87 protein-coding genes and 1 pseudogene (2 of these 88 only partly in view) are annotated in these 115,343 nt (G+C 66.5%); 40 read left to right on the top strand and 48 right to left on the bottom strand.

Features of this window, described 5'->3' with window-relative positions:
- Both ACGFNJ_RS16870 and ACGFNJ_RS16865 read left to right on the top strand, forming a co-directional pair.
- Positions 1–1,015 carry the 3' portion of a methyltransferase gene (locus ACGFNJ_RS16870; protein ID WP_393448237.1) on the top strand. Its footprint begins 44 nt before the window's first position, so 1,015 of the gene's 1,059 nt are visible here — the last part of the coding sequence; its start codon lies beyond the left edge, outside the window; it ends in the stop codon at positions 1,013–1,015.
- A gap of 48 nt (positions 1,016–1,063) precedes the next feature.
- Complete coding sequence (locus ACGFNJ_RS16865) at positions 1,064–2,629, top strand: phytoene desaturase family protein (RefSeq protein WP_393448235.1); 1,566 nt, start codon at positions 1,064–1,066, stop codon at positions 2,627–2,629.
- Between the two features lie 42 nt (positions 2,630–2,671).
- Here the strand turns inward: ACGFNJ_RS16865 and ACGFNJ_RS16860 are convergent, their stop codons facing one another.
- From ACGFNJ_RS16860 to ACGFNJ_RS16845, 4 genes are read right to left on the bottom strand one after another with little or no spacing between them, the layout of a single operon-like run.
- On the bottom strand, positions 2,672–3,682 hold the full coding sequence (locus tag ACGFNJ_RS16860; protein WP_393448233.1) for an ABC transporter ATP-binding protein: 1,011 nt from the start codon (positions 3,680–3,682) through the stop codon (positions 2,672–2,674).
- On the bottom strand, positions 3,683–4,507 hold the full coding sequence (locus tag ACGFNJ_RS16855) for a carbohydrate ABC transporter permease (RefSeq protein WP_393448231.1): 825 nt from the start codon (positions 4,505–4,507) through the stop codon (positions 3,683–3,685).
- Positions 4,504–5,436 carry a carbohydrate ABC transporter permease gene (locus ACGFNJ_RS16850; RefSeq protein ID WP_393448229.1) on the bottom strand — a complete coding sequence of 311 codons (933 nt, stop codon included), beginning with the start codon at positions 5,434–5,436 and terminating at the stop codon, positions 4,504–4,506. Before ACGFNJ_RS16850 ends, ACGFNJ_RS16855 begins: the two co-directional genes overlap by 4 nt.
- Entirely contained in the window at positions 5,429–6,817 is a 1,389-nt protein-coding gene (locus ACGFNJ_RS16845; RefSeq protein WP_393448227.1) for an extracellular solute-binding protein, read from the bottom strand. The genes ACGFNJ_RS16850 and ACGFNJ_RS16845 overlap by 8 nt, the downstream gene beginning before the upstream one ends.
- 189 nt (positions 6,818–7,006) lie before the next feature.
- Between ACGFNJ_RS16845 and ACGFNJ_RS16840 the strand changes: the two genes are divergently transcribed.
- The 3 genes from ACGFNJ_RS16840 to ACGFNJ_RS16830 all read left to right on the top strand — a co-directional run bounded on the left by ACGFNJ_RS16840 (position 7,007) and on the right by ACGFNJ_RS16830 (position 12,180).
- On the top strand, positions 7,007–10,021 hold the full coding sequence (locus ACGFNJ_RS16840; protein WP_393448225.1) for an alpha-mannosidase: 3,015 nt from the start codon (positions 7,007–7,009) through the stop codon (positions 10,019–10,021).
- A gap of 211 nt (positions 10,022–10,232) precedes the next feature.
- The gene (locus ACGFNJ_RS16835) at positions 10,233–10,724 is read left to right on the top strand and encodes an HAD domain-containing protein (protein ID WP_393448223.1); all 492 of its coding nucleotides are present in this window, start codon (positions 10,233–10,235) and stop codon (positions 10,722–10,724) included.
- A 952-nt stretch (positions 10,725–11,676) separates the two neighbouring features.
- Positions 11,677–12,180, top strand: a complete 504-nt coding sequence (locus ACGFNJ_RS16830) for a hypothetical protein (RefSeq protein WP_393448221.1) — start codon at positions 11,677–11,679, stop codon at positions 12,178–12,180.
- A gap of 94 nt (positions 12,181–12,274) precedes the next feature.
- Here ACGFNJ_RS16830 and ACGFNJ_RS16825 read toward each other — a convergent pair whose 3' ends face one another.
- A complete protein-coding gene (locus ACGFNJ_RS16825) occupies positions 12,275–12,736 on the bottom strand; it encodes a YiiD C-terminal domain-containing protein (protein WP_393448219.1) in 462 nt (153 codons plus the stop codon).
- A 514-nt stretch (positions 12,737–13,250) separates the two neighbouring features.
- Here ACGFNJ_RS16825 and ACGFNJ_RS16820 point away from each other — a divergent pair.
- Entirely contained in the window at positions 13,251–14,150 is a 900-nt protein-coding gene (locus ACGFNJ_RS16820; RefSeq protein WP_393448217.1) for a class I SAM-dependent methyltransferase, read from the top strand.
- 21 nt (positions 14,151–14,171) lie between these two features.
- Here ACGFNJ_RS16820 and ACGFNJ_RS16815 read toward each other — a convergent pair whose 3' ends face one another.
- On the bottom strand, positions 14,172–15,269 hold the full coding sequence (locus tag ACGFNJ_RS16815) for a matrixin family metalloprotease (RefSeq protein ID WP_393448215.1): 1,098 nt from the start codon (positions 15,267–15,269) through the stop codon (positions 14,172–14,174).
- Positions 15,270–15,780: 511 nt separating this feature from the next.
- On the opposite strand from ACGFNJ_RS16815, the gene ACGFNJ_RS16810 reads away from it, so the two are divergent.
- Positions 15,781–16,317, top strand: a complete 537-nt coding sequence (locus tag ACGFNJ_RS16810; protein ID WP_393448213.1) for a hypothetical protein — start codon at positions 15,781–15,783, stop codon at positions 16,315–16,317.
- 108 nt (positions 16,318–16,425) lie between these two features.
- On the opposite strand, the gene ACGFNJ_RS16805 is transcribed toward ACGFNJ_RS16810, so the two are convergent.
- The 3 genes from ACGFNJ_RS16805 to ACGFNJ_RS16795 all read right to left on the bottom strand — a co-directional run bounded on the left by ACGFNJ_RS16805 (position 16,426) and on the right by ACGFNJ_RS16795 (position 18,136).
- Positions 16,426–16,809 carry a VOC family protein gene (locus ACGFNJ_RS16805; protein ID WP_393448211.1) on the bottom strand — a complete coding sequence of 128 codons (384 nt, stop codon included), beginning with the start codon at positions 16,807–16,809 and terminating at the stop codon, positions 16,426–16,428.
- Positions 16,790–17,035: a hypothetical protein gene (locus ACGFNJ_RS16800; protein WP_393448209.1), complete on the bottom strand. Its 246-nt coding sequence runs from the start codon at positions 17,033–17,035 to the stop codon at positions 16,790–16,792. The genes ACGFNJ_RS16805 and ACGFNJ_RS16800 overlap by 20 nt, the downstream gene beginning before the upstream one ends.
- Before the next feature lie 141 nt (positions 17,036–17,176).
- Positions 17,177–18,136 (bottom strand): pyridoxal-phosphate dependent enzyme, encoded by a 960-nt coding sequence (locus ACGFNJ_RS16795; RefSeq protein ID WP_393448207.1) that lies wholly within the window; start codon positions 18,134–18,136, stop codon positions 17,177–17,179.
- 160 nt (positions 18,137–18,296) lie between these two features.
- On the opposite strand from ACGFNJ_RS16795, the gene ACGFNJ_RS16790 reads away from it, so the two are divergent.
- From ACGFNJ_RS16790 to ACGFNJ_RS16755, 8 genes are read left to right on the top strand one after another with little or no spacing between them, the layout of a single operon-like run.
- Positions 18,297–20,630: a bifunctional salicylyl-CoA 5-hydroxylase/oxidoreductase gene (locus ACGFNJ_RS16790; protein WP_393448205.1), complete on the top strand. Its 2,334-nt coding sequence runs from the start codon at positions 18,297–18,299 to the stop codon at positions 20,628–20,630.
- A 5-nt stretch (positions 20,631–20,635) separates the two neighbouring features.
- Positions 20,636–21,427, top strand: coding sequence for an SDR family NAD(P)-dependent oxidoreductase (locus ACGFNJ_RS16785; protein WP_393448203.1), 792 nt, complete (start codon positions 20,636–20,638; stop codon positions 21,425–21,427).
- A 1-nt stretch (position 21,428) separates the two neighbouring features.
- Complete coding sequence (locus ACGFNJ_RS16780; protein WP_393448201.1) at positions 21,429–21,977, top strand: MarR family winged helix-turn-helix transcriptional regulator; 549 nt, start codon at positions 21,429–21,431, stop codon at positions 21,975–21,977.
- Entirely contained in the window at positions 21,974–22,825 is an 852-nt protein-coding gene (locus tag ACGFNJ_RS16775) for an enoyl-CoA hydratase family protein (RefSeq protein ID WP_393448199.1), read from the top strand. The genes ACGFNJ_RS16780 and ACGFNJ_RS16775 overlap by 4 nt, the downstream gene beginning before the upstream one ends.
- Before the next feature lie 2 nt (positions 22,826–22,827).
- Positions 22,828–23,994, top strand: coding sequence for an acyl-CoA dehydrogenase family protein (locus tag ACGFNJ_RS16770; RefSeq protein ID WP_393448197.1), 1,167 nt, complete (start codon positions 22,828–22,830; stop codon positions 23,992–23,994).
- Positions 23,995–24,028: 34 nt separating this feature from the next.
- Positions 24,029–25,672 (top strand): AMP-binding protein, encoded by a 1,644-nt coding sequence (locus ACGFNJ_RS16765; RefSeq protein WP_393448195.1) that lies wholly within the window; start codon positions 24,029–24,031, stop codon positions 25,670–25,672.
- Entirely contained in the window at positions 25,669–26,082 is a 414-nt protein-coding gene (locus ACGFNJ_RS16760) for a RidA family protein (RefSeq protein ID WP_393448193.1), read from the top strand. The genes ACGFNJ_RS16765 and ACGFNJ_RS16760 overlap by 4 nt, the downstream gene beginning before the upstream one ends.
- Positions 26,079–27,656 carry a carboxylesterase/lipase family protein gene (locus ACGFNJ_RS16755; RefSeq protein ID WP_393448191.1) on the top strand — a complete coding sequence of 526 codons (1,578 nt, stop codon included), beginning with the start codon at positions 26,079–26,081 and terminating at the stop codon, positions 27,654–27,656. The genes ACGFNJ_RS16760 and ACGFNJ_RS16755 overlap by 4 nt, the downstream gene beginning before the upstream one ends.
- Before the next feature lie 68 nt (positions 27,657–27,724).
- On the opposite strand, the gene ACGFNJ_RS16750 is transcribed toward ACGFNJ_RS16755, so the two are convergent.
- Both ACGFNJ_RS16750 and ACGFNJ_RS16745 read right to left on the bottom strand, forming a co-directional pair.
- Positions 27,725–28,012 carry a hypothetical protein gene (locus ACGFNJ_RS16750; protein ID WP_245746187.1) on the bottom strand — a complete coding sequence of 96 codons (288 nt, stop codon included), beginning with the start codon at positions 28,010–28,012 and terminating at the stop codon, positions 27,725–27,727.
- Between the two features lie 235 nt (positions 28,013–28,247).
- A complete protein-coding gene (locus ACGFNJ_RS16745; RefSeq protein ID WP_393448189.1) occupies positions 28,248–28,727 on the bottom strand; it encodes a hypothetical protein in 480 nt (159 codons plus the stop codon).
- 382 nt (positions 28,728–29,109) lie between these two features.
- Between ACGFNJ_RS16745 and ACGFNJ_RS16740 the strand changes: the two genes are divergently transcribed.
- Positions 29,110–29,529 (top strand): Dabb family protein, encoded by a 420-nt coding sequence (locus ACGFNJ_RS16740; protein WP_393448187.1) that lies wholly within the window; start codon positions 29,110–29,112, stop codon positions 29,527–29,529.
- Positions 29,530–29,660: 131 nt separating this feature from the next.
- On the top strand, positions 29,661–30,671 hold the full coding sequence (locus ACGFNJ_RS16735) for an endonuclease/exonuclease/phosphatase family protein (RefSeq protein WP_393448185.1): 1,011 nt from the start codon (positions 29,661–29,663) through the stop codon (positions 30,669–30,671).
- A 24-nt stretch (positions 30,672–30,695) separates the two neighbouring features.
- Here ACGFNJ_RS16735 and ACGFNJ_RS16730 read toward each other — a convergent pair whose 3' ends face one another.
- A complete protein-coding gene (locus tag ACGFNJ_RS16730) occupies positions 30,696–31,688 on the bottom strand; it encodes a metallophosphoesterase (protein ID WP_393448183.1) in 993 nt (330 codons plus the stop codon).
- A 311-nt stretch (positions 31,689–31,999) separates the two neighbouring features.
- Positions 32,000–32,221: a hypothetical protein gene (locus ACGFNJ_RS16725; protein ID WP_393448181.1), complete on the bottom strand. Its 222-nt coding sequence runs from the start codon at positions 32,219–32,221 to the stop codon at positions 32,000–32,002.
- A 513-nt stretch (positions 32,222–32,734) separates the two neighbouring features.
- On the opposite strand from ACGFNJ_RS16725, the gene ACGFNJ_RS16720 reads away from it, so the two are divergent.
- A complete protein-coding gene (locus ACGFNJ_RS16720; protein WP_393448179.1) occupies positions 32,735–33,511 on the top strand; it encodes a helix-turn-helix domain-containing protein in 777 nt (258 codons plus the stop codon).
- On the opposite strand, the gene ACGFNJ_RS16715 is transcribed toward ACGFNJ_RS16720, so the two are convergent.
- A complete protein-coding gene (locus ACGFNJ_RS16715) occupies positions 33,505–34,332 on the bottom strand; it encodes a class I SAM-dependent methyltransferase (RefSeq protein ID WP_393448177.1) in 828 nt (275 codons plus the stop codon). The genes ACGFNJ_RS16720 and ACGFNJ_RS16715 overlap by 7 nt on opposite strands.
- Before the next feature lie 109 nt (positions 34,333–34,441).
- On the opposite strand from ACGFNJ_RS16715, the gene ACGFNJ_RS16710 reads away from it, so the two are divergent.
- The gene (locus ACGFNJ_RS16710; protein ID WP_393449997.1) at positions 34,442–35,140 is read left to right on the top strand and encodes an O-methyltransferase; all 699 of its coding nucleotides are present in this window, start codon (positions 34,442–34,444) and stop codon (positions 35,138–35,140) included.
- Positions 35,141–35,145: 5 nt separating this feature from the next.
- Here ACGFNJ_RS16710 and ACGFNJ_RS16705 read toward each other — a convergent pair whose 3' ends face one another.
- The 5 genes from ACGFNJ_RS16705 to ACGFNJ_RS16685 are packed head-to-tail and all read right to left on the bottom strand — an operon-like array spanning position 35,146 to position 40,993.
- The gene (locus ACGFNJ_RS16705; RefSeq protein ID WP_393448175.1) at positions 35,146–36,219 is read right to left on the bottom strand and encodes an HAD-IIIC family phosphatase; all 1,074 of its coding nucleotides are present in this window, start codon (positions 36,217–36,219) and stop codon (positions 35,146–35,148) included.
- A complete protein-coding gene (locus ACGFNJ_RS16700; RefSeq protein ID WP_393448173.1) occupies positions 36,216–37,346 on the bottom strand; it encodes an acyl-CoA dehydrogenase family protein in 1,131 nt (376 codons plus the stop codon). The genes ACGFNJ_RS16705 and ACGFNJ_RS16700 overlap by 4 nt, the downstream gene beginning before the upstream one ends.
- The gene (locus ACGFNJ_RS16695; RefSeq protein ID WP_393448172.1) at positions 37,339–37,635 is read right to left on the bottom strand and encodes an acyl carrier protein; all 297 of its coding nucleotides are present in this window, start codon (positions 37,633–37,635) and stop codon (positions 37,339–37,341) included. The genes ACGFNJ_RS16700 and ACGFNJ_RS16695 overlap by 8 nt, the downstream gene beginning before the upstream one ends.
- Positions 37,632–38,486 carry a 3-hydroxyacyl-CoA dehydrogenase family protein gene (locus ACGFNJ_RS16690; RefSeq protein WP_393448170.1) on the bottom strand — a complete coding sequence of 285 codons (855 nt, stop codon included), beginning with the start codon at positions 38,484–38,486 and terminating at the stop codon, positions 37,632–37,634. The genes ACGFNJ_RS16695 and ACGFNJ_RS16690 overlap by 4 nt, the downstream gene beginning before the upstream one ends.
- Positions 38,483–40,993: a type I polyketide synthase gene (locus tag ACGFNJ_RS16685; protein ID WP_393448168.1), complete on the bottom strand. Its 2,511-nt coding sequence runs from the start codon at positions 40,991–40,993 to the stop codon at positions 38,483–38,485. Before ACGFNJ_RS16685 ends, ACGFNJ_RS16690 begins: the two co-directional genes overlap by 4 nt.
- A gap of 460 nt (positions 40,994–41,453) precedes the next feature.
- On the opposite strand from ACGFNJ_RS16685, the gene ACGFNJ_RS16680 reads away from it, so the two are divergent.
- The 6 genes from ACGFNJ_RS16680 to lipB all read left to right on the top strand — a co-directional run bounded on the left by ACGFNJ_RS16680 (position 41,454) and on the right by lipB (position 54,316).
- On the top strand, positions 41,454–46,508 hold the full coding sequence (locus ACGFNJ_RS16680; RefSeq protein ID WP_393448166.1) for an amino acid adenylation domain-containing protein: 5,055 nt from the start codon (positions 41,454–41,456) through the stop codon (positions 46,506–46,508).
- Positions 46,505–50,923 (top strand): MupA/Atu3671 family FMN-dependent luciferase-like monooxygenase, encoded by a 4,419-nt coding sequence (locus ACGFNJ_RS16675; protein ID WP_393448164.1) that lies wholly within the window; start codon positions 46,505–46,507, stop codon positions 50,921–50,923. The genes ACGFNJ_RS16680 and ACGFNJ_RS16675 overlap by 4 nt, the downstream gene beginning before the upstream one ends.
- Positions 50,920–52,107, top strand: coding sequence for a thioester reductase domain-containing protein (locus tag ACGFNJ_RS16670; protein ID WP_393448162.1), 1,188 nt, complete (start codon positions 50,920–50,922; stop codon positions 52,105–52,107). Before ACGFNJ_RS16675 ends, ACGFNJ_RS16670 begins: the two co-directional genes overlap by 4 nt.
- Positions 52,104–53,369: an amidohydrolase family protein gene (locus tag ACGFNJ_RS16665; protein ID WP_393448160.1), complete on the top strand. Its 1,266-nt coding sequence runs from the start codon at positions 52,104–52,106 to the stop codon at positions 53,367–53,369. The genes ACGFNJ_RS16670 and ACGFNJ_RS16665 overlap by 4 nt, the downstream gene beginning before the upstream one ends.
- A complete protein-coding gene (locus tag ACGFNJ_RS16660) occupies positions 53,366–53,563 on the top strand; it encodes an MbtH family protein (protein WP_393448158.1) in 198 nt (65 codons plus the stop codon). Before ACGFNJ_RS16665 ends, ACGFNJ_RS16660 begins: the two co-directional genes overlap by 4 nt.
- An 84-nt stretch (positions 53,564–53,647) precedes the next feature.
- Positions 53,648–54,316: a lipoyl(octanoyl) transferase LipB gene (gene lipB, locus ACGFNJ_RS16655; RefSeq protein ID WP_393448157.1), complete on the top strand. Its 669-nt coding sequence runs from the start codon at positions 53,648–53,650 to the stop codon at positions 54,314–54,316.
- A gap of 80 nt (positions 54,317–54,396) precedes the next feature.
- Here the strand turns inward: lipB and ACGFNJ_RS16650 are convergent, their stop codons facing one another.
- Positions 54,397–54,798 (bottom strand): hypothetical protein, encoded by a 402-nt coding sequence (locus ACGFNJ_RS16650; RefSeq protein WP_393448156.1) that lies wholly within the window; start codon positions 54,796–54,798, stop codon positions 54,397–54,399.
- A gap of 431 nt (positions 54,799–55,229) precedes the next feature.
- On the opposite strand from ACGFNJ_RS16650, the gene ACGFNJ_RS16645 reads away from it, so the two are divergent.
- Positions 55,230–58,409, top strand: a complete 3,180-nt coding sequence (locus ACGFNJ_RS16645) for an FAD-dependent oxidoreductase (RefSeq protein WP_393448154.1) — start codon at positions 55,230–55,232, stop codon at positions 58,407–58,409.
- Between the two features lie 1,158 nt (positions 58,410–59,567).
- Here ACGFNJ_RS16645 and ACGFNJ_RS16640 read toward each other — a convergent pair.
- Positions 59,568–60,842, bottom strand: a complete 1,275-nt coding sequence (locus tag ACGFNJ_RS16640) for a hypothetical protein (RefSeq protein ID WP_393448152.1) — start codon at positions 60,840–60,842, stop codon at positions 59,568–59,570.
- A gap of 256 nt (positions 60,843–61,098) precedes the next feature.
- Between ACGFNJ_RS16640 and ACGFNJ_RS16635 the strand changes: the two genes are divergently transcribed.
- Positions 61,099–61,491, top strand: a complete 393-nt coding sequence (locus tag ACGFNJ_RS16635; RefSeq protein ID WP_393448150.1) for a RidA family protein — start codon at positions 61,099–61,101, stop codon at positions 61,489–61,491.
- A 9-nt stretch (positions 61,492–61,500) separates the two neighbouring features.
- Here the strand turns inward: ACGFNJ_RS16635 and ACGFNJ_RS16630 are convergent, their stop codons facing one another.
- Both ACGFNJ_RS16630 and ACGFNJ_RS16625 read right to left on the bottom strand, forming a co-directional pair.
- On the bottom strand, positions 61,501–62,580 hold the full coding sequence (locus ACGFNJ_RS16630; RefSeq protein ID WP_393448148.1) for a sensor histidine kinase: 1,080 nt from the start codon (positions 62,578–62,580) through the stop codon (positions 61,501–61,503).
- Positions 62,573–63,268 (bottom strand): response regulator transcription factor, encoded by a 696-nt coding sequence (locus ACGFNJ_RS16625; protein ID WP_393448146.1) that lies wholly within the window; start codon positions 63,266–63,268, stop codon positions 62,573–62,575. Before ACGFNJ_RS16625 ends, ACGFNJ_RS16630 begins: the two co-directional genes overlap by 8 nt.
- Positions 63,269–63,399: 131 nt before the next feature.
- Between ACGFNJ_RS16625 and ACGFNJ_RS16620 the strand changes: the two genes are divergently transcribed.
- The 7 genes from ACGFNJ_RS16620 to ACGFNJ_RS16590 all read left to right on the top strand — a co-directional run bounded on the left by ACGFNJ_RS16620 (position 63,400) and on the right by ACGFNJ_RS16590 (position 68,723).
- Entirely contained in the window at positions 63,400–63,942 is a 543-nt protein-coding gene (locus ACGFNJ_RS16620; RefSeq protein ID WP_393448144.1) for a M15 family metallopeptidase, read from the top strand.
- Positions 63,942–65,291 (top strand): DoxX family protein, encoded by a 1,350-nt coding sequence (locus tag ACGFNJ_RS16615; RefSeq protein ID WP_393449994.1) that lies wholly within the window; start codon positions 63,942–63,944, stop codon positions 65,289–65,291. The genes ACGFNJ_RS16620 and ACGFNJ_RS16615 overlap by 1 nt, the downstream gene beginning before the upstream one ends.
- 64 nt (positions 65,292–65,355) lie before the next feature.
- Entirely contained in the window at positions 65,356–65,625 is a 270-nt protein-coding gene (locus ACGFNJ_RS16610) for a hypothetical protein (RefSeq protein WP_393448142.1), read from the top strand.
- A 25-nt stretch (positions 65,626–65,650) separates the two neighbouring features.
- Complete coding sequence (locus tag ACGFNJ_RS16605) at positions 65,651–66,646, top strand: WXG100 family type VII secretion target (RefSeq protein WP_393448140.1); 996 nt, start codon at positions 65,651–65,653, stop codon at positions 66,644–66,646.
- Positions 66,647–66,660: 14 nt separating this feature from the next.
- Positions 66,661–67,008, top strand: a complete 348-nt coding sequence (locus tag ACGFNJ_RS16600; RefSeq protein WP_393448138.1) for a hypothetical protein — start codon at positions 66,661–66,663, stop codon at positions 67,006–67,008.
- A 232-nt stretch (positions 67,009–67,240) separates the two neighbouring features.
- The gene (locus ACGFNJ_RS16595) at positions 67,241–67,948 is read left to right on the top strand and encodes a cupin domain-containing protein (protein ID WP_393448136.1); all 708 of its coding nucleotides are present in this window, start codon (positions 67,241–67,243) and stop codon (positions 67,946–67,948) included.
- A gap of 310 nt (positions 67,949–68,258) precedes the next feature.
- Entirely contained in the window at positions 68,259–68,723 is a 465-nt protein-coding gene (locus ACGFNJ_RS16590) for a phosphotransferase (RefSeq protein WP_393448134.1), read from the top strand.
- A 55-nt stretch (positions 68,724–68,778) separates the two neighbouring features.
- Here ACGFNJ_RS16590 and ACGFNJ_RS16585 read toward each other — a convergent pair whose 3' ends face one another.
- The 14 genes from ACGFNJ_RS16585 to ACGFNJ_RS16520 are packed head-to-tail and all read right to left on the bottom strand — an operon-like array spanning position 68,779 to position 91,432.
- Positions 68,779–71,340, bottom strand: a complete 2,562-nt coding sequence (locus ACGFNJ_RS16585) for an FtsX-like permease family protein (RefSeq protein ID WP_393448132.1) — start codon at positions 71,338–71,340, stop codon at positions 68,779–68,781.
- Positions 71,337–72,038, bottom strand: coding sequence for an ABC transporter ATP-binding protein (locus ACGFNJ_RS16580; protein WP_393448130.1), 702 nt, complete (start codon positions 72,036–72,038; stop codon positions 71,337–71,339). Before ACGFNJ_RS16580 ends, ACGFNJ_RS16585 begins: the two co-directional genes overlap by 4 nt.
- Positions 72,035–73,678 (bottom strand): SDR family NAD(P)-dependent oxidoreductase, encoded by a 1,644-nt coding sequence (locus ACGFNJ_RS16575; RefSeq protein ID WP_393448128.1) that lies wholly within the window; start codon positions 73,676–73,678, stop codon positions 72,035–72,037. The genes ACGFNJ_RS16580 and ACGFNJ_RS16575 overlap by 4 nt, the downstream gene beginning before the upstream one ends.
- Before the next feature lie 26 nt (positions 73,679–73,704).
- The gene (locus ACGFNJ_RS16570) at positions 73,705–74,622 is read right to left on the bottom strand and encodes a diacylglycerol/lipid kinase family protein (RefSeq protein WP_393448126.1); all 918 of its coding nucleotides are present in this window, start codon (positions 74,620–74,622) and stop codon (positions 73,705–73,707) included.
- Positions 74,619–75,326, bottom strand: coding sequence for an HAD family hydrolase (locus ACGFNJ_RS16565; protein WP_393448124.1), 708 nt, complete (start codon positions 75,324–75,326; stop codon positions 74,619–74,621). The genes ACGFNJ_RS16570 and ACGFNJ_RS16565 overlap by 4 nt, the downstream gene beginning before the upstream one ends.
- Before the next feature lie 35 nt (positions 75,327–75,361).
- Positions 75,362–76,750 (bottom strand): nucleotidyltransferase family protein, encoded by a 1,389-nt coding sequence (locus ACGFNJ_RS16560; protein ID WP_393448122.1) that lies wholly within the window; start codon positions 76,748–76,750, stop codon positions 75,362–75,364.
- Entirely contained in the window at positions 76,747–78,045 is a 1,299-nt protein-coding gene (locus ACGFNJ_RS16555; RefSeq protein WP_393448120.1) for an aminotransferase class I/II-fold pyridoxal phosphate-dependent enzyme, read from the bottom strand. The genes ACGFNJ_RS16560 and ACGFNJ_RS16555 overlap by 4 nt, the downstream gene beginning before the upstream one ends.
- Positions 78,042–80,774 (bottom strand): PEP/pyruvate-binding domain-containing protein, encoded by a 2,733-nt coding sequence (locus ACGFNJ_RS16550; RefSeq protein ID WP_393448118.1) that lies wholly within the window; start codon positions 80,772–80,774, stop codon positions 78,042–78,044. Before ACGFNJ_RS16550 ends, ACGFNJ_RS16555 begins: the two co-directional genes overlap by 4 nt.
- Positions 80,771–82,189 carry a cytochrome P450 gene (locus ACGFNJ_RS16545; RefSeq protein ID WP_393448116.1) on the bottom strand — a complete coding sequence of 473 codons (1,419 nt, stop codon included), beginning with the start codon at positions 82,187–82,189 and terminating at the stop codon, positions 80,771–80,773. Before ACGFNJ_RS16545 ends, ACGFNJ_RS16550 begins: the two co-directional genes overlap by 4 nt.
- Complete coding sequence (locus ACGFNJ_RS16540; protein ID WP_393448114.1) at positions 82,186–83,898, bottom strand: fatty acyl-AMP ligase; 1,713 nt, start codon at positions 83,896–83,898, stop codon at positions 82,186–82,188. The genes ACGFNJ_RS16545 and ACGFNJ_RS16540 overlap by 4 nt, the downstream gene beginning before the upstream one ends.
- Entirely contained in the window at positions 83,895–84,167 is a 273-nt protein-coding gene (locus ACGFNJ_RS16535) for an acyl carrier protein (RefSeq protein WP_393448112.1), read from the bottom strand. Before ACGFNJ_RS16535 ends, ACGFNJ_RS16540 begins: the two co-directional genes overlap by 4 nt.
- Positions 84,160–85,014, bottom strand: a complete 855-nt coding sequence (locus ACGFNJ_RS16530; protein ID WP_393448110.1) for a hypothetical protein — start codon at positions 85,012–85,014, stop codon at positions 84,160–84,162. The genes ACGFNJ_RS16535 and ACGFNJ_RS16530 overlap by 8 nt, the downstream gene beginning before the upstream one ends.
- A complete protein-coding gene (locus ACGFNJ_RS16525) occupies positions 85,011–90,848 on the bottom strand; it encodes an aminotransferase class III-fold pyridoxal phosphate-dependent enzyme (protein ID WP_393448108.1) in 5,838 nt (1,945 codons plus the stop codon). The genes ACGFNJ_RS16530 and ACGFNJ_RS16525 overlap by 4 nt, the downstream gene beginning before the upstream one ends.
- Positions 90,848–91,432 (bottom strand): acyl carrier protein, encoded by a 585-nt coding sequence (locus ACGFNJ_RS16520; protein ID WP_393449991.1) that lies wholly within the window; start codon positions 91,430–91,432, stop codon positions 90,848–90,850. The genes ACGFNJ_RS16525 and ACGFNJ_RS16520 overlap by 1 nt, the downstream gene beginning before the upstream one ends.
- 224 nt (positions 91,433–91,656) lie before the next feature.
- Here ACGFNJ_RS16520 and ACGFNJ_RS16515 point away from each other — a divergent pair, with 224 nt between their 5' ends.
- Together ACGFNJ_RS16515 and ACGFNJ_RS16510 are read left to right on the top strand one after the other, a co-directional pair.
- The gene (locus ACGFNJ_RS16515; RefSeq protein ID WP_393448106.1) at positions 91,657–92,592 is read left to right on the top strand and encodes an SMP-30/gluconolactonase/LRE family protein; all 936 of its coding nucleotides are present in this window, start codon (positions 91,657–91,659) and stop codon (positions 92,590–92,592) included.
- 214 nt (positions 92,593–92,806) lie between these two features.
- Positions 92,807–93,433, top strand: a complete 627-nt coding sequence (locus ACGFNJ_RS16510; RefSeq protein WP_393448104.1) for a TetR/AcrR family transcriptional regulator — start codon at positions 92,807–92,809, stop codon at positions 93,431–93,433.
- Positions 93,434–93,479: 46 nt separating this feature from the next.
- On the opposite strand, the gene ACGFNJ_RS16505 is transcribed toward ACGFNJ_RS16510, so the two are convergent.
- The 5 genes and pseudogenes from ACGFNJ_RS16505 to ACGFNJ_RS16485 form a co-directional block, all read right to left on the bottom strand.
- Entirely contained in the window at positions 93,480–93,953 is a 474-nt protein-coding gene (locus tag ACGFNJ_RS16505; RefSeq protein WP_393448102.1) for a DUF2231 domain-containing protein, read from the bottom strand.
- 103 nt (positions 93,954–94,056) lie between these two features.
- Positions 94,057–94,824, bottom strand: a complete 768-nt coding sequence (locus ACGFNJ_RS16500; RefSeq protein WP_393449988.1) for a collagen binding domain-containing protein — start codon at positions 94,822–94,824, stop codon at positions 94,057–94,059.
- Between the two features lie 192 nt (positions 94,825–95,016).
- Positions 95,017–97,320: pseudogene (locus ACGFNJ_RS16495) on the bottom strand (MMPL family transporter); the annotation flags it as partial.
- 334 nt (positions 97,321–97,654) lie between these two features.
- Entirely contained in the window at positions 97,655–98,110 is a 456-nt protein-coding gene (locus tag ACGFNJ_RS16490; protein WP_393448100.1) for an RDD family protein, read from the bottom strand.
- Positions 98,111–98,412: 302 nt separating this feature from the next.
- Positions 98,413–99,822, bottom strand: a complete 1,410-nt coding sequence (locus tag ACGFNJ_RS16485; protein WP_393448098.1) for an APC family permease — start codon at positions 99,820–99,822, stop codon at positions 98,413–98,415.
- A gap of 117 nt (positions 99,823–99,939) precedes the next feature.
- Here ACGFNJ_RS16485 and ACGFNJ_RS16480 point away from each other — a divergent pair, with 117 nt between their 5' ends.
- From ACGFNJ_RS16480 to ACGFNJ_RS16465, 4 genes are all read left to right on the top strand, one after another.
- Complete coding sequence (locus ACGFNJ_RS16480) at positions 99,940–100,557, top strand: TetR/AcrR family transcriptional regulator (protein WP_069163750.1); 618 nt, start codon at positions 99,940–99,942, stop codon at positions 100,555–100,557.
- Between the two features lie 4 nt (positions 100,558–100,561).
- A complete protein-coding gene (locus ACGFNJ_RS16475; RefSeq protein ID WP_393448096.1) occupies positions 100,562–101,788 on the top strand; it encodes a P1 family peptidase in 1,227 nt (408 codons plus the stop codon).
- 428 nt (positions 101,789–102,216) lie between these two features.
- Entirely contained in the window at positions 102,217–102,789 is a 573-nt protein-coding gene (locus ACGFNJ_RS16470; protein WP_393448094.1) for a dihydrofolate reductase family protein, read from the top strand.
- A gap of 147 nt (positions 102,790–102,936) precedes the next feature.
- The gene (locus ACGFNJ_RS16465) at positions 102,937–103,329 is read left to right on the top strand and encodes a hypothetical protein (RefSeq protein WP_393448093.1); all 393 of its coding nucleotides are present in this window, start codon (positions 102,937–102,939) and stop codon (positions 103,327–103,329) included.
- Positions 103,330–103,396: 67 nt separating this feature from the next.
- Here ACGFNJ_RS16465 and ACGFNJ_RS16460 read toward each other — a convergent pair whose 3' ends face one another.
- The 6 genes from ACGFNJ_RS16460 to ACGFNJ_RS16435 all read right to left on the bottom strand — a co-directional run.
- Entirely contained in the window at positions 103,397–105,403 is a 2,007-nt protein-coding gene (locus ACGFNJ_RS16460; RefSeq protein ID WP_393448092.1) for a DUF4157 domain-containing protein, read from the bottom strand.
- 68 nt (positions 105,404–105,471) lie between these two features.
- Positions 105,472–106,842: a DUF4157 domain-containing protein gene (locus tag ACGFNJ_RS16455; RefSeq protein ID WP_393448090.1), complete on the bottom strand. Its 1,371-nt coding sequence runs from the start codon at positions 106,840–106,842 to the stop codon at positions 105,472–105,474.
- Positions 106,843–106,857: 15 nt separating this feature from the next.
- The gene (locus ACGFNJ_RS16450; protein WP_393448088.1) at positions 106,858–108,201 is read right to left on the bottom strand and encodes a DUF6519 domain-containing protein; all 1,344 of its coding nucleotides are present in this window, start codon (positions 108,199–108,201) and stop codon (positions 106,858–106,860) included.
- Positions 108,202–108,210: 9 nt separating this feature from the next.
- The gene (locus tag ACGFNJ_RS16445) at positions 108,211–110,445 is read right to left on the bottom strand and encodes a hypothetical protein (RefSeq protein WP_393448086.1); all 2,235 of its coding nucleotides are present in this window, start codon (positions 110,443–110,445) and stop codon (positions 108,211–108,213) included.
- The gene (locus ACGFNJ_RS16440; RefSeq protein ID WP_393448084.1) at positions 110,442–113,438 is read right to left on the bottom strand and encodes a putative baseplate assembly protein; all 2,997 of its coding nucleotides are present in this window, start codon (positions 113,436–113,438) and stop codon (positions 110,442–110,444) included. The genes ACGFNJ_RS16445 and ACGFNJ_RS16440 overlap by 4 nt, the downstream gene beginning before the upstream one ends.
- Before the next feature lie 92 nt (positions 113,439–113,530).
- Positions 113,531–115,343: the 3' portion of a putative baseplate assembly protein gene (locus ACGFNJ_RS16435; protein WP_393448082.1), read on the bottom strand. 680 nt of this gene lie beyond the right edge of the window; only the last 1,813 of its 2,493 coding nucleotides appear in the window; the start codon falls outside the window, past its right edge; the stop codon is at positions 113,531–113,533.

Here is a 115,343-nt window from a genome sequence, read left to right as displayed (position 1 = left end):
CTTCCACGGCGACAAGGCCATCGACGTCGTGCGAACGGCGTGGCACATGGGCATCCTCGACGCGCTGGACGAACACGACGCCGAGTCGGTGTCCCTCGGCCAACTGTCCGACCGGTTCGGTCTGGTGCCCGCCCGGCTGTACAAAGTGCTCGACTGCCTCGAATGCCTCGGATTCGTCGTCCGGTATCCCTCGGATACGTTGCCCGACACCAGATATCGGGCAGTCGAGGGTGCCTGCGATGCCGCGATCGACGTCCTCGGTCCCGACTCGAACGAGCGCGACCGGGACGGCTATCCGTGGCGGACCCTGTACGGAGCCCTGCCCGACGTGCTCCGCGGCGAGCGCAGCATGCCGCCCGAGGCGTTCACCTGGCCGCTCGACAGCGCCGACCAGGTCGCGGGCTTCGAACACAGCATGGCGGCCGGAATCGGGCCCATCGCCGAGGCGTTCCGGACAAACGCCGAATCATGGTGCACGCGTTCGGCATTGCGGCTACTCGACGTCGGCGGTGGTGATGGCACGTTGGCGGTGCATCTGCTCCAGGACAACCCGAGTCTGCGCGTCGATGTCTACAACCTTCCTGCGCTGCGATCCCTCGTCGACAGCACGCGAACGACGTCGGGCTGCGGTGCCCGGCTCGGCTTTGTCGGCGGCGACTTCCTGGCCGAACCGCTGCCCACCGGGTACGACATCGTGTCGTTCGTTCGCGTACTGCACGATTGGCCGCGCCCCCGAGCCCGCGAGCTCCTGGCCAAGGCCTACCAAGCGCTCCCTCCGGGCGGGCGCGTGCTCATCTGCGAGGAGTTCCGCGACGCCGAACGCCTTGCCCGGCAATTCTTCTGGTCCTATTTCCTCATCGGTGTCGACAGCTGCGCCAGCATGTTGCGCGAGGTGGCCGACTATCGCAGGCTGCTCGGCGACCTCGGTTTCCGGGACGTGACGGTGCTCCCCGGACCGTTCGAGATCATCGTCGCCACCAAGCCGGACACGATACCTGAAGTCGTGGTCCGTTGAGTGACAACAGATCTCGACCTCACGACGCCGGACTGGTCGACTGACAGCATGCAAAACTTCGACCACATCTTCGTCGGCGGCGGCCACAACGCGTTGGTCGCGGCCGCCTATCTGAGCAGGGCCGGATACGACGTCCTCGTCCTCGACCGCAACGATCGGGTCGGCGGCTTCGTCCGCAGCGCCGAATTGTCGCCTGGGGTGACCTACGACCCGTTCTCGTCCGCCGTTCCCTTGTTCACCAGCGGACCCGCGTGGCGCGATCTCGGTCCGGATCTGCGGAAACAGGGCCTGGAGATCCTGCAACCCGAGTTCCCCACCGGCGTGTCCATGCAGGACGGCACCACCGCGGTCTTCCCGCGCGATCCCTTGGCGCTGGCGGACGAGGCCGATCGCCTGCACCCGGGTGACAGCTCGGCGGTCGCCGAGATCATGGCGGCCTTGGGTCCGTCGTCAGGCGAGGCGTTCGGTCTGATGGGCCAGGATCTGACCTCCGACGCGGCCAGGGCCACCATCGCCCGGTTGGTGAGCGAAGGCAAGGGCTGGTCCCAGGTCGCCGAGCTGGCGCTCGACACCTCGCGCTCGGCCGTATCGGAACTCGAATCCCCGGCGCTGCAAAGCCTTTTCGGGTCGTGGCCGGCCCACGTGAGCCACGGGCCCGACGACGCGGGCGGCGCGTTCTGGACGACGATCTTCCCACTCGGCTTCACCGCGGGCGGCATGCCGATCCCCCAGGGCGGCATGGGCAAGCTCGCCGAGGCGCTCAGCGGCATCATCACCGAGCACGGCGGTGTCGTCCAGAACAAGGCCACCGTCACCCGCATCAAGGTCGCCGACGGGCGCGCGGTGGGCGTGCAACTGTCCGACGGCAGCGCGTATCGGGCACGGAACAGCGTCGTCGCCTCCGTCAATCCCGACCAGCTCTACGAGTGGTTGCTCGCCGAAACCGTTGTGCCCCCGCGCATTCTGTCGCAGGCACGCCGATACCGATATGGCACCGGCATCTTCCAGCTGCACCTCGCCATCAACGGTCCGATCCCGTGGCCGGACAAGCGGTTCGCCCGGATCGGCCAGCCCTTCCTCACCGATTCCCTCGATGGGCTCTCCCTGCACGTCGCGCAGTCGCGAGCGGATCTGCTGCCCGCATGGCCGACGATGACCCTCGACTGCCCGACCGCGCACGACGCGACCCGAGCGCCCGAGGGCACCAACGTGATTCGCATCGAGGTCACGGATGTGCCGACCAGTCCGCGCGGTGACGCCGCGGGCGCGATCGCCACCGACGGCACCTGGAACTCCTGCGTGGTCGACCGTTTCGCCGATCGAGTACTCGAGGTCGTCGAACGCCACATCCCCGGATTGACCGAAAAGATCGTCACCCGAGCAACAGTCACCCCGGCCACCCTCGCCGCCTTCAATCCCAACAGCGGCCCCGGCGACCCGTACGGCGGCGCCCAAGACCTCGCCCAGAGCTTCGCGCTGCGCCCCATCGCGGCCGCACCGGGCCACCGCACCTTCGTACCCAATCTGTATGTCCTCGGCGCGGGCACCTGGCCGGGCGCAGGCGTTTCCGGAAACTCCGGCTACATCGTCGCCCAGTACCTGATCGATTCCTGACTCATCGGAAGGGTGTCGTGCCCGCTGCATCAGATTTCGGCCTCACGGGAGCAGCGCGCCCGATTCGGCGTCGTAGTGCAGGATCCGGTCGGGTTGCGGGACAACCCAACCGTCGGTGCCGACGTCAGGCTCTTCCGCCTCCGGCACGATCACGCCGACAGTGAAGCCGTCCGCCTCTACGGTGACCAATGAGGTTGCGCCGAGGTGTGCGACCGTGGAGACGCTGCCGTACAGCGCATCGTCCACGGGGGTGGCGGAGAAGGTCAGGTATTCGGGGCGGGCGCCCCAAATGACCGAGGGGCTCAGGCCGACCAGCTCGCCGGGGATCAGGTTCATCGGGGTGGAGCCAATGAAGTTGGCGACGAAGGTGTCGGCGGGGCGGCGGAAAACCGCACGGGCAGTGCCGAGTTGGCGGATCCGACCCTCCGACATCACCGCGATCCGGTCCGCCATGGCCAGTGCCTCGGCTTGGTCGTGAGTCACGAAGACCGTGGTGACGCCGAGCTCGAGTTGCAGCTTCTTCAGGAAGGTGCGGGCTTCCAAGCGCAGCCGTGCATCCAGGTTGGACAGCGGCTCGTCGAAGAGAAACACCTTGGGGTGGCAGGCCATTGCCCGCGCCAACGCAACTCGCTGCTGCTGTCCGCCGGACAGCTCGGCGGGTCTGCGGGCCAGCAGTCCTTGCAGCGAAAGCTGTTCCGCGGTTTCGGTCGCCTTCCCTGCCCTGGTCCGACGGTCAGTGCCGCGGACCTTCAGCGGATAGGCGATGTTGTCGGCCACCGTCATGTGCGGGAACAGCGCATAGTCTTGAAACACCATCGCCACGTCGCGCCGACCAGGCGAGAGCCGGGTGACGTCCTTCTCGTCGATCCGGATCTGCCCGCTGGTCGGGGTTTCCAGTCCGGCGATGCTGCGCAGCAAGGTGGTCTTGCCACACCCGGATGGTCCGAGCAGCGCGAAGAACTCGCCGTCCTGAATCGTGAAGTTCAGGCCGTCAAGGGCTTTCACGTCACCGGGAAAGACCTTCGTCAGGTCGACCAGATCGATCTGCGCCATCTAAGACTTGATCCCTCCGTGGAGCCGGAAGCCGTAGCGCCGGTTGACGAACACGTACATCAGCACGACCGGAATCGAATACAGCAGGGAGAACGCCGAAATCGGACCAAGCAGCGCCCCGCCGCCCTCGTCGTAGAAGGTGCGCACCACCACCGCGGCAGGCTGCTTGTCCTGGTCGCGCAACAGCAGGAACGGCACCAAGTAGCTACCCCAGACGTTCACCACGGTCCACACCGCGATCGTGGCCAGTCCAGGCCGAGCCAGCGGCACCACGATGTCGCGCAGCATCCGCAGCGGCCCGGCCCCGAACACCCGCGCCGATTCCTCATAGGACTTCGGCACCGAGTCCATGAAGTCCTTCAGGATGAAGATGGCTGCGGGCAGCAGACCGCCCGAAAGCACAAGCACCACACCCAGTTCCTGGTCGAGCAATCCGAGCTTCCAGATCATCAGGAAGATCGGCACCATCGCCGCGGTGCCGGTCACCACGCTGGACAGCAGCAGGAGCAAATACAGCAGTGCGTCCCGGCCGGGGATCCGGACCCGCGACAGCGCGTACGCCGCCAGCGCCGCGCTCGAAACCACCAGCACCATGCAGGATCCGGACAGCAGCACCGAGTTCCAGAGCGAACCCATGGTCAGGTCATCTTCGAACAATGCCGAAAAGTGTTTCAGCGTGGGCTTTTCCGGAATACGCGGCGCATACCCCGGATTGGCGTCGAACGGCGCCGAGGCGAGCCAGAGCATCGGCAGCACGAAGAATCCGGTCACCACCGCGACGAAGGTGTAGAAGCCGATCCTGGAGACGATATGCCGTGGGTTCATGAGCTCCTCCGCCGCAATAGGCGCAGGTAGAACAGCGCGAGCACCAGATTGATCAGCAGCATCAGCACCGACGCCGCGGCGCCGTAGCCGAGCGCGCCGTCGTCGATCCCCTGCCGGTACAGGAAGATCGGCAGCGTCTCGCTGCGGTGGTTCGGCTCGCCCCGTGTCAGCAGGTACGGGGTGAAGTCGTTGAAGGTCCACAAGCTGATCAGCAGCGTGTTCGTCAGGACGTGCCCGCGCAGGTGCGGAAAGACCACGTCCCGCAAAGTCTGTGGCCCGGAAGACCCGGCCAGCCGCGCGGTTTCGAGGTGCGACGGCGGCACGGTCGACAGCGCGGCCGAATACAGCAGCATGGAAAACGCAGTGCCGCGCCAGATGTTGAACACGATGATGACGGCGAGCGGCTGGTGAATCATCCACGCGTAGCCTGGATTCCCGAGCAACCGGTTGACGGTGCCTTCATCGCGATCGAGCATCGCAATCCACACCACCGCAACCACACTCGCGGGCAGGATCCACGCGAGCAGCACCAGACTCTCCACCACGACGCGGACCCAGCGGACCGCACGGCGCATCGTCCAGGCCAGTGCGAAGCCGAGACTGTTCTGGCCGATGATGGCCGAGCCGAACACGAACAGCAGCGTGATCCACACGCTGTTGCCGAACAGCGGGTCGGTCAGCGCCTTCGTGTAATTGCCGAGTCCCACAAAGGAAACGTCCACCGAGGTGCGCCCGGACACGGTGAGATCGGTCAGGCCGATCCACAGCAACCACAGTGCAGGGAAAACCAGGAAAGCCGCGATCAGCAGCAGCGCAGGCGTGACGAACGCGCTCGCCTTCCAACGCCCCAATCCGGCGACGTCGGTATCGGATCCGCCCCGCTGTGCTCCGGCGACAGCGGCGGCGCCGGGGGTAGCGGGATCAGTCACTGGCCACCTTGTCTTGGCCGCCGACCGCCGCCACCACCGCTTTGCCATATGCCGCAGCGGCATCCGCCGTGCTCTTGCCGGTGGCCACGTCGAGTGCCGCCTGCTGCAGCGCCTTCGACACGGCGTTGTACTCCGGCAGTGCGGGCCGCAACGCGGTGATCGGCAAGATCTGCTCGGACACGAACGTCAGCATCGGGTCGCTGCCGAGCGCGTCGGCGTTGACGTCCTGACGCGCAGTGATGCGCGGGCCACCACGGGCGAGCAGCTCGCGCAACGCCTCCGGCGAGTTCATGAATTGCAGGAGTTCCCAAGACAATGCGACATTCTTACTCTTCGGGTTGATCACCCGCCCGCCGCCGCCGGAGATGCTCACGAAGTCCTGTCCGTGCACGCCGCTCCCCGGCGTCGCCGCGGGAATCTTCGCCCAGCCCACCTGGGTGTCGCGCTCGGTCATCGGGAAGCTGCCCCCGGTCGGGTTCAGCACGCCGCGCCAGAAGTAGTCACTCTCCACCAGGATTCCCACCTGGCCCTTGGCGAACTTCTCGAAGCTCTTCTCCCGGCCTTTGGCGTCCTGCTGCAATTCCGCATCGCCCAACTGCTCGCTGTACAGCGTGCGGTAGAAGTCGAGTACCCGACGGATTTTCGCCGTGTTGCCGACCCACTTGCCGCCCTCGTACAACGTGCTCCCCGTGCCCGCCAGCAATGGCAGCATCCCCTGGGTTGTCGTCGCTTCGCCGAAGCTGGTGCCCGCATTCAGTTGCACCGGAACGACTCCGGGCACCGCCTTCACCTTCCGCGCCGCCTCGAGCACCTGATCCCACGCGGTCGGCTGCCAATTCGCGGGCAAGCCGGCCTGCTCGAACACCTTGCGGTTGAAGAACAGCACCCGCCCGTCGGTCTCGATCGGAATGCCGTACTGCGCGCCCTGATAGGACGTCAACTGCTGCACCGCGTCCGGCACGTGCTGCCAGCCGTCCCATGCCTTGACCTTGTCCACCCCGACCAGCTTGTCCAGCGGTTCGATCTGGTGTCCTTCGGCGAACTCGCCGACCCAGATCCCGTCCAGCGACACCACATCGGCGCCGGTGCCGGTCTTCAAGTCTTTGGCGATCCTGCTCTTGTAGTCCTCGTCCGGCACCCCGGTCGCCTGGAACTTGACCCGCACCGTGACGCCCTTGGCTTGCTGCTGGTCGACGAACCTCGGGATGACCCACTCCTCGATCCACTTCGCCTCGGCCGCGTTCTTCCCGCCCGCCGAGTTGATCGCGTTCGCGGTGATGGTCAACGACGCCCCGCTACCGCCCGATCCGCACGCCGCTCCCCCGACCACGAGCGCACCGACGCTCACCACCGCCGCGAACACCCGCCAGTTCGATGCCATGGGTCCTCCTGCAAGGCAATCCATCCTCACACCGACGGTGTCACAAGACGCCGCGCACCGACGCCCATTCCCGGGAATCGGCCGAAGGCGCTACGGCACACCGTCGGCTGTACCGGAGAATGTTCACCTTGCTGTGGACAATGGGGACACCGCGTTGCTCACGCCGTCGATCCGATCGGAGCCACCGCTATGCACGATGACCGTCGGTTGATAGAGAGCCGCCTCGGACGGGTCTTGTCCGAGCGGATCGCTCCGGCGATCTACCCGGAGTCCGTGCCGCTGACGGCATCCATCTGGGTCGCGCCCGATGAGCCGGTGCCGGTCGCCGAGGGCATCGCCGCGCCGCGCACGCCGACCAGGCCCGGTACCCCGTGGGGCGCGCCGTGGGGCACCAGCTGGCTCACGGTCGAGGGCACCGTGCCGGAGGCATGGGCGGGTAAGACCGTCGAGGCGATCATCGACCTCGGCTTCGACGTCAACGCGACGGGTTTCCAATGCGAGGGCTTGATCTATCGACCCGACGGGTCACCGGTCAAGGGTCTGCACCCACGCAGCCAGTGGGTTCGGGTTGCGTCGCCGGCGGTCGGCGGCGAGCAGGTGTTGTGGCATGTCGAGGCGGCGTCGAATCCGAGCATTCCCTTCTTCGGACCGACCGCACTCGGTGACAAGCTCACCGCGGGCAGCGACCCGCAATATCGGCTCGGCCGAATGGATCTCGCGGTCTTCGACGAAGAGGTCTGGCAGCTGGTGCTGGATCTGGAGGTGCTCGGCGAACTGATGCACGAGATGCCGGAGGATCCCGCCCGCCGCTACGACATCGTCCGTGCGATCGAACGCGCGCTCGACGCCATCGATCTGCAGAACGTGAACGCCACCGCGGCCGCCGCGCGCGCCTGCCTGGTAGATGTGCTGGCCAAGCCTGCGATCCCGTCCGCGCACACGATCTCCGCGGTCGGCCACGCGCATATCGACTCCGCGTGGCTGTGGCCGCTGCGCGAGACGGTGCGCAAGGTCGCGCGCACCACCGCCAACATGACCGCCCTGCTGGCCGAGGAGCCGGACTTCGTCTACACGATGTCCCAAGCCGCGCAATACGATTTCATCAAGCAGCATCGTCCCGAGGTGTACGCGAAGGTCAAGAAAGCGGTGTCGGAGGGGCGGTTCGTGCCCGCCGGCGGCATGTGGGTCGAGGCCGATACGAATATGCCCGGCTCCGAAGCGATGGCGCGGCAGTTCGTGCACGGCAAGCGATTCTTCCTCGACGAGTTCGGTATCGAGAACGAGGAGGCATGGCTGCCCGACACGTTCGGATTCGCGGCAGGGCTGCCGCAGATCATCAAGGCCGCCGGGTCCAAATGGTTACTGACACAGAAGATCTCCTGGAGTCAGATCAACCAGTTTCCGCATCACACCTTCCTCTGGGAGGGCATCGACGGAACCAGGATCTTCACCCACTTTCCGCCCGTCGACACCTACAACTGCTCGATGCAAGGCCGCGAGATCGCGCACGCCGCAAGGAATTTCAAGGAGAAGGGCCGCGCGTCGATGTCGCTGGCGCCGACCGGCTACGGCGACGGCGGCGGCGGGACGACGCGGGAGATGGTCGCCAAGGCCGCCAGGATGAAGAACCTGGAAGGCTCGCCGAAGGTGGTGTGGGACAAGCCCGCCGACTTCTTCGCCAAGGCCGAGGCCGAGTATCAGAACCCGGCAGTGTGGGTGGGCGAGCTGTACCTCGAGCTGCACCGCGCCACGCTGACCAGTCAGGCGAAAACCAAGCAGGGCAATCGCCGCAGCGAACACCTGCTGCGGGAGGCCGAGCTGTGGGCCGCGACGGCGGCGGTGCGCAAGAAGCTCGAGTATCCGTACGCGGCATTGGATCGACTCTGGAAGACGGTGTTGCTGAACCAGTTTCACGACATCCTGCCCGGCTCGTCGATCGCGTGGGTGTACCGCGAGGCGGAGCAGACATACGCCGCGGTGGCCGAGGAGCTGACTACGATCATCGAGCGGGCGCAATCGGCGCTCGGCGGCGGGCAGGCAGGCCCGAACGTCTTCAATTCGACGCCGCATGCGTGGCAGTCGGTTCCGGCGGGCGGGGCGGGCCCGACGACGACGGGTGACAGTTGCTCGGTGCTCGAACGCACCGGTGGCGGATTCGTTCTCGACAACGGACTGTTGCGGGTGGAAGTCGACGAGCGGGGTCTCGTGGTGTCGGTGTTCGACCTTGCGCAGCAGCGCGAGACGCTGCCGCCCGGCGCCGCCGCGAATCTGCTGCAGCTGCACCCGGATCTGCCGAATTCGTGGGACGCCTGGGATGTCGATCTCTTCTACCGGAACCGGGTCACCGATCTCACCGACGCGGATTTCGTCGTGGCGGAACCGGATTCGGACCGAGTACGGATCGCCCGCTCGTTCGGGTCCTCCAAAATCGAGCAAACCCTCACGCTGCGGGCCGGCGCGCACAGCCTCGACATCGACACCAGTGTCGACTGGTACGAGACCGAGAAATTCCTGAAACTGGCCTTCCCCCTGGATATTCACTCCAACCGGTACGCCTCCGAAACGCAGTTCGGTCACCTGTACCGCCCCACCCACACCAACACCAGCTGGGAGTACGCGAAGTTCGAGGCATGCAACCATCGCTTCGTCCACCTCGCCGAGCCGGGCTGGGGTGTCGCGCTGGTCAACGACTCGACCTACGGCCACGACGTCACCCGCACGGTCCGCGCCGACGGCGGAACGACGACAACACTGCGCGCTTCGTTGCTCCGCGCCCCGCGGTTCCCCGACCCACTGACCGATCACGGCGTCCACCATTTCCGGCACGCGCTGCTGCCCGGCGCCTCGATCGGCGATGCGGTGCGCGCGGGCTACCGCATCAACCTCACCGCGCCGACCGCAGGCGTAGCCGAACCGGTCGAGCCGCTGTTCACCGTCGACAACGACGCCGTGGTGACCAGCGCCGTCAAACTCGCCGACGACGGCAGCGGCGACGTCGTTCTCCGCGTCTACGAGGCGCACGGCGGCCGAGCCTCGGCACTGGTCACCGCGGGGTTCCCCAGCACCGACGTCCAGGTCTGCGATCTGCTCGAACGCCCACTGCCGAAGGACCCATCCGCCACCGTCGAGGACGCGGGAGTCCGCGTGCGGCTGCGCCCCTTCCAGCTGGTCACCCTCCGTTTCGCCCGATCTATCGCCCGATGATGCGCGCTTCGTCACGCAGGCGCGGCAAGGTCGGTGCGTTTCGTCCGCTATCAATTCGCCAGAGCACCACTCCCTCGATATGCTCCGCGAAAGTCCTTACCCCGCAAAGTAACTGATCACAGAACCACCGACGCACCCCGCCAGACCACCGACCGCCGACCGCAACGACGTTTACGCCGAAGGATGCCGACGTTCTGGCACGATATAGATCGTGCGGCCTCTTCTGCTCCTCGATATCGACGGCCCGCTGAACCCGTTCGCGGCCAAAGCCGACGCCAAACCAGTCGGCTATCGCGAGCACAAGTTCACGATCTCAGGCTGGAGCAGGCGCCACCCGTTGCGCATGTGGCTCAACCCCACCCACGGCCGGGCCCTACTGCAAGCCGCAGGCCCCGCCGAGCTCGTCTGGGCCACCACCTGGGAACACCAGGCCAACACTATGGTCGGCCCCGCCATCGGCCTGCCCAAGCTGCCAGTGATCCAGTTCGGTGACACCGGACCTGCCTGGAAGTTTCCCGCCGTCTGCGCCTACGCCCGGCAACGCCCGCTCGTCTGGCTCGACGACGACTTCGGCATGTACCCCACCGCCCGCGACGAGTTCCTGTCTTCCCGCGGCGACACACCCACCAACTTGATCCCCGTCAACCCCCGGACCGGCCTCATCGATACCCACTTCGCCGAGATCCGCGAGTACTTCGGCTGAACGTCTAGTCCACGACGCGCCGAGTCGGGACCGTCATACTACTAAAGCCATTGCTGCACAACCAATCTAACAAGTTCACGGGTTGTCAGGCCGGGTTGCGTCACCGCCTTTCATGCGGACGCAAGCAAATGCCGAAGTGCGCGTTCGACCGACCCTGATCAAATGATCGGCCGAACGCTCGTAGAACGTCCGGACCTGCCGATTACCGTGTGCCACAGCGACCACTCCTGCCCTATGCGAAGTCTGTGGGTTCGATCCCGCGCACATTCTGTACCGATGCGCACAAGCCATGGGGCGAACTTGTGCGCACCACCACGATCCGTGCGCGGGACCATGTCATGGCGGGTTTGGCTCGCGCTGCGTTCGGAAAGGTCCGCTTGTGCGCCTAACGCGCGGCCTGGCATGGACGCGCGCTCATGCCGCGGAGCGCGGCCTGAAGGAGCCACTCGGCGTTCCTGAAAGATCAACTGGCCGAGATCATCTCGGGCAGAGGAACGCACGGAAATGCTGATGTGTGGGCGCCGGCCGCAACTGGTCACCTGATCACGGGGAATTGAGGGCGACATCGGTCGAGAGGCCAGTCACATAGTTTCCCCGTGATCGCCTGTCCAGTAGTGCATCTCGGACGATGTTGGCCAAACGCACAGCGTTGTTGCTTGCCACGAGCTGAGGTGCGCTGCGATTCTGAGCATCCGGTACTGCCGCGGAGCGCGGTCCGCGCGGAGCTCTCGAAAGATCAACGGGTGGATGTCGACTCGGCCAAGGGAACGCGCGCTACTGCTGAATACCGGCTGTCGGGAACGATCCCGCAGATCCGTTGTCGGCCTGTGGGTTTCAGCCGAAGGCATGCCGGAATGACAGTAGGGTTGTTTCAGGCCTTGGCGGGCCCGGGTACCGGAATTCGCTGAGGATGGGCTGCGCGGGTAGCGTCGCCCGCGGAGAGGTCGGTTAGATGGGATTGAGGCATATGGTGTCGCCGGGGCGGTGGTGGCGCTCGGTGACCTGCTGGCGTGTGTTGACCCTGGTCCTGGTCGCTTTACCACAGGTACTCAATGCGCACTTCCCGGAGCTGCCGGACAGCGACGCCGGAGCGATCCACGGCGAGTCCAGGGCGTTCGAAAGCGCGGCCATAGTGTTCCGAGCGGTGGGCGACCAGCCGCCGCTGCTCGAGCAATGGCTCGAATATGTCGCAGAGTCCGGCCTCGTGGTGCTGCTGCCCGCGGTCGTATTCGTGCTGCCGCGCAGGTATGCCCGGCTCGGAACGCGCTGGGCCGCAGGTATTCTGGCCGTTCTCGGTGCGGTAGGCGGATATCTCGGGATGTCGTCGCTCGAGTACGGTGCCACGCCGGTATCGGGTTTGCTGTTCCTGTCGCCGTTCTACCTGCTGGCGGCAGGAGCGCTCGTGCTGAGTGAACGGCAGCACCGGCCCGAGGCGAGTGGGCCCGCGACGAGCTAGCGTTCACAGCGGCTCACCGAGACGCGGGATCTCCCAGCCGTCCTCGGCGAAGGCGGCGCCCACGTTCCGAGCGGACAGCGGCCGAGCCACTCGTCTACCGAGCGCGGATCTGATACGTGCCGTGCGTCGTCGCGACCGTGACACCGGAGGCATCGGTCAGCACCGCATCGAGTGTGAACTCGGCCTTGCCGGTGGCTTCTGCCTGTCGCACGATCGACTCGATCTCCGCGGCACCCAACTCGGCGCAGGCTCGTACATCGGTCGTCGCCGGTCGCCGATAGTTGATCTGCATGTCTTTCACAATCGGATAGAACCGGCTCGCGTCGCAAGACGCCAAAGCCACCGCGCCCCCGAGCATTTCGGCTACCGCGAACAACGCCCCCGCGTACATTCCACCGAAGTGATTGCGGTTGGTGTCCATCGGCACCATGCCCACCGCACGTCCCGGCGCCAACTCGACCAGGCGAACACCCAGCTCGTACATGGCGGGTACAGCATGCGCGAGGCCGGCATTGAACATCTCCACCAGCGCCCGGCCGTCGACCGTTTCGTCCACTCGCGCCTTACCTCTCGTCGTGGAACCAGCCTTGTCGAGCGCCGGTAAGGGCTCACGAGCCGAATCTACGAGCAGGTCGGCGACGCACGCCATGACCGCATCGGCCCACCGACATGACCGGAGCGCTCGAGCGACAGTCCCCAATGCCCGGTATGACCGATGGCGATCCACCACATCCTTCGTTCGGAGACGATGAAGCCGTAGTGAGATAGCTCTCTGCATGGTTATCGTCCGAACTGGCGTGAATTTCGTCCACCCTGTCCAACGGCAGCGAGGACGGACCGAGACTTGCCGCGTGGCTGAAGGCGTGTGCCGCAGCTACCGCATTCATGTCTGCCTGACTCGAATCGCACTGTTGATCGCCAGCCGCAGCGTGGCGCTGGGTCCTCGCCGAACCCACCCACGCTGCCGTCCCAGTCACTCGATCGTATGATCAAACTCGATAACGCTCTACCCAGCGGCAATGGCGTAGCTATCGCGTCGGCGCGTGGTTTGTAGGTTCGAGGAGAGCACGATGCGTTTCGAAGGTGACACCTGGGACATTGTGACCGGGGTCGGGAAAACCGCGCTTCAGGTCGCGGCCGCGCGGGCGGTCGTCAGCAAGCAGCCCGATCCGCTGATCGTCGACGAATACGCCGAGCGGTTCATCGTGGCCTCCGGCGATGCGGACACCATCCAGCTGATCAGCGATCCGGCGCTGTGGGCGGAGCATCCGCTCGCGACCGGCGCGATGGGGCTGCGCACCAAATTCTTCGACGACTTCTTCCTGGCCGCGACGGACGCCGGGGTACGCCAGGTGGTCATTCTGGCTGCTGGTCTCGACGCGCGGGCCTACCGCATCGACTGGCCGGAAGGCGTCGTCGTTTTCGAGGTCGACCAGCCGATGGTGTTGCAGTTCAAACGCCGCGTGCTCATCGAATCCCGCGCCGAGGCGAAGGCTTCGCGCAGGGAGGTCGCGGTCGATCTGCGCGACGACTGGCCTGCCGCGCTCCTCGCCGCAGGCTTCGATCCGAACGCGCCGACGGCATGGTCGGCGGAGGGACTGCTCGCCTATCTGCCCGGCGCCGCACAGGACGCCTTGTTCGCGCGGATCACTGAACTATCGACCCCGGGCAGCCGACTGGCCGTCGACGATATCGATATCGGTGTCGACATAGATTTCGAGGAGCTCGTCGACGCGCAAACCGAGCAATTCGGAGGCACCCCGATAGATGCCTCCGAGCTCGCGTCATTGTTCTACACCGACGACCGGAAAGAACCCGGCGAATGGCTGGCTGAACAAGGATGGAACACCCGGAGTGTGCCACCCAGCGACCTGGCCGAGCGATATCAGCGGCCGCTGCCGACCATGCCGGAGCCTTTTGCCACGGTGTTCGGCAGCATCAGGTATTTGAGCGCCCACAAGTTTTCCTGATGCTGGCGCCGTAAGCCGGACTCACCACCAGTTGTCCCAAGGGCTCTGGCCCTGCTGGCTTTGCCACGGGTTCCATGTCCCTTGGTCGGAATCGCTTTGCCAGGAGTTGTCGTCCTGCTGATTCTGCCAAGGGTCCCAGGAGTTGTTGTCCGGCTGGCTCTGCCAAGGATCCCACGAGCTGTTGTCCGGCTGATTCTGCCAAGGATCCCACGAGTTGTTATCGGGCTGGCTCTGCCAAGGATCCCAGGAGTTGTCGTCGCCTTCCCCCGGGTTCGACGAGTTGTCGTCGCCCTCCCACGGGTTCGACGAATTGTCGTCGCCCTCCCATGGATTCGACGAATTGTCGTCACCTTCCCAAGGATTCGACGAGTTGTCATCCGGTTCACCCGGGTCGGTGGAGTCGTCCGGCTGCCCGGTCTCGTCGTCACCGCCAGGGTTGCTGTCGCCAGGCTCGCTGTCTCCTGGCTCACTGTCGCCGGGCTTGTTCTGATCGGACGGATCGTCCTTCCCCGGCGCTCCCTTCTTGTATTTGCTGTTGAGCACATTGATTTCGTCTTTGCTCAGCGGCGTCGGGCCCTTATTGCACCTGTTCACCGAGCTCGCCATGATGCTGCAGCCACTGTCGTTGTGGTCGAGACCCATGGCGTGCAGCAGTTCGTGCGCGGCGACTTCGGTGCGATCGTCGGCGTTGAAGCCCTTATTCTTGGGATCGAGTTTCACGAAGGGGCCGCTGCCGTCCCAGCCGCCCATGCCTGCCACGCCACCGCCGAAGCGCTCCGACGTAATCTTGATGGCGCCCCTGCCCGTTCCCGGTTTCAACACCCAGTTGATGCCCGGTGTCGAATTCAGGTGCTTGACAGCCTTTTCGATGGCTTCGTCTTTGATCGTGTTGTTGTAGTGCAGGATCGCCCTGCCCTGGCTGTCGTTGCCCTGGGTCTGCACCTTGAAGCCGAAGCTCGGCGCCGCGGCGACCGCGGTGGCGCTGGTCGTCAGGGTGACCGCGGCCGGCCCGAGCAGCGTACCTGCGATCAGCGTTGCGGCCAGTCGAGGTGAGCCGTACGCGGGCGACTTCTTGGCTCGATGCTTTCCACGATAGTTGCGACGATTGGCACCCGACATAACCCGCGAAGACCTCCGTGTTGTACTGCAGTTGAACGTTTTTACCGAGCCTTGAAAGCGCCTGATACCGCACGGCTATCAGGCGACCAATATGTGAAATCGAGCGTCGGCTCGCGGATCGGTGTGGCCAACTGTACAGACGACCAGAGCACTACAACGAATTTGTAAGTCAGCCTTAATTGTCGGAAAAGCACCCTTATCACGGTCACATCACAGCCCGGCTGCCAACTGTCAGAAACCCCCTGCGCGCCACCAGTTCTCGGCCCGCCGCCGCAGCTGCACCCGCAGACCTCAACGCGGGTCGTTGCGCAACGCGCAAGCACCGGCGATGCAGCACCAACCAGCCGACCAACGCCGGAATCGATGACCGGCAGGCTCGCCGCAGCCACACCGAGCGAGCACCGATTGCCGAATTCGATACGCCGCAGCGGCATTCGCCGACAAGGGCCGAGCCCCGGCCGTGAGATCGGCGTGAAATGCCGGTGAAAGTTCTGGAGACGACGCTGCGGCTATGCGAATTTTGAAGCGTGGAATAGTAGCCGCCGCGGCGGGGGCCGTCGCGATGCTCGTCAGCACTGCGACCGCGGCGGCCACACATCCGCCGTTGACCATCTCACCGTTTCTGTGGAACTGGTATCACGACTCGTGTCTGACCGATACCGGCAACGGCGGGGTCGAGATGCGGCAATGCCAATGGGAGTCAGACATATTCACCGATATGATCGCGACTCAGCGATGGGGTGAGCTGTCGGTGCGGACCGACGACTACGGTCGGCGGGTGGTACAGCTGCACAACGGCAAAGGCCAGTGCCTCAACAGCACCTACAACGGCGCAGGCGCACGAATCACGTTGTCGCCGTGCGTCAAAACCGATGTGCGCCAGCAGTGGGCAATCCAAACCCACCCCACCTACAACTTCACCTTCATCAGCACCAGCGACAGTCTCCGCGACAGCTACACCATCGGCTCCGAAGACGGCCGCGACGTCCGACTGAAGTCGAACATCGACTGGAGCAACCAACGCAAGTCGGAGTGGGATCTGCACTGACGCGCCACACCCACTCCGCGATGCCGACTTGGATTCGTCGACGAGCTGAAAGCCGCCATCACGCAGGCGTGTTCGGCCGCTGCTGCAGCGGCCGGGCCAGGCGCGCGGTCAGAGGGGCTGGAGGCGAGTGCGCAAGAGGCAGAATTCGTTGCCTTCCGGGTCGGCCAGCACGTGCCAACTCTCGGTGCCGCTCTGGCCGACGTCGGCGGGCACCGCACCGAGGGCGAGCAGCCGCGCCAACTCGGCGTCCTGGTCCCGGTCGGTGGCGTTGAGGTCGATGTGCAGTCGGAGCTTGCCGGTTCGGGGCTCGGCGCTCGGGCTGAGGATCAGGGTTGGTTGCGGACCACCGAACCCGGTGGCGGGCGGACCGATTTCGATGCTGCCGTCGTCCTCGCGGCCGAGTTCGACGTAGCCGAGGACATTGCTCCAGAAGGTGGCGAGTGACTCGGGGTCGGCAGCGTCGAGGACCAGTTCACTGATGCGGGATGCCATGGTTGTCAGTGTAGGCAGGCAACCGGATGGCCGGCTGGTCGTTTCGCTGGCACGGCAGTTGTTGCACGAGAACAGTTTTCGCCACTCGCCCAGGTGCCGCGCTCGACACCGACCCGACACGGTTTACCGCCACTACACCGATCAGCAGGACCTCTTCGACGGCATCGCCGCATTCATGTTCCCGGCCAGACAGGCCGCCGAGCTCGGCCCTCTCCCGCGAATGCATCGAATACTCCCCCGCCCCACCCCACTGACCAGAGTTGGTCAGTCGATCACGAGGCACTGGTGGCGGCATTTCGCGAGAGCCCACCGCCACCAGTGCCTCGTGATCAGTTGTCCAGCAGCAGATCTCAGGTCGGTCTGCCAGCTAGACGCGGGTGAGTTCGACGAAGCGCTCTGGGCTGATGTTGCCGCCTGAGACGATCACGCCGACGCGTTGTGCCTCGCCAACGGCCTGTTGGAGGAGGGCGGCCAAGGCTGTGCCACCGCTGGGTTCGACGACGATCTTCAACCGCTCGAAGGCGAAACGCATTGCGTCCCTTATCGCGTCGTCGTCGACGAGGACAATGTCGTCGACGAGGCGGCGATTGATCGGGAAGGTCAGCGCGCCGGGGATTTCCGCCGCCTGCCCATCGGCGATGGTCTTCGGCACCGGGATCCGGACTCGTTCGCCCGCTGCCAGCGAGCGCTTGGTGTCGTCGCCTGCGGCCGGTTCCACACCGATGACGCGAATATCCGGATGCAGCGCCTTCGCCACCGTAGCGCTTCCGGCAATGAGCCCACCGCCACCGATCGGCACAACCAACGCATCCAGCGCGCCGACTTCGTCGAACAGTTCCAGGGCGGCGGTGCCCTGTCCGGCGATCACGTGCGGATGGTCGTACGGCGGAATGAGCGTCAGACCGCGCTCGTCGGCCAGCGCGGTGGCCAGTGCCACGCGGTCGCCGGTGTAGCGGTCATAGGTGACGATCTCGGCGCCGTAGCCGAGGGTGGCCTCGATCTTGTAGGTCGGGGTGTCCGCGGGCATGAGGATGACCGCACTGGTGCCCACTTCCCGTGCGACGAACGCGACGGCCTGAGCATGGTTGCCCGAGGAATAGGCGGCCACGCCCCGCGCGAGTTGCTCCTGGCTCAGGCGCGAAATGGTGTTGTAGGCGCCGCGAATCTTGAATGCGCCGATGCGCTGGAAGTTTTCGCACTTGATGAGCACCTGGGCGCCCACCCGATCGTCGAGCTCGCGCGAGGACAGCACCGGCGTCCGCTGAGCGACTCCCGCCAGGCGCGCCGCCGCGTCCTGCACATCGGCGAGGGTGATCGATGCGGTCATCGTTGCTCCACTTTTCGGCTCGGACTCCACCCCGATACGAGCGTGCACCGAGTGAAGATCATGACAAGCGCGAGCCTACCGATCCGATCCACGGGAAACTGCTTCATGCCTAAAGCTTTAGGTATAAAGTACTTCTATCGCGACTCCTGAGGAGGCGCACGTGAAGATCGTGTGCATCGGCGGCGGACCCGCCGGGCTGTACTTCGGGTTGCTGATGAAGCGACTCGACGCCGACCACGAGGTCACCGTGGTCGAACGCAATCGGCCCTATGACACCTTCGGCTGGGGCGTGGTGTTCTCCGACGCCACGATGGAGAACATGTGGGCGTGGGATCCGGAGTCCGCGCGGCAGATCCAGACGGCGTTCAACCACTGGGACGACATCGAGTTGCGGTTCAAGGGACGCACGCTGCGCTCGGGCGGGCACGGCTTCGTCGGCATCGGCCGGAAGAAGCTGCTCAACATCCTGCAGGCGCGCTGCGAGGAGCTCGGGGTGGTGCTGGAGTTCGATCGAGAGATCTGTTCCGACAAGGAGTTCCCCGATGCGGACCTGATCGTGGCCGCGGACGGGGTCTCCTCGAAGGTGCGCGCGGAACATCGCGACGTGTTCGCACCCGACATCGTCACCCGGCCGAACCGCTACATCTGGCTCGGCACCGAGAAGCTGTACGACGCTTTCACTTTCGATTTCGTCGAGACCGAGCACGGTTGGTTCCAGGCGCATATCTACCAATTCGACGAGAAGGCCAGCACGTTCATCGTCGAGTGCCCTGAGCACGTGTGGCTGGCGCACGGACTCGACAAGGCCGGGCCGGACGAGTCCGTCACGTTCTGCGAGCAGCTGTTCGCCGACAACCTGCAAGGCAGGAAACTGATGACCAACTCGCGCCACCTGCGCGGGTCGGCATGGCTCAACTTCCAGCGGATCACCTGCGAAAAATGGTGGCTGCACAACGGAAACAGCCACGTGGTGCTGATGGGCGACGCCGTGCACACCGCCCACTTCGCGATCGGCTCCGGCACCAAGCTGGCACTCGAGGACGCGATCGAGCTGGTGCGGCAAATCGGTGCGCGTGGCGACGCGGACCTGTCCGAGGTGCTCACGCGCTACCAGGACATCCGTTCGATCGACGTGCTGCGACTGCAGAACGCGGCATGGAACGCGATGGAGTGGTTCGAGGTCTGCGGCGAACGGTATTGCGGCCAGCTCGAGCCCGAGCAGTTCATGTACTCGATGCTCACGCGCAGCCAGCGCATCGGCCACGAGAATTTGCGCCTGCGTGACAAGGGCTGGCTGGAAGGGTACGAGCGCTGGTTCGACGCGCGGGCCGGCGTGCCGAGGACGGCCGAAGAGCCTTCCGTCCCACCGATGTTCACGCCGTACACCGTCCGGTCGGTGACGCTGAAGAATCGGGTGATCGTCTCGCCGATGGCCCAGTACTCCGCCGTCGACGGGGTGCCCGGCGATTTCCACCTCGTGCATCTCGGCGCCCGTGCGACCGGCGGCGCCGGCCTGGTGTTCGCCGAGATGACGTGCGTGAGTCCCACCGGGCGGATCACGCCGGGCTGCCCCGGCCTGTACACCGACGAGCAGCAGCGGGCATGGCAGCGCATCGTCGAGTGGGTGCACGGCAACTCCGACGCGAAAATCGGTATGCAGCTGGGCCATTCGGGTGCGAAGGGTTCCACCCGCCGCATGTGGGACGGCATCGACCAACCGCTCACCGCCGACGACGACGAACCGAACTGGCCGTTGATCTCGGCCTCACCCCAGCAGTACCTGCCTGGGGTGAGCCAATGGTCGCGCGCGATGACCGAGGCCGACATGGACGAGGTGAAAGCCCAGTTCGTTGCGGCCACTAGCCGTGCCGCCGCGGCGGGTTTCGACTGGCTCGAATTGCACTGCGCGCACGGCTATCTGCTGTCCAGCTTCATCTCACCGCTGACCAACCGGCGCACCGACGCCTACGGCGGGTCACTCGCGAACCGACTGCGCTACCCGCTCGAGGTGTTCGCGGCGGTGCGTGCCGCATGGCCGTCGGACCTGCCTGTGTCCGTACGTATTTCGGCACACGACTGGGTCGACGGCGGCATCACTCCTGCCGATGCCGTCGAGATCGCGAAGCGGTTCAAGCAGGCGGGCGCGGATCTGATCGACTGTTCCTCGGGCCAGGTCAGCAAGGAGGAGACACCGACCTTCGGCCGGATGTGGCAGACACCGTTCGCCGACCGGGTCCGCCAGGAGGCCGGGATCCCCACCATCGCCGTCGGGGCGATCTCCGAGGCCGACCACGTGAACAGCATCGTGGCTGCCGGGCGCGCCGACCTGTGTGCGATCGCCCGCCCGCATCTCGCGAATCCGGCGTGGACGCTGACCGAGGCCGCCAAGATCGGCTACACCGACCTGGTCTGGCCGAAGCAATACGGTGCCGCCAAACGGCAATTCGAAGCGAACATCCAGCGCCAGCAGGCCGCCTCCGCAGGGAAAGGCTGACCGGCATGTCTGAAATCGACACCACCGGCAGTCTTTCCGGTCGCCACGCGCTCGTCACCGGCGGATCGCGCGGGATCGGGGCGGCGATCGCGAACAGGCTCGCCGCGGACGGCGCCCGCCTGACCCTGCTGTCCCGCGACTTCGTGCGAGCCACCGAAACCGTTGCCCGACTGCCGAAATCGGCGCACGCACACGCCATCGCGTGCGACATCACCGACCCGGCAGCCATCGCGGACGCATTCGCGGACGCCCGCGCACAGCACGGCGCGGTGGACATCCTGATCAACAACGCCGGGCAGGCGGCGAGCGCACCCTTGCGGCGCACCAGCGACGAACTGTGGCATCGCATGCTCGCGGTCAACCTCACCGGCACCTTCCTGTGCGCAAGGACCGCGGTCACCGACATGCTCACGTCCGGCCGCGGCCGAGTAGTCAACATCGCGAGCACGGCAGGCCTGCGCGGCTATCCCTACGTCACCGCGTACACCGCGGCCAAACACGGCGTGATCGGCCTGACCAGGGCCATGGCGCTGGAACTCGCAGGCACGCCGATCACCGTGAATGCGGTGTGCCCCGGCTTCACCGACACCGAACTGTTCCAGGAGAGCGTGACACACGTGATCGACACCACCGGCCGCGGCGCCGAGGAGGCCAGGGCGGCATTCGTCCGGCACAACCCGCAGGGGCGGCTGATCGAGCCGGTCGAGGTGGCCGACACCGTTGCCTGGCTGTGCTCGGATGCGGCTGCTTCCGTTACCGGCCAATCGATTTCGGTCAGCGGCGGGGAGGTGATGTGAGGTGAGTCCCCGCTCTGCCGACACCAGTCGCGTGCTCGGCGACGAACGCATCGGGATGGAGGCGCGCACCGTCTCCGGCGATCATCTCGATGTGCGGCTGTGGTTGCGGCTGCTGGCCACCACCAACGAGATCGAGCAGGAGATCCGCACTCGGCTGCGGACCCGGTTCGCCACCACGCTCCCCCGCTTCGACTATCTGGCCCAGCTCGAACGCCACCCTGACGGGCTGCGAATGAGCGCACTGTCGCGCTACTTGATGGTGACCGGCGGCAACGTCACGGGCCTCACCGATCAGCTGGTGGCCGAGGGCTGGGTCGACCGGATCCCCGACCCGATCGACAAGCGTGCCACGCTCGTTCGGCTGACCGACCTGGGACGTGCGCGGTTCGAGGAGATGGCCGACGAACACGAACGCTGGCTCACCGAGATGTTCGCCGGTTTCGGCCGCGGCGACGAGCAGGCGCTGTTCGATCTGCTCGGCAGGCTCCGCGTCCATCTCGCCGCAACGGCCGACACCACCCGCCCACCGAACCACCGGGACCGTTCATGACCTACGACCTGGATCCAGCACTGCGCGCAGCCAACCGGACGACGCTCGCCGACTATTCGAGCACCCACTTCCGCTGGCAGGTGCACGAGGGTGTCGGCACGATCATGCTCGACCGTCCGGACCGCAAGAACCCGCTGACCTTCGATTCCTATGCCGAGCTGCGAGACCTGTTCCGCCGCTTGGTCTACGCCGACGATGTCGCGGTGATCGTGCTGTCCGGCGCCGGGGACAACTTCTGCTCCGGCGGCGACGTGCACGACATCATCGGCCCGCTGATCGCGCTGCCCGCACCGGAGCTGTTGCGGTTCACCAGGATGACCGGCGATCTGGTGAAGGCGATGCGGGCCTGCCCGCAACCGATCGTTGCCGCGGTCGACGGGGTGTGCGCCGGGGCGGGCGCCATCCTGGCGATGGCGTCGGACCTGCGGGTCGGAACCGCCCGCAGCAGAACGGCTTTCCTGTTCACCAGGGTCGGCCTGGCCGGCTGCGATATGGGTGCCTGTGCCATGCTGCCCCGCATCATCGGTCAGGGCCGCGCGTCGGAATTGCTCTACACCGGTCGGGCGATGACCGGTGACGAAGCGGTCGCGTGGGGTTTCTTCAACCAGCTCGCCGAGCCGGAGCAGCTACTCGACACGGCCGCGCTGCTCGCCCAAAAGCTGGCCGACGGCCCGACCTTCGCCCAAGGCATCACCAAAACCATGCTGCACCAGGAGTGGTCGATGAGCCTGGATCAGGCCATCGAAGCGGAGGCGCAGGCACAAGCCCTGTGCATGCTCACCGAGGACTTCGCGCGCGCCTACCACGCGTTCGTCGCGAAGCAGCGGCCGAAGTTCGAAGGGAACTAGTCATGGCCACCGACCACCTGGACTGGCCGTTCTTCGACGACGAGCATCGGAAAATGGCTGCAGCGCTGAATGATTGGGCGGCCGAACACCTCGGCCACGCCGCGGATACCGATATCGACGGCCGCTGCCGCCGCTTGGTCCGCGACCTCGGCGACGCGGGCTGGCTGCGCTACTGCGTGGCAGGCACCGCGTTCGGCGGCCACAGCGACCGGATCGACACGCGCGCCTTGTGTCTCGCGCGCGAGATCCTGGCCGACCACGACGCGCTCGCCGACTTCGCCTTCGCCATGCAGGGTCTCGGCTCCGGCGCGATCAGCCTGGCAGGCACCGACGAGCAGAAGCGACGCTACCTGCCCCTGGTCGCCACCGGTGCGGCGATCGCGGCGTTCGCGCTGTCGGAGGACGATGCCGGTTCCGATGCCGCGGCGCTGTCGTGCACGGCGCGCGCCGACGGCGACACCTACGTCCTCGACGGCACGAAGACCTGGATCTCGAACGGCGGAATCGCCGATTTCTACGTGGTTTTAGCACGCACCGGCGAGGCGGCGGGCGCGCGCGGGATCTCGGCGTTCCTCGTCGACGCGGACACGCAGGGACTGCACATCGCCGACCGCATCGACGTGATCTCCCCGCATCCGCTGGCCCGGCTGCATTTCGAGGCATGCCGGGTGCCCGCGACGGCGCGGCTGGGTGACGCGGGCGCGGGGTTCTCGCTCGCCATGCGCACGTTGGACATCTTCCGAACCTCGGTCGCGGCCGCTGCGGTCGGGTTCGCCCGGCGGGCCATGGCCGAGGCGCTGGCCAGGGCCACCTCGCGACAGATGTTCGGCGGGGTGCTCGCCGACTTCCAGTTGACCCGAGCCGAACTCGCGCAGATGGCGACCACCATTGATGCGACCGCATTGCTCACCTATCGCGCGGCCTGGCAGCGCGATCAGGGCCGATCCGTCACCAGGGAAGCCGCCATGGCCAAGATGGCCGCCACCGAGGGCGCTCAGCGCGTCATCGATGCCGCCGTGCAGATGTGGGGCGCACTGGGCGTGGTGCGCGAGCAGCCGGTCGAGCGGCTCTACCGCGACATCCGTGCGCTGCGCATCTACGAAGGCGCCACCGAGGTACAGCAATTGATCATTGCCCGCGAACTGTTGCGCAGCCCGGACCCGACCTGATCCCGAATTCCCTCTCCCCCCACAAGGTTCGACCATGACAACTGCCCACATCGATACCTTCGCCCACGACCACCTCCCGCCGCGCGAGCAGTGGCCCGACTTGGTGTTCGATCGACCCGAGCTCCAGTTCCCCGCCCAACTCAACTGTGCCGCCGAACTACTCGACCGCCAGCTCACCCTCGGCAACGGCGACCGGATGTGCGTGCGCGCACCGGGCGGACCGCACTGGACCTACGCCGACCTGCACGAGCAGGCCAATCGCATCGCGGCGGTCCTCGTGCACGACATGGGCCTGGTACCGGGCAATCGGGTGCTGCTCGACGCCCCGAACACCCCGATGCTGGCGGCGTGCTGGTTCGCGGTGCTGAAGGCGGGCGGTATCGCCGTGACGGCCATGCCGCTGCTGCGCGCCAAGGAGCTCACCCAGATCGTCGACAAGGCGCGAATCACGCACGCGCTGTGCGATTCCCGATTGGCCGGGCAGCTGGAGCCGGCGGTGGCGGCCTGCCCGACGCTCGATCAGGTCCGCTACTTCCACACCGACGCCGACGACGGTCTCGAAGCCTTGATGGCCCGCCACGACGGCGAGTTCGACACGGTGGCCACGGCCGCCGAGGACGTCTGCCTCATCGCGTTCACCTCGGGCACCACCGGCGTGCCGAAGGCGACGGTGCACTTCCATCGCGACGTCATGGCGATCTGTCACTGCTTCCCCACGCACATCCTGCGGCCCGAACCCGACGATGTGTTCATCGGCAGTCCCCCGCTGGCGTTCACCTTCGGACTCGGTGGGCTGCTGTTGTTTCCGATGGCCGTCGGCGCCTCGGCGGTGCTGCTCGAGCAGGCGGGCCCGATGCAGTTGCTCGGCGCGATCGACATGTTCGACGCCACAGTGCTTTTCACCGCGCCGACCTCCTATCGGGTGCTCGCTCGGCACAGCGCCGAGCTCCGCGATTCGACGCTCCGCAAATGCGTGTCGGCCGGCGAACCGTTGCCGCCCGCCACCAGGGTGCAATGGCGGGTGGCCACCGGCCTCGAATTGATCGACGGCATCGGCGCCACCGAGATGCTGCACATCTTCATCTCCGCCGACGAGGCACATGCCAGGCCGGGTGCGACCGGACTGCCGGTCCCCGGATACGAGGCCCGAGTCGTGGACGACAACGGAAAACCGGTGGGCCCCGGCGTGATCGGCCTGCTCGCGGTGCGCGGGCCGACCGGTTGCCGCTACCTCGCCGACGAGCGGCAAACCGTCTACGTGCGCGACGGCTGGAACTACACCGGCGACGCGTACTCGATGGACGACGACGGCTACTTCCACCATCAGGCGCGCGCCGACGACATGATCGTGTCCGCCGGCTACAACATCGCCGCACCCGAGGTCGAGAACGCACTGGCCGGGCATCGCGCCGTCGCCGATTGCGCCGTCATCGGCATCCCCGACGAGGACCGCGGCCAGATCGTCAAGGCCTACGTGGTGTTGCATGCACAGATCGAAGCAACCGAAAGGCTGGTCGAGGAATTGCAGGACTTCGTGAAACAGACTGTGGCGCCGTACAAGTACCCCAGGGCGATCGCCTTCGTCGACGCGCTGCCGCGCACGCCGACGGGTAAGCTGCAGCGCTTCCGGCTCCGGGAATCGGTGGCAGCGCACAACGATTCGGCGCCGACGCCATGAGAATTCTGCAGCCGCCGGGCTGGCCGCGGCCGCGCGGCTACGCGAACGGTGTCGCCGCCAGAGGTGAGCTGGTTTTCGTGGCCGGCATGATCGGCTGGGACACCGATGGCATCTTCCAGACGACCGACATCACGGGGCAGGTGCGTCAGGCGCTGCGCAATGTCGTTGCGGTGCTTGCCGAAGCGGGTGCCGAGCCCGCCCACATCGTCCGAATGACCTGGTATGTCACCGATGTCGACGCTTACCTGCAGGCGTCGCAGGAGATCGGCGCCGCCTTCCGGGAAATCATCGGCAGCTTCACCGCGGCGATGACGGCCGTGGAGGTGAGCCGTCTCGTCGAACCGGACGCCAAGGTCGAAATCGAAGTCACCGCCGTCATCCCGGAGAGTGTCAGCGAGGCACAGTCATGACCATCGTTGTCACCACCACTGCGGGCATGGTCGAGGGACGCACCGAGGGCACCCTGTCCGTGTTCAAAGGCATCCCCTATGCCGCGCCGCCGGAGGGACCGCTGCGGATGCAGGCACCAGTCCCGGCGCCGCGCTGGGACGGTGTCCGGCGCGCCTTCGAATTCAGCGCCGCCCCACCGCAATTGCCCTTGACCCCCGGCACACCGCCGCTGTGGCGGCCCGCCGACGGTCTCGATTGTCTGAGCGTGAACGTCTGGTCACCCGGTGGCAAGGGCGACCGTCTTCCCGTCATGGTGTGGATCTACGGTGGCGGCTGGAAATCCGGATCGTCCAGCGATCCGGCGTACGACGGCGCCACCCTCGCCCGCGACGGCGTGGTCATGGTGACCTTCAATTACCGGGTCGGCTTCGAGGGCTTCGGCTTCGTGCCCGGCGCCCCCGCCAATCGCGGGTTTCTCGACCAGGCGGCCGCCCTGCGCTGGATCCACGACAACATCGTCGCGTTCGGCGGCGACCCGGACAACGTCACGATCTTCGGTGAATCCGGCGGCGGGTTGTCCGTCGCCGCGCTCCTGACCGCACCCGGCGCGCGCGGACTGTTCCACCGAGCCATCGCGCAAAGCACCGCCGCCCGTGTGCTTCCCGAACAGGAGTCGCGCCGGATCGCCGAGCTCACCGCCCGCGCGCTCGGCGTCCGCCTCGCCGAGCTGGCGACCCAGCCACCGGTCGCGCTGCTGTCCGTGCAGGACGCGGCGCTGACCGACATGGAGGCCGATCCCGGCTCGTGGACGACTCCGGAGGCGATCACCGCAGCGACCCCCGTCATCGACGGCGTCACCGTGGTGGACAAACCGTGGTTGGCGCTCCGTTCGGGGGTCGCCCGCGATATCGATCTGATCGCAGGCGCGACCCACGACGAGTTCACGCTGTTCGCGATGAGCCGCGGCCTGATCTCCCCGAGTGTGCCTGCGATGGTGAAGGCGCTACCGCACCTGGTGGGCACCACCATGCGCGGTCTCCGCCGCAACGGACTACCCGCCACCCGCCGCGCCAGCAGGCTGCGCACCGTCGATGTGCGTTCTACCGCAGCGCATCTCGGCCTCCCCGCGTCGGCGACCGCTGACTATCAGGCGGCCTACCCGGCCGCGACTGACGCCGAGCTGTACACGCTGATGTACTCCGACGCGATGTTCCGGATGCCGGCGATCTGGCTCGCCGAAGCGCACACCGCGGCGGGCGGACGCAGCTACCTCTACGACTTTACTTGGCAGACGCCGGTTTTCGGCGGCGCGCTGGGCGCATGTCACGCGGCTGACATCATGGCGACCCTCGGCAACACCGACAATCCACTCGCCGCGTTCCTGCTCGGCGGCGGTCGTCCACCGGAAAGTCTGCACCGCATGTCCGGTCGACTCCGCGCGTCGTGGATTTCCTTTGCCACCACCGGCGACCCGGGTTGGCCCGCCTTCAGCACAGAATCCGCAGTCACCAAGATCTGGGACGCCGAGCCGACCGTAGCGGTGAACCCGCTGGCCGCGTCCCGGCAGATCTGGCAGGACCTCTCCCTCCGCTGAGCACCCACCGGGCCCGGGTCATGGTGGCGATCGCCACCATGACCCCTTGCCCAGAAGCCGCGGATTGGTCAGAGGCCCGCGGTGCCTTGCAGAGCGATCACGAAGCCGCCGTCGCCATTGGCGTTCGTGCCCGTGTCGAGGACCTTGTCGTCCAGGAAGGCGGCGGCCTCCCGGTCGAGGAAGATTCGTGACCCGTCGGCGGTGAGGATCTGGTCTTCCTCAGCCGGGGCCTCGGCGACCTGAAGCTGCAATGTCTCGGCGCCGTCCGTGGTGGAGATTCGCAAGCCCGCATCCCGCGGTGTGCCGTCCGCAGAGGTGATGGTGCGGACGACCTCGATGGCGGTGGGGGTAAGCATCAACATACGTTCTGGTTTCCTTCCCGCTGTCAGAAGAATCCGCCGCGTGATGACGGACTCCGGTACGCCGCCTGCCGTCCATTCGTGCCGTCGGCAGGAACCGGCGTTCTCTGCGGGGTAGCCAGCAGTGGATCCGTGAAACCACTCTTTTCGTGATCGACGGCATTTCCCCTGCTCAGAGCCGCACTGTGAGCTTGCCCGCAGCCGCTGGGCTAGCGGTCAGCAGCGCATTCGGTCAGCAGGCGATATCGCTGAGTTGCCGTGCGCGGGCCGATGCCGTCGCGCGCACGGCGGCCGCGAGCGCCACCACCGGCGGCACCCAGCGCGCCTCGCTCGGGGCGATGCGCCAGCAGGCCGAACCGTGCGAAAGCCTGGTCGGCGGAAGCGGGATGCCTGCGCCGTCGGTGTGCACGATGGCACCCGCATCGCGCAGGGCCTCGATTGCCCGGGCCGCCTTCGCAACGCCGACAACGAGATGGATATCGCGTGGCTGCGCGCCGTTGAGTTCGATCACGGGGCCGGAAAGATTGTTGGCCAGGAGAAACCGCCGCACATCGGCAGCGAGTGCGCCGGTAACCTCGACGGCGGCGACCCGCTCGTCGGTGATCAGGCATACGCCATTGGCTGTTTCGGCGACCGTCCAACCGCGCTCGCGGTAGCCGTGCGCGGCGTCCGCGCTCGCCGCGGTGACGGAGCTGGTTGAGGTCACAGGCACTGTCTTCTCCATTCACCAGGTAGTTCACGAACTCGATCGGGCGCATGTCCGCGCTGAGGTATCAAATCCCCTGCGGCTAAAAGTCTTCCTACAGAAAGCTTGCAATCACGATCCGGCGCCTCAGATTCTGCGCCGTCCCACCCGCCCGCGGCATCGCCCAGAGGTCGCTGGCCATGTGGTCCTGTAGGACGACCCCGGGGACGCGATGTCATCCCTGTTGATGTGTCGACCTGATGTCGATGGTCCCGCGGAGCCGACCATCGACAGCTGATACCTACGCCGATCCCGCTGCGCATCTAGGTGAAAATCGCCGACGCGAACGGTGGCGTGCTGATGGAAATCTTGGTGTCAGCAAGCGAGCACGAGTCAAAGGATGAAAGACATGATCTACCACGGCAACCGCTTCACCCTCCGCGCCGACGCCACCCCCGAGGCGATCGAAGAAGCCCTCGAAAGCCTGCGCAACCAGGGACGGGTCATCCCGTCGGTGCAGTCCTTCGTCGTCGGTCCCGACTTCGGCGGCGAATACCAGTGGGGCGCAGTCTTCGTCATCGAAGACCTGGCAGGCTACCGGGAGTACCTGACCCACCCGGCCCACCGCAACACCGACCGCGTCGGGCTGCCCCTGGTCGAGAAGTTCGCCTCCTTCGACATCACCGACGACCTCGACCCGCAGATGGGCGAGAAGATCGCCGAACTGCACCAGCGCCGCTACGACAGCGACCCGGAACTGACCAAGCTGGTCTCGGATCTCGACGAATACAGCGGAAGCGCCGCCCCCGGCTCGCACGGTCAGCACTGATCATCACCGCGCCCCTGTCGGATTGACTGTCCGACAGGGGTTCCGCGCTGGTTGGCCGGTTGTTTGCGTCCATTGAGGGGCGACCGGCGCGTGACGGGGGCGAGGACTGCTCGGCGTGCCAGGATGGCCGCATGACTCCTGCAGGCCAGCCGGGCGCCGGTATGAGGACATCCACCGCTGGTGCACCTGAGATCCGGGTGCTGGCATTGAATGTGTGGCACAGCGGTAGCAAGGTCGCCGACGGTACCGCGTTGCTCGCGGATCTCATTCTCTCGACGCAGGCGTCGATCGTGTTGCTGTCGGAGGCAACCCAAGCGACCACGGCCGTTGCTGCCGAGCTGGCGCGGCGGGGGCAGCTGTTCCATGCGGTCCCGTCCCCCGATACCGGAATCCTGTCGGTGTTTCCCGTCGAAGAGACTGCCGAGACGCGGTGGATGGTCAAGGCGCGGTTGAACATTGACGGAAAGCGACTCGCCGTCTACTCGGCACATCTCAAGTTCCGCTGGTATGCGTCCAACCTGCCTCGCGGGTACGGTCCTGGGGTCCCGGCGCCGGGTGAGTTCGCCGAGCACGGGTTCGACAAGCTGCCGGACGGTCCGGTGACCGATCATGCCGCGATTCAGCGCGTCAACGCTGCCTCAGGTCGCCCCGAGGTCATCAGCACCTTTCTCGCTGATGCGAAAGACGAGATAGCGGACGGGATTCCGGTCATCATGGCCGGTGACCTGAACGAGCCGTCCCTGTTGGACTGGACGTCCGCTACGGCGCGCATGTTCGACCACAACGGGGTGGTGACGGCGTGGGAAACCACCCGGCGGCTGCACCAGGCGGGCTTCGTCGACGCCTACCGATCGATGTACCCGGATCCGGCCAGCCATCCCGGGCTGACCTGGCCGTCGGACAATCCGGAAGTGGACGTCTCCGAGCTTGCTTGGGCCCCCGAGGCCGACGAACGCGACCGCGTCGATTTCATCTTCGCCAACGGATTACGGCTGTCCGCCGTCGGCATCGTCGGGCCGCGTTCGTCCATCGTGCGCGGCACCCGGCAGGAAGAACTCACCCAGGACAACTTCGCCGCAACGCCACCGAGGTGGGGCAGCGACCACAAAGGCATCCTCGCGACCTATCACTTCACCGACTGACCTCGTTGCGAATTCTGGTGCCGCTCAGGCCTGTTTCGACGCGAGGGTGATCACCGTGATGTCCGAGGGGGCGCCGACACGGACCGGCGGCCCCCACGCGCCGGCGCCACGAGTGACGTAGAGCTGGGTGTCGCCGTACTGTTCCAAGCCTGCGACGGTCGGGTTCGCCAGTCCTGCAAGAAGATTGCCCGGCCACACCTGACCGCCGTGGGTGTGACCGGACAGCTGCAAGTCGACGCCGAACTTGACCGCATCGTGGATCTGCACCGGCTGATGCGCCATCAGCACCGAGGTCCGTCCCAGATCCCGATTACCCAGCGCCGCAGTGAAATCCGGGCCGTGTCCGATCCGTTTACCTTGAATATCGTTCACACCGGCCAGATCGAAATACGGTAACTCGGCACGGCTGTTGGCAAGGAGCCGCAGTCCGAGCTCCTGGACGTGCACCATCCACTCCTCCGCACCGGAGAAATATTCGTGGTTCCCGGTGACGAAATACGCACCGTGCCTGGCCCGCAGCCGCGCCAACGGCTCGACCGCGGAGCGCAGATGTTCGACACTGCCGTCGACCAGATCACCCACCACCGCAATAAGATCCGGCTGCGTCCCATTGATCCGCTCGACCACCCGCTCAGCGAACCCGCGCCCCAGAATCGGCCCGAGATGAATATCGCTGACCACCGCGATCCGATACCCGTGCCCGGCCCGCGGCAGATTCGTCAACGGCACCGTCACCTGCTTCACACTCGGCCCCGTCAACACACCGTGCGCGCCATAGCCCACGGTCGACACCGCAGCCAACGCCGCAGCACCACCCACCGCACGAGAAACGAAAAGCCGCCGAGAAACCGCCGCTGCTTCTTCTTCCGCTCCAGCAGTAGGCCCCGGCACCTCCGCCACCGCAGCAGGAACCGTCACCTCCTCGACTACGTCGGCCCGCTTCGCGCGCTCAGTCCAGCGCCGCAGCAACGGCCGGACCAACTCCCCCACCAACAACGCCAGCAGGAGATAGACCAACAACGCTCCCCACAAATACCCAGGCCAAGCAACGATCTGGACAAGCAGAAACGCAACCCCCGCCCGCTCAGCCGCAAACGCGCCAACCAACAAAACCGGCCCGCAAACAACAACACCCGTCCCCACCCAACGCGCCACCGAACCACGCACCGTCGTATCCCGCACAAGCCTGCGCCACACATACCAATGCACCCCGCAGAACATCGCCAGGACAACGACTCCCACGCCAACGACCACCACGCTCTCACTCTAAGCCGAGCAAACCCCAATCCCAGGAGCACACGCGCAGCACCAACGCCGAACGGCCCCGCTCAACACAACCCTCTGGCGAACACCACGTCCTTGTCGCCGCCCGCATCGTGAACGACCACCTGCCGCCCGATCTTCCCGTCCCAGTCGGAATAGTGCTCATTCCCAGCATCGGCTTGCAACGAATCCACTACCCCACTGCCCCGCCAGTACTCGCTCTTCCAGTTGGTCGGCACCCCCGCCTGGAATTGCCCGAGCTTGGATTTCGTCTTGAACGAACCCATCGCCGCTCGGCACTTCCGCAGTCAGCCGCGCGGCCTCTAGTTCCAGCCGGGTCATCTGGCAGTGGCCCCGTTTCGGGAGCTTTCGAGATCAACGACTCCGGAGTCGGCGAGGTCGCCGGTATCAGAGGCGCCAACGATCCCGATATGTGGGATCCGTGGGGCGGTTTCGTGGTGAGGGGGCACTGGTGGCGCGGGCTTCTCGGGCGATGCCGCCACCAGTGCCCCGTGATCAACCGACCAACTCCGAAAGGATGACGCCAACGGTTGTGGCGCGGGTGGGCGCCAGAGGCGGTGGGCATGTGGGCGGGCGGGAAGGGGGCTGGTGTGGGGTGGGTTCGCGATGTCGTGGGCGAAAAGGTCTGGGCGGCAACGGTATGGCGGGCGGGGGCGGTTCGCTGAACGGATTTTTCGAACCAGGGTGACGCGTGGTGCGTATATGTGGTGGACAGGGTGCTCGGAACACCTGAGAACCACCCGGTCGGGTCGACCGTCCGGTGTTGGAGGAGGATCACGATGTTCCTTTCCGACGATGGCGATTTCGTTCAGCCCACAGAGGGCGCCGCCTCCGTCGATTCCAGTCGGACCGTCCTGCAAGGCGCGTTCTCGATACTCGAAACACTCGCCCACGCGCCGGAAGGGTTGCGCGTGATGGAGTTGGTGGTGGCGACCGGGCTGCCGAAAACCACGGTCCGCAGGCACATTGCCCAACTGCTGGAGATGAACGCGGTGCGCAGGGTCGGCACCCGCTATCTGGTCGGGTCGACGCTCGCGACTTTGGGGAGCCGGTGGCAGCCCGACGCGGCATTGCGCCGCGCCGTGACCGGACCGGTGCACCGGCTTGCGGATCTGTCCCGCACGATGGTCGCGGTTCACGTGCTCGAGGCGGGCCAGCTGCCGATGGTGACCGTCGCGATACCGCACAGCCGGACCGCGTTGGTGCAGCCCGCCGACCTCACGGAGGTCGCCGCGCGCACCGCTGTCGGGCGGGTCCTGTTCGGTACCCAGCCCGATCAGCTGTACCGACTGCGTGAAGCCTGGTCGGACAAGGAGATTCGACGACTGCGCACCCGGCTGGCCGAGCCGCGGCCGGTGGTGATCGATCAACAGGACGCCGCGGTGGGCATCTGCTGTGCCGCGGCGCCGATCCGGCTGCCGAACGGTGACTGCGTCGCCGCGGTCACCGCCATGGTCTTGTCTCGCACGCTGCGCCCGGTGATCGCCGACCTGGTCGTCCACGCGACCGCCGACATCAACCGGGCGCTAGCACAATCCGAGTGGGATGCTCACTGAGCGGCGGGCTTCCTGGCCACGCAGGCGAACGACAGCGGCAGCGGGTCGCCGGGGATCCGCCAGCTGTGCTCCCCGTCGGATTCCATCACCGAAAGCCGTTGGCGCGCATCGATCGGCACCTCACGAAGTCGCTCGATGACCAGGCCTGCCTCGATGAGCGCGTTGACCACTTCGCCGATGGTCCACCGCCAGCCGTGCAGCGTGTGCTCCGGCACCGGCACCTCGTCGGCGAGCCGGTCGGCGTAGCTCGACCTCATCACGTGGTGCAGCTGCCGGGAGTGGAACAGCGAACGGGCAACGCGCAATTCGCCGTCGACCACGTCGAAGAGATTGACGATCGGGTGGATCTCCACGATTGTCAGCGTGCCGCCCGGTTTGACGAAGTGCGCGGCCACCTCGGCCCAGCGCGGGATATCGGGCAGGAACGAGAGGGTGCCGTATCCGGTGAACACCATGTCGAACGTGCCGTCGAGCACCAAGGGGAGGTCGTAGACGTCCGAGCGGACGAACCGAGCGTCGACGCCCAGTTCCTCGGCGAGGTCGCGGGCGATGCCGATCGCCTCGTCCGAGATGTCCATGCCGGTCGCCTCGGCGCCCATCCGCGCCAGCGAGATGGTGTTGGCGCCAAGGTGGCATTGCAGCTCGAGCACCGATCGTCCGCGCACATCACGCAGTTCCTCTTGTTCGAGGGTGCGCAACATGTTGTGGCCGTTCCGCAGCATCTCCAGGTCGTAGTACGACGATTGCCGATGCGCCTGCGCGCGCAGATTGAAGCCTTGGCGATTTGTTTCGATCTTCTCGAGGTCGCTCATCGAAGTCATCGATGTTCCTTCTGTAAGAATTGAAGTCCCCCACTTTTCAGACCATCGCAGTGTATCTGGTTTTTCATTCTATCCTCAAGGCAGACAACCGAACTCGGCCCAATTCGTGATGGTTTTCCTGCCGGATCGGCGATATCATTGCCTGGTGGCAGATCAGATTGTGGCAACACCGGAAATTCGTGACTACATCCGCGACGTTTCATTGCGTGAGGATTCGATTCTGGCCGAACTCAGAACGCTGACAGCGAACTTGCCCGGCGGCGTCGCGATGCAGGTGATGGCGGAGGAAGGGCAGCTGCTGGCGCTGCTCGTCGGATTGTCCGGTGCGACTTCGGTGCTGGAGATCGGCACCTTCACCGGGTACAGCACGCTGTGCATGGCACGGGCACTCGCACCGGGCGGCACGGTCGTGACCTGCGATATCAGTCCACGGTGGCCTGCGATTGCCGCAGACTTCTGGCGGCGGGCCGCTGTGCACGATCGCATCGACCTTCGCATCGGCGACGCGACGCAGACACTCGCCGACCTTGCCGACGAACGCGGTACCGGCAGTTTCGATTTCGCATTCATCGATGCGGACAAGACCGGTTACGGCGCATATTACGAAGCCGCACTCGCCCTGGTGCGACCGGGCGGATTGATCGTCATCGACAACACACTGTATTTCGGCCGAGTGGCCGATCCGCTCAATCAGGATCCAGAAACTGTCGCCATCAGAGCACTCAATGCAACATTGCACAACGATGCACGAGTGGATATCTCGTTGCTGACGATGGCCGACGGAATAACGCTGGTTCGAAAGAAATAGCGGAGTCAGCCCGCCAATTGCACTGCGGTGAGCCGTATTGCGGCGGGCGCCGGCCTCGGGTTCGGCAGTATGTGCAGTCGCTGCGTTTCTGCATCGTCGGCATCCGGCAGCGTGTCGAGGCACGCGCACCGCTCGTCGGTGAATCCGGCGAACCGGTACGCGACTTCCATGATCCGGTTCCGTGCGGTCGGCCGAAAGTCCGCGACCAGATGAGCGCCTGCGGCGGCCGCCGCACCGATCAACCAGTTCAGCACCGTAGCACCCGCGCCGAACGACACGACCCGACACGACGTGGCAAGCAACTTCAGATGCCACACTGCCGGAGCACGTTCCAGCAGCACCACGCCGACCGCACCGTGCGGCCCGAATCGATCGCGCATCGTCACCGAGAGGACCTCGTGGCGTGCGTCATCGAGCAGCGCATGCAAATCGGCATCGGAGTAGTGCACACCGGTCGCGTTCATCTGACTGGTGCGCAGAGTCAACTCCTCCATGCGCGAAAGATCCTCCGCGGTAGCTCTTTTGATCTCCATCACGAGCTCGAGCGAACGCAGAAACTCCTCCGACGGCCCAGCGAACGACTCCTGCTCGGCTTGCCTGCGCAGGTTCGCCTGGTACATCTGCCTGCGACGGCGCGAGTCGACCGTGACCGTCGCCGGAATGTACTCGGGCAGCGTCAGCAACTCCGAAATCGCCTCGGCCGGATAGCTGCGCACCTCGGGCAGCTGGAACGCGACCTCCGCGCGTTCGGCAGGCTGGTCGTCGATGAAGGCGATCGTGTCGTAAGCGAAATTCAGTTCGTCGGCGATCTTCCGGATCGACGCCGATTTGGCATGCCACCCGATCATCGCGAGCACGAAGTACTCGGCGACGCCGAGCGCCACCAAACGCTCCCATGCCAGGTCGTAGTCGTTCTTACTGGCAACCGTCTGCAGGATGCCCCTCGAGTCGAGGCCTTTGATCGTCTCGACGACGTGGTCGTCGAGAACCACATCGTCGCCCTCGAGCAGGGTGCCCCGCCACAGTGTGTTGTCCAGATCCCAGACAACGCATTTCACGGTCGTGATCGCCTCGGTCACTGTGCCGCCCTCCTGGTGGCCTCCGCGGTGGCGATGGCATGCTTGGCCAGCTCCAGCTGGCATATCTCGCTGCTGCCCTCGATGATCTCCATCAACTTCGCGTCTCGGTAGGCGCGCGCGACCACGTGCCCGTCGGAGGCGCCCGCCGACGCCATCACCTGCATCGCGGACGCGGCACCGTGCATGGCCTGAGTCGCGCTGACATGCTTGGCGAGGACGGTCGCGATGACGACCTCCGGCGAACCGGACTCCCAGCACTGGCTGGCGTGTTGGCAGGCCCTGGTGGCGATTTGCTCCGCGATATAGAGCTCGGCAACCAAGCGGGACACCAGCTGGTGTTCCGCGAGTGGTTTCCCGAACTGCACCCGGGTTCGCGCATGGTCGGTCACCGCGGCGAGGCACCCGCGCAGGATGCCGACGCAGCCCCACCCGACCGACATCCGGCCGTACGCCAGCGCGGTCGTGGTCAGCAGCGACAACGAGAGTCCAGTTCCACCAAGCACATTCGTGATCGGCAGCCGGACGTCCGTGAGCCGCACATGCGCATGCCCTGCGGCACGGCACCCGAGCGGGTGCGCGATCTTCTCGACCTCGACGCCGGGCGCGTCCGTCGGCACGATGACCGCCGCGGCGTTGTCGCCCACCTTGCCGAACACGATGACCAGATCGGCGTAGGCCGCGGCGGTGATCCACGACTTGCTGCCGTCGACGATCACCGTGTCATCGACGAAACGCAGCTGGGTGCGCATAGCACTGAGGTCGCTGCCCGCGTCGGACTCGCTGAAGGCGACGGCGGCCAGCCTGCCGCCCGCCAATTCGGGCAACAGCGCGGCGCGTTGCTCGCGGGTGCCGAGGCGCTGAATTGTCCACGCCGCCATGCCATGCGAGGTCAGCACGCTGCGCAGGGAACTGCACACGCTGCCGACATAGGCGGTGAACTCACCGCTCGCCAGGCTGCCTGCCCCGAGTCCGCCGTATTCTTTGGGCAGCTCCGCGCAGAGCACACCGGCGGCGCCGAGCTCCCGCAGGATCTGCCGCGGGATCACGCCGGCGAGATCCCATGCGGCAGCGTCTTTTCCGGCGAGACGACGGACGGCGGCACGTTCGACGGTCAGCTCGTCAGACATCACAGTTCGCGGTGGCTTCCGCGTGCAGCCGACCGACCAGCGCGGCCATGCTCTTGACGGTGCAGAAATTGGGCAGCTGCAAATCCGCACCACCGACCATCACGGAGTAGGTCTGCTCCAAGAAGACGACGAGCTGCATAGCGAACATGGAGTTGGCGATACCGGAGACGAAGAGATCCTGGTCTACCTCAGGCCTGGTGCCGGTCTGTTCGGCCACGAACTCGGTGATGCCATGGATGACGGCCTCGGTATCGATGGAAGCCGTTTCGATGTTTTCTTCCGGACTCATACCGGTACCTCCCTGTAAAAATAAAACCCACGGCCGCTCTTCCGGCCGAGCTCGCCTCGGCGAACTTTGTCGAGCAGTAGCTCGTCGGGGCGGCACCGTTCGTCGCCGGTCCGAACATGCAACGCCTGCAACGAGTCGACGAGGTTGTCGATGCCGATCAGATCCGCAGTGCGCAGTGGCCCCGTCGGGTGACCGAGACAGCCCTGCATGAGGGTGTCCACCTCTTCGACGCCAGCCGTGCCCGCACTGACTACCCGGGCGGCATCGTTGATCATCGGATGCAGCAGCCTGCTCGTCACGAAACCTGGTGCGTCCCTGACGACCACGGGACGTCTGCCGAGCCGGGTCAGCAGCGAAAGCACCGACTCGACGGTCTTTTCCGAGGTGCGCGGCCCACGAATCACCTCGACCATCGAGATCAGATACGCGGGGTTCATGAAGTGCGTGCCGATCAGGTCGCCGGGACGTCGTACCCAGGCGGCCAATTCGTCGATGGGTATCCCGGATGTGTTGGAGATCAACGGTGTTCCCGGCCGAACTAACGCCGAGATGTTGGTGAGCACGTCCGCCTTCTGCTCGGGCAACTCGGTCACCGCCTCGATGACCGCCGTCGCGTCGGCAATGTCGTTCAGCGACAGCGTCGTATGCAGCGCGGCGGGCACGCGCGCGGCAGGCGAGGCACCGGCCAGCTGTGCATGCCGTAGCCCGCTCGCCACGGCGAGCTCGGCCCGCCGCAGCGCGGCCGCGTCGATGTCGACCAACACAGTGGGTACACCGTGGCCGACGACGAGCGTCGCGATCCCGGTGCCCATGACACCCGCGCCGACGATCGCAATGACCGTGTCGTTCATGCTGTCTCCTCATAGCCCATCGGCTCATAGCGGCCGGAGTCCGGGCCCAGCCAATACCGACGACGCTGGAATGGATAGCCCGGCAACGGAACTCGCCGGGGTCGTGCCGAGCCATGGAAGCCGACCCAGTCGATCTCCACCGCGGCTTGCCACAGCGCGCCGACAGTGTCGAGCAGATGGGTAGATTCGGCTCGAGTCTTCACGGGCGGCAGCGAGGACAACGCTCGCTCCACCGCTGAATGCTGGGCCGCGGCAGCGGAAATCAGCGCGTTGCCCGCGCCCACCTCCAGGAGGACCCGTCCGGGCCCGCTGACCAACTCGCGCAGTCCCTCGGCAAGTCGCATCGGCTCGCCGAGCTGGCGCGCCCAGTTGGCAGGATCCATCGCCTCGTCCGGGCTGATCCAGCTTCCGGTCACTCCCGAGAGGTATGGCAGCTGCGGCGGCTTCCGTTCGTAACGGGCCACCACGGTGGCGAACTCGGCGCGCTGCGCGTCCGAGGGGTTGGCGATGTCTGCCCTGGCGACGGTGATGTCGAGGGCGGCTTCGAGATCGAGCACGCCCGCCAGGCAGGCCGCCACATATTCGCCGTCGCCGTGGCCGAGCATCGCCGCGGGCCGTACGCCCCAGGACTGCCACAGCTGTGCGAGCGCCCACTGCAGACAGAAGGCGGCGGCGGGCACACCGCGTGAATCGTCATGGATCTCGTCCGGACCGCGCCAGGTCGAGGGAAACAGCAACTGCCGCACGTCGTATCCGAGCCGTGGCCGCAACAAGGTGGCGCAACGGTCCACCTGCTCAGCGAAAGCCGGTTCACTGCGGTAGATCTCAGCTCCGGCGTCCGGGTGTCGCGCGGCGCTTCCCGGAAACAGAAAGACCACTTCGCGCGCATCCACGTCGCCGCCGGGGTGTTTACCGGCACCCTCCGCTGCCTGCTCCGCCGCCAACTCCTGATGTTCAGCGCTCAGTGTCCGGAGCGCAACGATCGCCTCGGTTCTGCTGCGGCACACCAGGTGGCGGCGCAGCGGGAAACGGCGCCGACCGGCCTGCAGGGTGTAACAGACGTCGACGATGTCCAGGTCCTCGTTGCGGTCCAAGTGCGCGGCGAGATTGCTCGCCGCGTCCGCCACGGCCTGCTCGGTGCGCGCCGACAGCACGAGCAGCTGTGCGCCACGTCCACCGAACGTGTTGTGCCGCATCGGCGGCGTCTCCTCGAGGACCACGTGCGCATTGGTGCCGCCGATCCCGAAGGAGCTGACACCCGCGCGCCGCGGCGTCGCACCGACCGGCCAGGGGCGGGCGGTGGTCGGCACATAGAACGGCGTGCGGTCCAGTCGCAGTGCCGGGTTGGGCGTGTCGAAGTTGATGCTCGGCGGAATCTCACCGTGCTCCAGTGCCAGCACCGCCCGCGCCAAGCTCGCGACGCCTGCGGCGGCGTCGAGGTGACCGATGTTGGCCTTCACCGAGCCGAGCGCACAGAATCCCCGCTTGGGGGTGTCGAAGGCCTGGGCGAGCCCAGCCACCTCGATCGGATCGCCGAAAGGGGTTGCCGTGCCGTGCGCCTCGATATAGCCGATTGTCTCCGGCGCCACCGCGGCCACCGCTTGGGCGGTGGCGATCACCTCGGCCTGCGCCTGCACGCTGGGCGCGCTGTACCCGAACTTCGCCGAGCCGTCGTTGTTGACCGCGCTGCCCGGAATCAGCGCGCGGATATGGTCGGCGTCCGCGAGCGCGTCGCTCAACCTACGCAGCGCGACGATGGCGACGCCGTAGCCGGGCACGGTCCCCCCGGCGGCGGCGTCGAACGGACGGCAATGGCCGTCCGGGGCGAAGAGACCGCCCGCGACGACGGGATAGCCGCTCACCAAGGGCACGGTCAACGCAACGCCGCCCGCGAGCGCCATATCGCACTCGTAGTTCAGCAGCGCCTGACAGGCCAGGTGCACCGCGACCAACGAGGTGGAACACGCGGTCTGCACGGTGATCGCGGGGCCGCGCAGGTTGCACAGGTACGCCGCCCTCGTCGCGAGGAAGTCCTTGTCGTTGTAGGTGCGTGCCGAGAAGGCCAGCGACGATTGCCGGAACTTCGTGTTCGCCGAAAGGTTCAGCGGCAGATACTTGTTCGCGAAGCAGCCGGCGTAGACCCCGATAGCACCGGCGAACCTCGACGGATCGTGGCCGGTGTCTTCCAACGCGTGCCAGGCGCACTCGGCGAAGATCCGCTGCTGCGGGTCGCTGATCTCGGCCTCGATCGCGGAGTAGCCGAAGAACTCGGCGTCGAAGAGATCCGCGCCGGGTAAGACGGCGGAGGCAGGCACATAGTCGGGGTGCGCCACCATCTGCGGCGGCCACCCGGCGTCGATCAACTCCTGTGCGCTGAACCTGGAGACGGACTCGACGCCGTCGCGCTGGTTGCGCCAGAACTCGTCGATCGTGGCGGCGCCGGGGAACCGACCCGCCAATCCGACCACCGCGATCGGCTCGACGCCGTCATCCTGACGGGCGTTCATCCCGCCATCCTTGCCGGGGCCAAGTGCCCCGAGTGTGCGATACGGCCATCGTGTTCGACCACGCCGATTCTCATGAAATCTCCCCGGAGTTCAGTGGAACCCCGTGTTGCCGAAGTGTTTCCGTCCACTGTGTGTGAATCACACTGAACAGACGCTTGTTTCCAGGCCCTCGCGATCCCGAGGCCGAGTGGAACCCCCGGATCCCATTAGAGAGACGAGTCCGGCGGACGGCAACGAACGGGGCCACTCAGCGGCCCCGTTGCGTCGCGATGGTCACCGACCGGTTTGATTGCGCGCGCTGGACCAGGGCCGATGAGCGGCCCGACGCCTTGCTGTCGCGATACGGGCGGACTTACCTGGATCCCGGACATCCGCCGGGCGCACCGGCGATGAGCGAGATCCTCAGCATCGGAAAGGCTTTCACAACCATGCCAATAGGCGCCGAAGGAGCACGGATCCGATGATCGACGGGGACAACACATTTCTGCATCGCGTGGTGGCCAGGCATGCGTCCACGCACCCCGATGAGTGCGCCGTGGAATGCGGTGACCGGCGAGTGAGTTACGGCGAACTCGTGTCCCGTGCCGACGACCTTGCGGCCGTGCTGCACGCACATGGCGTCGGACCGGATCGCGTGGTGGGGTTGGCCGTTCGCCGCTCTCCCGAGTTCGTCATCGGACTGCTCGCGATCTCCCGCGCGGGTGGCGCCTGGTTGCCGCTCGATCCCGGCTATCCCCGGGATCGACTCGACTACCTCGTCACCGACGCCGCGGTGGAGCTGCTGGTTGCCGATGACGTCGGCTATGAAAAGTTGAGGCGCAAGGATATTCGCCGCATCGATCCACTAGGCCCTGTGTCCATGGGCATGCCGGGCGTACCGGAGCCAGCACTGATCGGCGACAACCTCGCCTACGTGATCTACACCTCCGGCTCCACCGGTCGCCCCAAAGGGGTGATGCTCACACACAACGGCTTGGGCAATCTGATCGCCGCACAGGCGCGAACTTTCGGGAGCGAGCGCGAGCGCAGAGTCTTCCAGTTCGCCACGGCCAGCTTTGATGCCTCGGTGTTCGAGATCGTGCTTGCGCTCGCCTGCGGCGCGACCATCGTCCTTCCTGCGCTCGGATCCATGCTGGCCGGAAAGGAACTCGGTGATCTGCTCGCATCGAGCCGGGCCACGCACGTCACGTTGCCGCCCTCCGTGCTCGCCACGGTGCCCGACCGGGAACTGCCGACGTTGCGGACGCTGGTCTGTGCCGGGGAGGCGTTGTCCTCCTCGCTCGTTGACACTTGGGCACCCGGCCGCCGAATGGTCAACGCCTACGGTCCGACCGAGGCGACGGTGTGGGCGACTGTCGCCGAAATCCACCCTGATGGCGGTAAACCGTTGATCGGCAGTGCTGTTCACGGCGTCGACGTTGCGGTAGTGGATGCCGGGCTGGGTGTGCGACAGAGCGGTGAGCCTGGCGAGCTGGTCATCGCGGGCGCTGGAGTCGCGCGCGGCTATCTGAGGCAGCCCCGTCGCACGGCGGAATACTTCGTGCCCGACCCGCGCGGCACCGTGCCCGGCGGGCGGATCTACCGCACTGGCGATCTGGCCAGGGCTCTGCCTGACGGGCAACTGGAGTTCCTCGGCCGGTTGGACGACCAGGTGAAGGTGCGTGGCGTCCGCATCGAACCCGACGAGATCGCGGCGGTGCTTCGCGAGCATCGCGAGGTGCGGGACGCCGCCGTCGTCGCGCACCGCTACGGCGACGAGGATCGGCTCGTCGGATACGTCGTCGGCACCGCCGATCCAGCACACCTACGCGACTTCCTCGGCCGGCGGCTACCCGTGCAGCTGGTGCCCACGATGATCATCCGGCTGCCCGAGTTCCCGTTGACGCCGAGCGGCAAGCTGGACCGCGCGGCGCTGCCCGCACCGAACCCGGCCGACGTCGGACGGTCGCGCGCACCGAGCACGCCGAGCGAGCACGCCATCGCACGCATCGCCGCCGAGCTGCTCGGCATTCCCGAGATCGGCGTCGATGCGGACTTCTTCGCGCTCGGCGGTCACTCACTGCTGGCGGCGAAACTCGCTGCCCGGGTGCGCGCCGAGCTGGCCGCGGAGCTACCGCTGGCCGCGATCCACGACACACCGACGGTCGCAGAGCTGGCCCGCTATCTGGACACCGCGGCGAATGTGCCCCTGCTGCCCGCCATTTCACTTGTCGGCCGTGATACTCCCTTGCCACTGTCCTTCCCGCAGGAACGAGTGTGGTTCCTAGAGCAGCTCTCCCCCGGTAATCGGGCCTACTACGCGCAGGCCACGGTACGGCTGCGCGGCCCGCTGCGACACGATGTGCTGGAGCGGACATTTCAGGAGATCGTGCGCAGGCACGAGATCTTCCGCACCCGTTTCGGCTGGACCGACGGCATGCCGACGCAGGAACCACTCGCCGACGTCGAGGTCGAGGTACCGCTCATCGATCTTTCGCATCTCGCCACGCAGGGAGCCGAGCAGGCCGCCGAAGACGTTGTCGCGCACGCAATCACCGAGCGGTTCGACCTGGCGCGGCCGCCACTGATCCGATGGCTGCTCGTCCGCATCGCGGTGGATGATCACCTCCTCGTGCATGTGGAGCACCACCTGGTCCACGACGGATGGTCGTTCGCCGTCTTGCTGCGCGAACTGCGGGAGATCTACCCCGCATTGGCGCTCGGCAACGCCGCATCGCTACCCGAGCCTTCGGTTCAGTACGCGGATTTCGCTGCCTGGCAACGCGAGTGGATGCGTGGCGACGTGCTGCGCAGCCAGTTGGCGCACTGGAAACAGCGACTCGATGGCGCCAAGACCGTGTTGGATCTGGCCACCGACCGGCCGCGACCGCGGCACCAGGATTTCGCGGGCGCCGCGCTGCGCGTCGAACTCGAGCCCGCTCTGTGCGCACGATTGCGCGCATTCGGCCGCGAACGGGGCACGACCCTGTTCGTCACGATGTTGGCCGGATTCGCGGCGCTGCTGCACCGCTACACCGAGCAGACGGACCTGCTGATCGGCACCGGTGCCGCCAACCGCCGCAGCGCCGAACTCGAGCAGGTGATCGGGATGGTGGTCAACACGCTGGTGCTGCGCATTGATGCCGCGGGCGAGCCGACCTTCGATGAGCTCGCGCAGCGGGTGCGCCGGACCGCGATCGAGGCGAACGAGTGGCAAGACGCACCCTTCGACCGAGTGGTCGACGCGGTGGCGCCCGCCCGCGATGCCTCACGAAATCCGCTGGTGCAAGCCATGTTCAGTTTCCACGATGCGGCGGTGCCCGAGTTGGACTTCGCCGGTGTGCGCGGGACTGTGCTGGAGCGGCACAACGGCTCGGCAAAGTCCGACCTCAACGTGGTCGTCGTGCCGTTGGCCGAACAGCGCGCCGGTACCGACCAGCGCGCCGAGGACGAGCCCATCACCCTGATCTGGGAATATGCGACCAGCCTGTTCGACGAGTCGACGATGCGCCGAATGGTTGAGCACTATCAGCGGCTGCTCGCGGCGGCGCTCGATGCGCCTGAGCGGATGATCGGCGAGCTTCCCCTGTTGTCGCCCACTGAGATTCGACAGGTCACCAACGAATGGAACAGCACCGCAAGCGATATCCCGCTCGGGACGATACATGGACTGTTCGAGGATCAGGTCCGACAGCGACCGAATGCGGTCGCGCTGGTCTGTGACGGTGCCGAAACGACATACGCCCAGCTGAACCGGCGAGCCAATCGTATCGCCCACCTGTTGCGCGAACGCGGTGTCGGGCCTGATGTTCCGGTCGGTGTCCTACTCGACCGCGATGCCGACCTCATCGTCACCCTGCTAGCGGTACTCAAGGCTGGTGGCGGCTATCTGCCGCTGGATCCCACCTATCCCGCCGAACGGCTGACGGCCATGCTGTCCGACGCCGGCGCGACCACGGTCGTGACGGATACACGCCATCTCGACCGGCTGCCCGACGAAGCGCCAGACCCGATCCTGCTCAATCGCGAGCGGCTCGAGCGTTGGCCCACTACGGATCTCGTCGAAACCACCACGCCGCGCGGGCTGGCCTACATTCTCTACACCTCCGGGTCAACGGGACGGCCGAAAGGCGTACTGGTCGAGCATCGTTCGGTGCTCCGGCTGGTCTTCGGCCAGTCCTATCTCAGGTTCGGTCCAGAGCAGCGTTTGCCGCAACTGGCCGACATCTCTTTCGACGCCGCGACTTTCGAATTGTGGGGCGCGCTGTTACACGGCGGCAGTGTGCACATGGCCCCCACCGATGCGGCGATCACGCCTGGGTGGCTCGGCGGCTGGCTCCGCGAGCACCGGATCACCGGGATGTTCTTGACCACCGCACTGTTCAACGCGATCGTCGAGGAGCACCCGGACAGCTTCGCCTCGCTCGACACGCTGTTGATCGGTGGTGAAGCGCTCGATCCGAATACGGTGCGCCTGCTCTTCGACGGAAGCCCGCCACGCCGCGTCCTGAATGCGTACGGACCAACGGAGACAACCACATTCGCGGCATACCAGCAGATCGACACCGCCCCGACGGACGCCGCGCCCATTCCGATCGGCCGGGCCATCGCCAACACCACCTGCTATGTGCTCGACCGCCATGGACGATGCGTGCCGATCGGTGTACCCGGCGAGCTGTACATCGGTGGGGCCGGGGTCGCACGCGGATACGCGGGGCGGCCGCGGACCACCGCCGCATGCTTCGTCCCTGACCCCTTCGGCGCTCCCGGCGAACGGCTGTATCGGACCGGCGACATGGTGCGCTGGTTGCCGTCCGGCGTGCTGGAATTTCTCGGGCGCGGCGACGATCAGGTCAAGATCCGCGGATACCGCATCGAACCCGGCGAAGTCGGCGCGGCGCTGGCCGGTCATCCCGCCCTCGCGCAGGCAATGGTGGTCGCGCGCAAGCAGGATGGCAAGCACCGGCTCGTCGCATATCTGGTGGGCAAACCGGACACACCGGCTCCCTCCGTCCCCGGCCTCCGCGCCTTCCTGCGCGACCGACTGCCCACACCATGGCAGCCCGCCGAATTCGTCTACCTCGACGTGCTGCCGCTCACCGCGCACGGCAAAGTGGACCGCGCCGCGCTCCCGGCGAGCAGCGGCGCCAGGCCCGAGCTGGCGGTCCCCTTCGTCGAGGCACGCACCCCGACCGAGCGGCGACTCGCGCGGTGGTGCGCCCAGCTGCTCGATCTCGACCAGGTCGGCGTCGACGACGACTTCTTCACCCTCGGCGGCAACTCCTTGCTGGCGATGCGGCTGGTCGGGACCGCGTGCCGCGAGTTCGACACCACGGTCGCGCTGAGCGAGTTCCTTTCAACGCCAACCATTGCCGCACTCGCCGCCGCGATCGACGTAAGCGGCGCCGACGACGACCGGATCGACCGGGCACAGGAGCTCGCCTTCGAGGAGTTGCTCGCACTGCTCGACGCACTCACCGATGAGCAGGTCGACCAGTACCTGCAGACCTATTCCGACACCGAGGAAACCGCATGACCGAAGACATCTCGACCGGCGACCGCCGCGCACTGCTCGCAAACATGTTGCGGCACAACGGTTCCGGTAGGCCGCTGTCCTATCCGCAGCAGCGGTTGTGGTTCCTCGACCAGCTCGATCCGGACAGCGCCGTCTACAACATGCCGCTCGGGTATCTGATCACCGGGCCGTTGGAGGTCGAGCCGCTGCGGCGCGCGTTGAGCGAGGTGGTGCGCAGACATGAGGTGCTGCGCACGGTCTTTCTCGCCGATCAGGGCAGGCCGTGGCAACTGGTGCTCGATGCGGCGCCGGTGGACGTCCCCGTGGTCGATCTCGCCAGCGACCCCGATCCAGCGGCCGCGGCGGCCCGGCTCGCCGAGGAGCAGGCGCGCACGCCGTTCGACCTGTCCCGTGGGCCCGTACTGCGCGCGACGCTGCTGCGGCTGGCACCGACGCGGCACCGGCTGTGCCTGACCATCCATCACATCGTCTGCGACGGTTGGTCGATCGACGTGCTCGGCCGGGAGTTGTCGGCGCTGTATGCGGCGTACCGACTCGACCGGTCCTCGACGCTGCCCGAATTACCCATCCAGTACAGCGATTTCGCGCAATGGCAGCTGCGCAGGCAGCAGGGCCCAGCATTCGACGACGCAATGCGCTACTGGCGCGAACAACTCACCGGCGCACCGGCGACCGCGCTGCCCAGCGACCGGCCACGGCCAGCGGTACAGAACTTTCGCGGTGCGCACCTCGGCTTCTCGCTGTCGGAGTCGGTGACCGCAAGGGTTTCGGCCATTGGTCGCCGCGCAGGAGCCACGCCGTTCGCCACCTTGCTTGCCGTCTTCGCGGTGCTGTTGCAGGCGTCCAGCGGTGCCGAGGATGTCGTGGTCGGCACGCCGATCGCCGGTCGGCTGCGTCCCGAATCCGCTGATCTCATCGGGTTCTTCGCGAATACCCTGGTCCTGCGGGTCCGCCCGACCGGCGAACAGACCTTCGCCGAATTGGTCCGTGCGGTGGGTGAACTCACCAGAAACGCTGTCGCGCACGGCGATGTACCGTTCGAGAAGCTCGTCGAGGAGTTGCAGCCCGACCGCGATCTCGCTCGCAATCCGCTGTTCCAGGTGCTGTTCAGCTATCACGAGCAGGAGGCGAGCGCTTGGCGACTGCCCGGCTGCGACGTGTCGGCGGTGCCGGGCGACAGCGGCACCGCCAAATTCGATCTGAGCCTGAGCATCACCCGGACCGGCGGTGCTTGCACCGGGCGGTTGGAGTACAGCACCGAGCTGTTCGACGCGGCGACCGCCGCACGAATCGCCGAGCAGTTCCAGCACTTGCTGACCGAGGCCGTCGAGCGGCCCGATCGCCCGATCCGGCACCTGCCGACCATGCCCGATGCCGAACGCAGGCGGGTGCTGGTGGCGTGGAACGAGACGGCGGCGGCGCTGCCGAACGCTGCACTGCTGCACGAGGAATTCGAGGCACGCGCGGCCCGCGATCCCGAGCTCACTGCAGTACTCGCCGACACCGTCTCCGGGACTTCGACGTTGACCTACGGCGAACTGAGCCGCGGCGCGCATCGTCTGGCTGACCGGCTCCGCGCACTCGGCGCCGGACCTGACACCCTCGTCGGTATCTACCTGGACCGGTCGCCGGAGCTGATGGTCGCGCTGCTCGGCGTGCTCACGGCAGGTGCCGCCTATCTGCCGCTGGATCCCAGCTATCCGCCGGAACGGATCGCGTTCATGGTGGCCGATTCGGGTACGCAGATCGTGCTCACCCGGCGCGGGCTGAGCGCGGATATCGCCGACATCCCCGTAGCTCGCGTCGAAGTAGACAACAACGATCAGCTCGCACTTGTTGCGGCGCAGTTCGATACGCAACCTTCGGCATCGCCCGACAACCTCGCCTACGTCATCTACACCTCCGGATCAACGGGCCGCCCGAAGGGTGTGATGATCACCCACCGCAACGCGATCGGCTTCTTCGCGGGCATGGATGCGGTATTCGGCCGACCGTCCGCACCGGATCCGGGCACTTGGCTCGCGGTGACCAGTGTCTCGTTCGATATCTCGGTCCTCGAACTGCTGTGGACCATGGCCCGCGGGTACCGGGTCGTCCTGCGGGCCGACCCGCCGTCGACCGCCGACACCGGAGCACACAGCCCGGCTGTCCCGAATTCGGTCCGCGCCAGGACCATGGAGTTCAGCCTGTTCTACTTCGGCGGCGACGACGGCGGCGATGCGGCCGACCGATACCGGCTGTTGCGCGAAGGCGCGAAGTTCGCCGACCGCAACGGTTTCCACGCGGTGTGGACGCCGGAACGGCACTTCCACGACTTCGGTGGTCTCTACCCCAATCCGGCGCTGACCAGTGCCGCGCTCGCCACCATCACCGAGCGGGTGCAGCTGCGCGCGGGCAGTGTCGTGCTGCCGCTGCATGATCCGATCCGGGTTGCCGAGGAATGGTCGGTGCTCGACAACCTGACCGGCGGCCGGGTCGGCGTCTCCGTCGCATCCGGCTGGCACGCCAACGATTTCGTGTTCGCACCGGACGACTATGCCGACCGCAAGGCCGTGATGATCCGCGGCGTCGAACAGGTCCGCGCCCTCTGGCGCGGCGACGCGCTCAAACGCCGCGGCGGGACCGGCGCCGAGGTGGCGGTGCGGGTGTTCCCGCCGCCGGTGCAAGCCGAGCTACCGATATGGATCACCAGCGCGCGCAGCCCCGAAACCTTCGCATTGGCGGGCGAACTCGGTGCCGGCCTGCTCACCCACCTGCTCGGTCACAGCACCGGACAGCTCGCAGAGAAGATCGCGCTGTATCGGCAGTCCTGGCGCGAGCACGGGCACCAGGGCGACGGGCACGTCACGTTGATGATGCACACGTTCGTCGGGTCCGATACCGAGGCGGTGCGCGAGACGGTCCGAGAGCCGTTGTGCCGCTATTTGAAAACCTCCTTCGACCTGATCGCCGGTCTCGGCACGACCATGGGTCGCGGCACCGACTTCCACGATCTGTCCGAGCAGGAGCTGGATGGGCTGGTGCACGAGGCGTTCGATCGGTTCTTCGACACAGCCGGTCTGCTCGGCACGCCCGAAACCTGTGCCGACACCGTCGACCGGCTCAAGGCGATCGGCGTCGACGAGATCGCCTGCCTGATCGACTTCGGCGTCGACCACGGCTTGGTCCTCGATGCACTCGAAAACCTCACCGACGTACGGGCTCTCAGCGAGGAGCGGCGCCGGGTCGCCACCCTGGATGTGTCGTTCGCCGAACAGCTGCGTAGGCATCAGGTGACCCATCTGCAGTGCACGCCTGCTCTGGCCGGATTGCTCGCCGCGGACGCGGACGCCCGCACCGAATTGCACGGTCTGCGTGAACTTCTCGTCGGCGGTGAAGCGCTGCCCGACACGCTGGCCGACGAGCTGTCCGGGCTGGTCGCGGGCCGCGTGCACAACATGTACGGTCCGACCGAGGCCACGGTGTGGGCGACGACCAAGCCGCTGACGGGCGGGTCGGTCGGCATCGGCCGCCCGATGTCGAATGTGCGTGCCTACGTGGTCGATCGATGGCTGCGGCCAGTCGGCGTCGGCGTGCCCGGTGAATTGCTGTTGGGCGGTGGCGGAATCGCCCGCGGCTACTGGGCGCGGCCTGCGCTCACCGCAACCCGATTCGTCCCCGATCCGTTCTCGGGCGTAGCAGGCGCACGGTTGTATCGCACCGGTGATCTGGTGCGGTGGCGCGCGTCGGGCGAGCTGGAGTTCCTCGGTCGCCTCGACCATCAGGTCAAGATCCACGGCCATCGCATCGAGCTCGGCGAAATCGAGAACCACCTGGCGGCCCATCCAGCTGTCGGGACCGCGGTCGCGATGCCGACCGGGGTCGGCGCGGCGCGTGGCATCGTCGCCTACTACGTCGGCGTCCCCGGCGCTGACCCGGTGGATTCCGCGGTACTACAGGTGTTTCTGCGTCGGTCGCTCCCCCACTACATGCTGCCGTCGGCGATCGTCGAGTTGCCGAAGTTCCCGCTGACCACCAACGGCAAGATCGATCGGCGGGCGCTGCCGGAGCTGTCGCAAGAACAGTTGCCGCGCAGGGAGTTCCGACCACCGGAGAACAAGCTGGAGCAGTCCATCGCGGAGCTGTGGACCGAGCTGCTCGCCGTGGATCGTGTCGGCAGCGACGACAACTTCTTCGAAATCGGCGGCAACTCGCTGCTCGCGGTGCAAGCCAGAAGCCGGTTGCGCGACACGTTGCACCGGGAACTGTCCCTGGTCGATGTGTTCCGCTACCCCACGCCGCACATGTTGGCCGCGGCGTTGAGCGGCGACGGTTCCGGCGACGCGGCCATCGCTGCCGCACGAGCGGGCGCTGGCCGACGCCGTTCTGCGTTGGCACGGAGCGGCGGACACCGGCGCGGAGGGACAGCGTCATGAGTCAACTGCTTCTGGATGTCGCACTGGACCCGAGCATTCGCGCCTCGGGGGCACCGAGCGATGGGCCCGCCGAGACCGTCCTGCTCACCGGTGCCACCGGATTTCTCGGCGGGTACTTGTGCGCCGAGCTGTTGTCACAGACCGATGCCGAGATCTACTGCCTGGTCAGGGATCGCAGCAAAGCCGCAGGGGCAGAACGCATTCGGCGTCGGCTGAGCTCGCTCGGCGTGCCCGTCGCTCGGTTCGAGCGCATCGTCGCGGTACCGGGAGATCTTTCCCGCCCTCGGCTCGGGTTGCCTCGCGCGATCTTCGACGATCTCGCGAAACATATCGACGTCATCTACCACAGCGCCGCCTCGGTAGATTTCCTGCACCCGTACCGTGCCTTGCGCGCCACCAATATCGCTGGCACACAGGAGGTGCTGCGCCTGGCGGCACACACCCGGAGCAAGCCGGTGCACCATGTCTCCACGATGTCGGTGCTCGTCGGAGCCTTTCCTGCCCGGCCGCAGGCGGTCTTCGAGAGTGCCGAACCACCACCGCCGATCGGGGCCGATACCGGCTATACCGAAAGCAAATGGGTGGCCGAGTGCATTCTCCGGCTCGCCCGCATCCGTGGGCTGCCGGTCTCGATCTATCGGCCGAGCATTCTCTGGAGCGACAGCGCCACCGGCATTTCCAATGCGGACGGCTACCTGACGAAGATGATCCAAGGCTGCGTCGCGCTCGGCGCCGCGCCGCTGCGGGACTATCCGCTCGAGGTCTCGACGGTCGACTATGTCGCGAGAGCCCTTGTCGCACTGTCGCTTCACTCATCCACTGGCGTCTACCACCTGGTCGATCCGCAACCGATGCCATGGAACGCCATGTTCGAGTACATCCGGGCGGCGGGCTATCCGATCCGTGCCCTCCCCTACGACCAATGGTTCGCCGCGCTCACCGCACACGTGGACGGCGGCAACGACAACGCGCTGGCCCCGCTCATCGGCAAGTTGGCGAACGCACCCGATCGCCACATTCCGCGCATCGACTGCGCCAACACCACCGCCGGACTGGCGGGAACCGGGATCGCGCCACCCGTCATCGACGCCAACTACTTCGCCACCATGCTCCAGCATTTCGCCGACCTCGGCCGGATCCCTGAGATGCCAGCGCGAACCACCACCTATTGGGGAGCGAAATGACGCTCAGAACAACGGTTTTCACCGGTGCGACCATCATCGACGGCACCGGCCGCGATCCGATCGGCGACAGCGCGATCCGCATCGACGCGAGCGGAATTCAGCAGGTCGGTCACCAGATCTCCAGCCGCGGCAGCGATGTCGTCGACGTGACCGGATTGACCGTGCTCCCTGGTCTCATCGACGCGCACGTGCACCTCGGCTGGTCGAGCAACATGCAAGCGGTGCTGCACGGTGAGCTGTCGGCCGCCGAGCGGGCCGCGGACATCTTCAACAACCTCCAACAAACCCTCCTTGCGGGTTTCACCACGGTCCGCGACACCGGTGGTCTCGACCTCGGCGTCATCCGGGCCGTGGAGCGCGGGCTGGTGCCCGGCCCGCGGATCTGGGCCTGCGGTGCGGGCCTGTGCCAGTGCGGCGGGCACGGCCACCTGCATTCGCCGCTCCAATCAGCCGACGACCCTTACCGGCACGACATCCGCGGCCTCACCGCGATGGGGCGTTACTGCGACGGCCCCGATCAAGTCCGGCACGCCTGCCGAGAGGTGTTCCGGCGCGGCGGTTCGTTCCTGAAACTCTCGGTGACCGGCGGCGTCATCTCCTTCACCGACGCGCTCGGCGACACCCAGTTCGCTCAGGAGGAAATCGCGGTCGCCGTCGCGGAAGCCAAGGCGCGCAACACCTATGTCACCGTGCACGCGCACAACGCGGTGGGCGCGCGCAACGCAATTCGAGCAGGCGTCGGCGGCATCGAACACGGCACCGGAATCGACGAGGAAACCGCGGCACTGATGGCCGACCACAACGTCCACCTGGTGCCCACCCTGGCGATCGCGCGAATGATGCTGGAAAACTTCGACGAGCACGGCTTGCCCCCGGAGATCAAAGCCCGCGTCGGCGATACCGAAAAGGGCATGCGCGAAGCACTTCTCGCTGCCCGCGCAGCCGGCGTGCTGGTCGGCTCCGGCTCCGATCTCGTTGGGCCGGTGCAGAATCGCCGCGGTCTCGAACTCGTCCTGAAGGCGGAAGTCATCGGCGCCATGGCCGCGATCGAGTCGGCCACCGCGATCAACGCCCGCATCATGGGCGTTGCCGACCGGCTCGGCACCCTCGAACCCGGCAAGTACGCCGATCTCATCGCAGTCGATTTCGACCCGCTCAGCACACCCGAACTGTTCGACGATCCTGCCCGCGTCGTGCTGGTCGTCAAGGGCGGCCGAATCGTCAAGGACACCCGCGAAACCAAACAGGAGACCCCGGCATGAACTACCTGGTCGTCATGAACACCGAAGAGCAGTACTCGATTTGGGACGCCGCCCAACCCATCCCCGCAGGCTGGCGCGCCGAAGGCTACTCCGGCTCGAAAGACGAGTGCCTCGACCACATCGAACAGGTGTGGACCGACATGCGCCCCCTCAGCCTCCGAATCCACATGGACCAGTCACGATCCGACCGTTGATCACGACATCCACAAACCTTGGGCACTGTTCACAGCCGTTGTGAACAGTGCCGAGCCTCTGTGAATCCCCTGGGCGTGGTACCTATGAAAGTTGTGAAAGTTCGCCCGCTGGCTTTGATCGACGACACCGACCGGCTCATCGAGTATTCGGCCGCGATGGAGCGGATGCAGGCGCTGTGGCAGGAACGCGTCGAGGAGCGGCGACCCGACACGCTGTGGCTGCTCAGCCACGAGCCGATCTTCACCGTCGGCCGCCGCACCCCCGAGGCGCATCTGCCTGCACCGGAGACCAGCATCCCGGTGCTGGAGACCAATCGCGGCGGGCAGCTCACGTATCACGGCCCTGGGCAGCTGGTCGGTTATCTCGTGGTCAAGCTGCGGCACGGGGAAGGCGTGGTCGATTACATCCGCGAGGTCGAATACCGGATGATCGTGGCGCTCGAAGCGCTCGGCATCGCCGCCGAACGCCGGGACACCCCGCCCGGTTCGGAGTTGCTGACCGGAGTGTGGACGACCACCGGTCGCAAGATCACCTCGATCGGCATGCGAGTGGGCCGCGGCGTCTCCACCCACGGATTCGCACTCAACGTCACCGGCGACCTGGACCCGTGGCGGATGGCCATCGCCTGCGGGCTGCCGGATGTGGACATGACCTCGGTCGAGCGCGAGCTGGTCGACCGCACCGCGCCCACCTTGGACCGGGTCGCGAAGACCGTCGCCGCAGCATTCGAAGCCAACGTTCTCGTGCGATGACGAGGGCGGCAAGCTGCGTCGGTGCAACACGGATCTCGCGTGCGGCTCTTCGGCTGTGCGACTGAACCCGGTCGTAGGGACTATTTCGTCGTGCTGTCCGGTGTGTCCAGCACAGTGGCGGGGACACCATAGGGCAGGAAGCGCACCCGACGGCGCTCGTCGGTGTTGTCGCGATGCGCGCGCAAAGCTTCGAGCTCGTTCGGGAACACCTGTTCGACCCTGGCGTCACCTGCGTCGTCGATGCTGTAGATGACCCACACTCCGCTGCCGGTCTCGCCGGTGGTCTCGTCGTCCGGTTTCGGCCGCCGCGTGCGGTCGGGTTGCTGCACGAATTGACCGAGCAGCGACGCCAGCGTCTGCACGCTGGCGCGGTCGATGTACTGACCGGCCTTTCCGACAAGGTCACGGAAATCGATCCCCGCGTCCCGCAACGCGCGTTCGAAGTCTTCCGGATCGATCCCAAAAGGCCTTTCGGATGCCATCAGATTTCCTCCTGGACGAATTCGGGCTAGGACTTCAGTGTCCTCGCGTAACCCGGATTTCGCCACGCCCGGAAATCCGGACGCGCCGGGCCGCTCCGTGCCTGCGGTCGGCGGCGCCGAAATCGACCTGTGATCACGACCGAGGACCGCCGATCACGACACGCACGACGTGGCGATTACCGGAGCTGTCCGAGGGTTAAGCAAACCTTGTTGAACTTGCACTCCGCGGTCGCATCGATTTCGATGACGTGTCGTATTACGTTGGGTGGGAGGAACATCCAGGATCGCCGTGACGAAACCGTTACACAACCGTGCTGATTCGCGTACTCTCCAAGCGGATTCACCGTTAGCTACTTCATCACTTGGTTGTGGGCGGTCGGCGCCGGCCTGGAGACCGGCGCCCGTTGACATGACGGTCGAGGTCATACGGTATGAGCACACGAACAGAAGCGCTGAGTACTGCGCCGCGCCGATCGGGCGACGATCAGGACACCGGCGCGATAACGCTGCCTGGTGCATCGTCGAACTGGCACAACGCATTCCGCCGATTCGGCGGACGCAGCGGCATGAAGAGCGGTCCGCCGTTGATCGAAATACGCGAGCCAGGCGCGCCCGCCCGTCGGCTGATGCTGGCGGGCCCGACCACCTTCGGCAGGGACTGCGACGGCGAATACATTGCCGATAAAGCGGTTTCGCGGCAGCACCTACGATTTGTGCCGAGCCCGACCGCGCTGTCGCTGGTCGATCTAGGCAGCTCCAACGGCACCGCCGTCAACGGCACCGTGCTGACCGGGCGGGCCGCGCTGACGACCGGCGACGTCGTTCAGCTCGGCGACACCGACATCGTCGTGCTCTACACCGGGACCGCGGAGCCGTCGGAATCGACCGAGGACACGAAGGTCGATCTGCCTGCCCTCGTGCCGCCGGACGCCGACCAGCCGTCGTCGCCGCTGATATCCGTACTGAACCGAGTGCTGGGGATCGATCCCACCGGCAAACGAAAACTGTTCGCCCCCTCCACCGAATTGCCCACCCGCGTGCCACGCGAGCTCTGGCATGTGGTGCGGATCGCGAGCATGGTCGCCTACCTGGCCGTGCTGATCGCGATGTTCGTCCGGCCCGCGGGCGGGTTGTTCGTATTCTTCGGCGTGGTCGTGCCGCTGCTGCCAGGACTGTTCTTGATCGCGCCAGGGTTGTGGCGCAATAGTTGCCCGCTGGCCGCGGCGAATCAGATTCCTCGGGTGCTGCGTTTCACCAGAGGCCGAACCCCACCCCAATGGCTTTATGGTCGAGGCTATCTGGTGTCGATCACGCTGTTCTTCGGCATCGCGGGCGCTCGACTAGCCGGACTCGATCGCAACGGGGCGGCGGCGGGCATCGTGCTGGCGTTGGTCGCGGTCAGCGCTTTCACCGGCGGAGTGATGTTCAAAGGAAAGAGCGGTTGGTGCAGCAGTATCTGCCCGCTGTTCGCATTGCAACGCGCCTATGGGCAGACACCGTTCGTGACGGTGCCCAACAGTCACTGCCAGCCGTGCGTCGGCTGTGCCAAAAACTGCTACGACCTCAAACCGCGTCCGGCCTATCAGTCGGATCTGACCGATCCGAGCCGGGCGTGGAGTCAACCGCGCAAGCTGTTCGCTGCCGCGTTGCCAGGATTCATTCTCGGCTTCTTCACCCTGCGCGCCGACACCGGAACCGGCCTGCTGCGGCAATATTCGATGCTGGCGCTCTTCATGGTTGTCGCGGTCGGTGTGTTCTTCGCCATCGAGTCGCTCACACCATTGAGCGCGCCGACCATCAGCGCGGTTTACGCGGCCATTGCCCTCAATATCTTCTACTGGTTTTCCGGAGTGACCCTGGCACAGTCGTTCGAGACGATCACCGGGTTGAGCGCGCCATGGCTACGGTGGCCGATCAGCGTCGCGGTCCTGGCGATCACGCTGGTGTGGATCGCGCGAACCAGGGTCGTCGAGGTGCAATTCGCGGTCAGCACCGGAGCCAGGACCGAGCCGATGCTGCTGCCGTTCCCGAGGCGACGGCCGAGCACCGCGGACAAGCCGAGCGAATCCACCATCTCGGTCCACTTCGAACCGAGCGGCACCCGAGTCGGCGCCGATCCCGGCATGAGCCTGCTCGACATCGCCGAACGCGGCGAACAACCGATCGAAGCCGGATGCAGGATGGGGGTGTGCGGCGCCGACCCGGTCGCCGTGCTCGACGGCATGTCGTGCCTGTCGCCGCCGGGACAGGATGAGCAGAACACGTTGCGCCGCCTCGGTTTCGCGGACAACACCCGAATGGCGTGCTGCGCGCGGATCAGCAGCGGCACGGTCAAGGTCGCGCTGACGCCGGAGCCGGGCAACGCGAAGCCGATCAGGCCGACGCACTTCGATCGTTCCGTCGTCAGCGCCGTCGTGATCGGCAACGGCATCGCGGGCGTGACTGCCGCCGACTTCCTCCGGCGCGGCCATCCCGATTGCGAAATCCATGTCGTCGGGCGGGAATCGAGCACCTTCTACAACCGCATGGGCATCTCCCGGCTGGTGTACGGGCGCTCGGCGATGCAAGGACTGCAGCTGTTACCGGATCGGTGGTACGACGACCATCACATCGTCGCCTGGTTGAACACCCTGGTCACCGGTATTGATCTGGAGGCACGCCGGGTGTTCCTCGGCACCGGCGACGCACTGCCCTACGACCGGTTGATCCTCGCCATGGGCGCCAGCAGCGCCCTGCCGCCCATCGAAGGGCTCTCGCGCCCAGGATGTTTCGTGCTCCGCGAAGCAGGCGACGCGACATGGATCCGCTCCTACGTGCAACGATTCCACTGTGCCAACGCCGTAGTCGCCGGCGGCGGGCTCCTCGGTCTCGAGGCCGCGTACGCGCTCAGCCTGCTCGGCCTGCGGGTCACGGTGCTGGAGCGCGGAGAACGGTTGCTGAGCAAGCAAATCGACGCGCGCTGCTCACAGTTGGTGCTCGAACACTTCCTCCGAAACCGGATCCAGGTGTTACGAAACGCCGAAACCGTCGCCGTCACAGGCGATCCCGCAGTGAGTGGCGTGCTGCTGCGCGACGGCCGCACGCTGGACTGCGATCTGTTCCTCACCGCAACCGGCATCCGCCCCAACATCGAACTGGCCCAGGCCGCCGGGGTGCCGGTCGGCCGCGGCGTACTCGTCGACGATCGAATGAGCACCAGCATCCCCGGCGTCTACGCTGCGGGCGACGTCGCCGAGCATCGCGGGCAAGTGCCCGGCCTCTGGGCGATCGCCGCCGCCCAAGCCGAGATCGCCGCCGAGAACGCCCTCGGTGGCGACCGGTCGCTCGTCGAGACCATGCCGACCACCATCCTCAAAGGTGCCGGCCTGGAATTGTTCGCCATCGGAAAGGTGGAACCGGAATTCTTGGACGAGGTCATCATCATCGACCGCCCACACTCCTACCGCCGCCTCATCCTCTCCCAGGGGCGAGCGGTAGGCGCCACCGTCCTCGGACACCACCCCGCCGACCTGGCCGTAGCCCAACAAGCAGTCCGCAACCACATCGTCGTCCCCCTAGCCGCCCGCGCAGCCCTACACGCCGGCGACTGGTCCGTACTCCAGTTCACCTAGGCGAGCGGCCCTCCCGAGACGCTCGCAACACAGACGCACTCGCACGAGTGGTACACGGTGGAGGCGACACGCCGTAAACGCCTCCGTCATGTACCACTCGTGAACCACCACCCACGCGAACGGGACATGGCTGCACCAACTCTCGCGCCGGAACCATGCCTAGCCAGCGAGCCTCGCATCGACGTCAGAGAATTGGTCGCTGACCCGAATTGACGGGAGAGAAATGGTTGCCGAGCGGCGTTGACCGTAGTCGAATGGTTGCCGAGCGGCGTTGACCGTAGTCGAATGGTTGCCGAGCGGCGTTGACGGTAGTCGAATGGTTGCAGAGTTCATTGAGGGTAGTCCAATGGTTGCCGAGCCGTGTTGACGGTAGTGAAATGGTTGCTGCGCGCCATTGACGGGAGTCCTATGGTTGCCACCCGCCCGAAAACGGCCACCATACGACTCCCGTCAACCTCCCTCGAGATCACTTCCCCGAAAAGATCTTTGAACCGGACCACAGCCAAGCAACCCGGTCTGGGACGAGAGAACCCGCACCTGACAGCGGAGGTCAGCCGGGTACGGCACCCGACGCCACCACGCTATCCAGTGCAAACCCCGAAACCGTCCCGCTCGCCAGGAAACCGTTCAACCCGCGGATAAACCACCACCCCAAACGCAACACGCCCCACGAAACCCGAACCAACCCCCAAAGCCGCGCCCCTCCAAAGCCGCGCCTGTCCGAGGCCGCGCTCCTCCAAAGCCGCGCCTGTCCGAGACCGCGCCCGTCCGAGACCGCGCCCGTCTGAGGCCGCGCCCCACGGGGCGGGTTGGGCTGCGGCCGTGCCGCTTTGGGCTCGGCGAAGGCAGAGCTCCTTCGGGTCCACGGTCTCCTGACGAGTACGGCAGTCCAGGGTTTGCACCGGATTAGCGTGGTGGCGTCGTCTGCCGTACCCGGCTGACCTCCGCAGTCGATCACGCGACCTCTCGTCCCAGCCGGGTCACTTGGCTGTGCTCCCGTTTCGAGAACTTCAAGATCAAAGACAGAGATTCAAGATCAAAGACTCTCAGCCGCACACTTTCTGTCTTTCCGCACACGATATTGCATGCCAAATCGTGTGCGGGAAGACAGAAAGTGTGCGGCTGCGGGGTTTGCAGGGCATCCACCTGGCGGCGGGGTCAGGGCTGGTCGGCTGGGACTACTTTGAGGCCGCGGATGGCGGATTCCAGGATTTCTGGGGTGCTGAAGAGGGGGCGGTGCTCGGTTACCTGGGTTTCGAAGGGTTTGTTGATCTCGGTGACGAGGGTGGGCCAGTCGTGCTGGACCTGCTGGGGGTACTTGGTCAGCAGTTCGCCGGAGATGTAGGCCCAGCGGTCGTCGAGCACTGACCAGTTCCAGTTCGGTAGTGGCAGAGTCAGCTTCATGGCTCGGCCGTCGGTTCCAGTGAATGGGATGGCTATTTGATGGAACTCGCGCGGCGCGACAACGCCGGCGACCGTCGGCGCGCCGACCACGGCCATCATGTAGGTGAGGGCCTCACCGACATTGCCCTTGTACGCGCGAACCCGATCCCAATGTGCGCCGACGATCTCCTGCTGCTCGCGTCGCATCAACGCAGCGTTGCCGACCGGGATGCGCTGCACGTCGCCGGAAGCGATGTCGCGCCACGCGTTCATGATGGTGTCGCCGAACAAGCCGGCAGCCTGCATCTCCTGCAGAGCGGGCAGCCCGCCAGTGATGTACGCCTCGTGCATCGGCACCAGATCGCTGAAGATGTTGCGCCACATGACCAGAACCTCGCTCAGCATGAATCGCACATCGGCGACCTGGAGCGTCCGTCCACTGTCCACGACCGCGGCCAACCCGCGCGGAAGCTGTCGCAACGCGTCAGGTCCCGCCGCCTGCTCCACCGCGCCGTACACACCCTGCGCGGCAGCGACGACAGCGGGCACCCCGTCGAGCGCGGTGCCCGCGTCGAGCGCCACCTGACCGTCGACCATCGCGCCGGCGAGCGCGGCGCCCGCCTGGCCCGCCATCCCGGCCCACTGCAGTTCAGGGTGCGCCAGCTGCAGCTGCTCGTAGTAGCGATACGTGTTGATCATGTTCTGCCGGTTGACGTTCATGCCCGCGCGCGGATTCCACGACTTCAGGTCGAGGCCTGCCTGCTCGGTCGAGTCGGCGAGCCAGTACTGGAGCAGCAGCGCGGCATAGCGGGTCGGCGCGATCCCGGCGGCCCGAACCTCATCCAACGCCTGGCCGAGTTCGACACGGCCGGAAGGCAGTTCGGGGTGCACACCGCCGGGACCGACCGAACCGTCCCGATTCACCAGCGGGAGGTCGAGATAACGATCCACGTCACCCGCCGCCGAGGCCGATGTCGCCGACAACAGACCGAGACCGAGCAACGCGACCAGCACCAGTCCCACGCCGCGCTGTATTCCGACGAAACGCATGTATTAGTCCTTCCGCCGATAGCTGCGGCGTATCAGTTGTCGTCCGGCGCGAAGCCTAAGGTCCGCGCATTAGGCGAGCGCAACAGTTCACGATCCCTGGATCCGCGTTAAGCCGCGCTCAACCCACACCCGGCGCCACCTCGGCAAAATATCGCGCGACCTCGCCAGACGAATCCGCTAACTTGATCGTGCCCGTCCAGCGAATGCCGTCTCGCGTCGCGCGCGCAGGCACACCGGTGAAGAAGAAGGTGCGGCAATGCTCGAGATCATCCAACCCGAGGGTTTGGACACGCCGAAGACCTATAGCCATGTCGTGGTGGCGACCGGGAGTCGCATGGTGTTCGTCGCGGGTCAGATGTCCGACGACCTCGACGGCAACCTGGTGTTCGCCGGTGATCTGGCGGCGCAGGCTCGCCAGGTCTTCGCCAATCTCGGCCGCGCCCTCGCCGCCGCCGGAGCGCGACCGGATCAGGTCGCCAAGATTACGATCTACGTTGTCGGTCATCGCCCGGAATATCTGACCGTCATCGAAGAGGCCCGGATTGCGCTCTTCGGTGACCACAAGCCGACCGATGTCCTCCTCGGCGTCGAAACACTAGCTGCGCCAGGGTATTTGATCGAAGTCGACGCGATCGCGGTCATCGACTGACCGAAGAGCCTATGCCCATGCGGGCAATTGCACTGTGACGCAGAGCCCTCCGGTGGGGCGTGGCGTGAGGGTGAGGGTTCCGGCGTGCGCCTGGGTGATGCTTTTGACGATCGCTAAGCCGAGACCGACCCCTGAGCGGTGGGTTCGGATGCGTTCGGTGCCACGCCGGAACGGCTCGACCAGTGTGGCGACCAACTGCGGGGCGAGTCTGTCGCCGGTGCTTTCGACCGTGAGCACGACAGTCCCCGGGTAGACGGTGGTGGTGACCCACGCCGCTCCATGTTCCGGCAGGTTGTGCACGATCGCGTTGTGCACCAGGTTCGTCGTCAGCTGTAGCAGCAGAGCGCGGGAGCCGACGGTTCTGGTCATGTCACCGAAGGTCTCCAGAGTGACGCCATGCTTCTCCGCAAGGGGAAGCAGGGTTTCGGTGGCTTCTTCCGCAATGAGCGACAGGTCGACATGCTCCCTGGTGAATGCGCGCTGGTCCGCGCGGCTGAGCAGGAGCAGGGCTTCGGTGAGGTCGATCGCGCGGGTATTGACGGTGTGCAGGCGGTCGACTAGTTCGGTGGTGTCGCGCTGCGGCGCATTGCGCGCCACGTCGAGCAGGGTCTGGGTAATCGCCAGCGGCGTGCGCAGTTCGTGCGAGGCATTGGCAGCGAACCTCTGCTGTTCGGCGACGTGTGCTTCGAGCCGCGCGAGCATGGTGTCGAAGGCATCGGCGAGTTCGCGAAACTCGTCTTGCGAACCTGGCAGCGAGATCCGGTGCGAGAGTGAACCATTCGCGGCCGCGCGGGTGGCATCGGTGATGCGGGTCAGTGGCGCGAGCATCCGGCCTGCGAGCAGCCATCCGCCAGCGAGACCGAACACCAGCAGAAAGGCCAGCACGAGAGCCATGAACGGCGCGAAGGAGCGGAGCAGAAGCGGGCGGTTGATCCAGAAGTCGCCGGAGGTGTAGAGCCAACCGTCGGGCAAATAGTAGAGGTAGAAGACCAGCATCGCCGCAAGCAGCAAGGTACCCGCGAGCATGAGGAACCCGGCGTAGCTGAGGGTGAGTTTGAGGCGAACGCTCAAACCCGGCGCTCTATCCACGATCTCCTCCGTCCTGCTCGACGTCCGCGTGCGTGCTGATGCGGTAACCGACGCCGGCCACGGTCGCGATGATCCAGGGCTCGCCCAGGCGTTTACGCAGCGCTGAGACGGTGATGCGCACGGCGTTGGTGAACGGATCCGCGTTCTCGTCCCACGCCCGTTCCAGGAGTTCCTCGGCGCTGACCACACCGCCTTCGGCAGCGACGAGGACTTCGAGCACCGCGAATTGCTTCCTGGTCAACGCGACATAGCGCCCGTCGCGGAAGACCTCGCGGCGAAACGGATCCACCCGCAGACCCGCGATTTCCCGCACCGGAGGTCTGCTGTGCGCACGCCTGCGGTCGAGCGCCCTGAGCCGGAGCACGAGCTCGCGGAGGTCGAAGGGTTTGGTGAGGTAGTCGTCGGCGCCGAGCCCGAATCCGGTCGCCTTGTCGTCGAGCCGGTCGGCGGCGGTGAGCATCAGGATCGGCATGCCGCTGCCGGAGGCGACGATGCGTTCGGCGATCTCGTCACCGGACGGACCTGGGATGTCGCGGTCGAGGACGGCGATGTCGTAGGCGTTGATGCTCAGCAGCGCCAACGCCGTGTCGCCGTCACCGGCGGTGTCCGCGGCGATCGCTTCCAGGCGCAGGCCATCGCGGATGGCCTCGGCCAGATACGGTTCGTCCTCCACGATCAACACACGCATAGGAACTCGATTCTTCCAGGCGGGAAATATCGTCGGCGTATCGAAAACCGCATACGGGCTGACAACGCCGCGCTGCCTTAGCTGAAGACATGAGTAATAACCAATCAAGACGAACAGCTAGTCGTCGATCGATGCTCCGCGCCGGCCTCGCGGTCGTCGGCGCGGTGCCTGTCGGTGTTCTTGTCTACCAATCGTTGACGTTCCTCGCCTCCTCGGCGGCCTGGCATGATCCAGCCGCTGCGCCGAATGGCGTGACCGTCTTCGATGACCGCAGTCCGTCCGTGATCAACCTCGACGCCGACCTGCTCGAAGCCCTGCGCAGCGCCGCCACCGATGCCGCGGCGGACGGGGTCGAGTTCGTCGTCAACAGCGGCTGGCGGTCTCCGGAGTACCAGGCGCAACTATTGCGTGAAGCGGTCTCGAAGTACGGCTCGGCGCAGGAGGCTGCTCGGTGGGTGGCCGCGCCGACCGCGTCGGCCCACGTGTCCGGGCAGGCGGTGGACATCGGACCCACCGTGGCCGCGGCATGGCTGTCCACGCACGGCGCCGAATACGGGCTCTGCCAGATCTACGCCAACGAGCCATGGCATTACGAGCTTCGCCCCGAGGCCGCCGAGCACGGCTGCCCGACCCCGTATGCCGACCCGACCCAGGACCCGAGGATGCAGCAGTGATCAGCACCGACGTGCCAACCGCCGAGACCGTCGACACCCGAGAAGGCTGGAATCCGCTGACGCGGACAGCATTCCGATTCTGCGTCTGCTACTTCGGCCTGTTCTGTCTGCTGCTCCCCTACATTCCGTTCGCACTGCTCGGCATCTTCGGCCGCTGGATCCGCGAATACCCGGGACCGTGGAACATGGCACTCACGGACCCGGTCACCGATTGGGTGGGCCGAACGGTTTTCGGGGTCGACGCGAGGCTGCACCAGGACTCCGGCGCCGGTGACCAAACAGCCACGTGGGTGCTGATGTTCTGCATTCTTGTTGTCGCGGTTGTGGTTACCGCGGTGTGGACGGCCGTCGACCGGCGTAGCTCCTCGGCTCGGCTGCTGGCGTGGTTCACGCTGTTCCTGCGGCTGTGCCTGGCCGGGCAGATGGTGGGGTTCGGGTTCGCCAAGCTGATCCCCACGCAGATGCCCGGCCCATCGCTGGCACAGCTGTTGCAGCCGTACGGCGACCTGAGTCCCGCCTCCGTGCTGTGGTTGCAGATCGGCAGCTCTTACCCCTACGAGATGGTGCTCGGCGGCGTCGAAGTCGTGGCTGGGTTGCTGCTTCTCGTGCCGCGAACCGCAGTGCTCGGCGCGGTGGTGAGTCTGGCCAGCATGGCGCAAGTCCTGTTGACGAACATGACCTTCGATATTCCGGAGAAGCTGCTCTCCTCGCATCTGTTGCTGATCAGCGTCGTCCTGCTCGCGCCGCACCTCGGGCGACTGGCCAATGTCTTTGTGCGACAACGCTCATGTGAACCATTGAGAACACCGTCGTTGTTCAGCGACGTTCGGAAGAATCGCCTCGCGTTCTGGATTGTGGTGGCCATCGGCCTCTCGATGGCGTTCGGCAGCGGCTATGACCGCTGGGTGGTTTGGCAAGAGCAGTACGGTCCCGCTAGGCCCAAGTCCGTGTTCTACGGAATATGGGAGGTACGGGATTTCAGCATTGACGGCCAGTCGCTGCCACCACTGACAACCGATGAGAATCGTTGGCACCGGCTCGTTTTCGATGCCCCAGAGCAAGCAACCTACCAACGAATGAATGGCGAACTGGTACCGGTGCACGCCGACTTCCTCCCCACCGGACAGCTCGAACTCACCGCTGTGGTGGACTCACCCCGCGAAAACCCAAGGCGCCAGCCTCCGTTCGCCATGCTATCGACTGAGCGACCTACTCCGGACCAGCTTTTGCTGCGCGGAAACCTGCACGACCGCCCTGCTGTGATCACTTTGGAACGCATAGATTTGAACAGCTTCACTTTGCGCAACCGCGGATTCCACTGGATACAGGATTACCCGTACTTTCGCTAGGTTTCGCCCGCGGTGCAGGCCTAGGTCGGTTTACACTCTGCGCAAAGGACGTTGGAGGGGGCACATGGGCAAGATCGGCGTGTTGCTGGCCGAGGGATTGCTCCGGCGCGAACTGATGGTTGGGGCAATCCTGCTCTCGACGTTCACCATCGTGGTCGCGCTCAACTCGACGGAAGCCGGGTGGAAAATCGGCTACTGCGTGGCGGGTGCCGTGGGGATTATCGGGGCGTTCGTTGCCATGCGCACCAATTGGCGACTCCAATGGCTGGGATCGGTCGGGATCATCGTCGTCAACATGATCCTGCTGGTCGTGCACGGACGAATTACTGGCTAGCACCACACTTTCCTTGGGGGTATCCATGACCGAGTTCACCGTCGAGATCGCCGACCTTCGCGGCTGGGCCGCGCAAGCAGGACGATCCGGCACGCATCTCTTCGAGGCCCACAACTACGCGGTGCGCAATATCAACGACGCGGAGTTCGGCCGGATCATGAACCTCATCAAGGGCGACTACGAGAAAATCGTGCCCGCGCTGCACACCGTGTTGCTGGCGAGCAATGAGAACATGGACAAGGCCAAGCGGGCGTTGGACATCTCGGCCGAGGAATACGTCAACGCGGACAGGAACTTCGCGCAATCATTCGCCGATCTCGACGCCGGGATCGCGGTGACCGTCACCGACGACGGGGTAGCGAACGGATTCGACGATCTGTCCGCGCCCACAGCTCATCTGAAGGATCCGAACAGCCGCGCCAAGGAAATCCCGACGGTGTCCTTCGGCATTCTGTGGGACCGAGTCTGCGATCTCCTCGTCTTCCTCGGCGCGTCCGATCCACGCGAGGAGGTCGCGAAACTCCTCGCCGGAGACACCGTGAAAGCCTCGAGGCAAGCCGACGCGTGGCGCATGCTTGCCGAGCTGATCGATGACGTGGACGCGAACCTGGCCAACGGCCAGACGTCGATCTCGAAGACGTGGAAAGGCAACGCGGCGAACTCCGCAGGCGCGCATTTCGGCGCATGGAAGACCAAGTTCGAGAACCTCGAGTCGGTCATGCGGAAAGTGGCGCAGGCCCTCGACGATGCCGCTGAGCAGGCGGTGAACCTGGCGCAGAACATCACCGACGCCTTCGTGTTGATCGTCAGCGTCATTGCCGCCGGTTTCACGAAGGCGTCGATCCCGCTGTACGGCCAGGCGTATCTGGCCAAGAAGGGCTGGGAAGCCATCAAACTGTACAAGGGCGTGATCACTGCGGTGAATGTGTTCTTCACCTTGCTTCGCTCGATCATCAACCTTTTCATCTCGGGAGTTTCGGAGTTCAGCCGGGAGTCGCTGCCGAAGCCGCCGCAGGTCTAGTCGAGGGACAAACCATGGCAGCCGTTGACAAAGGTGGTCAGTACGAGGCCATCCTTGCGAACCTCAAATCAGAGCTCGACAAGTTGCGTGCGGAAACACAGCGGGTCGCCCAGGAGAACGTCACATCGGCCGAAGAGGCGCAGCAACTCAACCAGCTGGCCAAGTCGGGCGAGCTGGGTGCGGAGATGCAGCAGGCAGCGAGCCTGGTGGCCGGTGGCGGCGAAACCTGGGACTCGCTGTTCTCCGGAAAGTCGGCGAATTCCGCTCTGCTCGAACCGATTATGCAGGCGAACGCGGGCAAGTACGGCGGCGAACTGTCCGGCCGGATCAAAGGTGATCCCGTGCCAGGTGTCGTCGAGTAGCGCTGTCGCCTGAGCGGTACTCGGCCGGCTGCGGGTCGGCGACCCGCCATGCCCGGGCAGGACGGCGAGAGTTCTTGCCGTTCAACGACTCTGCGCCAATTCGATCCTGTAGCACCAGTCCGTTCGGCTATGACGCGAGTCACGTGGTCGCACCCATCTTAACGGGTTAACTTTAATCTTAGAAGTGCTAACCAGTTCAGATGTTCCCTTGTGCATCAGGAGAGATGGCGACATGTCAGACGACTTGAATGTGAAGCAGGACAACAGCAATGGCGCGATGGGCCGCAGGGCCCTGCTCGGCACCAGCGCAGTCGCAGTGGGAGCCGCCGCGCTCGGCGGCGGACTGATCGGCGCGGCGGCAGCAAGTCCCGACATTCCGAGCGCAGTCGCGAGTGACGGCGCGGTCGACAGCAATCTCAACAACAAGTCGCACCTGTTCAAGCTGAAGGCGGCAAACCGGGCGAACTTCGACGGTGGCTACCTGCAGGGCGCGAACGAAGACAATTTCCCGGTACTACAAGGACAGAAGGGGTCGGTGTACTTCGTCCACCTCGACGGTGGCGGCATCCGGGAACCACACTGGCATCCCACCGCCTGGGAGTTGAACTACATCATCTCCGGCAAGGCGAAGTGGAGCATCCTGGGCACCCATCCCGACGGGACCTATCACAACGACGTCTTCGAAGCCGAGCAGGGTGATCTCGTCTTCGCGCCACAGGGATACTTCCACTACTTCGAAAACGCCAGCGCCGACACACCTTTGGACGTTCTCGTCACCTTCAACACCAGCGCAGGCGAACCCAACGACGACATCGGCATCGTCGGCACCCTCAACTCGATCCCCCGCGAGGTCCTAGCCGCCTCCTTCGGCATCCCCGTCTCCGCCTTCGCCAACGTCCCCACCGATGTCAAACCCGTCGTCATCACCCGCCACAGGTAGCCGATTTCAAGATCAAGGGGAACTGGTGTAGGCATTTCGCGAGAAGCCACCTACACCAGTTCCCCCTCGGTGTTTGGTGGACGCTAGCGTGCCCGCGTTGCGAGATCGGAGGGTTGGTGACGGAAGAGGTCAGGTTCGAGCAGGACCTGGTGCGGGCGCTGTTGCGGGAGCAGCATCCTGATTTGGCGAAGCTCGAGCTCCGAGATGTCAACGGGGGCTGGGATAATCAGATGTGGCGGCTCGGTGAGGATCTGGCCGTGCGGTTGCCGCGGACCGAGCGGGCGCCTGCTCTGCTGCGCACTGAGCAGACATGGCTGCCGGTGTTGGCGGACCGCCTTCCGACAGCTGGTTCGGGGTCGTTGCCGACGACGCGATGGCTGAGCGCGCGCGGGAAGTCTGGGAACAGGCCGTTGCGGCGCCCGACTGGGCAGGTGCGCCGCTCTGGCTGCACGGTGATTTGCATCCGGCGAATGTGGTTGTCCAGGACGGGATGCTGGCCGGGGTGATCGATTTCGGCGAGATGTGTGCGGGTGATCCCGCGACCGATCTTTCCGCCGCTTGGATCCTGTTGCCTGCCGACGCCGCGAGCCGATTCTTCGACGCCTACGGACGAGCCGACGAATCGACCATCGCCCGCGCTCGCGGGTGGGCAGTCCTGCGTGCTTTGAGCCTGATCCACATCGGGCAGGCCGGTCGGCGTGGCCTGCCCGGCGGCAAACCGACCTGGGAACCTGCAGGCTACGCCACCCTCGAACGGGCTCTCACGACAAACTGACCGCCCGGCCGCCCTGCCCAACCCGGCGTGGGCCGCGGCGGGGGTACAGCCGAACCTATTCCGCACGCAGCACGTCGACTGCCTCCAATCGACTCGCGTGCCAGAGGGGGTAGGCGGCGGCTGCCGCGACCAGGGCGACGATGCCGCCGAGGCTGATCAGGAGGGGTTGGGGTAGGACGCTCCAGCGGAGTTGGAAGCCGTAGAACACCGGGGAGGCCAGGGCCTGGAGGTAGATCAGGCCGAGTCCGCCGAGTAGTGCGGCTACCGCGGTGAGGAAGGCCAGCAGTGCCGCTTGGATCGCGATCGCGGCTTGCTCGGTGCCGATCGAGACGCCGATCGCGCGCAGCACCGCCCGTTCGCGGCGGCGTTGAATGAGGCCGAGCACGAAGATGTTCAAGACGCTGATGCCCGCGGTGATCATGACAACGAAGCCGGTGACCGTGAAGGGCTCGAAGAAGCGGGTGATGGCGGCGTCTGCGGCGCTTGCCCATTCGTGATCGTCGTAGACCGACAGGCCCGCACCGATGGCGAGATAGTCGGCGCGGTGGGCACTTGCCTCGGCGGCAGAGGTGTAGCGCACCACCACTTGGTCACGCACCGCGTGCCAGTCCTGTGCCGCACGATCCTCCGACACCAGCACGATATCGCCGAGGGTCGAATCGTTGATCACCTGCGGCACAAAGGTTCCCGCGACACGATACGGTTTTCGGCCCTGCGGGGTCGGCAGTTCAACGGTGTCGCCGGCACCGGCATGCAGCCTGCCCGCGGCCACCTCGCTCAACGCAACATCACCGGCGGCGAGTCCGCGCCACATCGTGCTTGCGTCGCCGGTCGGGTCGGCGATGGCGGTCGCGTACCAGCCGCCCGGCGCTACCCCGAGCACCATCCGCGGTTCGGTGGCCGAGGGTAGGAATGCCTGTCTGCGCGACGCTATTTCACGACCGGCGGCGGCACGTTCGATCCTCTCGTAGGTCGAGGCGGAGAGCTGACCCTGACGCTGGTCCAGGATCGATTGCGGCGCAATGACCACCGTGTCGGGCAGCCGATCCGGCTTCTGGCCCGCCACCTGCTGCGCGGCAAGCGCTTGCACACTGGCCGAACCGATAGCGAGGCTCGCGCCGACCGTCAGCACGGCGACCGTCGTCGCGAAAAGTACCGCGTACCGCCGCAGATCCGCATACGCCAGCCTGCCGACGCCCGCACTGCGCCGCGCAAGCAGCCGCACCAACCGCACCGCGACCGGCGGTGTCGCCCACACCGTGACGGCCGCCGCACCGGCGAGTCCGAGGAAGAGCGCCGTACTTCCGGTGTCCAGAGACACCTTGCCCTGGTTGAACTCTCGCATCAGCAGCACCGCGCCGACGAGCATCCCGGCACCGAGCACCAGCGACCAGATCGACACCGAGCGGGTCCGGCGCACGACGCCGAAGCTGGCCATCGACGCCAGCGGACCCTCGCGGATCAGCCGCCAGGCCGGGCCCGCAATGGCGAGCATGCCACTCAGCACGCCTGCGCCGACGCCGTAGGCGATCAGCGCGGGATGCCAGTCCGCCGCGATCACCGCCCCGGACCCGTCCAGCATCGATCGCCCGAATCGGTCGATGAGCAGCGAGCCGAGCAGAAACCCGGTCGGCACGGCAAGCAGCCCGCCGATGGCGCCGAGCACTGCGCCCTCGCCGAGAAAGCCGAACAGCAGGGTGCGCGGGGTAGCGCCGATCGCACCGATGGCCCCCATGACCCTGCGGCGATCTTCGATGCCGAGCAGCACCGTGTTGATCACGATGAGGATGCCGACGATGATGCCGCTGAGCGCGGTCAGGTTCAGCGTCTGCTGGCCGGTCGCGTAGATGACCGGTATCTGCGGTCGCGGCGGCCCGATGCTGCCGACGTCACCAACGATCCGCTGCACCGCAGCGGTGAGGTCGGCTCCCGGCTTGGGCACCACGAACGCGGCGGTGACGAAACCCGGCGCGCCGAACAGGGCGGCCGCGTCGTCGGGGGTCGGCGCGAACAGCAACTGCCCGTTGTTGATTCCGGCCACCCGGTCGAATTCGGGGAAGGTCCAGCCGAGGTGGGTCGAGCCGGGCAGCTGGCCGGGAATGCTGACCTCCGCGCCGAGGCGCAGACCGAGTCGCTCGGCGATCACGGCGGGCACCTCGAACGGCGTGCCTGGCCCGGCCGCGGGCTGCTCGGTGCGCGCCCGCTCCTCGCAGTTGAACGAGCCGACCAGCAGCTCGATCGAGCATGGCGCGCCCATGACGAAGAACCCGTGCCGCTCGCCGCCGATCTGCACCGGCGCCAGCCCGGCCACGAACGGCACCACCGCCTCCGCGTCGGGCAGCTCGGCGCGCAGCCGGTCGACGATCGAATTCGGCAGCCGCCCACTCACATCGGGTGTCACCTCGAGCACCCGGTCGCCTGCGCTGGTGGTCAGCGCGGGACCGAACGAGTCGAACGGCCTGGTCAATTCCTGGCGCAGCTGCAGCATCGCGAGCACCAGGGTGACCCCGATCATCACCCCGACGATGCTGGAAACCGTTCGCCGCCAGTCGAAGACGAGCGCCTTCAGATGAATCCGATGGAATCGGGTGATACTGGCCCGACCAGGCACGCTCACCGCCCGTCCGCGGCGTCCGGGACGAGCTCGTGCGCCCGGCCGTCGACCAAACCGAGGTGCCGCGAACCGAATTCGACCATTGCCGGGTCGTGCGTCACCATGATGACCGCAGCATCCTGCTCGGCGGCGAGCTCACGCACCACCGCGAGCACCTCGGCCGACGAACCGCTGTCCAGGTTGCCGGTCGGCTCATCGGCGAGCAGCAGCGCGGGCTCGGCCACCATCGCCCGCGCCACCGACACCCGCTGCATCTGCCCGCCGGACAGCTCCGCGGGCCGGTGCTCGGCGCGCGCACCGAGCCCGACCCGCCCGAGCAGTGTGCGCGCTCGCTCGTCGGCGACCCGCGCTGGTACGCCGTCGAGAACCAGTGGGAGCGAGACGTTTTCCACCGCGGTCAGCATCGGAACCAGGTTGAAGAACTGGAAGACGAAGCCGAGGTTGCGGCGGCGGAAAGCCGAGCGGGCGTTGGCGCCCATCGCCCAGACGTCGGTGTCGCGGAACCGCACGGTGCCGGTGTCCGGCGCGTCCAACCCGCCCGCGATGTGCAGGAGGGTCGACTTACCCGAACCCGAAGGCCCGGTCACGACGACGAATTCCCCTGCGGCGAGCACGAAGTCGAATTCGCGCAGCGCATGGATGCGTTCGCCGCCGCGTAGATAGCTTTTGCCGACACCGGTCAGCTCGAGCACCACGCTCATGCGGCGCTGGTGCTGCGCCGCGTCCGGATCAGCAGCTGGTGGCCGTTGTGCACGGTCTCGACGGTCTCCAACCCGGCCTTGGTCAGCAGTTGCTCGACGTCGGTGACGGTGAAGTTCGAGGTGATGGTTCCGGTGCTGACCGCGCGTTCGATCAGACGGTCCTTCCAGCCGACGCCGGGGCTGGTCAGCACCGACAGCGACAGTTCACCGTCGTCGGCGAGCAGTCCGGCCAGATGATGCAGCACGGCCGACGGGTCGGGGAAGACGTGCAGCGCGCCGTAGCAGCCGAGCGACCGGACCGAACCGGGCGCCAGACCCAGCGTGGTGGCGTCTTGCACCAACGCAACCATGTTGTCCGCCTTGCGGAATCGCTTGGCCGCCTTCACCAGCATGTCCGGCGACAGGTCGACGAACAGCAACGACGGCAAGTTTTTCACCTTTGCCGTGCGCACCGCGAATTTGGTCAGGCTGCCGTCGCCGACACCGACCTCGACGAAGGCCGTGCCCTTGGTCTGCGCGGAGCGCATCTGGTCGCCGCAGAACTTTCCGAGTGCGCGCAGGTTGCCCCGCCAGACGACCCAGAACAGCAGCGTGGCCACGATCGGGTAGGCCTTGGAGTAGATCCGGTAAGCCAGCCGGATGGTGTCCTTGCGGTCGGCGTCGGCGGGCGGTGCCGCGTTCGCGTCCCGGTAAAGCCGCAAGCGCCGATCGAGGACCTGCAGTCCGACGGTGCCGTCGGCGGTGACGAGTGAGCCGTCGGTGGCCTCGGTCAGGGGTGCGCGGCTCGCCGGATCGATCATGGGCGGCATGGTGGTGAAGGTAGACACGGGGGCAGATACTCCAATTCCGTAGTAGTCGTTGACGCTTCGCTCGTACAGCGCGGCCGGGAGCAGCCTGCGAGCCAGATGAGAGCGACGCACGTCCTTACCGACCCGGTAGGTGCCGCGCACCCGGCGCGCGGTCAGAATCGTGGCCACCGCATCCGCGATCGCCGCGGGTTCTTGGCCGTGGTCGAGGAAGTCCGCCAGGCGCCTGTCGACCTCCGCTGCCGCACCGCGGTATTCGTCGATGCGTATGCGGGTCTCTCTGGCGCTGGTAAAGATCGGGGTGCGAGTCCAGCCCGGCACCAGGGTGGTCACCTGGATGCCGGTCCCCGCGGTCTCCAGTCGCATTGCCTCGCCGAGCTTTTCGATCGCGGCCTTGCTCGCGGAGTACCAGCCGCCGAACGGCATCGCCGTGATGGCCGCACCCGAGCTCACCAGCACCACCCGGCCCGCACCCTGGCCGCGCAGCACCGGAAGGACCGCGCGCACAGCACGTGCGGTGCCCAACAGGTTGACGTTCAGCAGCGCAGCCGCTTCGTCCGGGTCTGTCTCTTCGACCGCGCCTTTGATCGCGTAACCGGCGAAGGTGATCAGCGCGTCGACCTTCTCGTGCCGCGCCGTGACGTCGGCGACCCACCGCCGCACTGCGGCGCCGTCGGCGACATCCACGGCGGCGACCGGGAAGCCGGCGTCAGCGGGCGCCACCAGATCGGCGCCTTCCACCGCATAGCCGCGCTCGCTCAGCAGCTGTGCCGTGGCCAGCCCCATGCCCGATGCGGCGCCGGTGATCAGCACGACGCCTGCCTGTTCGGTCACCTTCGCACTCCTTGTCCGTGCCGCCATCAGCCACACACCCGCAGCACCGAGGGCAGCACCTCGAGCCGGGCCGAGGTCACGACGGTGACCTCGCCGTCGAGTTCCAGCGGGCTCGCGTACCGCGGCCGCAGCCCCACCGCGCCGCCACGACGGGTGACCGCCAGCGGTGACTGCGAGAATCGGCCGCGGTACAGCCCGGCGATGAGCGCGACGATCGCCGCGCGACCGGCGGGTGCCCAGATGTTCACGTCGAACTGTCCGTCGGACCGCTCGACGCCGGTGTCGTAGCGCATTCCACCGGCGAAATGCACGGTCTTGAGCACACCGACATTGGTGATCGGACCGGGGTATGTCCAGTCCGCACTGTGGATTTCGATGTCGAGCGGCCGGAAAGCCGCGATGGTGCGCACGGTGGTCAAGAGGATCGCCGCTTCGACACTGAGTCGCTTGAGCCTGCGCACCAGACCGCCCGCAGTGTTGAAAGCGTGGTTGCCCTCGGCAACCAGCCCCATGCTCGCGTTCAACATGAAGTAGCGCACCTGGCTGCTGCCGTCCGGCAACTGCATCGTCGCCTTTCCGACATCGACTGTGCTGGTTCGTGTCTCATCGAGCCGGACGGGAAGACCGGCCACCTGGCGTTCGGCGGCGAAGGGCTTGTGGAAGTCATTGGAGCTGCCGAGGCCGATGGCGCCGAGCGCGGTGTCCGGGCGGCGCGGCCGATCGGTGCTCGGGTCCATCAGTGCGTTGAGCACCAGGTTGACGGTCCCGTCGCCGCCTGCCGCGACCACCGTTCGCGCGCCGGCGTCCAACGCCGCCCGAATCGCCTTCTCCGCTTCACTCACCGAATCCGGTGTCGCGCAGCGCAGGTCGGGATAGCGCTCGCGTAGCTCTCGTTCGACCGTCGGCCAGCGAGTAGCGCTGCCGCCCTTGGCCTTCGAATTCACGACAACGAACATGACGCACCAACTCCGAGCCATGCGGCCAGCGCCGCCCAATCTCCGTGGGTGACGCCGTCGGATCCGGCGGTGTCACCGCGGTTGTCGAGCAGGAACACCGGAATGCCGAGTCGCGCGGCAGGCGCATCCTTGACCGCGTCGTTGCCGACCATGACGCACTCCCCCGCGTCGATACTCAACTGGCCTAGCAGCTCTCGGTAGAAATCCAGCCGTGGTTTCGCTCGTCGCATCGACTCTCCACTCGTGATATGGGCGAACGTGCCCGGATCGAACCCGCCCCAGCGCAGCCGGTCGGTCACGGTGACCAGCGGCCACAGCGGGTTGGTCGCGACCACTTGGCGCACACCGGCGTTCGCCAGCTCCGCCACCAGCGTCTGTGCGGGCGGTAGCGGCTGGAAGCACCTGCGCAGCCGCGGAAATCCGGTGTCTGCCAGTACACGGAATCGCGCGTCGGCAGTGGCGCGATCGAGTCCGGTTGTCTCCGCGAGCATCCGGACCAACTGATCGTGGTTGGTCTCCGCGCTCTCGTTGGCTCTGACCCGATCCAGGGCGCCGTCGAGCGCGCGCAGGAACCGCACCGGCGGCACGACATCGCGGAACGCGGCGGCCGCCACCAGCGGCATCAGCACTCGAAAGGTGCGCTGCCGCAGCTTGATCAGCGTGCCGTCCAGGTCCCACAGCACCGTCGTCACACCGCGATCATGGAGCGAAGCTACCGCTGGATCGGTCATTCTTGACCATCCAGCACCGCTTGCAGCTGACCACGCGTCATCCCGACCCCGGCGGCGAAGGCATCGATATCGACCGCCTGACCGGCGCGGCGCGCCCGCGGCACCGCGGCAATCCCGAGGTCTACGACCGTCTTGACCAATGCCGCGGGGAACAGCCACGGACCGAGATCCCGCTGGAACACCCTGGTCAGCCGATACGGCGCAGCCACCCGCGCACCGGCCCGCGCCAGCACGGTGGCGTCGGCGGGCAGCGAACTCATCTTCGCCGCCTCCGCGCCAGGCACCACCAGCAGGTTCGACCACAGTGCGCGGAACCGCGCCAGCTTCTCCCCCGGCGCCTGGGTCGCGTTGAACTCCAAGTACGCCTTCTCGATCCGCGCGGTGTGCGTCGACCGGCTGCGCAGCAGCGTGCGCACCGACCGGGTCTTGCGGGCGACGTCGTAGCGGTAGAAGGCGGTGACCTTCGAAGCTACCGCATCGATCACCTTGGCGCACAGTGGATTCGGCACCAGCAACTCGGCCAGCGAGAGCGCGTGGAAGACCAGGTTGTGCGAACCGGCCTTGTCGATCTCGGCAAGCAGCAGCTCGATATCGAGCTCGGCACCGGCGAACCGGACCAGATTCCAGATATCGGCGAGCTCGCGCAGCCCGGTCTTGTAGTAGGGCAGATGAATACACAGATGGTGCAGGTTGTCCTCGTGCGACATCGCCGACGCGCGCACGCCGTAGTAGTCGATCTCGCGCACCCGCGACCAGATCGCGGCGTAGTCGATGGTGTAACCGGCCAGCGGGGTGATCAGCCCCCAGTGCGTGCCGACCACCAGTCCACCGTCGCGGGACACGAACGACGGCAGGTGATGGGTCCGGCGTTCGCGCGCCTTCGGCGCCTTGCCGAGCAGCTCGGACACGCTGAACATGCCGAATTCGCGGTAGATCTCGATGACGGTGTCGATATCGGCGAGCTCGACGAGGATGTCGATGTCGTTCATCCGCTTGTACAGCGGGTCGCCGTAGACCTCTGCCGCGAACAGCATGCCCTTGAGCACCACCACCCGCACCCCGGCCTCGTGCAGCCTGCGCAGCAGCGGTAGTGCCCCCGCCAGCCTCGCCCGATTGACGTCGGCCACGGCACCAGCGACGGTCTCGAAGTTCGCGCGCACTGAGGTGGGCGCGACGTCGAACACCTTCGCGTTGCGTAGCCCAGCGGCCACCAAGGGTGCCGTCGCGCCTTGCGCCGCAAGGTCGAAGACCGCCGCCCAATCGCCGACCCGCGCGGCCGACAGCACCAGCTCGGCCCGTTCGTCGGCAGTCGGCGCGACCAGCGTCGCGAGCACAACCAGTCGTTCCTCGGCGGTCACGCCGCCTGCGAGCGCTCGCGCGGTCACGACACACCATCCTGATCCGGGTGGAAGCCGAATCGCCGTGCCACGGCGTCGATTCGGTCTACGGCGATATCGAGCTGGGCCCTGGTCAGCGTCGCCATCATGCTCACCCGGATGCGCTGCTGATCGCGCGGCACCGCAGGGAACTCGACGCCGTTGACGAACACACCCTCGGCATCGAGTGCGGCGACCACCTCGGCCACCGGTACCTCGGCAGGCACCAGGATCGGCACGATCGCCGTCTCCGGGTGCACCGCGAAACCGATGGCGCGCAACGCTTCCGCGAAGTAGCCGACGTTGTCGTGCAACGCGGCGACTCGCTCGGGATGGGCGTCGAGGAAGTCGATGGCGGCGAGCACCGACGCGACCACCCCGGGCGACAAGGCCGCGGAGAACATGTAGGGCCTGGCGAAGAACCGGAGGTAGTCCACCAGATCCTTTGAGCCAGCGACGAATCCGCCGGTCGTTGCGAACACCTTGGAGAACGTGCCCATGGCGATGTCGACCCGGCCCTCCAGGCCGAAATGCTCTGCGGTGCCACGCCCTCGGGCGCCGAGCACGCCGGTGCCGTGCGCGTCGTCCACCGCGAGCCACGCGCCGAAACTGTCACACAGCTCGCGGATCTCGGCCAGCGGCGCGATATCGCCGTCCATCGAGTAGACGCCCTCGACGGCGACCACGACATTGGCCCCCGGATTGCGCCAGCGCGCCTGCATCAACCGCAGCCGCAGCTGCTCGACATCGTTGTGCTCGAACGACATCGACCGCACCCGCCCGAGCTGGATGCCGTCATACAGGCTCGCGTGGTTCTGCACGTCGTAGAGCAGCAGATCACCTTTGCCGAACAATCCGGTCACCCAGCCGACATTCGCCGCGAATCCTGAGGAGAACACCAGCGCCGATTCGCAGCCCTTCAGCTCGGCCAGCCGCTCCTCCAGCCGAACGTGCAGCGAGGTGGTGCCGTTCAGCAACGGCGGACCACCGCAGCCGACGCCGTACTCTTCGGTGGCGGCGACGGCGGCCGCGACGATCTCGGGTTCGTTGGCCAGCCCGAGATAGTTGTTCGAGCCGAGCATGATGACGTCCCTGGTCCCCGCCCCGTCGCGAAGCCGGACGGTCGCCCCCGCCGGACCCGCGATCTCGCGCAGGACGAAACCGAGCTCGCGCGATCGGGTCACATACGGCCGGAAGTCGGCGAACCGATCGGCGAACGTGCGTGCCGTCGGGTTGAGATAGTGCGCGAGACTAAAGTTTTCGCCGTGTCCGACGATCGCCTCCTCGCTGCCCGCGGTGTTCATACCGACCTCCGCCCGGTGATGGTGACCGTGCCGGCCCGCCCGTCGAGCGCGACGCGATCGCCGGAGCGCAGCAGGCTGGTGGCGTCGCGGACGCCGACGACGGTGGTGATGCCGAGTTCCCTGCCGATGATCGCGGTGTGCGACAACACGCTGCCCTTCTCGCTGACCAGTCCGCCCGCGGCGACCATCAAGAACACCCAGCCGGGATCCGTGGTCGTGGCGACAAGCACCTCACCGTCGATCGGGGTGTCGGCCTCCGGCTCATGCAGAACGAGCGCGGGCGCTTCGACCCGCCCCGGCGCACAGCCGATGCCGGTGAGTACCGTTGCTGTGCTGTCGTATTCGGCGAATTCGACCGAGTTGTCCGCGGCCGCGGCAATGCCGGAGGTGACGATACGGGCGGGCATCGGCTGCCCGCGCCAGCGGTCGTAGTCGGCCTTGCGCGCGGCGACGAGCGCGCGCGGATCGGCGTCAACGGCGGTCCCTCTGATCAATGCGGTGATCTCCTCGTAGGTCAGATAGAAGATGTCGTGCGGCGCGTCGAGCAGTCCTGCCTCGTGGAACTGCGCGCCGAGCGCCCGAAACACCCGCTTCACCAGGCCGAAGCATCGGCTCCGGCCGAGCCGCATGTTCTCGCGCTGCTTGACCGTTGCCCGCGCCTGCCGCAGGACTACCCGGAAGGCGATGCGGCGCAACGGATGTCCGCGCAATGCGGTGCCGATCCGCGCCTCGGCGGCGTGCCGGATATCGCGTTCACGAGCCTGCATCTGCTCGACGTTCTGGCCGCCACGCACATAGTTGCGCAGGGCAGGCACCAGCCGATGCGGCCGCAGTGCGAGCGGATCGGTCTCCAGCTTGAGTTCGTCGACGGTCCGGTCGCCGTAGGCGTCGATGTGGGCCGCGCAGGCGGCGAGGAACTCGCCGAACCGGGAGTCGGTGTGCAACGTCGACCAGACCTCGACGGCGTCGCGCTCGCTGGCGAACAGCGCCGTCAGGGCTTCGTCGTCGCGGATCCTGGCGGCGAGCGCGAGCACGGATACGACGGGTTCGACACTGTCGACACCCTTTTCACCGCAGAACAGCTCGTTGCGCACCGTCAGCGCCTCGTCGCCGGTGATGCCGGAGCGCTCGATCAGTCCGCCGACGACGTGGAAAAGCTGTTGCGCGAGAAAGTCATTGAAGATCTGCACCGAATAGGCGGGCACGAGTTGAGTGATGCAGCGCTCCAGCCAGCCGAGCAGTTGATGCGGATCGCGCTCGCGCTCCGGGGTTTCAGGCGCGAACCGCCGCCCGAGATCCGCGGTGAAGTCGCCGAGCACGGCGAAAAAGCCCGCAAGCCGTTTCGGCAGGCGCAGCCAGCCGAACAACAGGATGACCACGATGCGTACCCGGCGATAGGCGGCGCGCAGCCGGGCGAACGCCGATCGCGGTGCGGCGGGACGCCGATAGCGGTTCTCGATGCCGAGCGCGGCCTCCCAGCCCTCGATGGCCGATTCCATGCCCGGGATCTGCAGGAACAGCCGATACCAGTTGCTGATGTTGTAGTAGATGTGCCCGTGTGCGAGGCCGACCAGGTACGGGTACAGATCCGCGGCGTTCGCACGCACGGTGGCGCGGCTGGCGCCGAAGCTCCGGTGACAGGCGCGGAATACCTGCTCGTAGGCCAATCGGACCACCGAGAAGGTCAGCGGGCTGGACAGGCCGGGATACGACTCGGCGACATTGACGTTGTCGAAGACGGTTTCGTGCGCGCCGGTCGCGGTGATCGGCCGGGTCTGCAACAGGTACATCGTGCCGTTCGCGTCGACCGCCCATTCGATGTCCTGTGGCGCACCGAGTTCGACGGACAGGCGCAAGGCGATGTCCACCACCTCGATGACCCGGTCGTCGTCGAGCGCGGCGGCGGTGGACGCGGCGATGGTTTCGATCTCGGTGCCCGCGGCGCCAAGGATCACCCGGCTGCGCTTGTCCGCGACCGCCCGCGTGGTGAGGGTGCGCGAGCGCACGTCGACGAAATACGTGTCGCATTCGACGGATCCCGACACCACGCCCTCGCCGAGGCCGAACGCGGCCGAGACCACCGCTTCCTGAGGATCGCCGCTCTGCGGGTTGCAGGCGAACGCGACACCGGCGACGGTGCTGTCGACGAGCGCCTGCACTATCACCGCAGGCTCCGGCACCGCGTCGGCCAGCCCACGGCGGGCCCGATAGAACAGTGCGCGTTCGGAGTAGGCCGATGCCAAACAGGTCAGCACCGCCGTATCGACCTGGTCAGGCGAGACGCCAAGGACGGTATCCAGCTGTCCGGCAAAGGAATCGGCCGCAGAGTCCTCGCCGCGCGCGGAGGAGCGCACGGCAAGAATGTGCGTACCCAGCGCACCGATCGCGGTCTTCAGTTCGGACCGAATGTCCTCGGGCACCGCGAGTTCGGCGATCAGCACGCCGATGGCGGCGGCGGTGTCGCGCAACGAGCCACGGTCCTGCGGATCCAACGCGGCCAGCACGGTATCGATCTCCGGTGCGACCGGGCGCAGGATCCTGGTGCACGCTTCAACGGTGAGGACGCAGAACCGCGGCACGGTGTAGCCGCGCGCCACCAGCCAGGCCAGGTTGGCGGCCTTGTGGCCCACCAGATCCGGGCCCACCTCGGCGACCTCCCGCTCGTCGAGCACCGCGGTAGCGAAGCCTGGGCCGCCCCGCATCGAATCGCTCTGCGGCGCCGCTGTCATCGCGTCACCTCGGTATGCGCCACCGGGCAGCCCACCGACGCGGCAGGCGCGGCCACGGTTCCACTGCCCGCCCGCCGGTTTCGGACGCGCACGAGCACCGGCCCCGGCGTATTGGAGATCTCGGGGTGCTCACGCACCCGCAGGCCGTTGACCAGTTCGATATCGAAGCGGGACAACAGCATCGACAAGCCGACTCGTACCTCGGTCAGCGACAGGTGCTGGCCGACACACAGATGCGGTCCCCAGCCGAACGGGAAGTAGTGCAACGCGGGCCTAGCGCGCACCGCCTCGGGGGTGAACCGATCCGGGTCGAAACGCAGGGGCGCAGACCAGAATTCGGGCAGCCGGTGATTCACGAACGGGCTGATCACAATCAGCGCACCCTTGCCGAGGTCGAAGCTGTCGAACGAATCGGGGGCGAGCGAGGTGCGGCTGAACGCCCACGCGGGCGGGTGCAGGCGCATGCTCTCATCGATCGCACGGCCGGTCAGCTCGAGCAGACCGACGCTCGCCGCATCGGGTGCGCCGCCGCCGAGTCTGCCGTCCACCTCGTCGACGACATCACGCAATACGGCTGTATTGCGGCACAATTCGTAGATCGTCCAGGCGAGCGCGCCGCCGGTGGTCTCGTGCCCGGCGAGTAGGAAGGTCAGCACCTCATGGCGCAGCTGCTGCTCGTCCATGGCGTGACCGTCGTCGTCACGGGCGGCGAGCAAGCGGCTCAACAGATCTCCCTGTGCGTCCTCGCCGGTGCGGTGCGCCGCGATGACGTCGTCGACCACCTGATGCAGCCGCGCGAGAATCTTGCGGAACCGGCGGTTGGCCGGGGTCGGCACCGAAGGTGGCAGCGGCACCGGGGACGCCATGTTCCGCATCACCCAGTCGACGCCGTCGCGCACGTCCTCCTCGATCCGCGGCATCAGGCCTGCCACGTCGGCGCCCATCACCGCGCGGCAGACCACATCCGCCGCGAAACCCATCACCACGGGCACCAGGTCGAACACCTCGCCGGTGTCCGCGTGTGCGGCGATCTTGGCCAGCATGCGATCAGCGCACTCGACCATCAGCGGCACCTCGTCGGTGACGTGTTTGCGCCCGAACGCGGGTTTGATCAACGCGCGCTGCCGATGCCATAGCGGACCGTCGCTGGTGAGCAGGCCGGGGCCGAGCAGATGGTCGAGGCTGCGATAGCTGATGCCCTTCGCATAGCCGTCGACATTGGTCACCATCACCTGACGGATGTGCGCCGGATCCACCAGCAAGTGCAGCTGCTCGTAGACCAGGCGCAGGCGGACACTGCCGCCGAAGGCGTTGGCCTGCTCGTAGAACAGGGTCAGCGGATCGCGGCGATAGTCGAGGTACGCGCCGAGCGGATTCCGGAAGGCCGGGCCGGCCAGCCTGCGAGTCGCGGTCATCGGGCACCGACGCTGGCCGTCACGAGTGTGGAGTTGTGCAGGAAGCGCCGATAGGCCTCGGCGCGTTGCACTTTGCCGCTCGTGGTCTTCGGAATACTGCGCTTGGGCACCAGCGCGATACCTGCCGCCAGCACTCCGGTGCGCACGCTTACCGCAGCACGGATGGCCCGGCGCAGCTGATCGTGCTCTGCCGCGTCGACCTCGGTCTCCACGATCAGGTGCAGCGCCTCGGAGTCGCTGCCCGGTCCGCGATGGCCGCAGGCGACCACGCCGCCGGTCCGGACGCCCGGCACGGACTCCGCGGCCTTTTCGAAGTCGGCGGGGAAATAGTTCGCGCCTCTGATGATGATCAGATCCTTGTGTCGTCCGGTGACCCGCAGGTGCCCGTCGCGCAGATAACCCAGATCGCCCGTCTGCCACCAGCCGTCGGCGTCGGTCGCCGCAGCGGTCTCGGCGGGCAGGGCGAAATAGCCTGCGGTGCGCGATGGCCCGCGAAACTGTATGTGCCCCAACCGGTTCTCGCCGAGCGGACTGCCCTGTGCGTCCACGATCCGCAGCTCGGTGCCCGAGACCGGCGGCCCGCAGTCGACGATGTGCAGTGCGTCGGAATCGTCTTCGGCGACATCGACGACCTCACCGTCCAACGCCAGCGAGGTACGCCCGACCGCGTCGTAGGCGAACGGCGCGCGCGGGCCTGCCACGGTAATGGCGAGCGCACCCTCGGCCATGCCGTAGCAGGGCACGAGCGCGTCGGCGGGTAGCCCCCATCGCCCGAATCGGTCGACGAAACCCCGGACCGTCTCGGGCACAATGGGTTCGGCCCCGCAGAACAGGAACCGCCAGGACGACAGGTCGACGCCGTCGAGGTCCTCGTCCCGAATCCTGGCCGCGGCGTAGCCGAACGCGAAATTGGGTGCCGCGGTGATGGTTCCCCGATACTTCCCGACATTCTGCAGCCACTCGGCCGGCGCACGCAGAAAGCGGCTCGGCGGCAGCAGCACGGCGGCCGCGCCGGAGAAGACCGGCGTCAACGATCCGCCGATCAAGCCCATGTCGTGATAGAGCGGCAGCCAGCCGACCCAGGTGTCGTCCGGTCCGCAGCCGCAGGCGCGGGAGATCTGTTCGCAGTTCGCGGCGAGATTCCCGTGCGAGACGAGCACGCCCTTGGGCGTTCCGGTGGAACCGGACGTGCACTGGATGAACGCCACGTCGTCCGCGGCGGGCAGCACCGGCGCACGGGTCGGCGCGTCCGCGCTCGTCGCCCGGCGATGCAGCGCATCGCCATCCAGCACGACGACATCGTGAACCAGCGCCGAAAGTGCCTCGGCCACGGCCGGAGTCGTCACGATGGCCGACGGCCGCAGATAGTCCACGAGCCTGGCGAACTTGTCGGCGAACAACTCGAGACTGCCGAACCCGCCCGGCGTCGCCACCGCGGTGGGTACCGCGCCGAGGAACTGGACGCCGAAGAATGTGGTCAAGAAGCCCGGCGAGGTGGGCAGACAGAGCAGCACCCGATCACCGCGGCGCACACTGCCCTCGGCCAGCGCCGCGGCGGACCTGCCCGCGGCCGTCGCGAGCTCGGCGTAGGAAATCTCCTGTGCGCCGGACGCTTCCGCGGCAAAGATCATCCGGGAGGTCGGTGCGGCACGGTCGAGATAGCTGAGCAGGGCGTGCACGATGCTCTCGTGCCGAGGGACCACGGTCACGACAGCTGCTCCCGCACGTAGGCGACGATCTGATCGACCGTGGCCAACTCCGCCGCGACGTCGTCGGGGATGGCGATGTCGAACACCTTCTCCAGTTGCACGGTGAGGTCGATCGCCGTCGGCGAATCGAGCCCGAAATCGACAAGCGGGGCCGTGACATCGATATCGGCGGCGGATAACCACAGCACCTCGGCGACCACGGCGCGCACCCTGGCTTCGATGTCGTTGTCGCGCTGGATGACAACGGATTCGGACACAGCATCATTCATCGAACAACCGCCCTTCGGTGACGCAGGTGGACACGGACTCGTCCAGGTCGACACCGTCGCTGGTGTCGATGGTGTGAAACCGCAGCTCGGGGAAGGCCGCGGTGAGCAGGTCGCGCGTGCGCAGGTAGCCGCCGCGCAATGTGTCGAGGAACTCCGGCGTTTCGTGCGCCTCCATGACCGCGCCCTTGCTGCGCAGCGCGCAGCGGGCCGCGGCCTGTGCCGGTGGCACATCGAGCCACAGCACCGCATCGGGCAACGTGGTGCGATAGCGCGCGCCCAGCGCCGCGACGCTGGTTGCCGTGTCGGCGCCGACCACATCGGCCACCTCGCCGAGCAGCTCCCACAGCTCGAATTTTTCACCGAGCCTGCGCATTTCGGCCGCGTGCCAGGCGGTGATCGCATCGTGCGCGCCGGGTTCGGTGCGGTCGAGAACCGCACGGAGCTCGTCGAACGCGGCCGCTCCGTTGCCGTCGATGCCCGCCAGCAGCAGATAGAACGGCCCGTACACCAGCGTTTCGATGAGCGGATGCCGTTCGCATACGAGGACAGCGGGCCGATAGGTGTCGGTGAAGAACCGTTCCACCGGCCCATACAGTGTCATCTGCAGGTACAACGCCAGCGCCTTCAGCTGCAGATTGCCGATCGTGTCCGCACCGTCGCTCATCGCCTTCAGCTGCCTGGACAGCGTGGCGAACGGGGCATTGCGGGTGTCGTGGAAGTCCGGACAGGTGAAGGACTCGAATGTGGTTGTCCGCGGCGCCAATTCGCGCAGGCGCGCCAGCACCGAGGATTTCCCGCAGCCGTCGATGCCGACGACCGCAACCCGCCGGGTTGGGGTGTCGCTCACCGGTCATCGCCTTCCAGCCGGGCCAGGATATCGGCGGTGATGGCGTCCGCTGGTGCGGTGCCGTCCAGTTCGATCCAGCCGAACTCCGTGGACAACGCGCCGATGGCCTCATGTGCCCGTGACTGGAACTCGAGGAACTCCTGCTGGTCGCCGTAGCCGCTCTCGTAATCGCTGCGCTTGTTCTTGCGCGACAGTGCGTCCTGCGGCGAAATCCCCAGGTGGAAGGTGAGATCGGGCTCCGGGAAGCCGGAGGCGAGCGCGCGAAGCACCGCAGGATCGCCGCCGTAGGCGACCTCGGTGGCGTAGTACTTGTACCAATAGGCGTTGACCAGCAACACATCCGGTCCGCGGGCGGCCGCCAGATCGAGCGCGAGCTGCATGGCGTGGAAGAGGAAGTGGGTCCGCGCCAGCGGGTTGAGCAACTGCAGATACTGGTAGATCTGGCCGGGCCGGTCGAACGGCAGCTTCGACGCGACGCTCGGATCGAGGAAGGCGTCCCAGATCGTCACCGAGGCCACCGTTTGACCATGCGATTCGAAGGCGGCCGCCAGGCGCGCGACCTGAGTCGTTTTACCGGAACCGTCGCCGCCCGCAATGCAGATCATCCGCTTGCGCATGGCCAGGGCATCACGCTCGCCTGCGGCGGCGCCGGATCGGACCGGGTCGGTAACGTCGGACATCATGGCTCCTGAGTTTTCGAGAGGGAGAACACCGAGCGCGCCGCCGTCAGGCGCGCCTGGCAGGGAATCGGATTCGGCCACCTCGGCACCCCCCTGGTCGAGGACCTCGACCGTGCCCGCACCGCCGTCGACACGCACGCGCTGCCCCGACCGCAGCACCTGCGTCGCCCCCGCCACATTGAGCACCGCGGGAATGCCGTACTCGCGTCCGATGACGGCGGCGTGCGACAACATGCCGCCGACCTCGGTGACGACGCCGGCGACCAGACCGAGCGCAGGCGTCCACCCGGGATCGGTGAACTGCGTGACCAGAATGTCGCCGGTGCGCAGCTGCCCGATGTCGCGCAGCGAGGTGAGCACGCGGACGGTGCCCTCGACCACCCCGGGACTGCAGCCGAGACCGGTCAGTGCCGAGTCGCCGCCCCGCGCGACCGGCACCGCGGTGATGCCTCGACCGAGCTCGTGCGGCGGGATCAGGTCGCGATAGCCGTCGTACATCGCGCGCCGATAGCGCAGCTGCTCAGCCAGATCCGGTGCAGCACTGCGGCTTCGAGCCAGCTCGACCAGTTCGTGCATGGACAGCATGAACACCTGGTCCGGTGCGGCGAGACACCCGTCGGCCGCCAGACGCGACCCGGCCTCGACCACATAGGCGCGCACGATCGCATAGCAGCGTGCCGAGTGGTCCCGCATGCGTTCGCGGGCAATCAGATAGCGCCGGGCGCGCTCGACGTGGCGCTCCAACGCCGCGCTGAACCGCACGCGCGCACGCAGATCCGACCGCACCGCGCGCCGCAGGGTCGCGAGCGCGGCATCGAATTTCGCGCGCTGCTCGGTCAGCGCGCGGTCGGGATCGGCGGGTGGCGTCCCCGCCACGATCATCGACTCGATCATCGACCGCACCCGCTCCGGCTGTTCCGACCAGCGCGGGCAGGTCAGCTCGAGCTCGGCATCGGCGTGAAATCCGTGCTCGGCCAGGAACTCCGCCAGCGCGGCGGCCCACTCCGGCCCGTCGAAGCCTGCCGCAACCGCGACGCCGTACAGCGCGAGGATGCCGCGCTGCATCGCCATGTGGCCGATGTCGCCGAGCCCGCCCATCAGGTCGATGGCCACGATGGCCGAGCCGGTGCGCGCCTCGATCTTGTCGAGCAGACCCTTGAAATCGGTTTGCACGCTGCTGTTGTGGTAGATCGTGGTGAAGTAGGTGCGCTCGGTGTCGGCGTGGAAGTCGCGCAGGCACGCAACGAGATCGGGGTAGAACTCGGCATCGTCGGTGCGCGGCAGCGCCGCGACCCGCGCCCGCCAGCCCGGGTAGGTGGCCGACCAGGTCTCGGTGAATCGCGCGACCACGGCGAGCTGTTCGCGATAGCTCGCGTACAGCGCCCGCAGGATCGGCACCGCACGCGCCACAGTGACCGGGGTGATCGGCGTGCGCCGCGGTCCTTCAGCGCCGTAGTCCTTCGTGACGCCGAGATCGAGGTCGAAATGTTGCTCGTGGTAGCCGGGAACCTTGGTGTAGGAACGCTTTACGGCACCGGCATTCCAGTAGGGCCTGCCGTAGTACATGGCGACCCAGTCCGGCTCGTCCGCGGCGTCGAGCAGATGCAGGCCGACCAGGAACCGCTGCATCGAGTGCTGAAACGCGTTGTCGTACAACGAGAACATCAGCGGCGTGCACACCGTCGCGGCCACACCGCCGTCCCGGAAGTCGGCGTCGGTGAACTGTTCGATGTCGGTCCGCCAGCTCACCGCCGTGATCGCGCGCGATTGCAGCAACCACAGCACGCCGTCGCCGTCGATCGCCCATTCCAGGTCCTGCGGACGACGCCGGTAGGCCTGTACCGCGACCATCAGTCGGGCCAGCTCCGCGATCTCGGCAGCCGAGCATTCGACGGTCTCGTCGCCATCGATCCGGTCGAGCACCTCGCCATCGCGCAAGCGCAGGCGCACCGTCGTCGGCGTGACATGACCCGAGACCAGGCGCTCGCCGAGGCCACGGCAGCATTCGAGCACGCCGTTGTCCTCGATGCCGGACAGCGGGTCGATGGTGAACGCGACGCCCGCGGTGCGGGCCGGAATCAGCCGCTGCACCAGCACCGCCACCCGAGCCGCCGCCGTGTCGAAGCCCGCGCGGGTGAGATAGGCACGGACCCTGTCGCTTTCGGCGGAATGCCGGCAGTCCACGATGCGGCGGCGCAGCGTGTCCACGTCGCCGACATCGAGATAGGTTTGATAGAGCCCGGCGAAGCTCGCGTCGTCCAGGTCCTCGAGCACGCCGCTGGATCGCACGGCGACCGGGAAGCCGCCGAGCCGGTCGACCCAGTCGCGCAGCTCGGCATCGCTCAGGTCGCCGAGGTCGATGTCGGGCGCGAGCACGAATCCCGGTGGCACCGGGAATCCGGCGGCCTGCAGCTCGTGCAGCGTGCGCGCCTTCCCGCCCGCCGCGTCGATGGGAAAGTCCGCGGCGCCCAGCAGCGATGGTGACCTCTGTGGCATGGCGATGGTTCCTGACCTCGGCTGGCGAACGGGAAGTAGGTCGTGCCGCGCGGCCAGCTCGCGCGCGGCACGCACGCCCGCGACGGTGAGCGCGCCGTAGGAGGGGCTCGCGGTCTCCGGTTCGAAGCCGAGCAGGATGGTCTCGGCCATGCAGGCGTAGAGCACGCCGGGTTCGAGACCGGTCCCGGGAAAATCCGGAGTCTGCCCGAGCGGCAGCCGGATCCGGCCGCCTGCCAGCACGGTGACGTTGGGCAGCGCCGCGACCTCGGTCCCGACGTCGCCCGGCACCGCGAGGTCGCAGACCAGCACCGAGCGATCGGACGCGAGATGAGCAGGCTCGATGACCGGAGACGCCGCGTTGGTCGCGGTGACGATCACCCGGCAGTCCCGCAGTGCGGTCATGTCCTCGCGCACCAGCACCTCGGCGTCGACCAGCCGGTCCGCCACCCTCGACAGCCGCGACGCCGATCCGGGCCGCCCCACCAGCACGATCGAATCACAGTGCGGTGCAAGCAGTTCAGCCATCACCGCGCCGATATTGCCGAGGGCGCCGACCACGCCGACCGTGCGCACACCGGCAGGCAGCTCCGCGAGTTCGGCGCACAGCACCTCGTAAGCGCTTGCGGCGGTGAGCGAGTTGCCCGAGGTGACCCGCACACCGTCCTCGACGACGTCGCGCGAGCCGTCGGTGACGATCGAGGTGTACCCGCCGAGCCCGATCACCGAGGCGCCGTCGGTCACTGCGTCGTCGACGGCATCGAGTACCAGACGACGGGCCCACCGTCCCTGCCCGGCCCGCTGGTCGGCCACGATCTGCTCGGCCGACACCGGCACCGCGATCATGCTGACCTCGACCATGGCGCCGGTCGGCGACTCGACTGTCGCCCTGGTGATCTCGAACGGTTCCAGGACGCCACGCACGCGGTCGAACAGTGCGGCGCACTGAGTGTCCGACCAGCTCGCCAGCTCCGGTGCCAGCGTCCGCAGGGTCGATGCGGTGTCCAAATTCGCCAGGAAGGCGATCCGATGCGGTGCGGCGGGCGACTGCTCCGCGCTGCCACGCAGCCGCGGAACATGTTGCGGTGGAATCCAGGTGGTCGCGGCGGGCCTGGCAAGGTGGGCGAGCAGCCTGGCGTAGTCGCCGCGCCGGATCACGGCAGCGGTCGCGTCGAACGCACAGATGATCCGATCCACCTCGGCGGCGCTCAGATAGGCCGACGGTTGCAGGCGCAGCGTGGTCGGCGCCGAGAGGGTCGGCATGATCCGAATACCGTGCTCATGCAGGAAGTAACCGGCGATCAGGTAGCCCCACAGGTGCTGTGCGACGATCGCGCGCAACAGCGCCGAGTTCGGCTCGGGCAGACGCAACTCGAGGCCGAGCAGCAGCCCACGTCCGCGGACCTCGGCGACGACATCGGGCCAACGGGCGGCGAAGGCATCCAGCCGCAGGCGCAGCCGTGCGCCCGCGGCCACGATGCGCGGTTGCTCGATCGCCAAGAGATCGAGGGCCTTTGCCGCGATCGCCGCCGAGAAGTCGTCCTCGGCGAAGGTCGAGGTGTGATGCCTGCCGAACTCGAGCACGTAGTGCCGCGAGTCGACAAGCAGCGCCGAAATTTTCGCGAGTCCGCCGCCGAGCGACTTGGACAGCAGGTAGTAGTCGGCGTGCACACCGGAGGTCTCGGCCGCGAAGAAGGTGCCGGTTCGACCCATCCCACACTGGATTTCATCGAAGACGAGCGCCGCGTCGTGCCGATCAGCCAGCGCACGCAGGGCCGACAGCGTCGCGGCAGGCACCTCGTGCACCCCGCCCTCGCCCTGGATCGGTTCGGTGAAACACGCTGCCACCGACGAGACATGGCGCAGGACCGCGTGCGGCGCACCGGTGTCGTCCAAGGTCACGGCACAATACGGCCGCCGCTCACCGTCGAGCGCGCCGACAACCTGCTCCGGCGCCCAACTCGCCAGCCGGATCCTCCGCGGACCCGGCACCTCCAGATCGGCGGGCACACCGGCATTGTCGGTCAGGGCACCCGCGCCGACGGTTCGCCCATGGAAGGCGCCGCCGAGCGAGACGAACACTGGATCGGCCGCCTGGATCGCCGTGACGGTCGCGATCGATGCCGTCAGCACCGCCGCACAGCTGCGGCCCTCGGCAGGTCCTTGCTGGAAGACGTGGTCGGCGACGCCATCGCGACGCACCAGGCGCAGGGTGCGCTCCAGCTCTTCCGCGATCGCGGCCAACCGTCTATTGCGCGCTACCGCAGCATGTTTGATGGCCGCCTCGACCGCGTCCGCGCCGGTGCTACCGAACGTGACCACGTAGTCCGCGCCGGTGGCGGCGCCGGCCAGCGCGGAAAGGCGTTGTGCCAGTCGCGCGGCCGCGCCGCGGATGCTCGCTTGTGCGGCGAACGGCACCCGACCGCGCAGGCTGTCCTCGGCCACCCCGACCAGGGCCGGATGATTGTGCCCGAACAGCGTTGCACCGTGCCCGCCGACGAGATCGAGCACACCGTGTGTTCTGGGCCCGGCGGAAATCGGTGCCGCCGGGAACAATTCGTCGCCGCGCGCGGCGCCGTAGGTGATGTCCAGGTCGAGCGCGCGCAGCAGCCTGGCCAGCTCCGGCCTGGCGTGCGCGGCGTAGGACCGATACGAATCCATCACGCCGACCGGCCCACGGCCGGGCTCGCGGCAAGGCCTGCCAGCCTGGTCGCGATGTCGCGCACGGTGTGCATCGCGGCTGCTTGCTCGTCCGAAATTTCCACCTGGAAAAGGGTTTCCAGCTCGACGACGAGTTCGGCTGCGCGCACCGAGTCCATGCCGTACTCGACAAGGGCGGTATCCGGATCCAACTCCGTAACCTGAAGTTTGCGACTCACTAGGCCGCTGATTTGCTCAAAAACCTGGAGTGTCAAGAGTTTCGTAACCTTCCCGCGCTGTGTAGACGGGGCTTCCCACTCGGGCGACTGACGACGGCAGCGTTCGCTTCGGAAACGAACTAGCGGTAGGCAGCGCGACTGCGCGATGACAGGGTTCGGCACCTTCGCCGAAAAACACCGGTGAACCGGCAATTTCCTTGTACCGCACGGCAATAGCGGTGACCCGCGAGAAAGACGATCAGGATGTTCCTCGCCGGCAGGTCTCCCGGGACGCCGCGTCAGATCGTGATCGCCGCGCCAATTAGACCGTGCGACTTCACCGTACGGCCGCTCAACGGTTGCCGCAAGTTTTATTGCGACCACCATTTTTCTGTCTTGTGCGTGCCGCGTCACAGCGCTACGGTGTCTGCCATGGCCTGTGTCACATCGCGACCCGATCTGTGACGCACGGCACCAACATCGAACGCTTGGGGACCGAACTCGAATCGCCGGGGTCGGCACGAAACCGACTGTGCCCGTGCGTGTTCGAAGTCCGTCGCGCACCTTGATGGATCATCGGCTCATGCCCCGCCCGAGGAGAGGCAGCAGACATGAGAATTCGCGGCAACGTTGCCGGATCAGCTTTCGCGGCGCTGTCCAGCGTCGCACTCATCGCCGCGGTAGGCGCGACGACCGCCACCGCAGACCCGAGCCCCGTCGCAGGTTGCGGCCCGTGGCGCACCTCGGTCGTGGCCTCCGGCTATAACATGTTGGAAGGCTTGGCATTCGACGGCCGCGGCGGTCTGCTGCTTTCGGATCAATCAGCCAGTGGCACCGGCGGCGCCATCCGGCGCATCGATGCCGGAGGGGCACGCAGCACCTTGGCCACGGTGGACGGTCCTGGTGCGGTATTGGTTTCGAACAACACCGCCTACTTCGTCGCGGGGCTCAGCATGCCCTCGGTGTTGGCGGGACAGGCCAACGGAACCATCAACGCCATCGACCTGGACACCGGCGCGGTGTCGACGACCGTGTCGGGCCTGCGCGCGCCGAACGGTATCGCGCTGCTGCCCAACGGGGACTTCGTCGTCACCAGCGACATGGGGTCAGACACCCGAATGTCGTTGGTGCGCAACAATGTCTATGCAGGGCCGTTCGCAGCTCTGACCTCAACCAACGGCGTCGCCTACGATCAGTCCCGACGGCGCCTGTTCGTCTCGACCACCTTCGATCCGGCCACCACCATCGCGATGTTCGACATCGACCGCCCCGGCGCCGCGCCGACGCTGTTCACCCTGCCGGGATTCGGACCGCTCAACGGTGGCGACGATCTGACCGTCGGGTCGGACGGCATGGTGTACGTCGCGCTGAGCACCGGCGGCCGGATTGTTCGGCTCGACCCGGGCACCGGCGCCTCCTGCACCATCGCGGACAACCTGCCGTTGAGCACCGCCGTCGAATTCGGTTCCGGCCCAGGCTGGGATCAGGCCGCCCTCTATGCCACCAGCTACCTGGGCACTGTCACCAAATTGAACCCGACCTCCTAGTCGATACGCCAGAATCGCTGGCCCGAAGACTCTTTCGCTAGATCGCGCGCAAAGCCGCCGCACAGCCTTCGCTGTGCGGCGGCTTCTTGTGTCCGCCGGTAGCCATCGTCCAACCTTGGTCATCTGCACACAACATGCCGGTCATCTTTGGGCAATACGGCATGATTGTTGCAGCGCCCCACCCCTCGGCGCGAACAACAGGAGGAGCGCGACCGTGTCGAACACGACCACAGCGCGCCGTACCCAGGCCGAACGACGGGCCGAGACGAGCGCGAAACTGATCGAGGCGACGATACAGATCGTCTCCGAGCAGGGGTACGCGCAGGCCACCGTCAAGCCGATCTGCGATCGCGCAGGCGTGACGCACGGTGCGCTGTTCGGCCGCTTCGCCACCCGGCTCGATCTGATCGTCGCGGCGGCCGCCGAGGTTTCCCGGCGGCAACTGGAACGCTTCCTGGACAACATCGCCCGCCTGCCCGACATCGACGATCCGGCGGTCATCATGCCGCTGCTGCGGCAAAGCGCCCGCGCGCCGATCAATGCGGTCTGGAACGAATTGCTCGTCGCCGCACGCACCGACGATCAGTTGCGCGAGCGCCTCGCACCGGTCACGGCGGAATACGGCAGGGAGATACTCGCGGTGGCCGAAAAGGTGCCCGCGATGCAGAAGATTCCGCAAGAGCTGCGCAGCGGGGTGCTCTGGGTCCTCATCGCCCAGTGCGACGGGGACGCACTGACCCGGCTCCCCTTCCCGTCCGAGGACATGGATCGCCGGACCATGGACGTGTTCGTCACCATGCTCCAGCTGTACGTCGAATCCTTGGATCGACTGCCTTCCTGAATGTCGCTCGGCGAACCGGCGGTCGAATAATGCGCAACACCGTCGGTCACGAAGCCGATTGGGTACCGACGCCACCCCATACCGCCCGCGAGCCGGACTCGCCGATGCGATACACCTGCACCGATGCGGCTACGCTCGCGGCGATGGCGACCACCGCTACCGCGCCGATGATCAGCCGCGATACGGCGTGTCCGCGGATCAGACGCACGTGCACCGTCGCCACGAGAACTGCCGCAATCAAGAGCGGGATGGCGAAGTAGAGGAAGGTGTCGCCCAGCTGAGTGTGGTTCTCCAGGTGGGGATTTGCGCCGACATACTGCTCGAGCCATTCGCCGGCCTCGGTCGTGATCGGAGTCAGGATCACCACGACGACGGCAAGGAAGACCGCTGGCCACACGAGCCGTTGGCGAACCGACGGCCACAGCGCCGACAGGGTCACCGAGATCGCGGTCAACGGGACCACCACGACGATGACGTGGACGAGAAGGACGTGCACCGGAAGGCCGTTGAGGGTCGACATCGGCAAACTTTCATCCGCGAAGGCCTGCTGGTTGTGGCTTCGTCGCACTAATTGTGCGGCCGCTCGGCGTCTCCCGTGCGCCTGTTGGCCGAGCGCAGTTCGCTTATGACAGGTCGGCGTGTTCGTCGGCGTCGAAGCTCAACCAGATGTCGTGGTCGACTTGGCTTCCTGCGATCGTCACCTGGCCGGTCACCAGCGGGTACCCGCGGGCGACGACGGTGTACTCACCCTCGGGCAGGTCGGCGACGACGTAGCGGCCGTCCTCGTCGGTGTGGGTGGAACCGACGGCCGTGCCGGACCAGTCGAGCACGGTGACCCTGGCGTCGCGCACCGCTCTGCCTTCGGCGCGCACCGTTCCCCACAGCATCGCCATCGGGGCCAGCTCGATGTCGAAACGCAACCGGCCGCTGGCAGGCACGCTCAATGTCATTGCGGCAGGCCGCATCCGCGCGGCGACCGTCACGCACGTGTAGGTTCCCGCCATCACGCCCCGGCAGGCGTAGGTGCCGTCGGTCGCCGTGACCGCAGCGCCGACCACCTCGCCGCTCAGATCGGTCACGGTGACGGTGGCGTCGGCGACCGGCTCATGCGCGGCCGTGCGCACCACACCCGTCAACTCGCCTGCTCCCTGCAGCGTGATGTCGACATGCGCGATGCCGTCCGAGGCGGTGACATTCACCGCGGCCGGTTGATGCCCGTTGGCCGAGACGATCAGGACGTAGCTGCCCGGCGCGGGCGGCTCGATGGAGTAGGTGCCGTCGGGGTCGCCTTTCGCGCGCGAAACTTGGTGTCCCCGTTGGTCTATCAGCGTCAGTGCCGCGTCAGACACCAAGTGTCCGTCGTCGCGGCGAATGCAGCCGCCGATCGCCATGCCGCTTGGCGAGGTGATTCCCTGCTCGGTCGACATGTCCGACAACCGTTGCTCCCCATTGGTGTTGGCATCCGCGTGGGAGACCTCAGCCGGATTGCGCACCGGCTCCTCCGCGGGAACGGCAGGCTCCCAGATCTGCTCGGTGAACCGTATCGACGCCGCCTCAGCCTGCGCCACATGCGCAGCGACGACCTGCGCGAGCTCGGCGCGATCGGACTCACGCAGACCGCGCAGCTTCGTGCCTTCGACATCGATGTCCGGCAGAATGCGGTTGAGCCACTTCGGAATCCACCATGCTCGCCGCCCCATGATCACCAGCAACGCCGGGACGAGCACCATGCGCACCACGAAGGCGTCGATGGCGACACCGCAGGCCAGTGCGAAGCCCATGGACTTGGCGGTGGCGTCGGATTCCAGCAAGAAGGAGCCGAACACCGAGACCATGATGATCGCCGCCGAGGTGACCACCCGGGCGCCGTGCTGATAGCCGGTGATCATGGCGAACCTCGGCGACCTGGAATGCACGTACTCCTCGCGCATTCGGGTCACCAGGAACACCTGATAGTCCATCGCGAGCCCGAATACCAAGCCGATCAACATGATCGGCAAGAAGCTCACGATCGGATGGGGATCGGCGATCAGGCCGAAGGCGCCTTCCTGGAAGATCAAGACGGTGGCGCCGAAGGTCGCCGCCATGGACAGCAGGAAGCCGAGTGCCGCGGTGAACGGGACCAGGATGGACCGGAACACCAGGATCAACAGCAGGAAGGCCGCACCGGCGACGATCGCCAGATAGGGGACGATCTTGCCGAGCAGCACCCGGTCCATATCGGCGTAGATGGCGGTGGTGCCGGTGATGCCGTACTCGATGCCATACCGTTGGGACAGTTCGCTTTCCGCGTCGCGGGCGTCGCGCACCAGATCCTTGGTGTCCTGGTTGTTCGGCCCCGACTTCGGCACACCGCTGAGCATTGCGCCGAGGCCGTTCGTGCTGAGCTGCGGCTTGGTGACGTAATCCATCTGTGGGAACGCGGCGAGCCGGTCCCGCAGCGCGGTGACCGCGGCCTCGCGCTCGCCTTGCGGCACCTGCTCCAGGTCGGCGACCACGGTCAGGATGCCGTTGCTGCCTTCGCCGAAACCCGCCGTCCTGATGTCGTAGGCCTGCCGGATCGTCGAACTGGTCGGGAAGCTGTCCTCACCGGGCAGTCCCAACTGCAGTTTGAGCGCGGGAGTGGCCAGTGCCGCCAGCGCGGCAACGGCGAATATCAGTGCTACCCAAGGTCTTTTGCTGATCTGGCGGGCAACCCGCATCCCGTTGGTGACGGAGGTGTCGTCTTCCGGGTCGTGCTTGGCGACCAGCGGCAGCTTCGGTTTGAAGAGGAAGCGGCCGAAAGCGCCGAGCACGGCGGGCATCAGGGTGATGGCGGTGAGGACGGCGAACAACGCAGCCACGGCGCCGCCGAGGCCCATGAAGGTCAGGAAGTTCACGCCGACGATGCTCAGCGCGGCCAGGGCGACGATGACAGTGAGACCGGCGAACACCACCGCGGATCCGGCGGTGCCGACCGAAATGCCCGCTGCCTCTTCGGGATTCCTGGCGACTTGCAGTTCGTGTTTGTAGCGGGAGACGATGAACAGCGCATAGTCGATGGACAGGGCGATACCGATCATCGACGCCAGGAACGTCGTGAAGCTCGGTACCTCGATGATCGAGGTGCTCAGCGAAATCACCAGCGTGGCGGCGCTCAGGCCGACGATGGCGGTGATGATCGGCACGAAGGCGGCCATGATGGCGCCGAACGCGATCACCATGACGACCAATGCCACACCCATGCCGATCATCTCGGCCCGGCCGCTCGGCTGCTCCTGCTGCTGCGCGATGGGTCCGCCGAGTTCGACGGTCAATCCTTGTGCGCGAGCGCGGTTGGCCACGTCGTAGGCGGCGTGCCGCTGTTCGTCGGTGACCTCCATCGGGCCGGAGACGTCGAACGGCACCGTGAGCACGGCGACGGTGGCTGGGGCGTCCTTGCTCAGCACATTGAGTGGGGCGCCAGAGCAGACTTCTCGGTCCGCTTTGGTCAGGCAACCCATCGACTCAGTCACGGCGACCGGGTTTTTCAGTGCCGCAGCGTCCTTTTCGGCGACGAGCCGGTGCTTGCCGTCGTCGACCGACAACGCCGTCAGGTCGGCGATCAGCATGTCGATGGCGGCGCTGTTGGCCTTGTCGGTCAGCTTCGTTCCCTCGGGCGCCTTGATGACATAGGCGCCGCTCACGGCTTCGATGCTGAACCGACTCGACATACCGGGAAACTGCTTGTCCAGGATGTCGGTGGCGCGCTCCGACGGCAGCGACGGCATGCTGAACTCGTCGCTCATCGGCTTACTCAGCGCGCTGCCCCCGACACCGAGCAGCGCGAGGAACACGACCCACAGCGGCAGAACGATCCACTTGCGGCGGAAGGCGAATTTGCCCCACCGGTAGAGGAATACGGACACGACGGAGTTCTCCTAGAGGTAACCGGTTGTGCTGAGTCCAGGGCCCGTATACAGCACCTTCGCGGCCCGCTACGCGTGCGAACACTCCCCCGGCTCCCGCCACCCACGGGTCAATCAACGAACAGTGGGAAACGGAGGAGAAACCTCAAGTTTCGAGAGCATACCGCACGCCCGGTCGGCACCGCCGTCGGCCCGAATGTTGCCGGCGCTCCGATGTCGTGAAAGGTGCTGATCTACATACCGAGCGGAGTCCTGCGGCGCGGCAACGGAACCGTACGCGATGCCTTGATCGCTCGCTCTGCAGGTTTCCAGCGACGGCCAGCGGAGTGTGAGGTCAGCGGCGGCGCACGGTGCGCAGACCACATGCCTGCCCTACGCTCGCACCCTCCAGCACGAACTGGAGAACGATCACCACGAACCCGAACATCCACCGCCCCAACGTCTGCCAGAACCGCGGCCGCCCGCCGTCCTTCCAGCGCAACACCCGCATCCCGAACAACAGCTTGCCCAGACTGACACGAAACACCAGAGTGCCGAACACATGGTTGACGAACGACACGGCCAGCACACAGAGAATGAACGCAGGCAGAAACTCCGCCACCCCACCAGTCACATGAAACACGCGTTGCGACAACGCCAAACCACCGACCAACGCCACGAACCCATCAACAAGCGCCGCCAACGCCAGCCGATTGTCCCCCGCCACCTCCGACACCACCCCATGCCTCGGATGCGGTCCCCCACCAATCCCCGAACCCGTTCCGGCATGACCCATCCGCGGTGCACTCACGCCCCACATTGTGCCGACCACCCCCACACCTTCCCAGCACCGACAATTGGGGGCTCGCAACGTTCACCCGTCGTCCACACCGGAGTTGGTCGGTTGATCACTGGGAAATGGTGGCGGCATCGCCCGAGAAGCCCCCCGCCGTGAGTTCCCACTCTGTACGAAGCCACCCTTCTGATCCCATATATCGGGATGGCAGGGCGGTTTTCGTGCCGAGGGGGCAATGGTGGCGGGGGCCTCTTGGGCGATGCCGCCACCAGTGCCTCCTGATCAGCCGACCAGCTCTTGCCGAGGAAAGGGGGAGTTCATGATTCCTGGATGGGGTCGGGGAGTTTCCAGCGGTCGGGGCGTGGGCGGAGGTAGAGGAGGTAGTAGGCGCAGCCGAGGAGCATGGCGACGACCGCGACGACCATTTGCTGCCAGGAGGCGTCGATGACGCTGTATCCCGCGTAGCCCATGGCGGCGACGACGATGATCGGCGGCAGTGGCCACAGTGGCATTCGGTAGCCGCCGGAACTTGGCCGGCCGCGCACTCGGAACGCGGCAAGCGCAACGAACAGGTACACCAGGACGAGGCCCGCGCCGGTTGCGGTGATCAGCCAGGACAGTGGCAGCGCGGCCGCCGCGACGGTGGCCAGTGCGCCGACAACGACGGTGGCGACCGCCGGTGTGTGCCAGCGCGGGTGCACGCTGGCGAGTGCCCGATCGATCGGGTCCGGCCAGCTTCGGTCGCGGGCCGAGGCGAACAGCAGCCGGGAGATCTGCAGGATGATGGCGATCACCGCGTTGACGATCGCGATCGCGATGCCGACGCTCACCAACGTGTTCACCGTGGCTCCGCCGCGCGCGGTCAGGAAGTAGTTCATCGGCGCCGGGCTGCTCAGCAGGTCGGTCATGGACGGCGCCCCGAGGACCACCGCGGCCAGCGGCACGATTTCGATGGCGACGGTGGCGGCCAGGCAGACCATGATCACGCGCCCGATGGTGCGTGTCGCGTTCTTCGTCTCCTCCGCGTAGTAGACCGCGGCGCCGTAACCGTTGTAGCCGAACAGTGCGACCGGGATGAGGGCGGCCAACGCTCCCGCGCCGACCGGGACCAGGCCACCGTCGCCGATCGTGGTCGCGTGCAACCATTCCGAGGGTCCGCGTTCGATCGTGCCGAAGCCGAGGAACGCAAGCGCCGCGATCGCCGCGATCTCGATGCACAGGAAAACTCCGGTGACCCAGGCGTTGGCCTTGATGTTGAGCAGCGCGATGGCGGTCGTCACCACAATGACGCCGACGCCGACCCATTTTCCCCCGAGCTGCGGTATCGCGACGCCGAGGTAGTCGCCAGTGCCGAGGGCGATGACCGAGATGATCAGCACGCCGTTCACCAAAGTCAGTGCGAACAAGGCAAACCCGACGGGTCTACCGAGTAGCCTTGCGGCCCAGGTGTATTCACCGCCGGTAATCGGAAAGGTCGCCGAGAGTTCGGCGTAACACAGCCCGATGAACACCGACGCCACCGCCGCGATGGCCAGTGTCAGCACCGACGCGCCACCCGCTGCCAGCAGGATCGCCGGAATGATGATGAACACGCTCGACGCGGGCGTCACCGCCGACAGCGTGATCAGAATGTTCTCGCCCATGCCCAGCGCGCGCGAGAGCTGCTGACGGTATCGGGGCTGTTGGTTGTCGTCGTCGGCAGTCTGGCCGGTGGTCTGGGTAGCCATGGCCGGTCCTTTCTTTGATGTACAGTCAAAGAATGGACTAAAGCCGCTGTCAAGGATCGATTTTTGACGTTACGAATAATTAATTCGTCATCAACATGAGGCAACGGGAGGTGCCGGATGGCACGCAGGAAGGATCAGGAGCGAGCTCGCCGGGAGATTCTCGACGCGGCGCTGACGGCGGTGTCCGACCGTGGTGTCGGCAAGCTCAAGATCCGTGAGGTCGCCGAAGTCGCCGGGGTATCGCCCGCGACCGTGCACTACTACTTCGACGATCTCGACAACCTGCTGCGCGAGGTCCACCGCGAAGCCAGCGACCGGTTCTTCGGCGATCGGCTTGCCATGGTCGCCACGATCACCGACGCCCGCGCGAAGATCGGTGCGTTGATCTGGGCGGGGTTGCCTGCTTCGGATACCGACGCCCTCGTCGTCGCGCTGTATCGACTTGCCGCCTATCGCAGCGTCGCCGCTGAGCACGGCGATCTGATCACCGCGCTGTTCGAGAAGCAAGTGGCGGTGTATATGGGTGCGCTGGAAGTGGGAATCGCGCAGGAACACTTCACGATCGATGCACCGATCCTCGATGTTGCCGCGAATCTGGTTGCGCTGGAAGACGCCTACGGCTTGCACATCATCAGCGGCAATCGATCGATTACGAAAACCCGTGCCGCGGAAATGATCTGTACCTACGCCCGGACCGCGACCCACTGCCTCGATATCACGACGCCCGAAGGATGAACAGATGAGTGGAGCATCGCGCAGTGATTCGGTGAGCGGTGGGCGAGTGACGGGTGGGCCCGAGCACCAATCGTTTTCCCCGGATGGACGTCCGCGAGCGCGGGCCCTCGGCATCGCGCCGAGCGGGACACCGGGACCGTGGAACGCCATCACCGATGTGGCCGGCATCGAGGTCGGGTATCGAACCCTGATCGAAGGCGACGGGCCCTTGCAGGTGGGCGCAGGCCCGGTGCGCACCGGCGTGACCGCGATCCTGCCGCGCGGTCGCTCCGGCGTCGGCCGCCCGTGCGCAGCGGGCCGCTACTCGCTCAACGGAAACGGCGAAATGACCGGCACCGCATGGATCGACGAGGTCGGCCAGCTGTCGATGCCCGTCACGATCTCCAACACGCACGCCATCGGCGCCTGCCACACCGGCGCGATCGAGTGGATCAACAAAACCCATCCGGCGCTGGCTCGGGAATGGCTGCTCCCGGTCTGCGCCGAAACCTGGGACGGTTACCTCAACGACATCAACGGCGGCCATGTCACGCCGGAAATCGTTGTCGCCGCGTTGGATTCGGCCCGAAGCGGTCCGCTGGAGGAGGGGTCGGTCGGTGGCGGCACCGGAATGAACTGCTACGCATGCAAAGGCGGCAGCGGAACCGCCTCCCGACTGGTCGGGTTCGGCCCGCACACCTACACCGTCGGCGTGTTCCTCCAGGCGAACTTCGGCTCCCGACACGAGCTGACGATCCGCGGCCACCGCATCGGCGATCAACTCGACCTCGACAACCCGATGGAATCAACCGATTGGGGCACCCCGCCCGACCGAATGCCCGCCGCGCCGGGCGGTTCGGGTTCGGTCATCGTCGTCGTCGCGACCGACGCCCCGCTGGATCCATTGCAATGCAAGGCCATGGCCCGCCGCGTCCCGTTCGGCCTGGCCCGCACCGGCACCACCGGCAGCCTCTTCTCCGGCGACCTGTTCCTCGCTTTCTCCACCGCCACAGACCGCCCCTCCGACACCGCTTTCCCGATCGGCCACCCCACTCCCGCCGACCTCGTCACCACCACCCGCCTACCGTGGAACCGAATGGACCCGATGTACACCGCGGTCGTCGAGGCCGTCGAAGAATCCGTCCTCAACGCCCTCATCGTGAACACCTCGATGACCGGCCGCGACGGCCACCACTCACCCGCCCTCCCACACAACCAACTGAAAGCCCTGCTAGCGACCGAACCTCGCTAACTGGCATAGAGGGTTATGGTGACGCTTCCGCAGTCGGCGATCGGATCTGATCCAGGAATCATGAACTCCCCCTTTCCTCGGCAAGAGCTGGTCGGCTGATCAGGAGGCACTGGTGGCGGCATCGCCCAAGAGGCCCCCGCCGCCATTGCCCCCTCGGCACGAAACCGCCCTGCCATCCCGATATATGGGATCAGAAGGGTGGCTTCGTACAGAGTGGGAACTCACGGCGGGGGTTTCTCGCGGCGACACCATTTCCCAGTGATCAACCGACCAAGTCCGGCATGGGCCTGGCCGGTAGCTGATTCGGTACGGCGAGCGTGCGAAGCGGGTGAGGTAGGTCACAAGTTGGGGGTGTCGAGAAGGGTCGAGTGGCTCCGTCTCTGGGGTAGAGCGGCTACACGGTCGCCTTACAAACGAGAGGGAGCATCATGCGCAAGCTTGTAGTTCAGCAGTGGGTTACCGTGGACAACTTTGCCGCGGAGGAGGATGGCGGGCTCAGTTTTGTTTCGGGGGAGCCGTTTTCGGAGACCGACACCAGTGCGTTCAAGGCGAACATGATGGGGATGATCGACTCGGTCGACACGATGATTCTCGGGGCCAATACCTACGCCCAGACGAAGGACTACTGGCCGCATGCCGAGGAGCAGGGTGAGTACGGGAAGAAGCTGAACAACCTCGGCAAGTTCGTTGCCTCGTCGACGCTGGATGATGCGCCGTGGGGTGAGTTCGACGCAGCGACCGTGACGCGCGATCCAGCCGCCACCATCCGGGAGCTCAAAGAGCAAGACGGTAAAGACATTTGGTTGTGGGGCAGCTTGACACTGATGCGTTCGTTGTTGGATGCCGGGCTCGTCGACGAAGTTCGGATGCTGGTGTGCCCAGTGGCGCGCGGCAAGGGGCGGCCGGTTTTCGAGGATCCGCGAGATCTGAAGTTGGTCGAGGCCAACGGGTTCGACAACGGCGTAGCACTTCTCCGCTACGAGATCGCGCGACCGAGCTGAAGGTCGACCTTTACCGCTGCGCGACGAGAATTTCGGCTGCTGTGCCGATCAGTGGACCAGGATGTCGCGCCGCCGCAGCAGCGGCGCGCATCATGAATTCACAAGCTCTAGTTCGTAATTCAGTACGCAGCGAGGAGTGAACAAAGAATGTTGACGAGAACACGCACCATCACGGCGGCAACCGGAGTGCTGGCTATGATCACCGCCGGGGTGTTGTTGGCGCCCAACGCCGCAGCCACCGCGATCACGACCGTCAAAGTGACCGCAGGAACCGTCGCAGTCGGCTGCCCCGTCACCCTGACTTCACATTCCGACCCGGCCCCCACCACCGGATGGTCAACGTACTTCTACGACAACGAAACCCTCATCGGCATCGGCCCCGCCCACGGTCCAGGCGGAACCCGAACCGTCACCTGGACCCCGGCCGCGACAGGCACCCACGAAATCAAGGCCATCGCCTGGATGAGCCGCATCGACGGCGGAAAATCAATCGGCACAACAACTGTGCACGTAACGACGGCCCCGTGTGACAGGTCCTGACAAATAGTATGACCTAGCCGCCGACGTCGAAGCGACGTCGCCCGGGCGGAACTTCCTGCGCTGCAGTCTATTTTGCTAGTTCCGCCATGACTTTCGCGTGGATATCGGCGACTTCGGCGGCCGTGATGCCGCTCGGTTGGAAGCGTTGCTTCAGGTGCTCGATGCTCTCCCCCGCATAGTTGGGGTTGTCCTTGGCCACCTTTTCGATGTAGGCGCGCATGGGAGGGACATGCTCGTCCGGGATCTTGATGATGCCGTTCCTGGTGATCTCGGCGGTGATTGCTTCCGCGGAAGCATCGGCGGGCAGGTTCGCGGGCCAAGCGCCCGACTGCTGGACGGCGGCACGGTTCTTGGCGATGAGTTCGCCTGCCTTCTGTGTCTTCACCTGGGCGACGCCCGGCTCACCGCCGTACCGAAGGACGTCCAAGTCCTTGACGTACGCCTTCATTCCCGCTTCAGTGAGCTCTTTCCCGACGTCGTGCGACTTCACCGATACGGCGCCTTCGCGCGTGAGGTAGTCGATGGCGGGGAAGTTCCGGGCGTTCCCAGTCAACGGGTTGACGTCGAACACGGGCTTACTGACCGCCTCTACGGCCATCGCGGCTGCCTCGACACCTTCGCCGGAGCCCTTGTGCGGGGCCCCGATAATCGCCTGGCGGGCGGCCTCACGAGCGACCGATGAACTTTGCGGAACCGGCGGATTCGGCGCGGGTGTGGGCTCGGCCGGCTTGGGCGCGGGCTCGGCGGGCTTGGGCGCTGGTGTTGGCTCGACCGGCTTAGGTGCTGGTGCTGGCTCAACCGACTTCGGCGCAGGTGCGGGCTCAACCATTTTCGGTGCGGGCTCGGGTGCCTTCGGTGCGGCCCCCGCCTCCGGCACCTTCGGCGCGTGCGATTCCGCGGCGGCCTTCCCAGCGCTCTCGGCCTTCTTCAAACCCTTCGCTTCGGCGAGCGCTTTGAGCACCCGGGAACCTTCGACGATCTTTGCGACGCGAGCCCCGAGTTCGGTCGCGCTGAGCGCCCGCGCGGCAGCCGACACCTCTTCTACACCGATGAACAGCAGGGCGATCTCCGCGACCAGATAGCCGACGGCCTCGCCGATCGCGAAGCCTTGGTCATACGGAGACGCCTTGGCCAACGTCGTCAGGCGTCCGCTCAAATACTCGCCCGCTGCTTTCCCTAATGGTTCCGCCCCGGCCAGCGTGCGCAGTGCGAGGTCCGCGAGTTGCTGCGCGGTTTGCTTCGTTTCGATGAGCAATCCGACGGGATCGAGTTTGTACTTCACGAACAGCTTGGCAGCCTGCCAGCCGAGCAATGCCAGCCCCTTCACCTGGCCCCACAGGTCCCCCAAAACTCCCGCCGGGACCCCGACACCGAAGCCGATGCCGAACTTGACGTCGCTACTGTTGTTCATCGCGGCGGTGATCGCCGCGGCCGCTGCCGCATCCACCGCCGCAGACTCGAAACCCTTGCGGAACCGTGTATTCCAGGTGAGAAATTGGAATGTCGGGTCGGATTCCATGTAGTCCTGTGCGCGCTGCTGCGCCAGGGTAGGCGGACCGAAGGCCTTGTCTTCGTCTTGGCACGCTATTCGCACCGGGCTCTGTCCAGTAACTCGGATTGCGCCTGCGCTCGCCCAACTGTCGGCTGCGCGGTCGGCGTCGTGTTCCATCGCGGACGGGTCGCCACCGGATCGGGTAGGCCCCTGCTGGACAACATGGGCAAGCTCGTGGACGAGCAGATGGTCGCCCGCCGGAGTACCGGGCTGGAAGGCCCCGTCGCGGAAGACGAGATCGTTGCCGACGGCATAAGCGCGAGCGCGCTGGGAGCGGGCAGAGGTGTCCGCCGCGGGGCCGGTGTGCGTGCGTACCGCGCTGAAGTCCTGACCGAAACTTGCTTCCATCCGGGTACGGACGGTGGGGTCGAGCGGCGCGCCTGCGGCCGGGACCGCCGTGACGTCGACACCGAAACCTGTTGTGTTCGTGTCCTGTTCGTCTCCGCGCACGGATTCGCGCGGTGCAGGCGGTTGCCGCAGCACTCGGGCTTCCGTGCTGTGTCGAGTGGCGGGTGTACTCATGACAGGACCTATCGGATTTCAGCTGACGACAAGCATCAGTTCGTGTCGAATCGAGCGGCCGTGCCGGATCATGGCCGACACACCTCGGCCGCGACCTCCGGGGGTTGGCCTGCGCCGACGAGCCGCTCTCGAATCTTCTCGATCTCGGCGCGCTGGGACTCTTCGGAGAGAACAAAGTAGTTGGGAATCATGCTGGGGAGCAGCTCGCGTGCCTGTTGGTAGCCCGCACTCGATCGGTTCGCCTCGAGAATATGGATGATCTGGCGGACCGGATCGAGCAGCTTGTGCTCCCGGGCATAGGCAGCAGCCTTGTTCAGCGTCCTCATGATGTCGATCAGCGTCGCGCCGTAGCTGGCTTGGTTCGCCTTCTCCGTGCCTCCGCCGTAGCCGCCGCCTGTCACCGCCTTGGCGAATGCCTCCGGGTCTGCGGTGTTCGCCCACGCCTTCGAGTAGTTCTTCGCCAGCAGTGTCTTACTGTGGCCTGCGATCGCGTCGGCGACACTGTCGTGGCGCCGGAACGGCAGTTTCACCATGTAGCGGTCAGCACCTGGCACCGGCTCCTTTTCTTCGAATTTCTCGTAATTGCGGTATCTTTGGCGCACCTTTTCGCGATCTACGACGAACTCCGGCGTCCACTGCCACCGAATCGTCTCGGGAGGCGCGTCCGGGTCGGCCTTGACACCGAAGAAGCTCGCCTGGGGTCCGGGTTTCCAACCACTTTCCAGGACCATTTGGCCGAGGGTGAGGAGAGCGGGCACGCCGGTCTTGGCTTGGTCTGCAAGGGCCAGCTCGGAGTACTTCACGTAGAAATCAACCGCCGCACGATCATTGGTGAAACGTTTGTTGTCCGCCGGGGCGAGCGTCACTCCGGAACCGGGCTCGGGAGCTTGCGCCGGCGTCTGGGGTGCGGCCGAAGTGGTTGGCTCGTCTTCGTCCAAGCAGGCGACTCGCACGGGGCTTTGCCCAGTGACGCGGACGGCGCCTGTTCCCGCCCACTGGTCGGCGGCGCGGTGGGCGTCGTGTTCCATTGCCGAGACCGGTGTTTCGGTGTCGGGTCTGGCACGGCTTTGCTGGACGACGTGGGCGAGTTCGTGGGCGAGGAGATGGTCACCCGCGGAAGTGCCGGGACGATAGGCACCGTCGCGGAAGACCAGATCGGTGCCCACGGTGTACGCGCGGGCGCGCATGGTGCGCGCGGAGGTGTCGGCGGCGGGGCCGACGTGGGCGCGCACGGCACTGAAGTCGTGCCCGAAACGAGCTTCCATCCGGGTGCGCGTTGCGGCGTCCAGTGGTGTGCCGTTGACGGGAACAGCGGTGACGTCGATGCCGAAATCCGTGGCATTCGAGCCGTGTTCGGGCTCGAACTCGGATTCGTTTCGTGCCACCGCGTGCCGGAGGGCGCGAGTCTCCGCGAGGTGCTGGTGAGCGGGACGGAGCATGACAGGACCTGGTGGCTAGGTGGCGTCGGGGCAGTGGGCGGCTTGATCGAACACGTGCTGCAGGTCCTCGTCGCCCCCTTCGCCGCTTCCGACAAAGGCCAACGGTGCATAGTGGTGCTCGACCCCGTGTGGCGGCACGAAAGACGCGGTGACGCCGTCGGCGGCGCGCGGCCAGATGATGTCACCGGTGACCACGCGAGCGGGGATGGTCCAGTAGTCGCCGACCCGGTAGGTATGGGCGCCAACGGGATCGGCAGTGAGGAACTGGATTTCGATACCGTTCTCCAGCGGGATCCAGCCGTTGTCACCGATCGCTTCGACGACCTCTACCGCGCCATGAACCAGCGGCGCGGCCTTGCGCTCGCGCTGGTCCCAGCGGCGCACCTTCGCGTGCGGGCGGCTGGCCGGGTCCGTCTCGATTTCACCGGTCTTGCTGTTGAGGTCGAAGATGAGCAGGTTGCCGTCGACGCCGGTGAGCTTGACCCTTGTGCCCGCGATTCCCGCGTATTCGAGGGTGTCCCAAGTCAATTCGACCCAGTCGCCGGCGGCGAAGCCACGTTTGACATCTTTGATCCCGGCCACGTGCAGCCGGTTGCCGATGGTTCCGGTCCAGGCCGCGGCGACCGATCCGTTCTCCCGCGACCACACGAACGAGGTCACCGAATCCTTGACGGCTTCGTCAGCGACCGAGGCGATTTCGACACGGTAGAGCTGGTTCTCCACGCCACGATAACGGGCATCGGGCGAGGCAAGGCACGGGTCGTCGTCGGTCGGCGGAGGTCCGGTCCGCGCCCGCAGCATCGGCGGATTGCCGCGCAGTCCGGCGCGCCACTCCGCGAGCGGGAATTCCCCACACTGCGGTTTGTCGCCGGAGTATTCGGCGACACGGAGCTGCCAGATGATCTGGCGGCGCGAGGTCGTGTCGGGCCCACCGAGTGCGACCTCGCGGATGCGATCGTCCTCGAGCGTGCTGACGTGCCGCTCCCACACATCCAGATACACCACGTACGGCGGCTTGGGCAGCTGCGGCGGCGTCGCCGCGATCGGGTAGGGCTGGGCCGACCAGCGCACCTTGTCGAGTTCGGGCGGCAGTTCCACGCGGATGCCGTCGACATAGTAGACACCAGCCTTGAATTCGAGATCGGTGCGCCCGTTACTGATCTGGTGTGGCACAAACCCGAGGTTCTTCTTGGGACCGCCGTGCGGTCCGATGAGGTCGGCGGCCATGGTGCGCTGGGCACCGATGAGGGTGGCCATGGCGGTATTCCAGTCCGATTCCACCAGCACCCGCCCCTGTTGCAGCAGGACGAGACTGTAGTCGGCCGGGTCCGGCGTCAGCCGGGAAAAGTCTCCACGCATCGGAATCTCCTAGTTCGCGATCAGGACGGCAATGTCGGTGTGGGCTGGACTGAACTGTTCGAGCCGAGCCGTCAGGTTGGCCAGCCGTTGCGGCTGGTAGAGGTCGTGCAGGACGCCCATCTCGGATTCGTCGTCGGCCCCGCGCACGATCTCGGGCGCGCAGTCGGTACGCAACTGGACGTAGCCGGGCGTGCCGTAGCGCAGGCTGGTGAACAGCGGACGCACCCGATCTCGTTCGGGGGCAAGCAGTTCGGCCTGCTGTTCCGGCGTGAGATCGGACCAGCCTGGCAGGTCGCGCACGACGGCGTCGACCAGATCGGGTTGGCAGCGGTGCCTGCGCGGCGTCCGCGAACCCGGCGGCACGTAGCTGTAGCGGAGGCAGCCGATCTGCCTGCGCGCCACCCGAACACAGCCGAGGAACAGGGTGTTCTGGCCGATCGGGATGGCATGGGTGCCAACGGTTCCGATCACCGTGCAGTCGGTGAACGAGACCGCGGCGTGCGCCAACGGCCAGTTGGGCGCGCCGACGGCTTCGCGCTCGGGATCGGTGGCGTCGACGACGCTGTCGGCGATCTCGATGACGGTGGGGTCGGCGGTGACCTCGTCCGCGTAGACCTGGATGGAGCCGATGATGCTGCGCAGCACCGAGATCCGTCCGTCGCACAGATAGATCTCCAGGCTCGGCTCGGCGGGGCGCCGCGGGCTGCAGTCCCCCGCCAATCCCCATCCAGGCACCAACGTGCAGTCCCGGATTTCCACCCGCTGCAGCGGACCTTCCACATGCATCGGACGTCCGGCGACCAGGATCCCGTCGAGGGTGAAACATCCACCCGGGCGGCACTTTTCGCCGCGCTCGGTGAACACGGTCAGCGCGTCGGGAGCGTTGCGCTGCTTGTCGAGCAGGTAGATCACCGGACGCGTGCGGTCGGCGGCGCGAATGGTGAGGCTTTCGCCCTTCCGCAATTCGATGGTGAGTTGCTCGACATACACATCGCTGTCCCGGATTTCGATCACCGCGACCGGCCGCTCGTCCCGCACGTCGTCCCAGGCGTGCAGGGCGTCTTCGATGCTGTCGAGCACACCGGGGCCGTGCTTCTTGGCGACGGCCTGATAGAAGACCTTCGGAGCGACCGAAGACTGCTCGGACTCCCCCGCCGCGGACTCCTCCGGCTCTTCCTGCGCGATCGCGGGCAGGCGGCGCGGGTACTCCCCGCCGCCGATGTCGGAGCTGAAACCGTAGTGGTAGCGCACCCATACCCCGTGCGGCGGCTGGCCGGGCGGGAACGCCAGCCGCCCCAGTTCGGGATCAATGGCCACTTTGCCCCTGGGGGTGCGATACGCCCAGTCGGTGAGATCGGCGACGATGAAATCCTCGACGGGCACCGTCTTGCGCCGCACCCGACCGCGCGACCGCTCCCCGACCTCGACCCGGAAACTGCGCCCGGCACCGTAGTATTCGCGGAACCGGCGGGCCAGCATGTGCCGCCGGATCGGGATCGGCAGCCCGAGCTCCCCACCGGTCTTCGAGTCCGGCTTGGTGAACAACGGCGCGTCGTTGCCGAGCACGCTGAAGGTGAAGCAGCTCGGCCCGACCTCCTCGATACACGCCGCGGGCGCATCGGTGATCGGATAGGCGCGCAACCGCCACACGAACAGCCCGACCTCGGGAATGTTGTAGAACCCTTGTCCGCGGGTGGAATTGATCCGCCGAACGTCCACGGTGTGCGCAAGTGTGTCGAAGGGGCCGCCCAGGCGCAGCAGTCGCTCGATCTCGTGCAGATCGGCCACCGCGCCCCGATCGCGGTGCAGATTGTTCAGGTTCTGGAAGACCGCAAGCAGCCGATAGAACTCGACCGCTTTGGCAGGCCATCCCGCCACATCGGCGGCGAGTTCCTCGAGCAGTGCCAGGGTCCCTTTGCGGCGGTGGGCGCGCACGCTGTCGGCCACCTCGCGGCGCGGGATCAGCGCCCGCACCTGTTCGGGCGCGGCCTGGGCGAGTTCGCCTGCGGCACTACCGGGCCGATAGCCGACGAGGTCGCCGAGATACGGCACGACCCAGTCGGCGGCGGTCTCGATGAACCAGTTGTCGTACAGGCCGTCCAGATCGTCCTCGACGTGGACGACCTGTTCGCTGATGACCCGCAACAGATCTCGCAGCGGGTACCCCTCCGCTTCGTCGCGGGCCCGATAGATCGCGGGCACCAGCCGATACAGCTGGTCCCATCGCTCGGCAGGCAGGGTCATAACGCCTCCAGGATCAAGGTGTCGGGGGCCGTTGGGCTCAGGATCAACAGTTCGGCGGGCCGGATCACACCCAGTCCCCGCCTGGCGTGCGGCTCGAATTCGGCAGGCGCGGCAGGCACCACCGGCTGCAGGGTGAGTCCTGCGGTCGGATCGGCAGTGATCAATTCGGTCTCGCCGATCGAATCCAGAATGCTCAGATCCGCGTAGACGACGCCGGGCACCGCATGGATGGCCGCCAGCACCGCCGATTGGGTGATGGGACTGGCGATATCGCGCTTGCCCGGTCCGAACTCGGCAAGCAGCCCGGCCCGGATCACCGGTTCGACCTCGGCCCATACTCGATCCGGATCGATGCGCACCTTCGCCGAAACGGCCAGGGCGCGCAGGGTGCGAATGGCGACCTGCACCTCTTGATCGGGATCGCCGAGTTCCTGGAGCGCCCGCCGCAGATTGGCGGTGAGCGCCGAGGTCGGCGCGATCGGCGCGTCATCGATGCCCGCAACGGTGACGTGCACGACCAGCCGCCGCCCATCGGACAGTTCACGCGCGGCGGCGGTGCCGATGCCCGCGAAGGCGGTGGCGAAATCGGCGTAGTCCGAGACCGAGACGAGCCGATCGAGCGCCTGCACGCTGACCGCCGCATTGCGGCGGACGGTCTCGCGGCCGTCCCGGTTCGCGCCGCCGGTGGCGGGCAGCGGATTGGTGACCGCGGTGACGCCGAGCGGCTGATCCAACGGAGTGGCAATCGATCCCGCCACCGCATTGCCGGAAAGGCCGATGCCGCTGCGATATCGGGCCCGGATGTTCTCGACGCCGCTGGACGGGCGAGCCGCACCGAAGACGACCGCGCTGTTGCCGTCGTCGTCGGTGTCGATGACATAACCGCGGTCGTTGCGGCCGATATCGAGCAGGCTGTCGGCTTCGTGCCAGCGCACCGAGTCAACGAACACCTCGAGTGCCGCACTCGCACCCGCGCTGGTCGGCGCGGGCAGGTAGGTCAGCGGCGGTTGCTTGAGTGGGTAGCGCGCGAATTCCTTGGTGGGATCACCGGATCCGAGCACCTCGCCACGGGTCTCGCCGTGCGTTGCCGGCGCGACGTTGCCGTAGATGGTCACACTCGAGCGCCGGTAGGTGAAGGCCAGCGGTTCCGCCAATCGGACGAAGGTGTGCACGGTATCGCCGGGCAGCTCGACGACCTCGCAGTGCGGGCGGCCGTCGAGGCGGTCACCGCTGGAGTCGCACACGATCTTTCGGGTGGAGTGGTGTTCGACCGCGGCGACCATGACCACTTCCCCACCGCGCACACCGGTCGGTCCGGCCTGAGACGTGTCGGGGTTCTGGCCCTCCCGGATGTCGGCGTCGGTGCGTTCCCCGGTAACGATCAGCCGGTGGCCCGGTGTCAGTTCGGGGAAGAGACCATCCAATTCCAGTGTGTCGCACGAAATATCGTCGTATATCACCGGCTGGGCGGCGGCCAGCAACTGCTCGCGCGGGCAGCCGACATCCTTGTCGTCCAGCGAGATACCGGCCAGCGTGAGAGTTTCCTCCTGGGCGAGCACCGTGGTCTCGTCGAGCACCTTGTGCAGGTCATCGGAGCCACCCTCCGGCCAGTCCTGGGCAAAGGTGAGTCTGCTTACCTTGGTGGACAAGCCGAGGATGTTGGCGGTCACCGTCTCGATGGCGATGACCTCGCGAGTCGCGACCTTGGGGCTCACCCACTGGTTGATCAGAACGATGGTGCTGCCGACGGTGACTGCCGGGTAAACGGCGTCGAGGTCCAGTGTCTTTCCGGGTTTGTACTTCGGCGGTTTGATCGTCGGATGGTTTTCCTCCACCGATGGCACCGGCGGATCTGCCGCAATGTGCACACCGCCGCCACCGCCACCTGTCGTCGGAGTGGGTTCGGACTTCAACGCTATGAGCTTCGGGTCGGTATATCCGATGATTCTGCCGCCGCTATAGATCGGGAACTTCGGCGCGGCGGCACCGAACAGCATGGCGCTCAGCCGCATCCGGCGGACCTTCGGCGGCGACGTGTTCGACGCGGTGCTGTTGGCCAGCGCGCTGTCGAGGGTGCCCGCGATCTCCGGAACCAGATCACCGAGCAGGGCGCTGACACCCGCTTTGTCCGCGCCGAGCAGATCACGCAGATCGCGCGGCAGATCGGCGGCGGCGCTTGGCGGCACCGATGGCGGTTTGCGCAATGCATCGACCAGGAGTTCGAGCCGGGTCGGGATGTGCCCGTTCATCTTTCGCGCAGCCACGTTATCGGCGGCCAATGCGCTGGCGTGGCGCCAGGATTTGGCGGCGGACGGAAGATTGCGGGTGGCGTAATCCAGCCACTTGACCTTGGCCGTGGTGAGATCGGCAGGGGCGTCGACGACTACGCCGGTCACCGCATAGATCGTCCGCGCGCCCCCGAAATCGATGGTGATCTTGTCGCCGTCCCGCAAGTCCGTCAACACACCTTTGAACACCAATTCCTCGGTGAATCGCAGTGTTTTCGGAATCAACAGTTGCGGCTCCCTGCGCCGCACCGCCAACGCGCTCAGATTCCCGTACCCCACAACGGCTTCGGCGGTCTCGAAGGTGGCGGGCAGCTGCCCGGGACCAGGGATCTGCTGTGCCTTGGCGCCCGCCGGGATCGGCACCCGCTGGTCCTTGTTGACCGTGAACGCCAGATACGCCGAGGCCGACAGTCCGGGACGGGGCCGGTAGCCGACGAGTTCGGCCAGCCGCCGCACCGAGTACTCCTCGGTGGCTGTGCGCAGAAAGCCTTCGTTGGCAATGCGTTCGGAGTAGAAGGTGAGCACATCGGCGACGGTCGCCCACCCGTCGAGCAGCGCCATCGACAGATCCGACGGCTCGCGGGTGGTGAGCGCGGCCAGCGCCGGCACCTCGGAGCTGCCGAGCCGCGCGCGCATACTCGCCAGGAATTGCGGATGGGTGCCGACCCGATAGGTCAAGGCAGGCAAGCCGGGCCGGTTGGCCACCGAAACCGGTGTCGCAACCGCGGTTCCAGTGCAGCAGTCGTCGCAGCCGCATCCGCTGCCGCCCCCGCAGGGTCGTGTGCCACAGTCGGTGTTCATCGTCCACCTCGCAGATCCAGTCGCAGGATGCCGTGTTCGGGCGCGGCGGGATCGTTGTCCAGGCGCGGGACCTCCATCGGCCCCATGCGCAGTACTCCGTTGTCGGGCAGGTCTTTCGCGTCCGCGGGCACCGTGGACTGGCCGTAGCGCCGCAGCCGGGTGACCTCGGCGTTGCCGACGCCCGCCACCGCGGCGGCCGCCGCGACCATGGTCGACGCGGCCACGCTCGCCCCGAACGTGACGGCGTCGGGGTGGAACATCCCGAGGGTGCCGTCGCTCAGTCGGCGACTTCCCAACCGCGCGTGCAGAATTCGCGCCACGTCCGCACGCCGGTAGCCTTCGGCGACGCAGATCCGCATGTCGATCTCCAGCCCGACGTTGATGGCGGGCGCCACGGCCACGTCGTGGCCGATCCGGCGATAGTGGTCGAGGCGGGCGGCAATGGCGGCGAGCAGATCCGGGCACGGGTCGAACGCGCCGAACGAATCCACGCCGACCCGCATCTCGTACCAGCTACCGGTCCACCGCTGTTCGGCGGCGGCGCGCTGCACCCGCGCCGGAAAATCACGCATGGTGAGCTCGGCGTAGTCGGCGGGGGTGATGGCGCGCTGCCGGTCGCGGTGCATGGCGCGCGGCGCGAACTTCTTCACCTCGACCACCGATTCCGGGGCGAGCCCGCCCACGGCGGGCAGCGGATTGTGTACGCGCACTTCGGCACCGCTGACGAGGTCGTCGCAGATGAGGTGCCGGATGCTGTCGGGCCCGACGTTGCCCACCGGCCCCGCCCCGACTCGATAGTCGGCCCGGAACCGCTCCGTCGCGGCGGGCGCCCGCCCGAGCGTGTCGTCACCGAAACGCAGGTGCACGATGGCCTCGTCGTCGGTCTCCACCACCAGGTGCCGGTCGCCGGGCCCGCTGTCGAGCAGATCGGGCCGCGGTTCCCACCGCGCTTTCACACCGTGATCGGTGCTGGTCAACCGCAGCTGGGCGAGCGCGGCTCGCGGAGCATCGACGGTGATCGCGGCGGCAGGCGCGTCCGGCGCGAACGGCATCCGATAGGACAGCGGGATGCCGGTGAGCGCGGGCCGGTACCGTCCTGGCCGCAGCACCGGCGGATCCGGGCAGCCGTCCTGGCACGGCTCGACGCGCGAGACGATCGGCACCTCGCCGAGCTCTTCGCAGGTCGTCCTGCCGTGGTCGACGAGGACGACGTTGCCGCGCACCACACTGACCGGATCGAGCACCGCACACTCCGGCGGCGGCCCGATCGCGGACAGGCACATCGCGAACGGCAGCGCATCGGCTGCGCCCCAGGCGATCTCGACGATCGCGGTGTCCGTCAGCGGATCGGTGTCGCGGCGCACCTCGGTGAGGCGCACCGCGTGCCGGTGCGTCAGGTCCGCGTCGGCGTCCAGTCCGGTGCCGGGCCCGAGGATCTCCTCGAACACCAGCACATCCCCCGCCGCCAAGCCCAGCGTGCTGTCCCCGCAGTCGTCGACGACATCGATCAGGGTGGCGCTGGTGGTTCCCGCAGGCAGGCAGCAGTCACCGTCGCCCCAGGTGTAGAAGTAGATGGTGGAGCGGTCTTTACGGATCGGCCGCGCCCACACCGGTTCGAACCACAGGTAGTCGGCCGACGAAATCCGCTCCAGTGCTTCCGGTTTCATTATCGGCGCGGCATCGGCGAGTAGCGCGGCGACGTCGGTGACGAATGCCTTCGGCGCGTCCAGGTCGTGCGACGTCTCGATCACCACCCACGCCCGAGCGCTGGCGCCCTCGTGCATGCGGTAGTCGACCAGTCGCGCGTGC

The sequence above is a fragment of the Nocardia sp. NPDC049149 genome (assembly GCF_043197455.1).
Classification (GTDB): Bacteria; Actinomycetota; Actinomycetes; order Mycobacteriales; family Mycobacteriaceae; genus Nocardia.
The sequence above is the reverse complement of the archived record's forward strand: the minus strand, read 5'-3'. Positions and strand labels throughout refer to the sequence as shown.

Excerpts from the sequence above, each read along its gene's own strand:
- ACGFNJ_RS16645 (WP_393448154.1), top strand. The coding sequence starts at position 55,230 with ATGAGCACACGAACAGAAGCGCTGAGTACTGCGCCGCGCCGATCGGGC.
- ACGFNJ_RS16845 (WP_393448227.1), bottom strand. The coding sequence starts at position 6,817 with ATGGCATCGAACTGGCGGGTGTTCGCGGCGGTGGTGAGCGTCGGTGCG.
- ACGFNJ_RS16450 (WP_393448088.1), bottom strand. The coding sequence starts at position 108,201 with ATGCGTGGAGACTTTTCCCGGCTGACGCCGGACCCGGCCGACTACAGT.
- ACGFNJ_RS16785 (WP_393448203.1), top strand. The coding sequence starts at position 20,636 with ATGTCTGAAATCGACACCACCGGCAGTCTTTCCGGTCGCCACGCGCTC.
- ACGFNJ_RS16710 (WP_393449997.1), top strand. The coding sequence starts at position 34,442 with ATGGTTTTCCTGCCGGATCGGCGATATCATTGCCTGGTGGCAGATCAG.
- ACGFNJ_RS16605 (WP_393448140.1), top strand. The coding sequence starts at position 65,651 with ATGACCGAGTTCACCGTCGAGATCGCCGACCTTCGCGGCTGGGCCGCG.
- ACGFNJ_RS16595 (WP_393448136.1), top strand. The coding sequence starts at position 67,241 with ATGTCAGACGACTTGAATGTGAAGCAGGACAACAGCAATGGCGCGATG.
- ACGFNJ_RS16695 (WP_393448172.1), bottom strand. The coding sequence starts at position 37,635 with ATGAGTCCGGAAGAAAACATCGAAACGGCTTCCATCGATACCGAGGCC.
- ACGFNJ_RS16855 (WP_393448231.1), bottom strand. The coding sequence starts at position 4,507 with ATGAACCCACGGCATATCGTCTCCAGGATCGGCTTCTACACCTTCGTC.
- ACGFNJ_RS16650 (WP_393448156.1), bottom strand. The coding sequence starts at position 54,798 with ATGGCATCCGAAAGGCCTTTTGGGATCGATCCGGAAGACTTCGAACGC.
- ACGFNJ_RS16610 (WP_393448142.1), top strand. The coding sequence starts at position 65,356 with ATGGGCAAGATCGGCGTGTTGCTGGCCGAGGGATTGCTCCGGCGCGAA.
- ACGFNJ_RS16840 (WP_393448225.1), top strand. The coding sequence starts at position 7,007 with ATGCACGATGACCGTCGGTTGATAGAGAGCCGCCTCGGACGGGTCTTG.
- ACGFNJ_RS16865 (WP_393448235.1), top strand. The coding sequence starts at position 1,064 with ATGCAAAACTTCGACCACATCTTCGTCGGCGGCGGCCACAACGCGTTG.
- ACGFNJ_RS16480 (WP_069163750.1), top strand. The coding sequence starts at position 99,940 with ATGGCACGCAGGAAGGATCAGGAGCGAGCTCGCCGGGAGATTCTCGAC.
- ACGFNJ_RS16475 (WP_393448096.1), top strand. The coding sequence starts at position 100,562 with ATGAGTGGAGCATCGCGCAGTGATTCGGTGAGCGGTGGGCGAGTGACG.
- ACGFNJ_RS16580 (WP_393448130.1), bottom strand. The coding sequence starts at position 72,038 with ATGAGCGTGGTGCTCGAGCTGACCGGTGTCGGCAAAAGCTATCTACGC.
- ACGFNJ_RS16725 (WP_393448181.1), bottom strand. The coding sequence starts at position 32,221 with ATGGGTTCGTTCAAGACGAAATCCAAGCTCGGGCAATTCCAGGCGGGG.
- lipB (WP_393448157.1), top strand. The coding sequence starts at position 53,648 with ATGAAAGTTGTGAAAGTTCGCCCGCTGGCTTTGATCGACGACACCGAC.
- ACGFNJ_RS16660 (WP_393448158.1), top strand. The coding sequence starts at position 53,366 with ATGAACTACCTGGTCGTCATGAACACCGAAGAGCAGTACTCGATTTGG.
- ACGFNJ_RS16550 (WP_393448118.1), bottom strand. The coding sequence starts at position 80,774 with ATGACAGCGGCGCCGCAGAGCGATTCGATGCGGGGCGGCCCAGGCTTC.
- ACGFNJ_RS16465 (WP_393448093.1), top strand. The coding sequence starts at position 102,937 with ATGTTGACGAGAACACGCACCATCACGGCGGCAACCGGAGTGCTGGCT.
- ACGFNJ_RS16740 (WP_393448187.1), top strand. The coding sequence starts at position 29,110 with ATGATCTACCACGGCAACCGCTTCACCCTCCGCGCCGACGCCACCCCC.
- ACGFNJ_RS16555 (WP_393448120.1), bottom strand. The coding sequence starts at position 78,045 with ATGAACACCGCGGGCAGCGAGGAGGCGATCGTCGGACACGGCGAAAAC.
- ACGFNJ_RS16775 (WP_393448199.1), top strand. The coding sequence starts at position 21,974 with ATGACCTACGACCTGGATCCAGCACTGCGCGCAGCCAACCGGACGACG.
- ACGFNJ_RS16675 (WP_393448164.1), top strand. The coding sequence starts at position 46,505 with ATGACCGAAGACATCTCGACCGGCGACCGCCGCGCACTGCTCGCAAAC.
- ACGFNJ_RS16500 (WP_393449988.1), bottom strand. The coding sequence starts at position 94,824 with ATGGCGATCGGCGGCTGCATTCGCCGCGACGACGGACACTTGGTGTCT.
- ACGFNJ_RS16525 (WP_393448108.1), bottom strand. The coding sequence starts at position 90,848 with ATGGATTCGTATCGGTCCTACGCCGCGCACGCCAGGCCGGAGCTGGCC.
- ACGFNJ_RS16770 (WP_393448197.1), top strand. The coding sequence starts at position 22,828 with ATGGCCACCGACCACCTGGACTGGCCGTTCTTCGACGACGAGCATCGG.
- ACGFNJ_RS16600 (WP_393448138.1), top strand. The coding sequence starts at position 66,661 with ATGGCAGCCGTTGACAAAGGTGGTCAGTACGAGGCCATCCTTGCGAAC.
- ACGFNJ_RS16665 (WP_393448160.1), top strand. The coding sequence starts at position 52,104 with ATGACGCTCAGAACAACGGTTTTCACCGGTGCGACCATCATCGACGGC.
- ACGFNJ_RS16810 (WP_393448213.1), top strand. The coding sequence starts at position 15,781 with ATGCGAATTTTGAAGCGTGGAATAGTAGCCGCCGCGGCGGGGGCCGTC.
- ACGFNJ_RS16765 (WP_393448195.1), top strand. The coding sequence starts at position 24,029 with ATGACAACTGCCCACATCGATACCTTCGCCCACGACCACCTCCCGCCG.
- ACGFNJ_RS16590 (WP_393448134.1), top strand. The coding sequence starts at position 68,259 with ATGGCTGCCGGTGTTGGCGGACCGCCTTCCGACAGCTGGTTCGGGGTC.
- ACGFNJ_RS16815 (WP_393448215.1), bottom strand. The coding sequence starts at position 15,269 with ATGTCGGGTGCCAATCGTCGCAACTATCGTGGAAAGCATCGAGCCAAG.
- ACGFNJ_RS16800 (WP_393448209.1), bottom strand. The coding sequence starts at position 17,035 with ATGCATTCGCGGGAGAGGGCCGAGCTCGGCGGCCTGTCTGGCCGGGAA.
- ACGFNJ_RS16445 (WP_393448086.1), bottom strand. The coding sequence starts at position 110,445 with ATGACCCTGCCTGCCGAGCGATGGGACCAGCTGTATCGGCTGGTGCCC.
- ACGFNJ_RS16795 (WP_393448207.1), bottom strand. The coding sequence starts at position 18,136 with ATGACCGCATCGATCACCCTCGCCGATGTGCAGGACGCGGCGGCGCGC.
- ACGFNJ_RS16735 (WP_393448185.1), top strand. The coding sequence starts at position 29,661 with ATGACTCCTGCAGGCCAGCCGGGCGCCGGTATGAGGACATCCACCGCT.
- ACGFNJ_RS16860 (WP_393448233.1), bottom strand. The coding sequence starts at position 3,682 with ATGGCGCAGATCGATCTGGTCGACCTGACGAAGGTCTTTCCCGGTGAC.
- ACGFNJ_RS16760 (WP_393448193.1), top strand. The coding sequence starts at position 25,669 with ATGAGAATTCTGCAGCCGCCGGGCTGGCCGCGGCCGCGCGGCTACGCG.
- ACGFNJ_RS16805 (WP_393448211.1), bottom strand. The coding sequence starts at position 16,809 with ATGGCATCCCGCATCAGTGAACTGGTCCTCGACGCTGCCGACCCCGAG.
- ACGFNJ_RS16520 (WP_393449991.1), bottom strand. The coding sequence starts at position 91,432 with ATGGTGGTCGCAATAAAACTTGCGGCAACCGTTGAGCGGCCGTACGGT.
- ACGFNJ_RS16455 (WP_393448090.1), bottom strand. The coding sequence starts at position 106,842 with ATGCTCCGTCCCGCTCACCAGCACCTCGCGGAGACTCGCGCCCTCCGG.
- ACGFNJ_RS16485 (WP_393448098.1), bottom strand. The coding sequence starts at position 99,822 with ATGGCTACCCAGACCACCGGCCAGACTGCCGACGACGACAACCAACAG.
- ACGFNJ_RS16750 (WP_245746187.1), bottom strand. The coding sequence starts at position 28,012 with ATGCTTACCCCCACCGCCATCGAGGTCGTCCGCACCATCACCTCTGCG.
- ACGFNJ_RS16830 (WP_393448221.1), top strand. The coding sequence starts at position 11,677 with ATGGGATTGAGGCATATGGTGTCGCCGGGGCGGTGGTGGCGCTCGGTG.
- ACGFNJ_RS16680 (WP_393448166.1), top strand. The coding sequence starts at position 41,454 with ATGATCGACGGGGACAACACATTTCTGCATCGCGTGGTGGCCAGGCAT.
- ACGFNJ_RS16635 (WP_393448150.1), top strand. The coding sequence starts at position 61,099 with ATGCTCGAGATCATCCAACCCGAGGGTTTGGACACGCCGAAGACCTAT.
- ACGFNJ_RS16700 (WP_393448173.1), bottom strand. The coding sequence starts at position 37,346 with ATGTCTGACGAGCTGACCGTCGAACGTGCCGCCGTCCGTCGTCTCGCC.
- ACGFNJ_RS16545 (WP_393448116.1), bottom strand. The coding sequence starts at position 82,189 with ATGACCGCGACTCGCAGGCTGGCCGGCCCGGCCTTCCGGAATCCGCTC.
- ACGFNJ_RS16505 (WP_393448102.1), bottom strand. The coding sequence starts at position 93,953 with ATGTCGACCCTCAACGGCCTTCCGGTGCACGTCCTTCTCGTCCACGTC.
- ACGFNJ_RS16535 (WP_393448112.1), bottom strand. The coding sequence starts at position 84,167 with ATGAATGATGCTGTGTCCGAATCCGTTGTCATCCAGCGCGACAACGAC.
- ACGFNJ_RS16620 (WP_393448144.1), top strand. The coding sequence starts at position 63,400 with ATGCTCCGCGCCGGCCTCGCGGTCGTCGGCGCGGTGCCTGTCGGTGTT.
- ACGFNJ_RS16685 (WP_393448168.1), bottom strand. The coding sequence starts at position 40,993 with ATGAACGCCCGTCAGGATGACGGCGTCGAGCCGATCGCGGTGGTCGGA.
- ACGFNJ_RS16670 (WP_393448162.1), top strand. The coding sequence starts at position 50,920 with ATGAGTCAACTGCTTCTGGATGTCGCACTGGACCCGAGCATTCGCGCC.
- ACGFNJ_RS16640 (WP_393448152.1), bottom strand. The coding sequence starts at position 60,842 with ATGCGTTTCGTCGGAATACAGCGCGGCGTGGGACTGGTGCTGGTCGCG.
- ACGFNJ_RS16720 (WP_393448179.1), top strand. The coding sequence starts at position 32,735 with ATGTTCCTTTCCGACGATGGCGATTTCGTTCAGCCCACAGAGGGCGCC.
- ACGFNJ_RS16755 (WP_393448191.1), top strand. The coding sequence starts at position 26,079 with ATGACCATCGTTGTCACCACCACTGCGGGCATGGTCGAGGGACGCACC.
- ACGFNJ_RS16515 (WP_393448106.1), top strand. The coding sequence starts at position 91,657 with ATGAGAATTCGCGGCAACGTTGCCGGATCAGCTTTCGCGGCGCTGTCC.
- ACGFNJ_RS16715 (WP_393448177.1), bottom strand. The coding sequence starts at position 34,332 with ATGACTTCGATGAGCGACCTCGAGAAGATCGAAACAAATCGCCAAGGC.
- ACGFNJ_RS16625 (WP_393448146.1), bottom strand. The coding sequence starts at position 63,268 with ATGCGTGTGTTGATCGTGGAGGACGAACCGTATCTGGCCGAGGCCATC.
- ACGFNJ_RS16470 (WP_393448094.1), top strand. The coding sequence starts at position 102,217 with ATGCGCAAGCTTGTAGTTCAGCAGTGGGTTACCGTGGACAACTTTGCC.
- ACGFNJ_RS16460 (WP_393448092.1), bottom strand. The coding sequence starts at position 105,403 with ATGAGTACACCCGCCACTCGACACAGCACGGAAGCCCGAGTGCTGCGG.
- ACGFNJ_RS16690 (WP_393448170.1), bottom strand. The coding sequence starts at position 38,486 with ATGAACGACACGGTCATTGCGATCGTCGGCGCGGGTGTCATGGGCACC.
- ACGFNJ_RS16820 (WP_393448217.1), top strand. The coding sequence starts at position 13,251 with ATGCGTTTCGAAGGTGACACCTGGGACATTGTGACCGGGGTCGGGAAA.